104 protein-coding genes, 2 tRNA genes and 1 pseudogene (1 of these 107 only partly in view) are annotated in these 112,242 nt (G+C 61.3%); 50 read left to right on the top strand and 57 right to left on the bottom strand.

Annotation, left to right across the window (positions count from 1 at the left end; genetic code table 11):
* Positions 1-41 precede the first annotated feature (41 nt).
* The 8 genes from E1573_RS26765 to pvdM all read right to left on the bottom strand — a co-directional run bounded on the left by E1573_RS26765 (position 42) and on the right by pvdM (position 9,676).
* Entirely contained in the window at positions 42-194 is a 153-nt protein-coding gene (locus E1573_RS26765) for a hypothetical protein (RefSeq protein WP_165957358.1), read from the bottom strand.
* 83 nt (positions 195-277) lie between these two features.
* The gene (locus E1573_RS27015) at positions 278-400 is read right to left on the bottom strand and encodes a hypothetical protein (RefSeq protein ID WP_256659575.1); all 123 of its coding nucleotides are present in this window, start codon (positions 398-400) and stop codon (positions 278-280) included.
* A gap of 74 nt (positions 401-474) precedes the next feature.
* Positions 475-2,865, bottom strand: a complete 2,391-nt coding sequence (locus E1573_RS18500) for a TonB-dependent receptor (RefSeq protein WP_133216027.1) — start codon at positions 2,863-2,865, stop codon at positions 475-477.
* 123 nt (positions 2,866-2,988) lie between these two features.
* Positions 2,989-4,635, bottom strand: a complete 1,647-nt coding sequence (locus E1573_RS18505) for a cyclic peptide export ABC transporter (RefSeq protein ID WP_133216028.1) — start codon at positions 4,633-4,635, stop codon at positions 2,989-2,991.
* A 32-nt stretch (positions 4,636-4,667) separates the two neighbouring features.
* Positions 4,668-6,002: a lysine N(6)-hydroxylase/L-ornithine N(5)-oxygenase family protein gene (locus tag E1573_RS18510; protein ID WP_133216029.1), complete on the bottom strand. Its 1,335-nt coding sequence runs from the start codon at positions 6,000-6,002 to the stop codon at positions 4,668-4,670.
* Positions 6,003-6,084: 82 nt separating this feature from the next.
* Positions 6,085-6,993 carry a formylglycine-generating enzyme family protein gene (locus tag E1573_RS18515; protein WP_133216030.1) on the bottom strand — a complete coding sequence of 303 codons (909 nt, stop codon included), beginning with the start codon at positions 6,991-6,993 and terminating at the stop codon, positions 6,085-6,087.
* A 25-nt stretch (positions 6,994-7,018) separates the two neighbouring features.
* Positions 7,019-8,299 carry an aminotransferase class V-fold PLP-dependent enzyme gene (locus tag E1573_RS18520; RefSeq protein ID WP_133216031.1) on the bottom strand — a complete coding sequence of 427 codons (1,281 nt, stop codon included), beginning with the start codon at positions 8,297-8,299 and terminating at the stop codon, positions 7,019-7,021.
* Between the two features lie 15 nt (positions 8,300-8,314).
* Entirely contained in the window at positions 8,315-9,676 is a 1,362-nt protein-coding gene (gene pvdM, locus E1573_RS18525; protein ID WP_133216032.1) for a pyoverdine-tailoring dipeptidase-like protein PvdM, read from the bottom strand.
* Positions 9,677-9,860: 184 nt separating this feature from the next.
* Between pvdM and E1573_RS18530 the strand changes: the two genes are divergently transcribed.
* Entirely contained in the window at positions 9,861-10,304 is a 444-nt protein-coding gene (locus E1573_RS18530; protein WP_133216033.1) for a hypothetical protein, read from the top strand.
* 79 nt (positions 10,305-10,383) lie between these two features.
* Here the strand turns inward: E1573_RS18530 and pbpG are convergent, their stop codons facing one another.
* The 4 genes from pbpG to E1573_RS18550 all read right to left on the bottom strand — a co-directional run bounded on the left by pbpG (position 10,384) and on the right by E1573_RS18550 (position 13,193).
* Positions 10,384-11,307, bottom strand: coding sequence for a D-alanyl-D-alanine endopeptidase (gene pbpG / locus E1573_RS18535; protein WP_133216034.1), 924 nt, complete (start codon positions 11,305-11,307; stop codon positions 10,384-10,386).
* Positions 11,308-11,731: 424 nt separating this feature from the next.
* Positions 11,732-12,202, bottom strand: a complete 471-nt coding sequence (locus E1573_RS18540; protein WP_133216035.1) for a DUF4234 domain-containing protein — start codon at positions 12,200-12,202, stop codon at positions 11,732-11,734.
* A 259-nt stretch (positions 12,203-12,461) separates the two neighbouring features.
* Entirely contained in the window at positions 12,462-12,800 is a 339-nt protein-coding gene (locus E1573_RS18545) for a YceK/YidQ family lipoprotein (RefSeq protein ID WP_133216036.1), read from the bottom strand.
* 210 nt (positions 12,801-13,010) lie between these two features.
* Positions 13,011-13,193, bottom strand: coding sequence for a hypothetical protein (locus E1573_RS18550; protein WP_133216037.1), 183 nt, complete (start codon positions 13,191-13,193; stop codon positions 13,011-13,013).
* 134 nt (positions 13,194-13,327) lie between these two features.
* On the opposite strand from E1573_RS18550, the gene E1573_RS18555 reads away from it, so the two are divergent.
* Positions 13,328-14,146: a shikimate 5-dehydrogenase gene (locus E1573_RS18555; protein ID WP_133216038.1), complete on the top strand. Its 819-nt coding sequence runs from the start codon at positions 13,328-13,330 to the stop codon at positions 14,144-14,146.
* Between the two features lie 120 nt (positions 14,147-14,266).
* Here the strand turns inward: E1573_RS18555 and E1573_RS18560 are convergent, their stop codons facing one another.
* Together E1573_RS18560 and sstT are read right to left on the bottom strand one after the other, a co-directional pair.
* Positions 14,267-14,911 (bottom strand): YceH family protein, encoded by a 645-nt coding sequence (locus tag E1573_RS18560; RefSeq protein ID WP_133216039.1) that lies wholly within the window; start codon positions 14,909-14,911, stop codon positions 14,267-14,269.
* A gap of 96 nt (positions 14,912-15,007) precedes the next feature.
* Entirely contained in the window at positions 15,008-16,219 is a 1,212-nt protein-coding gene (sstT, locus tag E1573_RS18565) for a serine/threonine transporter SstT (RefSeq protein ID WP_133216040.1), read from the bottom strand.
* 215 nt (positions 16,220-16,434) lie between these two features.
* Between sstT and E1573_RS18570 the strand changes: the two genes are divergently transcribed.
* Positions 16,435-17,589, top strand: coding sequence for an MFS transporter (locus E1573_RS18570; protein ID WP_133216041.1), 1,155 nt, complete (start codon positions 16,435-16,437; stop codon positions 17,587-17,589).
* On the opposite strand, the gene nhaR is transcribed toward E1573_RS18570, so the two are convergent.
* Positions 17,579-18,475: a transcriptional activator NhaR gene (gene nhaR, locus E1573_RS18575; RefSeq protein ID WP_133216042.1), complete on the bottom strand. Its 897-nt coding sequence runs from the start codon at positions 18,473-18,475 to the stop codon at positions 17,579-17,581. The two genes, E1573_RS18570 and nhaR, sit on opposite strands and share 11 nt — an antisense overlap.
* A gap of 135 nt (positions 18,476-18,610) precedes the next feature.
* On the opposite strand from nhaR, the gene E1573_RS18580 reads away from it, so the two are divergent.
* Positions 18,611-18,850: a hypothetical protein gene (locus E1573_RS18580; protein WP_133216043.1), complete on the top strand. Its 240-nt coding sequence runs from the start codon at positions 18,611-18,613 to the stop codon at positions 18,848-18,850.
* A gap of 31 nt (positions 18,851-18,881) precedes the next feature.
* Complete coding sequence (locus E1573_RS18585; protein ID WP_133216044.1) at positions 18,882-19,631, top strand: TerC family protein; 750 nt, start codon at positions 18,882-18,884, stop codon at positions 19,629-19,631.
* Positions 19,632-19,715: 84 nt separating this feature from the next.
* Here E1573_RS18585 and E1573_RS26770 read toward each other — a convergent pair whose 3' ends face one another.
* Positions 19,716-19,892: a hypothetical protein gene (locus E1573_RS26770; RefSeq protein WP_165957359.1), complete on the bottom strand. Its 177-nt coding sequence runs from the start codon at positions 19,890-19,892 to the stop codon at positions 19,716-19,718.
* Between the two features lie 161 nt (positions 19,893-20,053).
* Here E1573_RS26770 and E1573_RS18590 point away from each other — a divergent pair, with 161 nt between their 5' ends.
* A complete protein-coding gene (locus tag E1573_RS18590; protein WP_133216045.1) occupies positions 20,054-20,797 on the top strand; it encodes a PA2778 family cysteine peptidase in 744 nt (247 codons plus the stop codon).
* Between the two features lie 21 nt (positions 20,798-20,818).
* Here the strand turns inward: E1573_RS18590 and E1573_RS18595 are convergent, their stop codons facing one another.
* Positions 20,819-22,102 carry an FAD-binding oxidoreductase gene (locus E1573_RS18595; RefSeq protein WP_133216046.1) on the bottom strand — a complete coding sequence of 428 codons (1,284 nt, stop codon included), beginning with the start codon at positions 22,100-22,102 and terminating at the stop codon, positions 20,819-20,821.
* Between the two features lie 187 nt (positions 22,103-22,289).
* On the opposite strand from E1573_RS18595, the gene E1573_RS18600 reads away from it, so the two are divergent.
* Positions 22,290-22,366 (top strand) — tRNA-Val (locus tag E1573_RS18600).
* Positions 22,367-22,644: 278 nt separating this feature from the next.
* Here the strand turns inward: E1573_RS18600 and E1573_RS18605 are convergent.
* Genes E1573_RS18605 through E1573_RS18615 form a run of 3 tightly spaced genes read right to left on the bottom strand, consistent with a single transcriptional unit; the run spans position 22,645 to position 28,400 of the window.
* A complete protein-coding gene (locus tag E1573_RS18605) occupies positions 22,645-24,102 on the bottom strand; it encodes an efflux transporter outer membrane subunit (protein ID WP_133216047.1) in 1,458 nt (485 codons plus the stop codon).
* On the bottom strand, positions 24,099-27,236 hold the full coding sequence (locus tag E1573_RS18610) for an efflux RND transporter permease subunit (RefSeq protein ID WP_133216048.1): 3,138 nt from the start codon (positions 27,234-27,236) through the stop codon (positions 24,099-24,101). Before E1573_RS18610 ends, E1573_RS18605 begins: the two co-directional genes overlap by 4 nt.
* Positions 27,237-27,251: 15 nt before the next feature.
* A complete protein-coding gene (locus tag E1573_RS18615) occupies positions 27,252-28,400 on the bottom strand; it encodes an efflux RND transporter periplasmic adaptor subunit (RefSeq protein WP_256659576.1) in 1,149 nt (382 codons plus the stop codon).
* Between the two features lie 196 nt (positions 28,401-28,596).
* Between E1573_RS18615 and E1573_RS18620 the strand changes: the two genes are divergently transcribed.
* From E1573_RS18620 to E1573_RS18630, 3 genes are all read left to right on the top strand, one after another.
* Positions 28,597-29,379 carry an IclR family transcriptional regulator gene (locus E1573_RS18620; protein ID WP_133216050.1) on the top strand — a complete coding sequence of 261 codons (783 nt, stop codon included), beginning with the start codon at positions 28,597-28,599 and terminating at the stop codon, positions 29,377-29,379.
* An 8-nt stretch (positions 29,380-29,387) separates the two neighbouring features.
* Positions 29,388-30,008 (top strand): TetR family transcriptional regulator, encoded by a 621-nt coding sequence (locus E1573_RS18625; protein ID WP_133216051.1) that lies wholly within the window; start codon positions 29,388-29,390, stop codon positions 30,006-30,008.
* A 211-nt stretch (positions 30,009-30,219) separates the two neighbouring features.
* Positions 30,220-30,657: a hypothetical protein gene (locus tag E1573_RS18630; protein WP_133216052.1), complete on the top strand. Its 438-nt coding sequence runs from the start codon at positions 30,220-30,222 to the stop codon at positions 30,655-30,657.
* Positions 30,658-30,764: 107 nt separating this feature from the next.
* Here the strand turns inward: E1573_RS18630 and paaZ are convergent, their stop codons facing one another.
* The 15 genes from paaZ to paaF all read right to left on the bottom strand — a co-directional run bounded on the left by paaZ (position 30,765) and on the right by paaF (position 46,309).
* Positions 30,765-32,819, bottom strand: a complete 2,055-nt coding sequence (gene paaZ / locus E1573_RS18635; RefSeq protein WP_133216053.1) for a phenylacetic acid degradation bifunctional protein PaaZ — start codon at positions 32,817-32,819, stop codon at positions 30,765-30,767.
* 42 nt (positions 32,820-32,861) lie between these two features.
* A complete protein-coding gene (locus E1573_RS18640) occupies positions 32,862-34,097 on the bottom strand; it encodes an OprD family porin (protein WP_133216054.1) in 1,236 nt (411 codons plus the stop codon).
* 21 nt (positions 34,098-34,118) lie between these two features.
* Complete coding sequence (locus E1573_RS18645) at positions 34,119-35,765, bottom strand: cation acetate symporter (protein WP_133216055.1); 1,647 nt, start codon at positions 35,763-35,765, stop codon at positions 34,119-34,121.
* Positions 35,762-36,070, bottom strand: coding sequence for a DUF485 domain-containing protein (locus E1573_RS18650; RefSeq protein ID WP_133216056.1), 309 nt, complete (start codon positions 36,068-36,070; stop codon positions 35,762-35,764). Before E1573_RS18650 ends, E1573_RS18645 begins: the two co-directional genes overlap by 4 nt.
* A 112-nt stretch (positions 36,071-36,182) precedes the next feature.
* Positions 36,183-37,259, bottom strand: a complete 1,077-nt coding sequence (gene paaE / locus E1573_RS18655; RefSeq protein WP_133216057.1) for a 1,2-phenylacetyl-CoA epoxidase subunit PaaE — start codon at positions 37,257-37,259, stop codon at positions 36,183-36,185.
* Positions 37,260-37,284: 25 nt separating this feature from the next.
* Positions 37,285-37,818, bottom strand: a complete 534-nt coding sequence (gene paaD / locus E1573_RS18660) for a 1,2-phenylacetyl-CoA epoxidase subunit PaaD (RefSeq protein WP_133216058.1) — start codon at positions 37,816-37,818, stop codon at positions 37,285-37,287.
* Positions 37,805-38,566 (bottom strand): 1,2-phenylacetyl-CoA epoxidase subunit PaaC, encoded by a 762-nt coding sequence (gene paaC / locus E1573_RS18665; protein WP_133216059.1) that lies wholly within the window; start codon positions 38,564-38,566, stop codon positions 37,805-37,807. Before paaC ends, paaD begins: the two co-directional genes overlap by 14 nt.
* A gap of 10 nt (positions 38,567-38,576) precedes the next feature.
* Positions 38,577-38,858: a 1,2-phenylacetyl-CoA epoxidase subunit PaaB gene (gene paaB / locus E1573_RS18670; protein ID WP_133216060.1), complete on the bottom strand. Its 282-nt coding sequence runs from the start codon at positions 38,856-38,858 to the stop codon at positions 38,577-38,579.
* A 27-nt stretch (positions 38,859-38,885) separates the two neighbouring features.
* Positions 38,886-39,884, bottom strand: a complete 999-nt coding sequence (paaA, locus tag E1573_RS18675) for a 1,2-phenylacetyl-CoA epoxidase subunit PaaA (RefSeq protein WP_133216061.1) — start codon at positions 39,882-39,884, stop codon at positions 38,886-38,888.
* Positions 39,885-40,138: 254 nt separating this feature from the next.
* On the bottom strand, positions 40,139-41,452 hold the full coding sequence (paaK, locus tag E1573_RS18680) for a phenylacetate--CoA ligase PaaK (RefSeq protein WP_133216062.1): 1,314 nt from the start codon (positions 41,450-41,452) through the stop codon (positions 40,139-40,141).
* 86 nt (positions 41,453-41,538) lie between these two features.
* A complete protein-coding gene (gene pcaF, locus E1573_RS18685) occupies positions 41,539-42,744 on the bottom strand; it encodes a 3-oxoadipyl-CoA thiolase (protein ID WP_133216063.1) in 1,206 nt (401 codons plus the stop codon).
* Positions 42,737-43,186, bottom strand: coding sequence for a hydroxyphenylacetyl-CoA thioesterase PaaI (paaI, locus tag E1573_RS18690; RefSeq protein WP_133216064.1), 450 nt, complete (start codon positions 43,184-43,186; stop codon positions 42,737-42,739). Before paaI ends, pcaF begins: the two co-directional genes overlap by 8 nt.
* Complete coding sequence (gene paaH, locus E1573_RS18695; protein ID WP_133216065.1) at positions 43,179-44,696, bottom strand: 3-hydroxyacyl-CoA dehydrogenase PaaH; 1,518 nt, start codon at positions 44,694-44,696, stop codon at positions 43,179-43,181. Before paaH ends, paaI begins: the two co-directional genes overlap by 8 nt.
* A gap of 3 nt (positions 44,697-44,699) precedes the next feature.
* Complete coding sequence (paaG, locus tag E1573_RS18700) at positions 44,700-45,491, bottom strand: 2-(1,2-epoxy-1,2-dihydrophenyl)acetyl-CoA isomerase PaaG (RefSeq protein ID WP_133216066.1); 792 nt, start codon at positions 45,489-45,491, stop codon at positions 44,700-44,702.
* A 44-nt stretch (positions 45,492-45,535) separates the two neighbouring features.
* On the bottom strand, positions 45,536-46,309 hold the full coding sequence (paaF, locus tag E1573_RS18705; protein ID WP_133216067.1) for a 2,3-dehydroadipyl-CoA hydratase PaaF: 774 nt from the start codon (positions 46,307-46,309) through the stop codon (positions 45,536-45,538).
* Positions 46,310-46,711: 402 nt separating this feature from the next.
* Here paaF and paaN point away from each other — a divergent pair, with 402 nt between their 5' ends.
* The 6 genes from paaN to E1573_RS18735 all read left to right on the top strand — a co-directional run bounded on the left by paaN (position 46,712) and on the right by E1573_RS18735 (position 53,324).
* Entirely contained in the window at positions 46,712-48,397 is a 1,686-nt protein-coding gene (paaN, locus tag E1573_RS18710) for a phenylacetic acid degradation protein PaaN (RefSeq protein ID WP_133216068.1), read from the top strand.
* Positions 48,398-48,407: 10 nt separating this feature from the next.
* Positions 48,408-49,004: a phenylacetic acid degradation protein PaaY gene (paaY, locus tag E1573_RS18715; RefSeq protein ID WP_133216069.1), complete on the top strand. Its 597-nt coding sequence runs from the start codon at positions 48,408-48,410 to the stop codon at positions 49,002-49,004.
* Positions 49,005-49,090: 86 nt separating this feature from the next.
* A complete protein-coding gene (gene paaX, locus E1573_RS18720) occupies positions 49,091-50,014 on the top strand; it encodes a phenylacetic acid degradation operon negative regulatory protein PaaX (RefSeq protein ID WP_133216070.1) in 924 nt (307 codons plus the stop codon).
* 100 nt (positions 50,015-50,114) lie between these two features.
* Entirely contained in the window at positions 50,115-51,032 is a 918-nt protein-coding gene (feaR, locus tag E1573_RS18725; protein WP_133216071.1) for a transcriptional regulator FeaR, read from the top strand.
* Between the two features lie 368 nt (positions 51,033-51,400).
* The gene (locus tag E1573_RS18730; protein WP_133216072.1) at positions 51,401-51,799 is read left to right on the top strand and encodes a cytochrome c family protein; all 399 of its coding nucleotides are present in this window, start codon (positions 51,401-51,403) and stop codon (positions 51,797-51,799) included.
* Between the two features lie 37 nt (positions 51,800-51,836).
* Positions 51,837-53,324, top strand: a complete 1,488-nt coding sequence (locus E1573_RS18735) for an aldehyde dehydrogenase family protein (protein ID WP_133216073.1) — start codon at positions 51,837-51,839, stop codon at positions 53,322-53,324.
* A gap of 507 nt (positions 53,325-53,831) precedes the next feature.
* On the opposite strand, the gene E1573_RS18740 is transcribed toward E1573_RS18735, so the two are convergent.
* The 8 genes and pseudogenes from E1573_RS18740 to E1573_RS18770 all read right to left on the bottom strand — a co-directional run bounded on the left by E1573_RS18740 (position 53,832) and on the right by E1573_RS18770 (position 60,986).
* On the bottom strand, positions 53,832-54,365 hold the full coding sequence (locus E1573_RS18740; RefSeq protein ID WP_371925192.1) for a cytochrome C: 534 nt from the start codon (positions 54,363-54,365) through the stop codon (positions 53,832-53,834).
* A 1-nt stretch (position 54,366) separates the two neighbouring features.
* Entirely contained in the window at positions 54,367-54,888 is a 522-nt protein-coding gene (locus E1573_RS18745; RefSeq protein ID WP_133216074.1) for a methylamine dehydrogenase light chain, read from the bottom strand.
* A 21-nt stretch (positions 54,889-54,909) separates the two neighbouring features.
* The gene (gene mauD, locus E1573_RS18750; protein WP_133216075.1) at positions 54,910-55,545 is read right to left on the bottom strand and encodes a methylamine dehydrogenase accessory protein MauD; all 636 of its coding nucleotides are present in this window, start codon (positions 55,543-55,545) and stop codon (positions 54,910-54,912) included.
* 3 nt (positions 55,546-55,548) lie between these two features.
* On the bottom strand, positions 55,549-56,088 hold the full coding sequence (locus E1573_RS18755; protein WP_133216076.1) for a MauE/DoxX family redox-associated membrane protein: 540 nt from the start codon (positions 56,086-56,088) through the stop codon (positions 55,549-55,551).
* 13 nt (positions 56,089-56,101) lie between these two features.
* Positions 56,102-57,256, bottom strand: a complete 1,155-nt coding sequence (locus E1573_RS18760; protein WP_133216077.1) for an amine dehydrogenase large subunit — start codon at positions 57,254-57,256, stop codon at positions 56,102-56,104.
* A gap of 195 nt (positions 57,257-57,451) precedes the next feature.
* Positions 57,452-58,216 carry a methyl-accepting chemotaxis protein gene (locus tag E1573_RS27265; RefSeq protein WP_371925194.1) on the bottom strand — a complete coding sequence of 255 codons (765 nt, stop codon included), beginning with the start codon at positions 58,214-58,216 and terminating at the stop codon, positions 57,452-57,454.
* 93 nt (positions 58,217-58,309) lie between these two features.
* Positions 58,310-59,596: pseudogene (locus E1573_RS27270) on the bottom strand (HAMP domain-containing protein); the annotation flags it as partial.
* Between the two features lie 64 nt (positions 59,597-59,660).
* Positions 59,661-60,986, bottom strand: coding sequence for a hypothetical protein (locus E1573_RS18770; RefSeq protein WP_133216079.1), 1,326 nt, complete (start codon positions 60,984-60,986; stop codon positions 59,661-59,663).
* Between the two features lie 242 nt (positions 60,987-61,228).
* On the opposite strand from E1573_RS18770, the gene E1573_RS18775 reads away from it, so the two are divergent.
* Positions 61,229-61,305 (top strand) — tRNA-Val (locus E1573_RS18775).
* A 72-nt stretch (positions 61,306-61,377) separates the two neighbouring features.
* On the opposite strand, the gene E1573_RS18780 is transcribed toward E1573_RS18775, so the two are convergent.
* Both E1573_RS18780 and E1573_RS18785 read right to left on the bottom strand, forming a co-directional pair.
* Positions 61,378-62,052 carry a nitroreductase gene (locus E1573_RS18780; RefSeq protein ID WP_133216080.1) on the bottom strand — a complete coding sequence of 225 codons (675 nt, stop codon included), beginning with the start codon at positions 62,050-62,052 and terminating at the stop codon, positions 61,378-61,380.
* A gap of 46 nt (positions 62,053-62,098) precedes the next feature.
* On the bottom strand, positions 62,099-63,427 hold the full coding sequence (locus E1573_RS18785) for an MFS transporter (protein WP_133216081.1): 1,329 nt from the start codon (positions 63,425-63,427) through the stop codon (positions 62,099-62,101).
* A gap of 228 nt (positions 63,428-63,655) precedes the next feature.
* Between E1573_RS18785 and E1573_RS18790 the strand changes: the two genes are divergently transcribed.
* Positions 63,656-64,477: an MBL fold metallo-hydrolase gene (locus E1573_RS18790; protein WP_133216191.1), complete on the top strand. Its 822-nt coding sequence runs from the start codon at positions 63,656-63,658 to the stop codon at positions 64,475-64,477.
* Between the two features lie 76 nt (positions 64,478-64,553).
* On the opposite strand, the gene E1573_RS18795 is transcribed toward E1573_RS18790, so the two are convergent.
* Positions 64,554-65,696 (bottom strand): acyl-CoA dehydrogenase, encoded by a 1,143-nt coding sequence (locus E1573_RS18795; RefSeq protein ID WP_133216082.1) that lies wholly within the window; start codon positions 65,694-65,696, stop codon positions 64,554-64,556.
* The gene (locus tag E1573_RS18800) at positions 65,693-66,835 is read right to left on the bottom strand and encodes an acyl-CoA dehydrogenase family protein (protein WP_133216083.1); all 1,143 of its coding nucleotides are present in this window, start codon (positions 66,833-66,835) and stop codon (positions 65,693-65,695) included. Before E1573_RS18800 ends, E1573_RS18795 begins: the two co-directional genes overlap by 4 nt.
* 112 nt (positions 66,836-66,947) lie before the next feature.
* Between E1573_RS18800 and E1573_RS18805 the strand changes: the two genes are divergently transcribed.
* Positions 66,948-67,736, top strand: coding sequence for an enoyl-CoA hydratase/isomerase family protein (locus E1573_RS18805; RefSeq protein WP_133216084.1), 789 nt, complete (start codon positions 66,948-66,950; stop codon positions 67,734-67,736).
* Positions 67,737-67,748: 12 nt separating this feature from the next.
* Entirely contained in the window at positions 67,749-68,393 is a 645-nt protein-coding gene (locus tag E1573_RS18810; RefSeq protein WP_133216085.1) for a TetR/AcrR family transcriptional regulator, read from the top strand.
* A gap of 110 nt (positions 68,394-68,503) precedes the next feature.
* On the opposite strand, the gene E1573_RS18815 is transcribed toward E1573_RS18810, so the two are convergent.
* From E1573_RS18815 to E1573_RS18825, 3 genes are all read right to left on the bottom strand, one after another.
* Complete coding sequence (locus E1573_RS18815; protein WP_165957360.1) at positions 68,504-71,170, bottom strand: LuxR C-terminal-related transcriptional regulator; 2,667 nt, start codon at positions 71,168-71,170, stop codon at positions 68,504-68,506.
* A 213-nt stretch (positions 71,171-71,383) separates the two neighbouring features.
* On the bottom strand, positions 71,384-74,071 hold the full coding sequence (locus E1573_RS18820) for a LuxR C-terminal-related transcriptional regulator (protein WP_133216087.1): 2,688 nt from the start codon (positions 74,069-74,071) through the stop codon (positions 71,384-71,386).
* A 148-nt stretch (positions 74,072-74,219) separates the two neighbouring features.
* On the bottom strand, positions 74,220-75,944 hold the full coding sequence (locus tag E1573_RS18825) for a hypothetical protein (RefSeq protein WP_133216088.1): 1,725 nt from the start codon (positions 75,942-75,944) through the stop codon (positions 74,220-74,222).
* A gap of 242 nt (positions 75,945-76,186) precedes the next feature.
* On the opposite strand from E1573_RS18825, the gene E1573_RS18830 reads away from it, so the two are divergent.
* The 8 genes from E1573_RS18830 (at position 76,187) to E1573_RS18865 (ending at position 85,558) form a co-directional block, all read left to right on the top strand.
* Complete coding sequence (locus E1573_RS18830) at positions 76,187-77,302, top strand: CaiB/BaiF CoA-transferase family protein (protein ID WP_133216089.1); 1,116 nt, start codon at positions 76,187-76,189, stop codon at positions 77,300-77,302.
* Positions 77,303-77,389: 87 nt separating this feature from the next.
* Positions 77,390-78,577, top strand: coding sequence for a lipid-transfer protein (locus tag E1573_RS18835; RefSeq protein WP_133216090.1), 1,188 nt, complete (start codon positions 77,390-77,392; stop codon positions 78,575-78,577).
* Between the two features lie 21 nt (positions 78,578-78,598).
* Positions 78,599-79,429 (top strand): SDR family NAD(P)-dependent oxidoreductase, encoded by an 831-nt coding sequence (locus E1573_RS18840; protein WP_133216091.1) that lies wholly within the window; start codon positions 78,599-78,601, stop codon positions 79,427-79,429.
* Between the two features lie 68 nt (positions 79,430-79,497).
* Entirely contained in the window at positions 79,498-80,322 is an 825-nt protein-coding gene (locus E1573_RS18845) for an SDR family NAD(P)-dependent oxidoreductase (RefSeq protein WP_133216092.1), read from the top strand.
* 70 nt (positions 80,323-80,392) lie between these two features.
* Entirely contained in the window at positions 80,393-80,974 is a 582-nt protein-coding gene (locus E1573_RS18850) for a DUF2889 domain-containing protein (RefSeq protein WP_133216093.1), read from the top strand.
* Positions 80,975-81,000: 26 nt separating this feature from the next.
* Positions 81,001-82,167, top strand: a complete 1,167-nt coding sequence (locus E1573_RS18855; RefSeq protein WP_133216094.1) for an acyl-CoA dehydrogenase family protein — start codon at positions 81,001-81,003, stop codon at positions 82,165-82,167.
* Between the two features lie 11 nt (positions 82,168-82,178).
* Positions 82,179-82,652 (top strand): MaoC family dehydratase N-terminal domain-containing protein, encoded by a 474-nt coding sequence (locus tag E1573_RS18860; protein WP_133216095.1) that lies wholly within the window; start codon positions 82,179-82,181, stop codon positions 82,650-82,652.
* Positions 82,653-82,795: 143 nt separating this feature from the next.
* Positions 82,796-85,558 carry a LuxR C-terminal-related transcriptional regulator gene (locus E1573_RS18865; protein WP_133216096.1) on the top strand — a complete coding sequence of 921 codons (2,763 nt, stop codon included), beginning with the start codon at positions 82,796-82,798 and terminating at the stop codon, positions 85,556-85,558.
* On the opposite strand, the gene E1573_RS18870 is transcribed toward E1573_RS18865, so the two are convergent.
* Together E1573_RS18870 and E1573_RS18875 are read right to left on the bottom strand one after the other, a co-directional pair.
* Entirely contained in the window at positions 85,552-85,986 is a 435-nt protein-coding gene (locus E1573_RS18870) for a PaaI family thioesterase (RefSeq protein ID WP_133216097.1), read from the bottom strand. The genes E1573_RS18865 and E1573_RS18870 overlap by 7 nt on opposite strands.
* Positions 85,987-86,048: 62 nt before the next feature.
* Positions 86,049-87,197: an acyl-CoA dehydrogenase family protein gene (locus E1573_RS18875; protein WP_133216098.1), complete on the bottom strand. Its 1,149-nt coding sequence runs from the start codon at positions 87,195-87,197 to the stop codon at positions 86,049-86,051.
* Between the two features lie 348 nt (positions 87,198-87,545).
* Here E1573_RS18875 and E1573_RS18880 point away from each other — a divergent pair, with 348 nt between their 5' ends.
* The 12 genes from E1573_RS18880 to E1573_RS18935 all read left to right on the top strand — a co-directional run bounded on the left by E1573_RS18880 (position 87,546) and on the right by E1573_RS18935 (position 99,781).
* Positions 87,546-88,733: a lipid-transfer protein gene (locus E1573_RS18880; protein WP_133216099.1), complete on the top strand. Its 1,188-nt coding sequence runs from the start codon at positions 87,546-87,548 to the stop codon at positions 88,731-88,733.
* A gap of 52 nt (positions 88,734-88,785) precedes the next feature.
* On the top strand, positions 88,786-89,229 hold the full coding sequence (locus tag E1573_RS18885; RefSeq protein ID WP_133216100.1) for a MaoC family dehydratase N-terminal domain-containing protein: 444 nt from the start codon (positions 88,786-88,788) through the stop codon (positions 89,227-89,229).
* 11 nt (positions 89,230-89,240) lie between these two features.
* Positions 89,241-89,660 (top strand): MaoC family dehydratase, encoded by a 420-nt coding sequence (locus tag E1573_RS18890; RefSeq protein WP_133216101.1) that lies wholly within the window; start codon positions 89,241-89,243, stop codon positions 89,658-89,660.
* A gap of 36 nt (positions 89,661-89,696) precedes the next feature.
* Positions 89,697-90,530: an SDR family NAD(P)-dependent oxidoreductase gene (locus tag E1573_RS18895; protein WP_133216102.1), complete on the top strand. Its 834-nt coding sequence runs from the start codon at positions 89,697-89,699 to the stop codon at positions 90,528-90,530.
* A gap of 68 nt (positions 90,531-90,598) precedes the next feature.
* A complete protein-coding gene (locus E1573_RS18900; RefSeq protein WP_133216103.1) occupies positions 90,599-91,741 on the top strand; it encodes an acyl-CoA dehydrogenase family protein in 1,143 nt (380 codons plus the stop codon).
* A gap of 90 nt (positions 91,742-91,831) precedes the next feature.
* Positions 91,832-93,400 carry a long-chain-fatty-acid--CoA ligase gene (locus tag E1573_RS18905; protein ID WP_133216104.1) on the top strand — a complete coding sequence of 523 codons (1,569 nt, stop codon included), beginning with the start codon at positions 91,832-91,834 and terminating at the stop codon, positions 93,398-93,400.
* Between the two features lie 115 nt (positions 93,401-93,515).
* The gene (locus tag E1573_RS18910; RefSeq protein WP_133216105.1) at positions 93,516-95,438 is read left to right on the top strand and encodes a DUF1302 domain-containing protein; all 1,923 of its coding nucleotides are present in this window, start codon (positions 93,516-93,518) and stop codon (positions 95,436-95,438) included.
* Between the two features lie 24 nt (positions 95,439-95,462).
* A complete protein-coding gene (locus E1573_RS18915; RefSeq protein WP_133216106.1) occupies positions 95,463-96,830 on the top strand; it encodes a DUF1329 domain-containing protein in 1,368 nt (455 codons plus the stop codon).
* 25 nt (positions 96,831-96,855) lie between these two features.
* A complete protein-coding gene (locus E1573_RS18920) occupies positions 96,856-98,046 on the top strand; it encodes a lipid-transfer protein (RefSeq protein WP_133216107.1) in 1,191 nt (396 codons plus the stop codon).
* Positions 98,047-98,196: 150 nt separating this feature from the next.
* Entirely contained in the window at positions 98,197-98,766 is a 570-nt protein-coding gene (locus E1573_RS18925; RefSeq protein WP_133216108.1) for an SPOR domain-containing protein, read from the top strand.
* A gap of 53 nt (positions 98,767-98,819) precedes the next feature.
* The gene (locus E1573_RS18930) at positions 98,820-99,341 is read left to right on the top strand and encodes a GNAT family N-acetyltransferase (protein ID WP_133216109.1); all 522 of its coding nucleotides are present in this window, start codon (positions 98,820-98,822) and stop codon (positions 99,339-99,341) included.
* Between the two features lie 14 nt (positions 99,342-99,355).
* Positions 99,356-99,781: a bifunctional (p)ppGpp synthetase/guanosine-3',5'-bis(diphosphate) 3'-pyrophosphohydrolase gene (locus E1573_RS18935; RefSeq protein WP_133216110.1), complete on the top strand. Its 426-nt coding sequence runs from the start codon at positions 99,356-99,358 to the stop codon at positions 99,779-99,781.
* 3 nt (positions 99,782-99,784) lie between these two features.
* Here the strand turns inward: E1573_RS18935 and E1573_RS18940 are convergent, their stop codons facing one another.
* Positions 99,785-100,477, bottom strand: coding sequence for an endonuclease (locus tag E1573_RS18940; RefSeq protein WP_133216111.1), 693 nt, complete (start codon positions 100,475-100,477; stop codon positions 99,785-99,787).
* 6 nt (positions 100,478-100,483) lie between these two features.
* On the bottom strand, positions 100,484-100,753 hold the full coding sequence (locus E1573_RS18945) for a DUF1654 domain-containing protein (RefSeq protein ID WP_133216112.1): 270 nt from the start codon (positions 100,751-100,753) through the stop codon (positions 100,484-100,486).
* A 395-nt stretch (positions 100,754-101,148) separates the two neighbouring features.
* On the opposite strand from E1573_RS18945, the gene E1573_RS18950 reads away from it, so the two are divergent.
* The 7 genes from E1573_RS18950 (at position 101,149) to E1573_RS18980 (ending at position 108,087) form a co-directional block, all read left to right on the top strand.
* Positions 101,149-102,105, top strand: coding sequence for a sugar ABC transporter substrate-binding protein (locus E1573_RS18950; protein ID WP_133216113.1), 957 nt, complete (start codon positions 101,149-101,151; stop codon positions 102,103-102,105).
* A 47-nt stretch (positions 102,106-102,152) separates the two neighbouring features.
* The gene (locus tag E1573_RS18955) at positions 102,153-103,703 is read left to right on the top strand and encodes a sugar ABC transporter ATP-binding protein (protein WP_133216114.1); all 1,551 of its coding nucleotides are present in this window, start codon (positions 102,153-102,155) and stop codon (positions 103,701-103,703) included.
* Entirely contained in the window at positions 103,700-104,692 is a 993-nt protein-coding gene (locus tag E1573_RS18960) for an ABC transporter permease (RefSeq protein WP_133216115.1), read from the top strand. Before E1573_RS18955 ends, E1573_RS18960 begins: the two co-directional genes overlap by 4 nt.
* Before the next feature lie 3 nt (positions 104,693-104,695).
* Positions 104,696-105,718, top strand: coding sequence for a LacI family DNA-binding transcriptional regulator (locus tag E1573_RS18965; RefSeq protein WP_133216116.1), 1,023 nt, complete (start codon positions 104,696-104,698; stop codon positions 105,716-105,718).
* A gap of 13 nt (positions 105,719-105,731) precedes the next feature.
* Positions 105,732-106,640 carry a ribokinase gene (gene rbsK, locus E1573_RS18970; RefSeq protein WP_133216117.1) on the top strand — a complete coding sequence of 303 codons (909 nt, stop codon included), beginning with the start codon at positions 105,732-105,734 and terminating at the stop codon, positions 106,638-106,640.
* The gene (rbsD, locus tag E1573_RS18975) at positions 106,637-107,041 is read left to right on the top strand and encodes a D-ribose pyranase (RefSeq protein WP_133216118.1); all 405 of its coding nucleotides are present in this window, start codon (positions 106,637-106,639) and stop codon (positions 107,039-107,041) included. Before rbsK ends, rbsD begins: the two co-directional genes overlap by 4 nt.
* Before the next feature lie 71 nt (positions 107,042-107,112).
* Positions 107,113-108,087: a nucleoside hydrolase gene (locus E1573_RS18980; RefSeq protein ID WP_133216119.1), complete on the top strand. Its 975-nt coding sequence runs from the start codon at positions 107,113-107,115 to the stop codon at positions 108,085-108,087.
* On the opposite strand, the gene E1573_RS18985 is transcribed toward E1573_RS18980, so the two are convergent.
* Positions 108,059-108,265, bottom strand: a complete 207-nt coding sequence (locus E1573_RS18985; RefSeq protein WP_133216120.1) for a hypothetical protein — start codon at positions 108,263-108,265, stop codon at positions 108,059-108,061. The two genes, E1573_RS18980 and E1573_RS18985, sit on opposite strands and share 29 nt — an antisense overlap.
* A 190-nt stretch (positions 108,266-108,455) precedes the next feature.
* On the opposite strand from E1573_RS18985, the gene E1573_RS18990 reads away from it, so the two are divergent.
* Both E1573_RS18990 and E1573_RS18995 read left to right on the top strand, forming a co-directional pair.
* Positions 108,456-108,758, top strand: a complete 303-nt coding sequence (locus tag E1573_RS18990; RefSeq protein WP_133216192.1) for a hypothetical protein — start codon at positions 108,456-108,458, stop codon at positions 108,756-108,758.
* Between the two features lie 145 nt (positions 108,759-108,903).
* Positions 108,904-109,215 (top strand): I78 family peptidase inhibitor, encoded by a 312-nt coding sequence (locus tag E1573_RS18995; RefSeq protein WP_133216121.1) that lies wholly within the window; start codon positions 108,904-108,906, stop codon positions 109,213-109,215.
* A 126-nt stretch (positions 109,216-109,341) separates the two neighbouring features.
* Here the strand turns inward: E1573_RS18995 and E1573_RS19000 are convergent, their stop codons facing one another.
* Together E1573_RS19000 and E1573_RS19005 are read right to left on the bottom strand one after the other, a co-directional pair.
* Positions 109,342-109,554, bottom strand: a complete 213-nt coding sequence (locus tag E1573_RS19000; RefSeq protein ID WP_007956027.1) for a cold-shock protein — start codon at positions 109,552-109,554, stop codon at positions 109,342-109,344.
* A 159-nt stretch (positions 109,555-109,713) separates the two neighbouring features.
* Complete coding sequence (locus E1573_RS19005; protein ID WP_133216122.1) at positions 109,714-110,013, bottom strand: hypothetical protein; 300 nt, start codon at positions 110,011-110,013, stop codon at positions 109,714-109,716.
* Between the two features lie 333 nt (positions 110,014-110,346).
* Between E1573_RS19005 and thrS the strand changes: the two genes are divergently transcribed.
* Positions 110,347-112,242: the 5' portion of a threonine--tRNA ligase gene (gene thrS, locus E1573_RS19015; RefSeq protein ID WP_133216123.1), read on the top strand. The gene runs 27 nt beyond the window's last position; 1,896 of the gene's 1,923 nt are visible here — the first part of the coding sequence; its start codon is at positions 110,347-110,349; the stop codon falls past the right edge of the window.

The raw sequence follows: 112,242 nt of genomic DNA on the forward strand, positions 1-112,242 counted from the left end.
ATTGCCGGTGGGAGCGGGCTTGCCCCGCGAAGAGGCCGCTATCAGTAGCTGGCGCACAGGGTCAGGGCTAGGTTGCGTGGGTCGCCGTAGATGCCCGCATGGGTGAGGTGGTGGCTGAAGTGCCGGGGATGCTGGTGGCGCTGGCCGGTTTGATTGGTGAGTGGTTGCGGGGCTGAAAAAGCATCGCGGGGCAAGCCCGCTCCCACCGATTGGCCAATTGCCGGTGGGAGCGGGCTTGCCCCGCGAAGAGACCGCTATCAGTAGCTGGCGCACAGAGTCAGGTCAGGTTGCGTGGGTCGCCGTCGATGCCCGCATGGGTGAGGTGGTGGCTTGAAGTGCCAGGGATGCTGGTGGCGCTGGCTGGTTTGATTGGTGAGCGGTTGCGGGGCTGAAGAAGCATCGCGGGGCAAGCCCGCTCCCACCGATTGGCCAATTGCCGGTGGGAGCGGGCTTGCCCCGCGAAGAGGGCCGCTATCAGTAGCTGGCGCGCAGGGTCAGGGTCAGGTTGCGTGGGTCGCCATAGAAGTTTGAACCCCAGGCACTGTCGACGCGGTCGTAGTACTTGCGGTCAAAGATGTTGTTGGCGGTCAGGGTGGAACTCAGGTTTTCGTTGAACTTGTAGCCAACCTGCGCCGTGGAAACGGCATAGCCAGGCTGTACGAAGTCAATGCCGCTACGGGTGTAGGAAGTCTCGCTGACTACACGGGTACCACCGGCGACATGAAAGCCTTTCAGCGCACCGTCGAGGAACTCGTACTTGGTCCACAAGTTGAAGTTGTGCTTCGGCGTGATGGTGCTGAACTGGCTGCCCTTTTCCACGTTGTTGGTGGTGTCGTCTTCCAGCAACTTGGTCATGGTGAAGGCGTAACCGGTGACGATGCTCCAGTTGTCGGTCAGGTTGCCGGTCAGCTCGGTTTCCCAGCCCTGGCTGCGTGCCTTGCCGCTGCCTTCGTAGCCGTTGACACCGTTCCACTGCGAGCGGTTCTCGTCGATGATCTGGAACGCCGCCAGCGACGCATTCAGACGACCATCGAGCAGTTCCTGCTTCAGGCCCACTTCATACTGCTTGCCCTTGTGCGGGCCAACCATGGAGTTGCCAGTGGCATCGGTATCGCTCTGCGGTTTGAACACTTCGGTGTAGCTGACATAGGCCGACAGGTCCGGGGTCAGCTTGTAGGTGATGGCACCGTACGGAATGACCTTGGCGTTGACCTCGGTAGACGGCTCGCCGAAGTTCTGGAAGAAGGTGTTGTGGTTTTTCGCTTCGGCCTCGAACCAAGTGGTGCGTGCCCCCAGGATCACGTCCAGCTCATCGGTAATGTTGAGCTTGGTACGGCCATACACGCCGTACTGATGGCTCTTGGAGTAGTTGAACTGAGTGTGCGGCATGTCCAGGTGCGGCAGGTTGTTGGGGCCTTCGATACCGGTGGGAAAACTGTCGGCCCAGCCGTCGCCATTGAGGTCGACCGAGCCGTAGGTGAAGGCCTTGTCCAGGTGTTGGTATTCGCCACCCAGGGTGAACTCGTGGGTGCGGCCGGCAAAGGTGAATGGGCGGGTGACGAAGCTGTCCAGGCCCAGGGTTTTGATCCGGGTGTAGTAGGAGTACATCGACGATTCAGCCAGGTTGGTGGTCGGATCCACCACCCAGGTGGTCCAGCTGAACTGGCGGTTCGGTGCACGGGCATCGCGGTAGGTCAGGGAGGTCTTCCACTGGCCGCCGTCATCCAGGGCATGGTCGAGTTCGGAGAACGCCTCCCAGGTCTCTTCCTTCATCTGGTTCCACTTGGCGTCGACGTAGCGCGAGCGCGACACGTCGAGCAGGGTGCCGTCAGCATAGGCCGGCAGGCCGAAGGCCGGGGTGGAGTTGTTCTTCTGGTAGGCACCACCGAACGCCAGGGTGGTGTCCGGGTTCAGGTCCATTTCCAGGCGACCGTAGAACATCGGGCGTTCGTTCTGCACGTAGTCAACGTACGACTTGTTGTTCTCGTAGGCGGCGACCGCGCGGCCACGGACGGTACCGGCATCGTTCAGCGGGCCGGTAACGTCGATCATGCTGCGGTAGTGGTCGTAAGACCCGGCACCCAGCTCGCCGTTGAGGGCGAACTTGTTCAGGGCGCGTTTACGGACCAAGTTGATGGTACCGGCAGGTTCACCTGAGCCGGCATACAGGCCGCCCGGGCCGCGCAGTACTTCCACGCGGTCGTACATGGCCAGGTCGAAACTGGTGGCCATGTCGCCCTGGCCGGTGATCTGCGAAACGCCATCGACCTGCACCTGATCAACCAGGAAGCCGCGCATGTACACGTCGTTCAGGCTGGAGCCGGTGTTGTAGGTCTTGATGGTGGCGCCGGTGACCTGACGCATGGCGTCTTGCAGGTTGTTCATGTTCTGGTCATCCATGCGCTGACGGGTGACCACGGTCACCGACTGCGGGATGTCTTTCAGGCGCTCGGTGCCTTTGCCAATTGTGACGGCCTGGGCCGCATACGAATGCGTGCCTTCAGACATGGCGCTGTACGCTTTGCCGTCGATCTGGACGTTCCCCAACTCCAGTGCGTCGCCGCTCGACGGACCCTGCAAGGTCACTTGATTACCCTCGAGGGTGTAACGAATGTCAGTGCCCTGCAACAGCACGCGCAGTGCCTGTTGTGGCTCGTAGCGGCCGTTGATCGCCGTGGAGCGTTTACCGCTGACGGTGTCGGGGCTGAAGAGGATCTGCAGGTTGGTCTGTTGCCCCAGCGCCTGCAGAGCCGAGCCCAGTGGCTGCGACGGGATGTTCAGGTTGACTTCCTGAGCCTGGACGATGGCTGCGCAGGGCAGCATGAGGGCCAGGGCCAGCGGTGACAGCGTGTGTTTGACAGACATCGCGTTTCCTTTGAAGGAACTTGTTTTAAGTGAATGAGAATTGCTCGTGTTTAAGAAGACGCATCGTCTGCACAAAACCGGAAAACTTTTTTTGTGGGCAGGCGAAAACGCGCGCCTGAGGGCTCAGGCGCGTTCGGTCAATGGGTGTAATTGGCCACCGCGCACTTCGATCAGCTGGTCGGCCAGGTCGAAGTAACGGTCGTCGTGGGAGATGACGATGACGGTTTTGCCCTGGCGCTTCAGGTCGGGCAGCAGCTCGGTGTAGAACACCTTGCGAAAGGCCGGGTCTTGGTCGGCAGCCCATTCGTCGAACACCAGCACCGGGCGCTCGTCGAGCCAGGCATGCAGCAGCGCCAGACGCTTGCGTTGGCCAGTCGACAGGTCGGTGGTGCTGAAGGCACCGTCGCGGATGGTTACCTTGTGCGCCAGTTCCAAGCGTTCCAGGTAGGCCTGGGTGTGCTCTGGCAATACGCCTTTGCGCTCCAGCAGCTCCTGGAACAGGAAAAAATCGGCGAACACGGTGGTGAACAGCTGGCGGTAATCGTCACGCTGATCGGCGCCGACTTCTCGGCCATTGAGCACAACCTCGCCGGCATGTGGCTCGTACAGGCCCAGCAACAACTTGATCAGGGTGGTTTTGCCGCTGCCGTTCTGGCCGACGATGAACAGCAGTTCGCCCGGTTCGACCTTGAGGTTGAACGGCCCCATGCGAAACGGCGGCAAGCCGTCGACGCTGGGGAAGGCGTAGGCCACGTCACGCAGTTCCAGGCTATGCAGCGCTTGGCGCGGCCCGGCTTCGCGGTCGGGCAACAGGAACGGCTCGGGGGTGGAGAACGTGGCGTTCATCTCGGCGATGCGCTTGAGTGCCACGCTGTTGCGGCTGATCAGCGGCAGCAGGCTGAGCACCGATTCCATCGGGCCTTTCATGAACAGCAGGGTCATGACAAAACCGCTGAGAACATGGGCTGGCACCGCCGTACCCCAGGTTTGCATCGCCAGGCACACGCCGATGACGATGAAAAACAGCAGGGAGCCGAAGGTGCTGGCGCTGAGGAAGATGTTCACCGAGCGGATCTGCAGCGCGGCGATGCGTTGCACGGTCGGCACCACTTGCTGCTGATACAGGCTACGGCGGCGCTGGCGGTGCATGCGCAGTTCCTTGGCGCCTTCGGCCATGCTGCGGTAGTACTTCTGCAACTGATCTTCTTCTTCGCGTGCGGCCTCGAAACCGCTCATGCCGTAGCCGCGTGCCACGTACTGAGCAATACAGCCCAGCACCACGGCAGTGGCGGTGATCAGGAACATCGACAGATCGAGCATCGCCAGGTAGCCGAGGCAACCGAGGGTCACGGTCAGCGACACAATCAGTTGCGGCAACCCGAAGGTGAAGTCGCTGACGGTGTCGATGTCGTGGGTCAGCACCGGGATCAGCCGGTGGCTGCGGTAGCGTTCCAGTTGCTCGATCGGTGCGCACAGCACCTTGCCGCCCAGCGAGATACGCAGGCGTGCGATCACGTGCTGGCCGACATAGTTGGTGCCGATGTTCGAAGCGATGGCGCAGCCCAGCGCCAGGGCACAGAGCCCGGCAAAACCGAGCATCACGGCACTGCTGATGCTGTCGCCGCTGTGCATCAGTGCGTTGATCCGTGCCAGCAGCGCGGTGACGCTCAGGCCGCCGACGATGCCCAGGACGATGGAAATCGCCAGCATCGGCAGCAACGGGCGCAAGATCGCCAGCAGTTCACGGGAAGTAGCCTTGGTCGAACTCATGAAACGTCCTCGAAAAACACCTGCGGATGCGCTCAGGCGCTGGTCAGTGCGACGCTTTCACGCAGCGCGGCACGCTGGCTGGCCAGCGCTTGATACAACGACTGGCCGATCTCGCTGGCGCGCATTGGCAGCACCGAGAGCAGGGTGTCGCTCAGGCCGTGGGAGTTCTCGCAGAAGCCTTGCAGGTACACCGCGGCCTGCAGGTCGTCACTGGCCAGGGCGCGGTAGTCGCGGTCGACCACAAAGTCGTGCAGGTGCTGTTGCAGCGGCGCCAGCAATTCGCGGTGCGAGCGGCGTTCGTAACCGGTGGCGAGAATCACTGCGTCGTAGCGGTGGGTTTGCAGCTGGTGAGTGGCGAGGTCTTGCAGGGTCAGTTCGATGCCTTGCGCGGTGGCCGCGGCGCTTTCGACCTGGCGGCGGCAGAGCACGGCGTGGCGGAACTGGTGGGCGACTTTCTGACGGTAGAGGATGCCGTAGATGCGCTCCAGCAGGTCGATGTCGACCACCGAGTAGTTGGTGTTGTGGTACTCGTCGATCAGTTTCTTGCGCTCGGCCTGGGTCTGGTTGAATACCAGGTCGGTGTATTCCGGGGCGAACACCTCATTGACGAAGGGGCTGTCGTCGGCCGGTTTGAGGGCCGAGGCGCGGACGATCATGTCGACTTTCACCGATGGGTAGCTGTCGTTGAGGTCGATAAAGGCTTCGGCAGCGCTTTGCCCGGAGCCGATAATGGCGATGCGCATCGGCTTGCCTTCGGCGCAGGGCAGGGCAGCCAGGCTGCTCAGGTAGCGCGAATGGTGGAATACCCGTGGGTCGTCTTTGAAGGCAGCGAAGGTTGCCGGCACTTTTGGCGTGCCGCCGGTGCCGACCACTACCGAGCGGGTCAGGCGGCGTTGCTCATGGCCGTTGCCGTCGCGGGAGATCAAGGCCAGGTGCTTGATGCGCCCGGCGTCCAGTACCGGTTCGATGCGCAGCACTTCTTCGCCGTACACTGCCTGGGTGGCGAAGTGGTCAGCGGCCCAGCGCAGGTAGTCGTTGTATTCGAGGCGGCAGGGGTAGAAGGTGCCGAGGTTGATGAAGTCGACCAGGCGTTGTTTCTGGTGCAGGTAGTTGACGAAGCTGTAGGGGCTGGTGGGGTTGCGCAGCGACACCAGGTCTTTGAGGAAGGAAATCTGCAGTTCGCTTTGGGTGGCCAGCGTGTTGCCGTGCCAGCGGTAGTCGCGCTGTTTGTCGATGAACAGCGCATCGAGGGCGTAGCCGTTGGTTTCGGCCAGTTCTTCCAGGGCAATGGCCAGGGCCAGGTTGGAAGGGCCGAAGCCTACGCCGATCAGGTCGTGGAGGGTTTCGCGGGTGCGGTTCTGGCTCATGGGGGGCAATTCCTCGGGTTGTCGGAGGTGGGGCGCCTGGCGGCGCCCGGGTCCTGCACACGTACACCGATAGAACGAGCCGTCAGCCGTGGAATTTAGCGTTGTTGTCTGCGTGCAATTCGCGCACGACACGGAAGCTGATCCAGTCGCCGCGATCTTCAGGGTAGGTCTGGTTGCGGTTGCCGGAACGTGAGAACACCGGCGCCTCACCCCAGTCGTTGCCACGCAGCTGGATCAACTCGCAGTTCGCTTCTTTCCAGGCGCTGCCGTCGCTGGGTGCGCCGACATAGCTGTCGTGGTAGCAGTCAGCGGTCCATTCGTAGACGTTGCCATGCATGTCGTACACGCCGAAGGCGTTGGCCGGGAAGCTGCCGACCGGGGCGGTGTAGCTGTAGCCGTCCTTGGGCCCGTAGACATTGGCGTGCTGGCTGATTTCGTAGTCGGCGCCTGGGTCCATGGGGAACGGAAACGGCCCGGTGCTGCCGGCCCGAGCGGCGTATTCGCGTTCGGCTTCGCTGATCATCCGGTAGGTGTGGCCGGTCTTTTTCGACAGCCAGGCCACATAGCCTTCGATGTCTTTGTAGCTCATGCACACGGCAGGGTGACGGTCGGCGGTCTTCGGGTCGATCTTGTAGCTCGGGATGCTGTTAGTGCAGCGTCGGCCAGGGCGGTCGTCACCGTCGGCAATCACCGTGCCGGTTTGCTTCAGGTAAGCCTGCCATTCCCCGGCCGTGACATGGAAACGGCTGATGGCGAAGGTGTTGTCGAAGGTCACCAGGTGCATCGGGCCTTCGTCGGGCTGACGCCCGACTTCGTTGTCAGGTGTACCCATCTGGAAGCTGCCGGCGGGTAGCACGACCATTTCCGGGCAGTCTTTGCAGTCTTTGAACACTTCACCGGGCTTGTGGTCATGGGCGGCGTGCGCGGGGCTGGCGAGCAGGCAGCCGAGCATGCCCAGCAGGGTGAGCGGGCGTAACAGTTTCACTGTCATCGTGCAGTTCCTTCCGTGGGTGGGTTCATAGTTTTTTCTGCAACAGGGCAAGGGCGCGATCCACTTCCTGTTCGTTGTTCAGCAGCCCTGGCGCGGTTCGGATCACTGGGCCAACGTCGCGGTAGACGGCATCGACCATCACCTTGTTTTCGATCAGGTAGTTGGCATACGGATCCTGGTCTTCGTGCTTCTTCACCCGGAAGAAGGTGAAGCCGGCTGAGTGTTCGCTGCTGAGTGGGGTGACCAGCTGCAACTGAGGAATCTCCAGTACGCGCTGCTTGATGTAGTCGTTGAGCTGGTGGATGCGGGCTTGCACGTCGGCTTTGCCCAGTTGCAGGTGCAGCTCGAAGGCCTTGCCCACCGACCAGCGGTGCTCGAAGCTGTGGTATCCACCGGGGGTCATGATGGTGGCGAAGTCTTCGTCTTCAGAGAACGTGGCGAAGGTGGGCACCAGGTGGGTCGGCATTTTTTCCGTGGTGGCGCAGATCAGGCCGGTGCCGCGCGGGCCGAACAGCCATTTGTGAGTGCCGGCAATAAAGTAGTCGCAGTTCAGGTCGGCAAAGCGCATGTTCTCAACGCCAAAGCCATGCACGCCATCGACCACGTAGATGATGCGCTCGTGTTCGTCGCGGTTGCGGTTGTGTTTGCGTACCAGCTCACCGATCTGGCCGATGGGCAGTTTTACACCGCTGCCGGAGTGCACCCAGGTCATGCCCAGTACGCGGGTTTCCGGGCGGATGGCCTGGTCGATGGTGCTCAGCACCTGGTCGGTGGAAATGTTCCACGGATCGTCAAACAGACGCAGCTTGCGCACCTTGGTGCCCTGGCGCTTTTCGCGCAGGTCGAAGGTGGTATTAGCTGAATAGTGCTCGTGCTCGGTGGTGAGGATTTCCTGGTGCGCGGCCACCTGCAGGCCACCATAGATCATGCCCAGGCCCTCGGTGGTGCTGCCGGTCAGGGCGATCTGCCGGGGTTTGACCTCAAGGTAACGAGCGGCCCAGTCGCGCACTTCGGCTTCGCGTTTCCATTCCGACTGGCTGTGCCAGTCCATCCACTTGGCCGGATTGCGATCCAGCTCGGCGCGGTAATGGTCGATGCTGTCCTGCACCGGCTTGGGATGCGTGGTGATCAGAAAATTGGAGAAATGAATCACCTCCGGCGACTGCGGGAACAGCTGGCGCAGGTTGTGCCACTTGTCTGCGCCGCTCAAGGGGGCTGGTGCACGGGCGGCCATGGCCTGGGGCAGCAATGGCAGGCTGGCGGCGAGCAGGCCAGCCTGTTTCAGGAAGGTACGACGATGGGTCATGAAGTGGCGTCCGGATCAGGGCTGAGTGGTGCTGGCGACAGGGTGGGCGGCTTTTTGCACCTGCTCCCAGACCCGCAGGAAATTCCCGGCCCAGAGTTTGGCAATGTCGGCCTCGGAGTAACCGCGAGTGAGCAACTCGGCGGTGACGTTGCGGATTTCGCTGACATCCTTCCAGCCGTCGATGCCGCCGCCGTCGTTGAAATCGGAGCTGATGCCGACATGGTCGATGCCGACCTTCTTCACCGTGTAGTCGATAGCGTCGGCAAAGTCTTTGAGTGTGGCTTTGGGCTCTTCATCGACAATGCCATACAGGCTGCCGGCGTATTCGCCGAAGCGTGCTTCGGGCCAGATGGCGATCACTGCGTCACCTGGCATCAGGGCGTTGGCCAGGCCTTGCAGCGGTTGCAGGTCGAACTTGGCGCGCAGCGCTTCGAGCTTGTCCAGGGTCGGTTTGCTCAGCGGCTTGAGGTAGGTGCCGAAGGCCACCACCTGGATCACTCCGCCACTGTCCTTGATCAGCTGCATTTCCTTGTCGCTGAGGTTGCGCGGGATATCCACCAGCGCCCGTGGCGCCGAATGGGAGGCCACCATCGGTGTACGGCTCAGGCGTGCCACGTCTTCCAGGGCCAGGGTCGACATCTGCGAGACATCGATGATCACCCCCAGGTCGTTGAGGCGCTTGACCGCTTGTTCACCCAGCGGCGACAGGCCACCGAGGGCATCGGCGGTGTCGTTGAAAAACGGCAGCGGTCGCGAGGAATCGGCCCAGTCGTTGTTACCGGTGTAGCTGAAACCGAACATGCGCATGCCACGCGCCGCCCACAGGTCCAACTGCGACAGGTCGTGACCCAGCGGGTAGGCATTGAGCATGCTGATGAAAATCGCGAACTTGCCTTCACCGTTGAGGCGACGGAAATCCTCCGGGGTGTAGGCGATGCCGACCTGGTTGGGGAAGTCGCGGGCCATGTTGCTGATGATTTTGTAGCGCACTTCCTGCTGGTGTCGCGCTTCGTCGACAAAACCCGGGGTTGGGCGGTGCGGGGCGTTGGGGCCGTTCCACAGCTCCGGCCAGCCAAACAGGGTTAACGCGGCGCCAGACAGTCGGCCTTTTCCGGCCTTGACCAGGTCGAACTGGCCGGGCCCGTCCTTGTCGATTTCGTTGCCGGCGCTGCCCAGATCCAGCGGCACGGTGACATGGCTGTCGAACGACAGCATGTGCTCGTGCAGGGCGTTGGCTTGCTCGACGACCTTGCTAGGGTAGCCGGTGTGTTGCTGGCTGTAGAAATAGCCGGTAGCGGCAGCACCCACGGCGACCGCCAGGGCAAGGGGCAAGCCGATGTACAAGGCTTTGCGGGAACGGGGCTTGGTCTTGGTCATTGCCATCTCAACGCTGAGCTGATTGGAACGGCTTGCCCGGCGCATGGGTGTGCCAGGGGCAAAGCTCGGGTATCAGGAGGGACGAGTGGCGGGGCGTTAAATTTACGAGCGGGCAAGCGACTCAAGTTGTGCCGCCGCTGGCCGATACACAGGCGAATCCCCAGGTCATCAGGAAGATACAAGCATGGTTGGCATCAATGCCGTTTCGCTCGGAGCCCCTTCGAACAGCGCGACTCTCGGGACCGTCAACATTAATGCGGGCACGCAAGCTACCGCAGTGCAGGCAGAAGGCGAAGAGAGCCCGCTGCGCCTGACTATTTCTGGCGTCCCCGAGAGCAAACAAGCCCAGCAGGCCAGCGAAGCCAGCGCAAGCGATGAGCCGGCTCACATCCAGCAACTGCGCAAAATCATCGAGCAGTTGAAGAAACAACTGGCCGAACAGCAGAAACAATTGCAGGCGATCATGACCAGCAAGATGGAGGAGACCGCCAAGGCGACTGCGGTGGCGGCCGCGCAGTCAGCGGTCAGTACCACCATGGGTGCGCTCATGACGGCGACCGCTCAACTGGCCGAAGCGCTGCTTAAAAGTGGCGGTGGTGCGGGCGGTATGGTCAGCACCACCGCTTGAAGCTGTGGGAGCGGGCTTGCCCCGCGAGGCGATGTGATAGAAAGATCGCGATCGCGGGGCAAGCCCGCTCCTACTGTGCTCAGTCGGCGGAAGGGCGGTTCTGGCTGCGTTCGGATTTGTAACGCATGGCCACCGCAGGTGCTGGCTTGGTGCTGCCGGTTTCCAGCCATTGGCGCATACGGCTGGCGTCGGCGAAGTGGGTGTACTTACCGAACGCGTCGAGAATCACCATCGCCACCGGACGGTTATCCATCTTCGTCAGCAGCACCAGGCAGTGCCCGGCATCGTTGGTAAAGCCGGTTTTGGTCAGGTCAATATCCCAGTTGCTCTTCTTGACCAGGTGGTCGGTGTTGCGAAAGCCCAGGGTGTAGTTGGGTTTTTTGAACGCCACGGTTGTTTCTGGAGTGACGCTCAACTGCCTGAGCATCGGGTAGTTGCGAGCCGCCATCAGCAGCTTGCCCAGGTCGCGCGCGGTGGACACGTTACTGGTCGATAAGCCGGTAGGCTCTACATAGCGGGTTTTGCTCATCCCCAGAGCCTTGGCTTTGGCGTTCATGGCCTTGATGAAAGCGTTATAGCCGCCTGGGTAGTTGTGGGCCAGGGTCGAGGCTGCGCGGTTTTCCGACGACATCAAGGTGATCAGCAGGGTCTCCCGGCGGCTGAGCTGGCTGCCCAGACGCACCCGCGAATACACGCCCTTCATTTCCTTGTTCTGGGCGATCGTCATGGTGAGCATTTCGTCCATGTTCTGCTTGGCGTCGAGCACCACCATGCCGGTCATCAGCTTGGTCACCGAAGCGATGGGCAATACCCGGTCGGCATTGTTGGCGTAAAGCACTTTGTTGGTCTGCAGATCAATCAGCAGAGCAGCGCCGGAAGCCAGGTGCAACTTGGCAGGATCACGTTGCACCTGAGCGGGGGGTTGCGCAGCAGTGGCCGTGGGGACAGTCGCGGTACTGGTGAGCAACAGCAGCAGGCTTAGAATCGAAAGGGAGGTTTTCACGTCGAGGCTCACTAAAAGTTGGTATGTCGTTGGCTGTGCAAGGGTTTTCCCCCAAAAAACGCTCGCATTCTGGAGTATGGCCTAGAGTCTGTCGATTAGCCTGTGATCATTGAGGCAAAGATGAAGGAAATTTAATGCTGTACCGATTCTGTAGCCATTTGGACGGCTGACAGATGCCTCGAGTTTCGAGTGAAACCGCTTGCGAACGCTTTATTGAAGTGATCCCCGGGGGGGCGATGAACTCGACGCCTGCGGGTAGCCCCATTCCTCGGCCGAGATAGCCTATTCTTGCGCCGAGGGTGGTCGTGTCCATCATGTTGCCTCAAGGGGCGATGGATAGGATGCTGGTTGTATCCAGCTTCGCCAGAAAGGGCACTAAAACCAGAGTGGATCGGTGGTGGTTGTGCCCCTCTGTCTGGCTTTGTCAGCTTTGCACTTGTGTAGGCTGAGTGCCCGTGAGAATTTCTTGCTTGCGTTTGACTTCAGGCAAGTCATTGATGCAATAGTTTACGTAATAAACGTGGAATATAAATGTGTAAAACGCATTCATGCGAAGATCAACTTTATGCACGTTGAGGGCGTAATCTTGAAGTGATGATCTTGCTTTGAAAGCCCAGACGATATAGAGCACTGCACTGGCGAGTGTCAGAATTCCAGAAATAATATCAAAGGCTTCCTCGCCGGTACTGGCGAACGCGCTACCCAGACCAACACAAACAGCGAGCCAGATAACATACGTGTCGTCTACAATTGGCTTTTTAGTAATGGACGCGATCGTTGGTGAATTTTTGTACATCCATAGTATTGAGTAGATTCCGCCGGTGGCGATTGACAAGAGCACAAGATTTAAGGTTTTTGTGTTTACAGTGTCTTTTAGCTCGGTGATTGATGACATGAAGCTTCCTTACTGTTGTGGTTGGTTAATAGTTTGAATCTGGCAATTTTATTAAGTGCCGATGTATTTATTAACTATGCGACATTCAATGTCGTGTTATAGCGCGGCGGGATCACGATAGGGCTAAAACAGAATCGAGAAATAGGCGGTTAGATCCTTTACTAGCCGTTTCTAACTGTACGATACCGTTTTGCCATTATGGTGTCCACCGGTTGAAATCGTTGATTCCACCAGCTCCTCGATGCCGGGCAAGGGGTTGTCACTCCAATCGGGTTTTGGGGATGTCTCCGTACTTGTTTTGCAAATAGACCGTGTAGGGCAGTATTGCAGTGTCCACGACGGCGGACAGTGCCATGTCGAGTGCTACCAAAGGGGCAGTAGGGTGCCCATCAAAGCCCACCCAATCTCGTGGCTCGGCGTTCAAGGCGCAAAAGTCCAGTGCGGCACCGCTATAGATGCGTGGCAGTGAGTCGCAATGGGAATGCCAGCGGGCAAGTTTATTGCTAGTAACGGAATCATCCCGGAAGACGGTGTTGAGTGTGCCGCAACCCGTGAGCGAGATCAGCGCCGCAAACAGCAGGGTCGATTTTAAAGTCATGCGATGGGCTCCTTGCCAGTTATCAACGCTACCGTTGGTGTGATTTTCGAACTTGCTTATTAAGCCTCAGATGCAGCTGCCTGAACACCTGCTCGAAATTTCCCCGGCTTTGGCTTTGGCTTGTAGCTTGTAGCTACCGAATAAAAAGCCCCGCCAAGAGGCGGGGCAAGGGGCTGTGCGGAGCAACGCACGATAAATCTGGTGGGCCTTTTACGCGTGAAGGCTGTGGCCTTGCAGTTGGCAGGCCAGGGACTGCGCGGCGCTCAGCGAGGTCAAAGGCCCGGAAATGGTTTCGCCATCGCGAGTCAGGTACCACACCACCAGCAGGCCCAGTTCTCTGAAGGGGGCAGGGACGGCGCTGCCGATGACGGACATGATGTTGATAGGGGGCATGGGACTCTCCTGCAGTTCATGGGCCTACCTTACGTCGTGCCGTCGGCGGATAGAAATCGACCGGGATGATAGTGCTCATCACCGTAATCGAGCTGACGGTGCATAATGCCCCATCGATCGCAAAGGAGAGTCCAGTGGCCCACGTTCCCAGCAAAGACACCGTCCTGTGTATTTCTCTGGCCGGTCGTCCCGGCACCTTTGGTGTGCGCTTTCATAACCACTTGTATCAACAGCTGGGCCTGGATTTTTACTACAAGGCCATGACCACTCAGGATTTGCCAGCCGCGGTGGGTGGTATACGCGCTCTGGGTATTCGCGGCTGCGGGGTGTCGATGCCCTACAAAGAAGCCTGTATGGCCCTGGTGGACGAGATTGATCCGTCGGCGGCTGCCATTGAGTCGATCAATACCCTGGTCAATGACAGCGGTCGGCTCAAGGCCTACAACACGGACTATCTGGCCGTACGCCAGTTGTTGGAGCAGCATCAACTGCCCCCAGACACGGCCTTTGCCCTGCGTGGTAGTGGTGGTATGGCCAAGGCGGTGGCCAGCGCCTTGCGGGATGCCGGGTTCAACCAGGGCATTATTGTGGCCCGCAATGAACAGGCCGGGCGGCAGTTGGCCGACAGTTGTGATTATCGCTGGCAGGCCGAGCTTGGCGATGTGTGCCCGCCGATGTTGATCAACGTGACGCCGATTGGCATGGCCGGTGGTGTCGAGGCGGAGCAGTTGGCATTCAGCCGCGAGGCGATTGCGGCGGCGCAGGTGGTGTTCGATGTGGTGGCGATGCCGGCGCGTACGCCGCTGATCATCGAGGCTGAGCGGCAAGGCAAGGCGGTGATCACCGGCTTGGAGGTGATTGCCTTGCAGGCCTTGGAGCAGTTTGTGTTGTACACCGGTGTAAGGCCGAGCGTGGAGCAGGTGGCGCTGGCGGTGGAGTACGCCCGAACCTAAACCTGCACCGGTAGGCACTGACTGACTCTGTGGGAGCGGGCTTGCCCCGCGATGCGATGTAGCTGACAGGCCTCAATCGCGGGGCAAGCCCGCTCCCACAGGTGTTTCCAGTGAGGGGCTTTACTCCAGGGCGGCCAAGCGCTCTTCCAGGGCGGCAATGCGAGCTTCCAGGGCTTCAATGCGTTCGAGTGAAACTGCACCACCTGCACTGCGCTCCGGCCCTTGCTGGCGCGCCGCCAGGATCGCCTCGATCTCTGCCGGGTCTCCCAGGGCATGGGTATAGCGGTCTTCTCGCTGTCCGGCTTGACGCGGTAGGTGCAAGGCAAAGCCACGGGCAATCAAGCGTTCCAGCTGATGCAGCACTTGTTCGGTGTCTTCGAATTCATGCATGCGGCTGCTGCGGGTCAGCAGTTCGTTGATGGTTTGCGGACCGCGCAGGAACATCAGGCCCAACAGGGTCACTTGTGCAGGTACCAGCTCCAGCGCTTTGTCCACGCGCTGTTCCCAGCGGTCGGCACGGCTGCCCATCTGCAGGCGGGTCAGGCCTTGGCCTTCAAGAGCGCGCAGGGCCTGGCCGACCTGGCCCTGGCTGAGGTTCATCACCGGCTCACGGCTGGTTTTCTGGTTGCAGGCCAGCACCAGGGCGTTCAACGTCAGTGGGTAGGTTTCCGGGCTGGTGGCCTGTTTTTCGATCAGCGAGCCAAGCACGCGGATTTCGGTGCTGTTGAAGCGGGCTTCGGAGGAGGATTCGATATCGTCGGACATGGCCCTGTCTCTATGCAAAGAAAGGCCTCTAGCCTAGGTGCGCGACAGGGTAAAACACAAGCAGCCGGTGCAGGACGCACCGGCTGCGGGTCAGCCTCAGGCGGCTTTGCGCTCTTCGCCCATGCACGCGGCGGCGGTGAACAGCACGTCGGTGGAGGAGTTCAGCGCGGTTTCCGCCGAGTCCTGCAGCACGCCAATGATGAAACCTACTGCAACAACTTGCATGGCGATTTCGCTAGGGATACCGAACAGGCTGCACGCCAGTGGGATCAACAGCAGCGAACCGCCGGCCACGCCCGAGGCACCACAGGCACAGACCGCGGCAACCACACTGAGCAGGATTGCTGTTGGAATGTCGACAGCAATGCCGAGGGTGTGTACCGCCGCCAGGGTCAGTACAGTGATGGTGATGGCCGCACCGGCCATGTTGATGGTAGCGCCCAGTGGGATCGACACCGAGTAGGTGTCTTCATGCAGGCCCAAACGCTCGCTCAACGCCAGGTTGACAGGGATGTTGGCCGCCGAGCTGCGAGTAAAGAATGCGGTAATGCCACTCTCGCGCAGGCACAGGAACACCAGCGGATACGGGTTGCGGCGGATTTTCCAGAACACGATCAGCGGGTTGACCACCAGGGCGACGAACAGCATGCAACCGATCAGCACGGCCAGCAGGTGCAGGTAACCAAGCAGAGCGTCCAGGCCCGACTGGGCGAGGGTCGAGGCCACCAGGCCGAAAATACCCAGCGGGGCGAAGCGAATCACCACCCGCACGATCAGCGTCACGCCATTGGACAGGTCTTCGACCACGGTGCGCGTGGTTTGTCCGGCATTGCGAATGGCCACGCCGAGGCCGATGGCCCAGGCCAGGATGCCAATGAAGTTGGCGTTCATCAGCGCGCTGACCGGATTGTCGACCACGCTGAGCAGCAGGCTCTGCAAGACTTCGGTAATGCCGCCCGGAGCACTGAGGGCCACGTCTGACGTGCTCAAGGCCAGGTTCGATGGGAACAGCATGCTGGCAATTACAGCAACCACAGCCGCCGCAAACGTACCCAGTAGGTACAGCACCAGAATCGGGCGAATGTGGGTTTCGGTGCCGTGTTTATGGTTGGCAATCGAGGCCATGACCAAAATGAAGACCAGGATCGGCGCCACTGCCTTCAGGGCAGAGACGAACACCTTACCGACGAAGCCCAGGCTCAAGGCGACCTCAGGGGCGATCAGGGCCAGGGCGATACCGGCCACCAGGCCGATCATGATCTGTAGTACCAGGCTGGTACGGTTCAATAGCTTTAGAACAGGTGTCATGTCGGGTGTTTCTCAGTCTTGTAGAGGGCTATCAGCCCGTTGCCACGCCGCAAAACAAAGGGAGGCGGGTGCTCAGGGGCATGAAAGGGGCGCGACTTTAGCACAGCGAGTCCCACTTGGTGCTTGCCCTGTGTCAGACGGTAGGGCAGGCGTGTAGTATGCGCGCCCCTTGTAAACGGCTCTGTGCCGACGACGTGTAGCGAGCTGGAGTGTAGATGTTATTGCCGATTCTGTTGCTGGCGGCGGCCGGCTTCACCGTGTTGACCACCGAATTCGTGATTGTCGGGTTATTGCCGGGGATCGCCCGTGACTTGGCGGTCAGTGTGCCGCAGGCCGGGCTGTTGGTGACCTTGTTTGCTTTTACCGTGGCCTGCTTCGGCCCGTTTCTGACTGCCTGGTGTGCGCGTTTCGAACGTAAACGCCTGTTCGTGGGTGTTCTGTTGTTGTTTGCAGCTTGTAACGCATTGGCGGCGGTGGCGCCGAACATTTATGTCATGGGTCTGGCGCGGTTGTTGCCAGCCTTGGGCTTGCCGGTGTTCTGGGCGCTGGCCAGTGAAACGGCGGTAGACATTGTCGGACCGGCCTATGCCGGGCGGGCAATCTCCAAAATCAGCTTTGGTGTGGTGTGCGCCACGGTGTTTGGCATCCCGGTCGGCACTTTGGTCGGCGATGCGCTGGGGTGGCGGGCGGCCTTTGCCCTGTTGGCGCTGCTGGCCTTGATCAAGGCGCTGCTGCTCTACCGTTATCTGCCGCTTACCCCACGGCATCATCAGGCCACTTCTCTGCGCGGGCAGTTCGGGATTCTGCGCAGCCGCCTGTTGCAGGGGCATGTGCTGCTCTCGGTGTTGGTATTCAGCGGCATGTTTACGGCGTACACCTACCTGGCCGATATCCTCGAACGCCTGGCCGGGTTCGACGGTGCGCGGGTGGGCTGGTACCTGATGGGTTTCGGTGCCGTGGGCCTGATCGGCAACAGCCTTGGCGGGCGTGCGGTGGATCGTCACCCGCTGCTGGCCTCTGGCGGTTTCTGCGCGCTGTTGCTGGTGGGCTTGATTGCTGTGGTGCCGAGCATTCATTCGTACTATGGCTTGATCGCCGCGCTGGCAATCTGGGGCATGAGCCAGGCGGCGCTGTTTCTGGTCAGCCATGTACGCCTGATCAAGGCCGCGCCGCAGGCACCGGCCTTCGCCGCTTCGTTGAACATTGCCGGGGGCAACCTGGGCATCGGCCTTGGCGCAATCATCGGTGGCCGGGTGATCGACAGCGTCGGCCTGGCCGCTTTGGGCAATGCCGCAGCCGTGCTGATTGGTGCTTCGGTGCTGTTGGCACTGGTGTTGATGCGTATGGGTAGGGCTGCACCTACCAGTTGAACAGTTGGCGGCGCGCGCCCTCGGTGATGGCAATGATGCCGGGGTGTTTAACCTTGCGCTCCACGGAAATGGCGTAGAACGACTCGATCACTGCATCGGTCTCGCCGATCCGTTCAACGCCGTACTGGCGGCAAACTTCGTCGGCAATCACGCTGGGGCCGATGAAAATGCCGCTGCCGGACTGGCCGAAGGCCTGCATCAAGGCACTGTCATCGAACTCACCGACAATGCGCGGCTGGATTTGCTGCTCGGCGAACCAGCGCAACAGGCGGCTACGCACCACGGTTTCCTGGCCAGGAATCAGCAACGGCGCGTGTTGCAGGCAGGCGGGGAAGTCCTTGCCCAGTTCGGCCGCCAGGGCCGGAGTGGCGAAAAAGCTGATGCCGCATTCCCCCAGGCGCTGGCTGTAGCCCTTGATATCGAGGTGGCTGGGCATCGGGCTGTCGGAAATCACCAGGTCCAGGCGCTGAATTGCCAGGTCGGCCAGCAGGCGTTCCAGTTTGTCTTCGCGGCAGCTCAGGCGCAGGGCGTCTTCCATGTCCATGGTCGGCGCCAACAGGCGGTAGACGATGGATTTGGGTACCACATCGGCCACCCCGACCCGGAACAGAATCTGCTGCTCATCCGGGCGGGTGCGCAGCATGGCCTCCAGTTCACCGCCAATCTGAAACATTTGCTCGGCATAGCTCAGCGCCTGGCGACCGCTTTCGGTCAGCTCCAGCTGCCGCCCGACTCGGCGAAACAACTCAATGCCGTAAGTCTGCTCAAGCAGACTGATCTGCCCGCTGATGGTTTGCGGCGTCAGGTTCAGTTGCTCGCCGGCACGCACGATGCTGCCGGTGCGTGCTACCACCCAGAAGTAATGCAGCTGTCGGTAGTTGAGCATGTCGCGTCCCGATTCGTAAAAACCGAAGTATAACTGCTGAAAATACGAATTTTCCTGATGTATCGAGATATTTAGAATCCCCAGCCATCACGGTGCCACTGACCAGGCGCTGAACATCGACACGGAGAACGACAGATGCTGTATCTAAAATCCATCGGAACACCCCTGGTGCTACTGTTGGCCCTGTTTGCCATGAGCGGCTGCGAGCAGGCAGAGAAGTCTGCCCAGCAGGTGCTCAATCAGGCGGCAGAGTCTGCCAAGGAAGCCATCGATAAAACCAACGAAGCTGCCCAGCAGGCCCTGAGCGAAGCCACGGGTTCGGAGGGCGAAAAGGCCGCTAAATCCGAACGCGACGACAGCAGCAAAGAAATCTGACCCACCCCTTACCTCGATGCAGGAATGATTCATGGAATACTTGTTGGAACTCGTTGCAAGCCCGACCGCCTGGGTAGCCTTGGCGACCCTGGTGGCTATGGAAATCGTGCTGGGCATCGATAACCTGATCTTTATCTCTATCCTGACCAACAAGTTGCCCGAGGAATACCGCTCCAAGGCGCGTCGTATTGGTATCAGCATGGCGCTGGTGATGCGCTTGGGTCTGCTCAGCACCATCGCCTGGATCGTGCAGCTGACCGAACCTGTGTTTGAGGTGTTTGACCATGCGTTCTCGTGGAAAGACATGATTCTGATTGCCGGTGGCCTGTTCCTGCTGTGGAAGGCGACCACCGAAATCCACGAAAGTGTCGACCCGCGGGCCAAGGAGGAGGCTAAGGCGAGCTCCACCGTCACCCTGGGCTTCGCTGCTGCGATTGGTCAGATCCTGTTGCTGGACATCGTCTTCTCGATCGACAGCATCATCACCGCCGTGGGCATGACCGAGCACCTGCCGATCATGATCATTGCTGTAGTAAGTGCTGTAATCGTGATGCTGGTAGCGGCCGACCCGCTGGCCAAGTTCATCAACGATAACCCGACCGTGGTGATGTTGGCCCTGGGCTTCCTGATCATGATCGGTATGACCCTGATCGCCGAAGGTTTCGGCGCCCACGTACCGAAAGGTTATGTGTATGCGGCGATGGCGTTCTCGACAGCGATCGAAGCGCTGAACATCATGGCGCGCCGTGCGCGGATCAAGCGCGAAGCGGCTGAGGGTTGATGTAAATCGCGGGGCAAGCCCGCTTCCACAGGGGTAACCTGGTGGGAGCGGGCTTGCCCCGCGATGCTTTTTACCGTTTAACGATCAATGCGCTTGAGCATGCCGACGGCTACGCCGCGTCGGTACTGCCTCGGTGGTTTTTTTCGGCAAGGTATGGTGCGGGTGGTGGCGGCGGGCAATCCGCAGCACGCCCCACAGCATGGCGGCGGCGACGCTTAGCCAGGCGCCTACCAGCATGAGAATGGCCATTGTCAGGCTCATGTACGCCTCCTCAGGTCCCTGGCCAGCCATAGATGCTGGCCACGCGGACACCCCTAGAGTCTAGCCCACGCCAAGTTGCAGGCTATTGACCGATAGTCTAGCCCTTTGCACTGCTTTGTTCTAAGACGCCTTCGCTCTATACCCGCGGGGCTTGCCGGCCTATGATCGCACCCCAGGGCCGGGCGCTGTCTGCCGGGCATCAGCACAAGCGAGTGTTCATGCTGCCACTGTCTATCAAGTTTTCCGCTTTCGCCCCGCAACGCTTGCTGGCGGCCTGCACGCTGGTGCTGGCCCTGGCCGGTTGTGCCAGTCAGCCGCCTGCATCCATCCCGGGGCTGGCGCAGCGGGTGGAAATTGGGTCGGTGCCGTTCTATCGCGGTAACGCTTACCAGAGTGCGCCGATGGCGCTGGCGGCGATTCTGTCGCAACAGGGCGTGCGCATTACCCCGGGCTTGCTTGAACAACCTCTGGGTCTGCCGCAGGGCATCGACAAACTGCAGAACTCAATGCAGAACGTCGCCCGTCAATACGGCATGGTGGTGTACCCGCTGGAGCCGACACTTAACGCTTTGTTGGCCCAGGTGTCCGCCGGCAATCCGGTGCTGCTGCGTTTCGATCAGGGTGCAGCCTTCTGGGGCGAGCCGCGCTATGCCTTGCTGGTCGGCTATGACCGTTACAAGCAGCGGGTATTGCTGCGGGCAGGAAACAGCAGGCGACTGCTGATGGACTTCGATGATTTCACATCGGCCTGGAACAAGCAGGGGAGTTGGGCGGTGCTGGTGCAGCAACCAAGCCAGTTGCCGGCCCAGGTTGACCGTCAGCGTTGGCTGAAGGCGGCCAATGACCTGGCCCAGGCGGGCCAGGAACAAGCGGCGCGCCAGGCCGTCAGTGCCCTGGGGCAGTGACGGCACAGGCGGCGTTTAAGCTTAGAAGCCCAGACGGTCGCGCAGGCTGTAGTACCAGGCACCGATGGCGCTGAACGGTACGCGCAGCATCTGACCGCCTGGGAACGGGTAGTGCGGCAGTTCGGCGAAGGCGTCGAAACGCTCGGCCTGACCGCGCAGGGCCTCGGCCAGCACCTTGCCCGCCAGGTGGGTGTAGGTGACGCCGTGGCCACTGCAACCCTGGGAGTAGTAGATGTTGTCGCCCAGACGGCCGACTTGCGGCAGGCGCGACAGGGTCAGCAGGAAGTTGCCGGTCCAGGCGTAGTCGATCTTCACGTCTTTGAGCTGCGGGAAGGCCTTGAGCATCTTCGGACGGATGATCGCTTCAATGTTCGCCGGGTCACGTGCACCGTAGACCACGCCACCACCGAAGATCAGGCGCTTGTCGCTGGTCAGGCGGTAGTAGTCGAGCAGGTAGTTGCAGTCTTCGACGCAGTAGTCTTGTGGCAGCAGGCTGCGCGCCAACTCTTCGCCCAGTGGTTCGGTGGTGATCACCTGGGTGCCGCACGGCATGGACTTGGCGGCCAGCTCTGGCACCAGGCCGCCGAGGTAGGCGTTACCGGCGACGATGACGAACTTGGCACGCACTTTACCTTGTGGGGTATGCACGACCGGGTTGGCGCCACGCTCGATGCGCACAGCTGGCGACTGCTCGTAGATTTTGCCGCCCAGCGATTCGACCGCTGCAGCTTCGCCCAGCGCCAGGTTCAGTGGGTGGATGTGGCCGCCGCTCATGTCGAGCATACCGCCCAGGTATTGGTCGCAGTTGACCACTTCACGGATGCGCTTCTGGTCCATCAGCTCCAGTTGGGTATGGCCGAAGCGTTCCCACAGGCGTTTTTGCGATTCCAGGTGGCCCATCTGTTTGGAGGTCAGCGCGGCGAATACGCCACCGTCCTTGAGGTCACACTGGATGTTGTACTTGGCGACGCGGTCACGAATGATGCGGCCGCCTTCAAACGCCATTTGGCCGAGCAGTTGCGCCTGCTTGGGGCCGACAGTGCGTTCGATGACATCGATGTCACGGCTGTAACTGTTGACGATCTGGCCACCGTTACGGCCAGAGGCACCGAAGCCGACCTTGGCGGCTTCCAGTACGGTCACGCTGAAGCCATTCTCCAGCAGGAACAACGCGCTGGACAGACCGGTGTAGCCGGCGCCGATCACGCAGACATCGGTCTGTACCTCTTCCTGCAGCGCCGGGCGCGGCGGAACCGGATTGGCCGATGCGGCGTAGTAGGACTGAGGGTAGGGGGTATTGGCCATGCTGCGAAACCTCTGTTTTATATTTTTTACGACTGTACCGATGCTATCAATAATAATAAACACCCGCTAGTCGTGTGTTGAAAATCCTTTACTCGGGGTTTTCACAAATATTTTTAAGATTCAGTGGCTTAGCGCGAAAAAAAGAGTTGACACAGTTTGTCGATTCCGTAGAATGCCGCCTCACAGCAGGCACATAGCTCAGTTGGTTAGAGCACCACCTTGACATGGTGGGGGTCGTTGGTTCGAGTCCAATTGTGCCTACCACATTAAATCCGCCCCTGCTGGCGGTACCAAAAAGGCGATCCGAAAGGGTCGCCTTTTTTGTTTTCTCCTGTGGGGCGCGAGGAAAGCCGTTGCCATACCCAATGCGCCCACGGCAGAACCTGCCGTCAGCGCTGGATAACACGCGGTATCGAAGTAGAAGCGCTGAGAGGCACATTCAAAAAAGGCCAGTCATGCAGTAGAACTGCATGGTCTGGCCAAGCGGGAGCAGCCGTTATCCGTTGCGGAAAGCTACGCCTTGCAACGCAATTGTGTGCCTTTCAACTACCGGGTTGTGGTTGCTGTGCAGCCAGGGCAATCGTCGTGTGTTTGTCCCAACCGCCGCCCAGCGCTTTGAACAGCAGCACTTCGCTGCTGAGCTGGCTCAGCCGGTCCCTGATTAACTGCTGTTGCGCACTGAACAGTTCACGCTGCGCGTCGAGCACTGCCAAATAGTTGTCTACGCCTTCGTCGTAGCGTTGGTTAGCCAGCGTGTAGTACGCCTGGTTGTTGTGTACCAGGTCGCGCTGGGCCTGTAGCTGCTCGGCAAATGTGCCCCGCGCTGCCAAGCCGTCCGCGACCTCGCGAAATGCGGTCTGGATGCTCTGCTCGTACTGGGCGACATTGATGTCCTTGATCACTCGGCGGTAGTCCAGGTTGCCGCGCAGACGCCCGGCGTTGAAGATCGGCAGGTTGACCTGAGGGACGAAACTCCATAGCCCGGAGCCACCCTCGAACAGGCCGTCCAGCTCGCTGCTGGTGGTGCCGGCCGCTGCCGTCAGGGTGATGCTTGGGAAGAATGCGGCACGCGCCGCGCCAATGTTGGCATTGGCGGCCAGCAGGCGATGTTCGGCGGCCTGGATGTCAGGACGACGCAGCAGCAAGTCGGCCGGCAGGCCTTCGGGCAGCGGCGCCAGCGGCTGCGAGTAGGCCTGAGCGCGTGACAGCTCAGCCGGTAGTGCAGTACCAACCAGCAGTTGCAGGGCGTTGATGTCTTGCGCGACCTGGCGGGTATACAGCGACTGCTGTACCCGCGCGGTTTCCACCAGACTGCGTGCCTGACGCACATCCAGCGCCGACGCCGTGCCAACTGCGCGGCTGGAGTTGATCAACTGCAGGCTGTTCTCGTAGCTGATCAAGGTCGAGCGCGCCAGTTCAAGCTGATCCTGATCACTGCGCCAGGTCAGGTAGGCAATGGCCACATCGCTGATCAACGCAATCTGCACGCTGTGTTGTGCCTGGCTGGTCGCCAGGTACTGCTCCAGTGCCGCCCGTTCAAGGCTGCGCAGGCGGCCGAACAGGTCTACTTCATAGGAGACGTTGAGTGCTGCACTGTACTGGCTGTGGATCTGCGCCTCACCGCTAGGTGACAGGTCGGCGGGTTGGCGTTGGCGTGCCCCGGCGCCGCTGGCATCGAGGCTTGGGAACAGCGCCGAGCGCTCGATTCTGTGCAACGCACGATAGGCCTCGACATTGAGCGCCGCCTGGCGCAGGTCGCGGTTGTTGTCCACGGCACTGGCAACCAGCTTGCGCAGCAGCGGGTCGCGCAAGAATGCCTCCCAGCTCAGTGCGCTATCCCGCGCTTCGGCGCTTTGCCTGCTGGCTGGCGCAGGGTTGCCATACGCCATGCCCTGCGGCCAGTTCGATGGCACTGGAGCGTCCGGGCGCTGGTATTCGGGGATCAGGCTGCAGCCGCCCAGCGCCAGGCTCAAGGCGATCGAGAGGTAACCACGCTTCATGCCGTTTCTCCTTGCGCGGCCGCCGCAGGCCGTTTGCGTTCAAACACTTTCACCACTACGACGTAGAACAAGGGCACGAAGAACACTGCCAGTACCGTGGCGGTGATCATCCCGCCGACCACGCCCGTGGCGATGGAGTGCTGGCTACCAGCGCCGGCGCCTGAGGCGATGGCCATGGGCAATACACCGAAGGTGAAGGCCAGGGACGTCATGATGATCGGCCGCAAGCGCAGTTTGGCTGCCTCAATGGCCGCGCGTGCCAGTGGCATGCCTTGTTTCTCGTAGAGCTCCTTGGCGAACTCGATGATCAGGATGGCGTTCTTCGCCGACAGGCCGACCGTAGTCATCAGGCCGATCTGGAAGTACACATCGGCTTCCAGCCCGCGCCACAGCGTTGCCAGTACTGCGCCGAGAATGCCCAGCGGTACCACGAGCATCACCGACACTGGAACCGACCAGCTCTCGTACAGCGCGGCCAGGCAGAGGAATACGATCAGTACGGTCAGGGCATAGAGCATCGGTGCCTGGTCGCCGGTCTGGATTTCCTCATAGGACAGGCCGTTGTAGCTCAGGCCAATGCCGGGAGGCAGTTGCTGCATGATGCGGGCGATGGCCAGCATTGCATCGCCGGTGCTGTAGCCAGGCGCCGGTTCACCGAGGATCTGCACTGCAGGAATGCCGCCATAGCGTTCAAGCTTGGGCGAGCCGTAAACCCACTCGCCGGTGGCGAACGCAGAAAACGGCACCATCTGCCCAAGGCTGTTGCGCACATACCATTTGTCGAAGTCCTCCGGGGCGATCCGTGCACTTTCCACGCCTTGGATGTAAACGCGCTTTACCCGGCCCAGATCGATGAAGTCGTTGACGTACATCGAGCCCCAGGCGGCGCTCATGGTTTCGTTGATTGCGGAGATGCTGACCTGTAAGGCGCGGGCTTTCTCGTCGTCGATCCTGATTTGGAATTGCGGCTCGTCATCCTTGCCGTTGGGGCGTACCGAGCGCAGCGTCGGATCTTGCGCCGCCAAGGCCAGGAACTGGTTGCGCGCAGCCATCAGGGCCTCATGGCCAACGCCGGAATTGTCTTGCAGGAACAGGTCGAAGCCCATGGCGTTACCCATCTCCAGGATCGCCGGTGGTACGAAGGCCATGACGGTCGCGTCCTTGATGCTGGCAAAGCGCTGGTTGGCACGTTGAGCCAGGCTGAACACATCGTCGCCGGCGGCCTTGCGTTCGGACCAGTCCTTGAGTACTACCAGCACCAGGCCGGAGTTCTGCCCGCGTCCGGCGAAGTTGAAGCCGTTGACGGTCATGACGTGCTCGACCCTTTGGCCTTCTTCATTGACCAGGTAGTCCTTGACCTCCTGCAGCACCGTCTCAGTACGTTCGGCCGAAGCGTTGAGCGGCATGCGCACCTCGGCCATCATCAGGCCTTGGTCTTCGTTCGGCAGGAAGGCCTTGGGGATCTGGCTGAACAGGTAGCCGGTGCCTGCGGTGATCAGCACGAAGGCCAGCAAGTATCGGCCGCGATGCTTGAGCATGCCGCCCACGCCGCGCTCGAAACGCAGGGTGCTGCGGTCAAAGGCACGGTTGAACCAGCCGAAGAAACCCTTTTTCTCGTGGTGCGCGCCGCCCTTTGGCGCTTTGAGAATGGTGGCACACAACGCCGGGGTGAAGATCAGCGCGACCAGCACCGACAGGCTCATGCACAGCACGATTGTCACGGCGAACTGTTTGTAGATGATACCGGCCGAGCCGCCAAAGAAGGCCATTGGCACGAATACCGCCGAAAGCACCATGCCGATACCCACAAGGGCACCGGAAATCTGTTGCATGGATTTGCGCGTTGCCTCCAGCGGCGACAGGCCTTCCTCGTGCATCAGGCGCTCGACGTTCTCGACCACCACGATCGCATCATCGACCAGCAAGCCGATGGCCAGGACCATGGCGTACATGGTCAGCACGTTGATGCTCAGGCCGAAGTGGGGCAGCAGGGCAAAGGTCCCCAGCAACACCACCGGTACCGCCAAGGTCGGGATAATCGTGGCGCGCAAGTTCTGCAGGAACAGCAGCATCACCAGAAACACCAGGACCACGGCTTCGAAGATGGTATGCACCACCGAGTCGATGGAGGCTTCGACCACTGGCGTGGTGTCATACGGATAGATGATCTCCACGCCTTCTGGCAGGTAGGCCTTTTGCTTTTCGAGTTCGGCCTTGACCGCCTTCACTGTTTCCAGAAGGTTGCCGCCACTGGCCAGGCGCAGGGCCAGGCCTGCTGATTGTTGGCCACGGTATTTGGAAGAGATGGCGAAATTGTCCGAGGACAAGCTGACCTTGCCCAGGTCCTTGACTCTGATCTGCGAACCGTCGGCTTTGACTTTGACGAGGATGTCCTCGAACTCGCTGACAGTGGTCATGCGGGTCTTGCCCAGTACCGAGGCGTTGAGCTGCACACTGGAGAGGGTCGGCAAGCCGCCAAGCTGGCCGGCGGAAATCTGCACGTTCTGTTCGCGGATCGCCTGGGCGACATCACCCGGTGTCAGCTGGTAGCTGTTGAGCTTTCCAGGGTCGAGCCAGATGCGCATGGCATAGGGGGAACCGAATAACTGGAAGTCGCCGACGCCGTTGATGCGCGAGATAGGATCCTGCAGTTGCGAGGCGATCAGGTTACCGAGGTCGAAGTTGTCCAGTTTACCGGTCTTGTCCACCAGGCCGATGATCAGGAAGAAGTTCATCTGGTATTTGACCACCCGCAAGCCCTGGCGTTGGACCTCTTCGGGCAAGCGTGGGGTGGCCAGTTGCAGCTTGTTCTGCACCTGCACCTGAGCGATATCCGGGTTGGTGCCCTGCTCGAAGGTGACGATGATGTTCATGCTGCCATCGGCGTTGCTTTCCGCGGCCATGTAGCGAAAGCCATCAAGCCCGGACAATTGCTGCTCGATGACCTGGACCACCGTGTCCTGCACGGTCTTGGCCGAAGCGCCGGGATAGCTGACCTGGATCGAAACGGCCGGTGCAGCGATGTTGGGGTACTGACTGACGGGCATTTTCAGCAACGACAACGCACCTGCGAGCATGACCACGATGGCCAGTACCCAGGCGAAAATCGGCCGGTCAATAAAAAAACGTGACATGAAATCGCTTACTCCTCAATTGACCGGGAGGTCCGCTGGCGCGCCGAATTCGGCGACCAGTCTGACGTTGCTGGCCGCGACAGGTTTTACGGTGATGCCGGCGCGTACGCGCTGAACGCCCTCGGTGACGACCCGCTCGCCATCCTTGAGGCCCGCGCCGATCAACCAGGCATTGCCAACGGTGCGCAGGGTCTGTAGTTCACGCTGCTCGACACTGTTGTCGGGTTTGACCACCCAGGCTGTCGGCCTGCCGCGTGCATCGCGTCCAACCGCCTGTTGCGGCACGAGGATGGCGGCCTGCTGTTCGCCCTCGGTGAGCTGTGCGTGGACGAACATGCCCGGCAGCAACTTGCGCTCCGGGTTCGGAAACTCGGCGCGCAGGGTCACCGAACCGGTGGTGGGGTCGACGCTGACTTCAGCGAATTTCAGTGTGCCTGTGAGCGGGTAGGGCGTGCCGTCATCGAGCGTCAGGCTGACTTGCGCCTGGTCTTTGCCGTTGGCTTGCAGGCGTCCCGAGGCCAAGGCTTGCTTGAGGCCCAGCAGCTTGGTGATCGGTTGGTTGACGTCGACATAGATTGGATCGAGCTGGGTCACCGTGGCCAGGGTCTGTTCCTGGCCATTGGTGACCAGCGCACCTTCTGTGACGGCGGAGCGACCGATGCGCCCGGAAATCGGGGCCAGCACTTTGGTGTACTGCACATCGATACGGGCCATCTGGGCATCGGCTTGTGCCTGCTTCCAGGTGGCCATCGCGTCGTCGTACTGCTGCTGGCTCACGGCGTTGGTCTTGAGCAGGCGCTCATAACGGCGGGCGAGGTTCTGTGCGGTCAGCAGGCTGGCCTCGGCGCGGGCCAGCCGTGCCTGATAGGTACGCGGGTCGATCTGATACAGCTGCTGACCTTCCTTGACCTCGGCGCCCTCGACGAACAGGCGTTGTTGCAGGATGCCGGACACCTGAGGGCGTACTTCGGAGATGCGATAGGCCGAAGTCCTTCCGGGAAGGTCGGTGGTCAGGGTCAGGGCCTGGGCTTTGGCGGTGTAGACACCGACTTCCGGGATAACCACGGCACTGGATCCTGTTTCTTTGCCACCGCAACCGGCCAGCAGGCACAGGGCCGCCAGGGGAATGAATTGCCGTGCACGCCGAACATGCTTGAGTCTCACCGCTTGTCTCCTGTTTAACGCTGAAAAATCAAAATCACTTTGTGTGAATCGTATTGCGGTATAGTGTATCACCATGCGATTCAGTCAATGCAAGCCATGAATTGCATGACTGGTCTGATCGGCGGCTTGCCACTAGAGTGGCGGCCAATCAACAGAATCAGGCACGGCGGCCTCGCGGCCAGATCCAAGGAGTCGTATGAGTGATATGCAAGAAGGCAGCGGCAAACACGCTGGAATACAGGTTATTGCGCGGGCGGCATCAGTCATGCGCGCGTTGGGAAGCAACCCGCAGGGCTTGAGCCTGGGGGCCATCGCTCAGGTCGTGGATCTGCCGCGCTCGACCGTGCAGCGCATCATCAATGCGCTGTGCGTGGAGCATCTTGTCGAAACGTTGGGGCCGGCTGGCGGCTTTCGTCTCGGTCCGGCCTTCGGCCAACTGGTGACCCAGGCGCAGGTCGATATCATTTCCCTGGTAAGGCCTTATCTGTTGGCCTTGTCGGAAGCGATGCAAGAGTCAACTTGCCTGTCGTCGTTGTCGGGCGACAAGGTTTATGTACTCGACCGCATCGTCGCCGAACGCGAACTGCGCGTGGTGTTTCCCATCGGTATACATGTACCGGCGACGGCCACTTCTGGCGGCAAAGTGCTGCTGGCCGAATTGCCGCCCGACATGCTCCAGGCCCTACTGCCTGATCCGTTGCCTGTCTGCACACCGAAGACGCTGGCACGAGCGGTATTGCTTGAGCAGTTGCAAGCGATCAAGGCCAACAATCTGGCCGAGGATCAGGATGAATATATCGAAGGCTTGTGTTCTTACGCCGTTCTGCTGGACACCTACCTTGGCAAGTATTCGATCTCGATCGTCCTGCCCAACTCGCGCGCTGCGGCCAGGGCCGAGGTGTTACAGGCAGCGTTGCAGGCATGCAAGCGTGACATTGAAGAGGTGATCGGTCGTTCACCTCGCGTTGAACAAGGATAGTGTGGGACATGGCCAGAAAAACGGCTGCCGAGGCAGCGCGTACGCGTCGCACTATTCTGCAGGCAGCTGGCGATCTGTTTTCCCGGGAAGGAGTGAGCGATACCACGCTCGAGCAGATCGCACGCCAGGCCAATGTCACGCGCGGAGCGATTTACTGGCACTTCAAGGGCAAGCAGGATTTGCTCGACACGCTTTTCAACGAGCAGCGGCTGCCGTTGGAAGTCGATGTCCCGCAAAGCCTGGACTTCAGTAGTGGCTGGCAGCGCCTGCACGATGACCTGGTGGCGACCATTAGTGGCGAGACCTCGCGGTGCCTGTCGGAGATCATGCTGTACCAAGGCGCTTACGGTGCCGATCCGGCCGCACATCAACGGCGCTTTACCCAAGTGCGGCAGTCATTGCTGTGTCATCTTCAGGTGTTGCTGGAGCGCGCGGTGGCCCGGGCGGAACTGCCAACGGCACTCGATATTCCCGGAGTGGTGGCGTTCTTTCGCCTGTCGATTACCGGCCTGCTCTACGAGTGCCTGCAAGACAAGCAAAACCCGCTTGAGGCGGTCTCATCGACGCTGGCGGTGCTCAAACATGTCGTCAATGCCCCGCCACGGCATTTGCTGCTGAAGGCCCCCTAGCACAGGTTGCTAGCCCCCCCCGGTGGGAGCGGGCTTGCCCCGCGATGCGATGTGTCTGACAGGCCGCAATCGCGGGGCAAGCCCGCTCCCACAGCAAGCCCGTCCCACCTCCCTCAAGGACCGGCTATCCGAAGAACAGCCTGTATAGACAGCACCGCTAGAATTAACAGGGGGATAACTTTCATGCGTATTGCTTGTAAGGAGTCCTACAATGAAGATGCTATCTTCACTGGCGCTGGTGATGGCAGCCGGATGGATCTCAGGTTGTGCTACAGGGCCTGATCATCAACTGGTCAGCCTCCCGCTGAATGCAACTCAGGACAACGCCGGGCATATCGCTCATGCCAGCCTGGTGGCGATGGGCAGCAAGACGGAAATCCGGATCGCTGTCAGTGGTGTGCCTGATTCAACGACAATTCCTGCTCGTCTCTACACCTACCTCTACACGGGCGGGTGCGGCGGTCTGAGTGAAAAGCCAGCTTACTCGATGAATCAAACCGTGCGGTCAGATCTCCATGGCCCTGGCATGGAGTTGGTGAAGGTCGCACCCTTGTCACTCGATAGTCTGCGCTCGGGCAACTATGCCCTGGTGGTGCGCGCTAGTGCTGCAGACGGCAATCACGACTTGTTCTGTGCCAATGTTATCTAGTGCTTTGGCATGACTTCGTGCCCCCCCGGTGGGAGCGGGCATGCCCCGCGATGCGATGTGTCTGATAGATCGCAATCGCGGGGCAAGCCCGCTCCCACCGGTCAGTGTCAAGCGTTGCGCTTGACCACCAAAGTGAGGATGTCGTAGCTGGCGCACAGTTCGCCGTTCTGGTTGGTCACCTCTACATCCCAGGCCACTACACCTTGCGGCTCGCCTTTCGGGCTGACTTTGCCTTGGTCGATCTTGCGTTTGCAGGTCAGGCGCGCCTGGATGGTGTCGCCGATGCCCACCGGGGTGATGAAGCGCAAGGTGTCCAGGCCGTAGTTGGCCAGTACCGGGCCGACGCCTGGGGAAACGAACAGGCCGGCTGCCGCCGACAGCACGAAGTAGCCGTGGGCGATACGCTTGCCGAACTGCGAGTCTTTGGCGGCGATGTCGTCGAAGTGCATGTAGAAGTGGTCGCCAGACAGGCAGCCGAAGTTGACCAGATCCGACTCGGTCACGGTGCGACGGTGGGTCAACAGCGATTCACCGATCTGCAGGTCTTCGAAATGGCGGCGGAACGGGTGCACTTCACTTTCGTAGACCTTGGCACCGCGTACGTATTCTCCGGTGACGGCCATCAACATGCTTGGCGAGCCCTGCACTGCGGTGCGCTGCAGGTAATGCTTGACCGCGCGCAGGCCGCCGAGCTCTTCGCCACCACCAGCACGCCCTGGGCCACCGTGTTTGAGCTGTGGCAGCGGCGAGCCGTGGCCGGTGGATTCGACAGCCGATTCGCGGTCGAGGATGTGCAGACGGCCGTGCAACGCGGCAGCGGCCGGTACTACCTTGGCAGCGACGCGGGGGTCTTTGGTGATCAGGCTGGCGACCAGGCTGCCTTTGCCGCGGGCGGCCAAGGCGATGGCTTCGTCAATATCGTCATAGCCCATCAGGGTGCTGACCGGGCCGAACGCCTCGATGTCGTGGGCACCACCTTCGGCATGCGGGTCGCGGCTGCGCAGCAGGGTCGGGGCGAAGAAGGCGCCTTCGTTGACACCTTCGCCGCGCGGGGCGAAGCCGTCCTTGGCACCGAACAGCAGGTCGCTCGATTGCAGCAGCGCTTCGACGCGCTCGGCGACGTCAGCCTGTTGTGCGTGCGAGGCGAGTGCCCCCATCTTCACACCTTCTACCGACGGGTCACCGACCACCACCTTGGCCAGGCGATCACGCAGACGTTCGGCAACAGCGTCCAGGTGCTTGGCCGGAACGATGGCACGGCGAATGGCGGTGCACTTTTGCCCGGCCTTGGTGGTCATCTCGCGGGCGACTTCTTTGACGAACAGGTCGAACTCTTCGTCGTCCGGGGTGACTTCCGGTGCCAGAATCGCGCAGTTCAGCGAGTCGGCTTCGGCGTTGAAGGGGATCGAGTTGCGTACCAGGTTGGCGTTGATGCGTAGTTTGGCGGCGGTGTCGGCAGAACCGGTGAAGGTCACCACGTCCTGGCCTTGCAAGCGGTCGAGCAGGTCACCAGTGCCGCCGATGATCAGCTGCAGGCTGCCCGCCGGGAGCAGGCCGGATTCGTCCATCAGGCGCACGGTGGCTTCGGTCAGGTAGCTGGTGGCGGTGGCAGGCTTGATGATGCACGGCATGCCGGCGAGGAAGCTTGGGGCGAACTTTTCCAGCATGCCCCAGATCGGGAAGTTGAAGGCGTTGATGTGCACCGCGAGGCCACCGCGCGGTACCAGGATATGGCTGCCGGCGAACTTGTTGGTTTTGCCCAGTGGCATCACCGGGCCCTCGTGCACCACATTGCCGGACGGCAGCTCGCGGCTGCCGAGGCTGGCGTAGGCGAACAGGGTACCGGCACCGCCTTCGATGTCGATCCAGCTGTCGGCGCGGGTCGCACCGCTGTGGTGAGACAGCGCGTACAGCTGTTCCTTACGCTCAAGCAGGAACTTGGCGAGGGCTTTGAGGCGTGCGGCGCGCTGTTGGAAATCCATCGCCATCAGCTCGGCGATGCCGCGCTGGCGGGCATGGGCGACGGCCTCGGCGAAGTCCAGGGTTTCTTCATGGGTGCAGGCCAACGGCTGGCCGTTGATCGCACTGCGCAGTGTCTGGGCACCGTGCTGGCCGATCCAGCGGCCGCCGATGAAGCTTTGCAGGGTGGTGTTGTTGATCATTACAAACTCTCCAGGGTGTCGGGGGTAGCCGCACCGCAGGCCCTACCAGAGGGCCAGGGTGTAGCCGAGAATCAGGCGGTTTTCGTCAACGTCGGTGGTCAGCCCGTTGCCGGAGCGGAAGGTGACGTTGCGCCAGCGCAGGCTGAGGTTTTTCAGCGGGCCGCTTTGCACGACGTAAGCGAGATCGCTGTCGCGTTCCCACTCTTCACCGTGATCGCCGGTGGTGGTTCGGGCGTTGCGTCCGTCGACGTAACGGGTCATGAAGCTCAGACCGGGTACGCCGAGGGCGGCGAAGTCGTAGTCGTAGCGCAGTTGCCAGGCGTCTTCTTCGGCACGGGTAAAGGTGTTGAAAGTCACCAGGTTCACCGAGTACGGGTCGCCGCCGTTGAGGAACGGGAAGGCGCTGTCGCCCGACATGCGCTGCCAGGCCGCGCTGACCTTATGGCCGCCGTGGCTGAGGCTGAGCATGCCGTTGAAGTTGCGGTTGTCGATGATGCCGGCGCGTGACTGGCCGTCTTCACGGCTGTCGAAGTAGCGCAGGTCGCTGCGCAGGCTGAAGCCGCCACCCAGCGGTTGGGTGTGGATCAGGCCGACGAACTGCTGGCGGTAGATGTCTTCGAGCTTGCCGTAGTAGTAGCTGAGGGCGAGCTGTGGGTTGATCGCGTAGCTGCCGCCGGCGAAGTCGAAGGCATCGCTGGTGGCGGCGCCGTAGCCAATGTCGTCGCGGCCGGAGGAGTCGCGCAGGTTAGCGCGGGTCAGGCGACCACCGTTCAAGGTCAGGCCGTCGAATTCCTGCGACGTCAGCATGCCACCCTGGAAGGTGGCCGACAGCAGCCGGGTATCGTTATAGGTGACCACCGGCAGTAACGGTTGCAAGGTGCCCACACGCAGCACGCTCTTGGAGGCGCGCAGCTTGCCGGTCAGGCCCAGTTCGCTGTAGTCGTCCACCGGTTCGTGGCTGTTCGGGCCGAACGGCAGCAGGCCGGTGCCGCGGCGGTCGCGACTGGAATCCAGTTTGATCCCCAGCTCGCCAATGGCGTCGAGGCCAACGCCGACATCGCCTTCGGTGAAGCCGGACTCAAGCCGCGCGGTGAAGCCTTGCCCCCATTCCGCAGCCTTGGCCTGTGGGGCGCCAGTCTGGCGGAAGTCGCGGTTGAGGTAGTGGTTACGCAGCTCCAGGGTGCCTTTGCTGTCGTCGATAAAATCGGCCATGACCACCGGGGAGGTGGCCAGGCCAAGCGCCGCCAGCAGCGGCGCGCAAGTACGGAAATCGGTCATTGTTATTATGCTTCCGTTGAATCAGTGGCGGCTGGCGGCAGCTGCGCCGATGCCGGTCATCGAGCGGATGAACTGGGCCAGGTAGCGGCCACGTTCGGTTTCAGCCCGTGGTGAGCGGTCGGTGACCGAGAACACCCAGGCGCCGAGGAAGGCCAGCGTCATGGAGAACAGCGCCGGGTTCGAGTAGGGGAACAGCGCTTTCTCGTGGTGCAGTACGCCGACCCAGACCACCGGGCTCAGTACCAGCAGGATCACGGCAGACGCCAGACCAACCAGGCTGCCGGCCACAGCGCCACGGGTGGTCAGGCCTTTCCAGAACATCGACAGGAACAGCACCGGGAAATTGACCGAGGCGGCGATGGCCAGCACCAGGCCGGACAAGAAGGCAATGTTCTGCGACTCGAACAGCAGGCCGAGGATCACTGCCAAAACACCGATCACCAGCGTGGCGATACGCGACATGCGCATTTCTTCGCGTTCTGTGGCCTGGCCCTTGCGGATCACGCAGGCATACAGGTCGTGGGCCACTGCCGAAGCGCCAGACAGCGCCAGGCCTGCAACCACGGCAAGGATGGTGGCGAAGGCCACGGCCGAAATGAAACCGAGGAACAGGCTACCGCCCACGGCCTGGGCCAGGTGCACAGCAACCATGTTGCCGCCGCCGATGATCGCGCCGCCAGCGTCGCGGAAGGACGTGTCGGTACCGACGATGACAATGGCGCCGAAGCCGATGGCAATCAGCAGGACATAGAAGTAACCGATGAAGCCGGTGGCATACAGCACGCTCTTGCGCGCTTCACGAGCATCTTTAACAGTGAAGAAACGCATCAGGATGTGCGGCAGGCCAGCGGTACCGAACATCATGCCGACGGCCAGCGAGAGGGTGTCGATCGGGTTGCTCAGCAGCCCGCCTGGGGCCATGATCGCCTGACCTTTGGCATGCACAGCAGCCGCACCGGCGAACATCGCTTCGGTGCTGAAATTGAAATGCTTGAGCACCATGTAAGCCATGAAGCTGGCGCCCGACAGCAGCATCACTGCCTTGATGATCTGCACCCAGGTGGTGGCGAGCATGCCGCCGAAGGTCACGTAGAAGATGATCAGTACGCCCACCAGCAGGACTGCGTGCAGGTAGCTGATACCGAACAACAGCTCGATCAGCTTGCCAGCACCGACCATTTGCGCCATCAGGTACATCAGCGCCACGATCAGGGTGCCGACAGCTGCGACGATACGGATCGGGGTTTGCTCCAGGCGGTAGGACACTACATCGGCGAAGGTGTACTTGCCGAGGTTGCGCAGGCGTTCAGCGATCAGGAACAGAATGATCGGCCAGGCTGCGACCACGCCCAGGGAGTAGAGCAGGCCATCGTAGCCGGCCATGAAAATCATCGCCGAGATGCCCAGGAACGAGGCGGCACTGATCATGTCGCCGGCAATCGCCAGGCCGTTCTGCAGGCCGCTGATGCCGCCGCCCGCCGTGTAGAAGTCGCTGGCCGAGCGGGTGCGCAGGGCGGCCCAGCGGGTGATTCCGAGGGTGAACAACACGAAGACCAGGAACATGCCGATGGCGTTCCAGTTCAGTGGCCGCGCGGCCGTTTCGGCGGCCAGTGCGGTACCGCTGGCCAACAGGCCAGCGCTCAGCAAGACGAGGCGAGAAGGATTCATTGCTGCTCCTCCTGCACAAGTTTGGCAACCAGCGGGTCGAGCACCTGATTGGTCTGCTGCACATAGAAGGCAGTGAGCGCGAACGACAGCACAATCACCACCACGGCCACCGGAATGCCGAGGCTGGTGGCGCCACCGTTGAGCGACTGGCTGAGCACGCCGGGGGCGAAGGCCATCACCAGCACGAAGCCGTAGTAGATGGCCAGCATTGCCAGGGTCAGCGACCAGGTCAGGCGCTGCTTGCGACGCACTAGCTGGATGAAATCCGGGTGTTGCCGGAGACGTTCGTGGTCTTGAGTGGTCATGCGTTCACGCTCTCTTTTTATGATTGTCGAGACAGTGTTTTCGGGGTACAGCAAGGGCCTTGCCTGGCACGCGTTGCCGCCTGCCAGGCAAGGCTTGTACTGGGTTCAGCGCTTAGAGCTGGTCGAAGTCGAGTACCACCTTGTCGCTGATCGGGAAGGCCTGGCACGACAGCACGTAGCCGGCTGCCACTTCGTAGTCTTCCAGAGCGAAGTTGCTGTCCATTTCCACTTCGCCTTCGATCACTTTGCACTTGCAGGTCGAGCACACTCCGGCCTTGCACGAGTAGGGCAGTTCGGCACCGTGTTCGTTACCGGCGTCGAGCACGCTGGCACTGTTGCGCGCCAGTTCGAACGACAGCTCGCGCCCGTCACTGATCACGGTGATCTGGCTCTTGGCGCTGTCGATCTGGGCGGCGGCCTGGCGTGCTTCGCGTTTCTGCGTGCTGCCGACGGCGGCGAACAGTTCGAAGTGGATGCGTTCGGCAGGCATGCCGTTAGCCTTGAGCTGGTCGCGAACGGTTTCAGTCATCGCCTGCGGGCCGCAGATAAAGGCGGCGTCGAGGGCTTTGACGTCGAGCCAGCGGCTGAACAACTGGGCGCATTTTTCGGCGTCGATACGGCCGTTGTAGAGGTCTACGTCCTGCTGCTCGCGGCTGAAAATGAAGATCAGGTTGAGGCGTTGCAGGTAACGGTTTTTCAGGTCTTCGAGCTGTTCGCGAAACAGCGCGGAGTTGCTCGAACGGTTGCCGTACAGCAGGGTGAAACTGCTGTTGGGCTCGCGCTCCAGTGTGGTTTTGATAATCGACAGGATCGGCGTAATACCACTGCCGGCGGCTACCGCCAGGTAATGGCCCTGATGTGCCGGGTCGAGTGGTACGAAGAAGTGTCCGGACGGCGGCATCACTTCCAGGCTCTGGCCGGCCTTGAGGCTGTCGTTGGCGTAGGCAGAGAACTGCCCGCCGGGCACGCGCTTGATCGCCACGCGCAGCTCACCGTCGTTGACCCCGGTGCAGATCGAGTAGGAGCGGCGCACTTCCTGATCATTGAGGTGGGTGCGCATCACCAGGTGCTGGCCCTGGGTGAAACGGAAATCGTCGGCCAGTTCGGCCGGTACGTCGAAGGCGATCGACACCGCGTCGCGGGTCTCCGGGCGTACTTCTTTAATCTTCAGGCTGTGGAACTTGCTCATTTTTTTGTCTCCGGCAGCACGCTGCTCAGATGCACTTGAAGTAGTCGAAAGGCTCACGGCAGTCGATGCAGCGGTACAGCGCCTTGCAGGCGGTGGAGCCGAATTCGCTGAGGCGTTCGGTGTGGGCGCTGCCGCATTGCGGGCAGCACACTTCATCGCCTTCACCCAGCAGGCTGCGCTTGCTGGAGCTGCCCGCCGGTGGTGCGATGCCGTAGGCGCGCAGGCGCTCGCGGCCGCTGTCGCTGATCCAGTCGGTGGTCCACGCCGGGGTCAGCCGGCGCTCCAGTTGCGGTGCAGCGAAGCCCGCCTGTTCCAGCGCCGTGGCGATGTCTTGCTCGATCACCTCGGTGGCCGGGCAGCCGGAATAGGTCGGAGTGACCACCACATGCAGGTGGCCGCCTTGCCAGTCGAGGCCACGGACAATGCCGAGCTCGACCACGCTGACCACCGGGACCTCCGGGTCCATCACGGCGCCGAGCACGGCCCAGGCCTGCTCCAGGTCGTTGGCCTGGAGCGAGCGCGCGCCGCGGTCGCTGGCAATCAGCTCACCAGGTTGCATCGGGATAGGCTCGCGGCAGGAACTGCATTTCGGCCAGCAAAATCCCGAGGTGCTCGCTGTGCAGGCCACGGCGCCCGCTCAGGTAGAAGTAGCTGGCCGCCGGTGGAACGGGCAGGGTGGCTCGGCCGAATACATCGGCGACCTTGGCCAGCCAGGCACTGGCGATTTCGTCTGGCTGTGCACCGATACCGGCTGCGGCCAGACGCTGCTCGACATCGTCGCCGTTGACCAGCTCGACACTGAAGCGCCAGACCTGTTCGATTGCAGCCAGCATGCGCTGGTGGCTCTCGTCGGTGCCGTCGCCCAGGCGCTCGACCCACTCGCCGGAACGGCGCAGGTGGTAAGTGACTTCCTTCAGTGCCTTGGCGGCGATACCGGCGACGCGTTCATCGCTGGAGCTGCTCAGGGCGTGCAGTACCTGGAAGTGCCAGGCGTCGTAAAGGAACTGTTTGACGATGGTCACCGCATAGTCGCCGTTGGGTTGTTCGACCAGCAGCAGGTTGCGATAGGCACGCTCGTCGCGGCGGTACGCCAGGTCGTCGGCATCGCGACCGTCGGCGAGCAGTTCGGCGGCGTAATCCAGCCAGTTGCGCGCTTGGCCAACCAGGTCGAGGCCGACGTTCATCAGGGCCAGCTCTTCTTCCAGAGCCGGGGCCTTGCCGCACCATTCGCACAGGCGCTGGCCCTGGATCAGGGCGCTGTCGCCGAGGCGCAGCAGGTATTGAATGAGGTCTTCACGTTGATTCATGGCAGTGGCCTCACATGTGCCCGACTTCGGCCGGCAGCTCGTAGAAGCTGGCGTGGCGGTAGACCTTGTCTTCGGAAGGGACGAACAGCGGGTCTTTCTCGTCTGGCGAAGAGGCGGTGATCAGTGCCGAGGGCACCACCCACAGGCTCACACCCTCGTTGCGGCGGGTGTACAGCTCGCGAGCGTTCTCGATGGCCATTGCCGGGTCGGCGGCGTGCACGCTGCCAACGTGTTTGTGGTTGAGGCCGTGCTTGCTGCGCACGAACACTTCGAACAGGGTCCATTCGGACATGGCGGGACTCTCCAGATCAGGGGCGGTTCAAGCGGCGTCGCGCTTGGCTTGTTGTTGTTTTTTGCGGGCGTGGGCAACAGCGGCTTCACGAACCCAGGCGCCGTCTTCGATGGCCTTGCGGCGGGTGGCTACACGTTCGGTGTTGCACGGGCCATTGCCTTTGAGCACGTCGTAGAATTCTTCCCACTGGATTTCGCCGAAATCGTAGTGGCCGCGCTCTTCGTTCCACTTCAGGTCTGGGTCCGGCACGGTGCAGCCGAGCAGTTCCAGTTGCGGGATGGTCTGGTCGACGAAACGCTGGCGCAGCTCATCGTTGCCCTGGCGTTTGATTTTCCAGGCCATCGACTGCGCGCTGTTGGGCGAGTGTTCATCGCTTGGGCCGAACATCATCAGGGCTGGCCACCACAGGCGGTTGATAGCGTCCTGGACCATGTCCTTCTGGGCCTGGGTGCCTTCTTTCATCATGGTCAGCAGCAGCTGGTAGCCCTGACGCTGGTGGAAGCTTTCTTCCTTGCAGATGCGGATCATCGCCCGCGAGTAAGGGCCGTAGGAGGTGCGCTGCAGTACCACCTGGTTGACGATCGCTGCGCCGTCAACCAGCCAGCCCACCGCGCCCATGTCGGCCCAGCTCAGGGTGGGGTAGTTGAAGATGCTCGAATACTTGGCCTTGCCGCTGTGCAGCTTGGCGATTTCTTCGTCGCGGTCGGCGCCGAGGGTTTCCATCGCGCTGTACAGGTACAGGCCGTGGCCGGCTTCGTCCTGGATCTTGGCCATCAGCTGCAGCTTGCGCTTGAGAGTTGGTGCGCGGGTCACCCAGTTACCTTCCGGCAGCATGCCGACGATCTCGGAGTGGGCGTGCTGGGAGATCTGACGGATCAGGGTCTGCCGGTAGGCGTCCGGCATCCAGTTCTTCGCCTCGATCTTGATCTCGGCGTCAATCTTCTCTTGGAAGGCGCGCTCCTCAGGGGACATTTCGTCCAGCGCTTTGACCCGCTTAACGCCGGTCTCAACCAGTTGTGCGTACATGCTGTGTCTCCAGCCTTTTATAGGTTTGTCGGGAGGCCTTGGCCATGGCTGTATTTTTAAATGATACAAAAATAAATATCAAACAAAAAATTGTGTGTCGCATAAGATTTTTGTATCACATTCCCGAAAGAGCCCCCGGTGGGAGCGGGCTTGCCCCGCGATAGCGGTGTATCAGTCACATCCCATCGCGGGGCAAGCCCGCTCCTACCGGGCAAAAAAAAGCCCCGCCGAAGCGGGGCTGAGAGGCGCTGTGGTCAAACGGGTGTGCGTTTGTCGTATACGTGGCAGGCCTTGCCTTCCGAGCGCTTCAGGCTGTGCGAAGGCTGGATCAGTACGCGGGCGCTGATACCGATGTAGGTCTTGATCTGCTTGCTCAGCTCGTTGCCAATCAGACGCTGCTGATCGGGGTCCAGGCCCTGTAGCTCATGCTTGAGTTCGACATGTACATCCATGCTGTCGAGATTGCCATTACGATACAGATGTATCTCATAATTTTCGGAAAGCTGTTTTATTTTAAGAACCTGCTCCTCGATCTGCGTCGGGAACACGTTCACCCCGCGGATGATCAGCATGTCGTCACTACGCCCGGTGATCTTGTCGATACGACGCATCGGCCGCGCAGTACCCGGCAGCAGGCGAGTGAGGTCGCGGGTGCGGTAGCGGATCATCGGCAGCGCTTCTTTGCTCAACGAGGTGAACACCAGCTCGCCGTATTCACCGTCGGGCAGCACTGCGCCGGTCACCGGGTCGATGATTTCCGGGTAGAAATGGTCTTCCCAGACGGTCGGGCCGTCTTTGGTTTCAGCGCACTCCATGGCCACGCCCGGGCCCATGATTTCCGACAGGCCGTAGATGTCCAGGGCGGTGATACCCATACGCTCTTCAACTGCCCGGCGCAGCTCGGCCGTCCACGGTTCAGCACCAAAGATGCCCAGGCGCAGCGCCAGCTTGTGCGGGTCGAGGCCTTGACGCTCGATCTCGTCGGCGATGTTGAGCATGTATGACGGGGTGACCATGATGATGTCCGGCTGGAAATCACGGATCAGCTGGACCTGCTTCTCGGTCTGGCCGCCCGACATCGGAATTACCGTGCAACCCAGGCGCTCGGCGCCGTAGTGCGCACCCAGGCCGCCAGTGAACAGACCGTAACCGTAGGAAATCTGCACCTTGTCGCCACGGCGGCCGCCGGCAGCGCGGATCGAACGTGCCACGACGTTGGCCCAGGTGTTGATGTCATTCTGCGTGTAGCCGACCACCGTAGGCTTGCCGGTAGTGCCACTGGAGGCATGCAGGCGTACCACGTCTTCCATCGGCACGGCGAACATGCCGTAGGGGTAGTTGTCGCGCAGGTCGTTCTTGCCGGTGAAGGGGAACTTGGCCAGGTCTTCCAGCGACTTCAGGTCGTCGGGGTGAAGGCCCAGGCTGTCGAAACGCTGCTTGTAAAGCGGCACGTTGTCATAGGCGTGCTTGAGGCTCCAGCGCAGGCGATCGAGCTGGTGTTGGCGCAATTGATCGATGCTTGCAGTTTCCATCGGATCAAGCAGGTTCGTGTTGATAAGCATATTCATGGCTTCACTCGAATTGTTTTTGTGCATTGGCCCGCACGCAGGCCTTTGAGTGCTGATGAGCAGAATAACCCCAGGAGGCTGAAGTGTCAGAGCCGCTCGATGATCAGTGCAATCCCTTGACCAACGCCGATGCACATGGTGCACAGTGCATAGCGGCCTTGGCGTTCTTCCAGTTCGTGCAGCGCGGTGGTGACTAGCCGCGCGCCGCTCATGCCCAGTGGGTGACCGAGGGCAATGGCGCCACCGTTGGGGTTGACCCGTGCATCGTCGTCGGCCAGGCCGAGTTCGCGCAGCACGGCCAGGCCCTGGGCGGCGAAGGCTTCGTTGAGTTCGATGATGTCCATGTCGGCCAGGCTCAGGCCGGCCAGTTCCAGCACCTTGCGGGTGGCCGGTACCGGGCCGATGCCCATCAGGCGCGGTTCGACGCCGGCGGTGGCCATTGCGACTACACGGCCCCGGGCTTTCAGGCCGTGGCGGGCAGCGGCTTGTGGGCTGGCCAGCAGCAGTGCGCAGGCGCCATCGTTGACCCCCGAAGCGTTGCCAGCGGTGACGCTACCGCCCTGGCGGAACGGCGTGCCGAGCTTGGCCAGTTGCTCCAGGGTGGTGTCGCCGCGTGGGTGTTCGTCGTGCTCGACCCATTTCGACGGGCCTTTGCGCTGAGGAATTTCGACCGCCACGATTTCCTTGGCCAGACGACCATTGGCCTGGGCGGCGGCGGCCTTTTGCTGGCTGCGCAGGGCAAAGGCGTCCTGGTCGGCGCGCGACACATTAAAGTGCGCGGCGACATTCTCTGCGGTCTCCGGCATCGAGTCGATGCCGAATTGGGCCTGCATCAGTGGGTTGACGAAACGCCAGCCGATGGTGGTGTCGAAGATCTCTGCGCTACGGCCGAAGGCTTGTTCGGACTTGCCCATGACGAACGGCGCACGCGACATCGATTCAACACCGCCAGCGATCATCAGCCCGGCTTCGCCACAGCGAATGGCGCGTGCGGCGCTGCCAATGGCATCCAGGCCCGAGCCGCACAGGCGGTTCAGGGTGGTGCCCGGCACGCTGATCGGCAGGCCGGCCAGCAGCGAGGCCATGTGCGCGACGTTGCGGTTGTCTTCGCCGGCCTGGTTGGCGCAGCCGTAGATCACGTCGTCGATGGCGCTCCAGTCCAGCTCAGGGTGGCGCTGTTGCAGGGCTTTGAGCGGGATGGCGCCGAGGTCGTCGGCACGCACGCTGGCGAGGGCGCCAGCGTAACGACCGATGGGGGTACGGATGGCGTCGATGATCAGGGCGTCATTCATTTGGGGTCTCCTGCGCCAGCACGGTGCCGCGCACTTTGTAGGACTTGCCACGGAACAGGGCGATTAACTGGCCGTGCTGGTTTTCGATGCGGACGTCGTAGTTGCCGGTGCGGCCGCTGCGGCTCAATTCGCTGGCCTGCGCCGTCAGGGTGTCGCCCAGGTACGCCGGGGCGACGTAATCGATGCTGCAACCGATCGCCACGCAGGCGTCGTTGTAGCTGTTGCAGGCGAACGCGAACGCTGAATCGGCGAGGGCGAACAGATAGCCGCCGTGGCAGGTGCCGTGGCCCTGGATCATGTCTTCGCGCACACTCATGCCGACTGAGGTATGGCCCGGCGCAACCGAGAGCAACCGAATACCCAGGCGCTGGCTGGCGGTATCGCGCTCGAACATGGATTCGGCGCAGCGGCTGGCGAGTGACAGGGCTTGATGGTTAGTCATGGAAGTGCCTCCCTTCAGCGACCAGGCGACGCAGCAACAGGGAAGGGCGATAACGCGATTCACCGTAGCTGGCTTGCAGATGTTCCAAGGTGCGCAGCACGCCCGGCAGGCCAATGGTGTCGGCCCAGGCCAGCGGCCCCTGCGGGTAGTTGACCCCGGCGCGCATCGCCAGGTCGATGTCGGCTGCACTGCCGACGCCTTGCAGCACCGCGTCGGCGCCTTCGTTGGCGAGCATGGCGACCGTACGCAGCACGGCCAGGCCGGGCAGGTCGGCCAGCTGACTGACCTTGAGGCCGGCACGTTGCAACAGGGCCACGGCCTGATCACGCGCACCATCGCTGGTATCGGCGGCGCAGGTAATGGCCAGGCGGCTGGCTTTGCTGTAGTCCAGCGCCAGGTCGATCAGTACCAGATTGCGCACACCGTCGTCCTGGGCGCGCTGGCTGGCCAGACGTCCGTCAGACAGCGCCAGTACCGCATCGCCAACGCGCAGCAGGCCGCTGCCGTCGCGCCGCACGACCTGTACGCCTGCCGCTTGCAAGCGCGGGATCAGCGCTTCGACGACACCCAGATCGCCTTCAACTACACAGCTGTCGACCGAGGCATTGCTGCTCAGCTCGACCGGCTGTGGGCGCTCGGCACCTTCGGCGTAATTATAGAAACCGTGGCCGCTCTTACGACCGAGGCGGCCGGCGTCGACCAGCTCTTTCTGGATCAACGATGGCTGGAAGCGGAAGTCGCCGTAATAAGCAGCGAACACCGAGCAGGTCACCGCATAGTTGACGTCATGGCCGATCAGGTCGGTGAGTTCGAAGGCACCCATGCGAAAACCACCGGCGTCGCGCAGCAGCGCATCAAGGGTTGCGCAGTCGGCGGCGCCCTCTTGCAGCAGGCGCAGGCTTTCGGCATAGAACGGCCGGGCCACGCGGTTAACGATGAAGCCCGGAGTGGACGCGGTGTGTACCGGTTGCTTGCCCCAGGCACGCGCCGTGGCGTACAGGCTGTCGGCCAGTGCGCGTGGCGTGGCCAGGCCGGAAACGATCTCGACCAGGGCCATCAGCGGCGCCGGGTTGAAGAAGTGCATGCCGATGACCCGCTCAGGGTGGGCGAGGCCGGCGGCCAGGCTGGTGATCGACAGCGACGAAGTGTTGCTGGCGAAGATGCACTCTGCGCTGCACAGCGCTTCGAGCTGGCGCAGCAGGCCGCGCTTGACGTCCAGGTTCTCGACAATTGCCTCGATCACCAGGCCGGCGTCGGCCAGAGCCTCGATGGCGTCAGCCGGTTGCAGGCGCGCCACGGTGGCGGCACGCGCCTCGGCGCTAAGCTTGCCTTTTTCCACCAGTTTGCCGAGCTGCCGGTCGATGCCGTCGATGGCCTGGGCAGCGGCGCCGGGGCGGGTGTCGTGCAGCTTCACCGGATGGCCGGCCTGCGCGGCTACCTGGGCAATACCGGCACCCATGGCGCCAGCGCCGATGACGGCAACGACGGTGCTGAGGTTCAATGCACTCATTGCTTAGCGTCCCTTGAAAGTCGGGGTGCGTTTGGCCATGAAGGCGCTCACGCCTTCGCGGTAGTCCTCGCTGCGCCCGGCCAGGCGCTGCAGGTCGCGCTCAAGGTCGAGTTGCTCGTCGAAGCTGTTGCTCAGGCTGGCGTTCAGGCTGCGCTTGATCAGCGCCAGGCCGTAAGTTGGTTGGGTCGCCAGCTGGCGCGCCAGTTTCAACGCCTCGTTGCGCAATTCGGCGTCTTCGACCACCCGGTAGATCAGGCCCCACTGTTCGGCCTGCTCGGCGCTCAGGCGGTCGCCGAGCAGCATCAAGGCCTTGGCGCGGGCAGTGCCGACCAGGCGTGGCAGGGTCCAGGTACCGCCCGAATCCGGGATCAGGCCGATTTTGCAGAAAGCCTGAATAAAGCTCGCCGAGCGCGCCGCCAACACCAGGTCGCAGGCCAGCGGAATATTGGCCCCGGCACCTGCCGCAACACCGTTGACTGCGCAGATCACCGGCAGTGGCAGGTCGCGCAGGGCACGAATCAGTGGGTTGTAGAACTGCTCGATAGACACGCCCAGATCTGGCGCAGCGGCGTCGGGGGCGACATTACGGTCGCCAAGGTCTTGGCCTGCGCAGAAACCACGGCCTTCACCGGTGATCAGCAGCACGCGAACATCGGCGTTGGTGCGCACCTGTTTGAGCGCTTCGCGCACTTCAGTGTGCATCAGCGTGTTGAAGCTGTTGAGTTGTTCCGGGCGGTTGAGGCTGAGGGTGGCGACGCCGTCCTCGATGGCAAACAGGATGTGCTGGAAATTCATGGCAAAGGGCGCTCTAGGGATAACCAGGGAAGGGGCGGCCAGGCTTACTGACCGGTGAATTCAGGGCGGCGCTTGGCCTGGAAGGCGGCGATACCTTCATTGCGGTCGGCAGTACCGGCCAGCACGGTGAAGGCGTGGCGTTCGAAACGCAGGCCGCTGGCAAGGTCAGTGTCCTGGGCCTTGAGCAGCGCTTCCTTGGCCAGGCGCACGGCCAATGGCGCTTTCTGCGCAATCACGCGGGCGATGGCGATGGCACGGTCGACGGTGAATTCCGGTTGGGTCACTTCGCTGACCAGGCCGGCGCGCTGAGCAAAGCGGGCATCGATGGCTTCTCCGGTGAGCACCATCTGCATGGCCAGCGACTTGCCGACCGCTCGCAGCAGGCGTTGGGTGCCGCCGGCACCGGGCATGATGCCGAGGTTGATTTCCGGCTGGCCGAAGCGTGCGTCTTCACCGGCGATGAGGATGTCGGCGTGCATGGCCAGTTCGCAGCCGCCGCCCAGGCAGAAACCGTTGACCGCAGCGATCAACGGCTTGGGGAAGGCGGCAATGCGCTGCCAGTGCGCTACGCGTGGGTCATTGAGGATGCCTACCAAGTCGCGCTCGGCCATTTCTTTAATGTCGGCGCCTGCAGCAAAGGCTTTGCGGCTGCCCGTGATGACCACGGCGCGGGTCTCGGGGTCGCGTTCAGCCTGCTCCAGCTCAAGCGCCAGTTCACCGAGCAACTCGGTGTTCAGGGCGTTAAGCGCTTCCGGGCGCTGCAGGGTGATCAGGCGGACGCCCGCTTCCGGGGCAAGGACGGCAAGGGTGCGAGGCATCGAACGCTCCTCAGGCTATACGCGCGGCTTGGTTAGCCGGCTAGTTATTGGGTGTTGCAACGTTTTGACAGGGCACCGTCGAGGGCGGCTGTCAGGCTGCATTTTTTCGAGTATACGCAGAAAGCGATACAAAACAACAACTGAAAAGCACAATATTGTGTCTTATAGACGAGCTGTCAGCTTTCGAACGGCTAGCAGTGAGGGCACTTATTTCGTGGGGTGGATAGCGTTTTTTCCAATTTAGACAGGTGTTTTACGGCGGTTTGCCTCGCGCCAGGCTGATAATCCGATACAGATAGCTTTACTTATTTGTAAAAAAGCGTTGTGATACAGAAATGCTCAGTTAATGCATCGCTTTCTGTATCTTTCATCTGTTGTCGTCTGTTTTTGAGGATTCACGTCATGTCGTCCACCGCCACCCGTGCCGCACTGGAACTGTTTGATCACCACCGCGGCACGCTCGACCGCGCGCTGCAGGCGATTGCCGAGCGGGGTTACTGGTCGCCGTACAGCGAACAGCTCAAGCAGTACCCACAAGCGGCCGTCGAAGGAGCCCAGGCTGCCTTCGAGGCGCTGCTCAATCAGCCGTTCGCGTTGCAGGGGCCGGTGGCGGTGGGGAGCGTCGGTGCCGAGCGTTCACCCTACGGCTTCGACCTGGGGGTGACGTACGATCAGTACGACGCCGAGGAACTGCTCGACCGTCAGCACAAAGCGCTGCCGGCCTGGCGCGATGCCGGGCCGCAGGCGCGGGTCGGTGCCTGCCTGGAAATCCTCTCGCGCCTTAACACCCTGAGCCCGACATTGGCACATGCGGTGATGCATACCACCGGTCAGGCCTTCATGATGGCTTTCCAGGCCGGCGGCGCGCATGCCCAGGACCGTGGCCTGGAAGCCGTCGCTTATGCCTGGCGAGCGATGGCCGAAGTGCCGCAGGCGGCGCAGTGGGTCAAACCACAGGGCAAGCTCGACCCGCTGCAACTGGACAAACGCTGGCATATCGTGCCGCGCGGCCTGTCGTTGGTAGTCGCCTGCTCGACCTTCCCGACCTGGAACACCTACCCAGGGCTGTTCGCCAGCCTGGTCACCGGTAACCCGGTGCTGGTCAAGGCGCACCCGGGAGCGATCCTGCCGGTGGCAATGAGCGTCAAAGTGGCTCAAGAGGTACTTGCCGAGCTGGGCTTCGACCCGGCGTTGGTCAGCCTGGTGGTTGACACCCCGCAAGCCCCGGTGGCGCAGCAATTGGCCCTCGATCCGCGGGTCAAGCTGGTCGACTTCACCGGCTCCAATGCGTTCGGCGAGTGGCTGGAGCGCAACGCACTGCAGGCTCAGGTGTTCACCGAAAAGGCCGGCATCAACACAGTGATCATCGACAGTACGGCCAACCTCAAGGCGGTAGTTAAGAATCTGGCGTTCTCCCTCAGCTTGTACTCCGGGCAAATGTGCACCACCACCCAAGCGATCTATGTACCGCGCGGTGGCATCCGCAATGCTGACGAACACCTCAGCTTCGAGCAGGTTGCCGACACCTTGGCGTCCGCCGTTAAAGGCTTCCTTGCCGACAATGACCGTGCCTGCGCGGTGCTGGGTGCTATCCAGTCCGAGGCCACGGCTGTACGCATCGATAGCTGCCGGGCGCTGGGCGAGGTACTGCTCGACAGTGAAGTGCGCGAGCATCCACAGTTCCCTGGCGCACGGGTGCGCACGCCACTGCTGCTGAAGGTTGATGCCGCACAGCGCGATGCCTATGCGCAAGAACGTTTCGGCCCGATCGCATTCATCATTGCCACCGACGACAGTGCACACAGCGTGCAGGTTGCCCGTGAGGTGATCACCGCCCAAGGCGCCATGACCCTAGGTGTGTATTCCACCGACGAGGCGTTCCTCGCCCAGGCCGAAACCCTGGCCCAGGAGGCTGCCGTGGCGCTGTCGGTGAACCTCGACGGCGGCGTGCTGGTTAACCAATCGGCAGCCTTCAGCGACTTCCATGCCACCGGTGGCAACCCGGCAGCGAACGCCTCGATCTGTGACGCAGCATTCGTCAGTCGCCGCTTCGTGGTCGTCCAGAGCCGCCGCCACGCGGCCCAATGAGAGCCTTGCCATGACCTGCTACAGCCTCGACGGCTTGACCCCGGTTGTTCACCCCAGTGCTTATGTGCACCCCACGGCGGTACTGATCGGTGACGTGATTATCGGCGCCGGTTGCTATGTAGGCCCGTTGGCCAGCCTGCGCGGCGACTTTGGGCGCATCATCCTGGAAGAAGGCGCCAATATTCAGGACACCTGTGTGATGCACGGCTTTCCCGAGAGTGACACAGTGGTGGGGCGCAACGGCCACATCGGTCACGGCGCAGTGCTGCACGGCTGCCGCATCGGTGCCGATGTGCTGGTCGGGATGAATGCGGTGGTCATGGACAACGCGCAGATTGGTGCGCGTTCGTTCGTGGCGGCTACAACCTTCGTAAAGGCGGGCTTCTCCTGCGAAGAGCAGTCGTTGGTGCTCGGCGCCCCGGCAGCGGTCAAGCGCCGCCTCAGCGATGAAGAAGTGGCCTGGAAGCGCGCGGGCACCGAGGAATACCAGCGGCTTGCCCAGCGCTGCGCCCAGGGCCTGGTGGCTTGCGAGCCGTTGACCGAGGTCGAAGCGTCGCGACCAAGAATCAGTGCCAGCACCTTCCGACCCAAGGGGGAGGGACAGTGAGGCGTGTGATGAAGTCGGCCGACGCCGATGGTCAGGCCGGGCGCTCAGGGGGTATATTTCGCAGCAACTCCATGCCCGGTCTTGTCATGACGTCCCTTGCTCCCCTCAACCAGTTGATAACCCGTTTCCAGCAGCAAACCCCACTGCGTGCCAGTTCGTTGATCATCACCCTGTACGGCGATGCCATCGAACCGCACGGTGGCACGGTCTGGCTCGGTAGCCTGATTCAGCTGCTAGAGCCCATTGGCATTAACGAACGGCTGATTCGCACCTCGATTTTTCGCCTGACCAAAGAAGGTTGGCTGAGCGCCGAGAAAGTCGGGCGCCGCAGTTACTACAGCCTGACGGGCACCGGTCGGCGGCGTTTCGAGAAGGCATTCAAACGGGTTTACAGTTCGGCGCTGCCGGCCTGGGACGGCTCCTGGACCTTGGCACTGCTGTCGCAACTGCCGCAGGACAAGCGTAAACAGGTGCGTGAAGAGCTGGAATGGCAAGGTTTTGGTGCAATTTCGCCGGTGATGCTCGCTTGCCCGCGCTGTGATCGCGTCGATGTCACCGCGACCCTGCAAGACCTTGATGTGCTGGAAGACACCATTCTGTTTGAAACCGCCGCCCAGGACGTTCTGGCCTCCAAGGCCCTGCGCATGCAGGTGCGCGAGAGCTGGAACATCGAAGCGCTGGCTGCGCAGTACAGCGAGTTCATCCAGTTGTTCCGGCCACTGTGGCAAGCGTTGCGCGAGCAGGACAGCTTGCAGCCGATGGACTGCTTCCTGGCCCGAACCTTGCTCATTCACGAATACCGCAAGCTGCTGTTGCGCGACCCGCAGCTGCCCGACGAGCTGCTGCCCGGCGACTGGGAAGGGCGGGCGGCCCGGCAACTGTGCCGCAATATCTACCGTTTGGTCAGCGCCAAAGGTGAGGAACACCTGAGTAGCGCACTGGAAACCGCCGACGGCCCGCTACCGGAGGTCGGAGAAAGTTTCTATCGGCGCTTTGGTGGGCTTAAATAGATATTCGGTTGCGTAAATATCACGTGAAAATGCAATAATCCAGGCGCGCTACAGTGTGCGCCTGGCAAATAATAAAAATATCAGTGAGGCCTGAAACATCATGATGACTGCAAATGCACTCAGGGCAGACCGTTTTGATGAATGGCTGCAGAAAATCAATCAGGCCTGCGGCCGGTTTTGCGCCCAGACCCTCGGCCCAGAGTTTTCCGGCTCGGTAAAAGAGCACAAGGCCGGTGCGATCAAGCTGAGCTTCGTCGATGTGGCGCAAGCCCGCCTCTACCGCACCGGGCGCGAAGTGGAACAGAGCGAGAACCGGCATTTTTTCGCTGCGTTTCAGTTGCAGGGCCAGGCTGAAATGGAACAGGACGGCAATCGCGTCACGCTGTCGCCGGGTGACATCACGCTGATTGATGCGACCTTGCCCAGCGATTTCACCTACAGCGACAACTCACGTCAGCTGTCGCTGATCCTGCCTCGGCACCTGGTTGAGCACAGCCAGCGCTTCAGTAGCATTCGTTGTGCCCAGCGCATCGATGCGCGTTCGCCTGTCGCAGCGCTGACCAATCGGTTGGTGCTGGAAGCTGCGCGTCACGAGACCCTCAGTTTGTCGGAAAGTGAAGCCACGCTGGAGGCTATCATCAGTCTGTTGCGTCCGGCCCTTGGCAGCACCGAGGCGGATCCGGATGTGCATGAGCGGCTGTTTCGCAAAACCGTGACCTTTATCGACGATAACATCCGTAATGAAGAACTGTGCCCGGAGCTGTTGGCTCGCGAGGTTGGGGTGTCGGTGCGCGGTTTGTACCGGATGTTCTCGAAGAAGGGGATGGTGGTTGCGCAGTACATCAAGAACCGTCGCCTGGATTTCTGTGCCGAGTCCCTGCGTCACGGTGGGGCGGAGCAGAAGCTTTCTGCCTTGGGGTATGCCTGGGGGTTCTCTGACGCCAGCTATTTCTCTACTGCTTTCAAAGCGCGTTTTGGTGTTTCGCCGGGCGAGTACCGTAAGCGTTATCAGCACTGATTTGCTGTCCGCCTTTTGTCCGTTTATACATCTTGGCAAAAGGAACCAAAACCGCGGGCTCCTGCATCCGGCCCTACCCGTGGGAGCGGGCTTGCCCCGCGATTGGGTTTTGCAGGCTAAATCGCTTCGCGGGGCAAGCCCGCTCCCACCGAGATAAGCCCTCCAGTCACCTGCACTCGGCCTCCTGAAGTCGCTACGTTTTGGCAGTGCAGCCAACACAACTGGCAGGCAGAAAAAAACCTTCATTGACCACTCCGGTTTAAATCGACATGTCAAAAGCCAGCGCTCCGACCTGAGTGATCGCTGGCTTCCCCGTGGCAGGAGATTCAGCGGGCAAAGTGGATGCCCAGGTCAGAGGTTTCAGTTCCATGCATAACAACAAGATTCGCCAGTGCCTGGCTGGTTTGGCAGTGTTCGCGCTGTTTCAGGTCTCTCAGGCGCAGGCCGCTGCCTGTGCGCCCGCTTCGGTGGAAACCGGTAGCAAACTGTTCGCCCGGGATTGCTCGGTGTGTCATGCGGTCAAGGAAGGTGTGACCGGCATGATGGGGGTCAACCTCCATGGTGTGGCAGGCCGCACCTCGGGCACCTTGCCCGGTTTCAGCTACTCGCAGGCGATGAAAGACAAAGCCGTCGCGTGGAAAGCCGAGACCCTTCAGGCCTTCATCACCCAGCCACAGGCCTACGTGCCGGGTACCTACATGCCGTACATGGGCATGCCCTCTGCTGACGAAAGCGCCGCTGTTGCCTGCTTCCTGACCCAGCAGTGATCGGTCGGGTCGGCCCAATGAATGATGAGGAATGAGTATGAGCAAGGTTGATGTACTGCCGCAGGTTGCGGCGTTTCTGCAGCGTCGGCATGGGTGCTTCATTGACGGTCAGTGGGTTGCGTCTGAAGGCAGCACCTCGCCGGTGTTGAACCCGGCCACCGGTGAAACCATCGCCCAAGTGACTGACACCAGTATCGAGCTGGTCGAGCGCGCGGTGTTGTCGGCGCGCAAGGCACATGAGACGCGGGTCTGGTCGGGGCTGCGTCCGGCGGATCGCGAGCGTATCCTGCTGCGCTTCACGGCGCTGGTCGAAGAGCACGGCGAGGAACTGGCGCAACTGGAAACACTGTGCCAGGGCAAGTCGATCAACATGGCGCGGATGCTCGACGTCAATGCCACCGTTGAGTTCATGCGCTACATGTCCGGTTGGGCGACCAAGATCGAAGGGCAGACCCTCGACGTTTCGATTCCGCTGCCAGAGGGCGCACGTTACACCGCATTTGCCCGTCGCGAGCCGGTGGGTGTAGTGGCTGGTATTGTGCCGTGGAACTTCCCGCTGATGATCACCGCCTGGAAAGTGATGCCAGCATTGGCCACAGGCTGCACGGTGGTGATCAAGCCATCGCCGGAAACCCCGCTGACCGCACTGCGCTTGGTCGAGCTGGCCCTTGAAGCCGGTGTGCCGGCGGGTGTGTTCAACCTGGTCACCGGCGGCGGCAACGTCGGCCAGGCACTGGCCTCGCACAAGAAAATCGACAAAGTATCGTTCACTGGCTCGACTGCGGTGGGCAAGATTGTCGGTGGTGTAGCGGTGCAGAACATGACCCGCTTCGCCCTCGAGCTGGGTGGCAAGAACCCGATGATCATCCTCGCCGATGCCGACATCGACAAAGCAGTGCAGGGTGCCTTGCTGGGTGGCTTGCTCAACAACGGCCAGGTGTGCGCTGCAGCTTCGCGCTTCTATGTACACCGCTCACGCTACGACGACTTCGTGGCCGGCCTGGCTGCTGCGGTTTCTGGTATGCCAATGGGTGCAGGCATGGACACCACTGCGGCGGTTAACCCGCTGGTGTCGCGCAAGCAACAACAGAGCGTACTCAAGCACATCGAGACGGCAAAGCAGGAAGGTGCCCGCGTGGTCACCGGTGGCGAGCCGGTCGAGAGCGACGGTTTCTACGTGCAACCGACGGTGCTGGCTGATGTCAACCACAGCATGGCAGTAGCCCGCGCTGAGGTCTTTGGTCCGGTACTTTCGGTGATTCCGTTTGACGATGAAGAACAGGCCATTGCCATGGCCAACGACAGTGAATACGGCCTGGCGGCCAGCCTATGGACCAACGACCTGACCAAGGCGATGAACCTGGTACCGCGTATCGAAGCGGGTACGGTGTGGGTTAACGCTCATGTGTTGCTTGACCCGAACATGCCGTTTGGTGGGGTCAAGCAGTCGGGTATGGGGCGTGAGTTTGGCCGTAGCGTGGTTGAGGCTTATACCGAAATCAAGTCGGTGTGTATCTCGCACTGATCGTTGTTTGCTCTTTTGTGGCAGGCCTTGTGCCTGCCTTTTTTTTTGGGCTGGATTTTTTGTAGGGCTATTGGCGTTGTGAGTTTACCCATTGTTTTGTGGGGAAGTAGGCAAAGCCGCGGGTTCTACCTGTGGGAGCTGTCTACAGTTTGTGGGAGCGGGTTCATCGAGGCGTCGAACCGACGCGAACACGGGCGAAGCCCGTGCCATTCATCGCGGTGTTTACTTCGCGGGTGAACCCGCTTCCACAGAATTTTTTAAACCCTGGTGGGAGCGGGCTTGCCCCGCGATTGGATTTTGCATGCTAAATCGCTTCGCGGGGCAAGCCCGCTCCTACCGAGATCAGTCCTTCAATCACCTGCACTCGGCCTGCTGAAGTCAAGCTTCAAGCTTTTGCGAGTGGGTTAGTTCAGACGCTGGAGGGGACCCGGAGCGAAGCGTAGGGCCGGATGCAGGAGGGAGCGGCTTTGCCTACTTTGCCCAAGAGCAAAGCAGGCCGCCGGAAGGTCAGTAACTCATGCCATCTTCAATCGCGATGCCCTTGGCGCGCATCTGCGAGATCAGACCGACGCGCACCGTCGGCACGTTGAGCAACGCCTGGCGCCGCACCGCGGCCACTTCCTCACCGGTGTACGGCTGAAAATGCTCGGGTGTGCTGTTGCCCGCAATGCCGTCTTTGCGCATCAGCCAATTGATCAGCATGGCCAGTTGGTCGTCGTTGAGCGCCGACTGGGCCATGCCGGGCACCCGCACGAGAAACTCACGACCGCCGTCAACCTTGAGGAAGTTGCCGACGAAGTCTTTCATGCGCGGTACATCATTGGCCTTGGAACCACTGCCGTCGCCAAGGTGGCAACCCGCGCATTGCAACTGGTAGTTCACCGCAGTGCTGTAGCCAGCTTCGGCGATTGGCGTTTGCACCGCTTCGTTGCCCGGGGCATGCTTCTGGTTCGGATCAGGAATGGCACGCGCCATGGCCAGCGGAGCGGCCATGGCACAGGTCAGACCGACGATCAGTAAAGAGCGCAGGGTCCGGGCCATATCAGATCGCAACGCCGCGAATGATCGACACGGTGCAGTGGTAGATGTGCGACTTGGCCGCCAGGCACCAGTTCACATCGTTGTTGTTGAACGGACGGTACGCGGGCTCTTCGCTGTCGTTGCGGGTACAGGCGCACTGGTTGCAGCTGTGCTTACCGCAGCAGTCGTTGTAGGAAATGATGTAGTCCTTGCCGTCGGCCGGGTTGCGGCAGGTGCCGATCCAGGTGACCTGAGAAGCTTCGGTGCCGGGTGGGCAGGAGTTCACGCTACCGCCGCAGCACGCGCACAGGAAGCCGTCGACCGAGCAGTAACGCCAGTAGTCGCAGCTGTTCGGGTCACCCGGGTCGCCCGCCATCGGCTTGTCGGCGGCCAGTGCCTTGCTGGTGCGGTCGATCGGCAGCAGTACCGGCAGGGCAGCACCGGCGATCATCAGCGAACCAAGGCGGCCAAGCAGTTTGCGTCGCGAGGTGGTGTCAGCAACGTGGCGGGTGGAGCGCTCGAACAGGCGGTCGAGGAGTTTCATGGGCCTCTCCTTTGGTTATCGTTATGCGTGGGAGTGTGGAGTGCTGTGGTCATGCGCGTGCGTATGGTCGCTACCGTTGCCATGCAGGTACTGCTGCAGGGTGGCGCTGCCCAGGTGCTCGGTTTCGAACAGGCTGTCCAGGTGTTCGCGCGAGTTGACCAGACCCTTGGCACGCAAAACGCCGTTCTGGTCGATCAGTGCTGCATACGGCAGTTTGCCGATCTGGTAGGTCATGCCGATTTCCGGGCCGACCACGTAGGTGGCGCCTTCGAGTTTGTGTTCCTGGATCAGCTTCTGTTGGGCGTCCATGTCGCCGTCGCTGACGTACACCACCTCGAGGCGGTTGGCCTGGTCTTTGGCAATCGATTTGATCGCCGGCAGCAGCGACTTGCAGATCGGGCAAGTTGGCGAGAGGAAGAACAGCAGTTGAGCTTTCTCACCGGCATAGCCGAAGTTGACCGGGCGGCCGTTACGATCAGACGCGGTAACTTGTGGCGCGGGTTCGTTGACCGCAACGCCTTTGTCGACCATCAGTGCGCCGGCGGGCGCCAGGCGCGAGTGCAGTACGCCGATCTGGCGTACCAGACCCATGATCACGAAAGACACGGCGATCAGCAGTGCCCAGAGCAGAATGTTGGAGACGATCAGGCCTTCCATAATTCACCTTCCAATAAGTTTGAACAGACGAGGGCCGTTGGCCAGCAGGCCTTCGGCAGCAGCGTAAACAAGCAGCAGAACGGTACTGGCGGCGATCACCACGAAACCGTCAAAAAAGCCAAGGTCGCGTGCCTGCGGGGTGATACCGGCGGTCAGCGCCAGTACCACCAGCACGCTGTTGCGGGCCAGCAGCAGTGGGCGTAGCGGTTGCGCCTGATCGGGGCCAGAGCAGCCGCAGTCGATGTCAGCACGGCCGCGCCACAGGTTGATGCCGATGGCGGCTGCATACAGCGCCAGCAAGCCGGCGGCCAGCAGCGCAGCGATCGGCCGGCTGGCCGGAACCAGCAAGGCGAAGGCCACGCCGATTTCCACCAGCGGCAGGCCTCGGGCAATCAGCTTGACCAGTACCTTGGGCAGCAACTGGTAATCTTCCAGTTGCCCGGCGAAGCGGGCCGGCGCGCGGACTTTGTGAGTCGCGGCGCTGGCCAGGATCACCGCAATGGTGATCGCGCTGGCAATGATGAAGATCGGATCGATGTGCATGGGCTCACCTCACTCAGTGACTGAGAATTTGTGTGGCGGTTTTATGCAGCTTTTCCATCGTGCCGGTGTGTTTGTTGCTCTTGAGGTCGAAGATCTCCATGCCGCCGCCAACGTTGATGCCGAGCAGCAATGGGGTGTCATCGCTGGTGGCCTGCAGGCTCCAGATCGGCGCGCCCTCGGTGCTCAGGGTGGCGATCTTCTTCTGGGTTTTCAGGTCGAAGGCCCAGATGGTGTTGCTCGGGTCTTCCCACTTCATGGCTTCGTGGGCATCGTGCATGAGCACGTACAGACGATTGAGTTTAGGTGCCACCGCCAGCAGCTGCCAGCCACCCGGCGCCCAGCCCGCCTTGCGTTCTTCGTCGCTGACCAGCGACCAGGTCGGCAGGATTTTCGCTTCCGGACCGGACAGGTCCAGGGTGTGCACGGTGCCGGTGGTGTTGGTGAAGTAGAAGGTATCGCCAACGTTCACTGCACGCTCGACCAGTTTCTCGGCGTTCGGGTCGAAGAACTTGGTCTGGGTTCGGGCCGTTTCTTTGCCGCTGTCGTCGAGGGTCAGCAACTGGATGCTGCCGTCACCGCACAGCGAAGCAATACGGCGTTTGCCCACCGGGTAGCTGAGCACACAGCCGGGAATGGCGATTTCGCCGGCCACGGCCTTGGCCTGGGTGTCGACCACGGTGATTGAGGTGGACGGGGTGAAGTTGTAGACGTAAACGAAGCGGTCGTCGGCGCTGGTGGACAGGCCGAAACGCTGGGTCAGCGACTCGGAACGCTTGGACGGAATTTCCAGCTCCCAGTCAGGAGACAGCGTGGAGGTATTCCAGGCGGTCAGCACGTCGGTGCGAGTGCCGCGAGTGCCGCGCGAGTAGAAAATGTCGGCGCTGTACAACTGCTTGCCGTCACGGCTCAGGGTCGAGGGTGCGGCAAAACCGGTGCTGACCATACCGAGGAATTTTTTCTGGTCCGGGTCAATCACGATCACGCGACCGGCGACGAAGCTGTCAAATTCGACGTCGATCATGTAGGCGCGGTGCGGCGAAGGCGGGAAGGGCAACACGGTCTGGCCGATGCCTTTGTCAGCGGGCAGCTCGGCATGGGCCATGTGCACGCCGGCCAGTGACACACCAAGAGCCAGTGTGGTTTGAGCAAGGATCCTGGTTATTCGCATCAGGGGGGCTCCCTTAATTATTGGATTTGGCGGAACGCGAAAGTATTGGCAAGTTTGTACTGGTCTAGTCTGCCTTGAGGGCAGACAAGGGGCATTGTTGTGTCTGCCAACCCATTGTGTACCTGTGCCAGTCGGCTGCCTCTGCCAGCACGCGCCTTTCGTCGGGCGGGCAGGGGCTGCGGGTTGAGCGTGGGTTCAAATGCGGAAGCTGTCCACCAGGTGTTTCAGGCGGGCTGCCTGCTGTTCCAGGTCGGCGCAGGCGCGTAGGGTGGCGTTGAGGTTCTCCACGCCTTCCTGATTGAGGGTGTTGATTTCGTTGATGTCCATGTTCAGGGCTTCGATCACCGAGGTTTGCTCTTCGGTGGCGGTGGCCACTGACTGGTTCATCCCGTCGATCTCGCCGATGCGCTGCGTCACGCTACCCAGGCGGTCACCGGCCTGATTGGCGATCACCACGCTGTCGGCACTGTGGTTTTGGCTTTCGTTCATGGTCGTCACCGAGTCGCGGGCGTCTACCTGCAGGCCCTCGATCATGGTCTGGATTTCCTGGGCCGAAGCCTGGGTGCGGTAGGCCAGGTTGCGCACTTCATCGGCGACCACGGCAAAACCACGCCCTGCTTCCCCGGCTCGCGCCGCCTCAATAGCAGCATTGAGTGCGAGCAGGTTGGTTTGCCCGGAGATGCTTTTGATCACTTCGAGGATCTGACCGATATCCACGGTTTTGCTATTGAGCGTTTCGATGGTGCTGCTGGAGGCACTGATCTTGCTCGACAGCTGGTGCATGGCCGAAATCGTCCGGGCAAGGACCTGGCTGCCTTCCTCGGCAAGTTGGCGCACATCCGAGGCCTGATGGGAGGCGTCGGCAGCGTTGCGGGCGATCTCCTGGGCGGCGGCGCCCAGTTGGTTGATCGCGGCGGCGACGCTGTTGGTACGGCTGGCCTGTTCGTCGGAGTTACACATGGATGAGTTGGAAGCGCTGACCACCCGCGTGGCCACCTCGTTGAGCTGGCGGGTGGCCGACGACACTTCACGGATCGAGCGGTGGATACGCTCGACGAAGTGGTTGAACGCCGTGGCCAACTGGCCAATCTCGTCGCGCGATTGCACAGCCAGGCGGCGGGTCAGGTCGCCTTCGCCCTGGGCAATGTCTTCAAGCATGTGGGTTAGGCTCTGCAACGGGCGAGTGATGCGCAAGGCGGCCAGCCAGATCAACAGCACGCCGAGCAAGGCCGCGCCGCCGCCCAGTAGCAGCTCCAGGTTGGTGGTGTGGTCGCGTTGCTGGTCCAGGGTTTGCTGCAGGCGCTGCGCCGGTTCCAGCAGGGTGTGTTGCGGTACGCCGACCAGGATGCCCCAAGGGGTGGCACCGGCGATGGGCTCAAGCGGTTCAAGTACGTTGATCTGCGTAGGGTCGACGAGCACTTTGGCTTGCTTGTGTTGCAAGGCACTCAGGACGGCGGTGGCATCACGTGCCAGTACCTGGTTAACGTGTTGGCCTAACTGCTTGGCATCCTGGCTGTGCGCCGCCATCACCCCGCTCGGGCTGATGATGCTGATCTTGCCGTTGCCGTCGAACAAGCCACGGCTGCTGATCTCGCTGCTCTGTTGCAGGGCGGCGAGGTTGATGTCGAGGCCGATGACGGCGATGACCTTGCCGTTTTCCAGTAGAGGAAAGGCAATGCTGGTGACCAACTTGCGGGTGCCGGAGGCTTCGTCGAAGTAGGGCTCCAGCACGCAGGCCGCCTGGCGGTCGCGGGCACAGGTGTAGAAGGCGTTGTACGGGCTACCGCTGGGGCCGGGTTGGGTGTTGGCCAGCAGGCCCTCGTCACCGATCACCGGTTGCAGCTCGCCGGGCTTGCTCTGTACCCAGTACAGGGCAAAGCGGCCGGCCTCGTTGCTGCCCAGTTCGGCCTGGCCGGCAAATTGGCTGTCTGCGCCGTCCAGGGCATTGGCTTCGAAAATGACAAACAGCCCGAGCAGGTCGGGCTTGTCGGTCAAGGCTTGGCGTAGTTGCCGGGTCAGTTCCTCGCGTAACTGCTGCGGCGCTAGTTCGCCGTGCTGAGCGCGCTGGCGTAAATACAGCAGGTAGCGCGATAGCCCCTGGCCGTATTCGTGGGTCTGCATGAAGGTGCGTTGTACTTGCAGGGCCTGTACCTGGGCGAGGGCCTGCATATGGCGTTCGGCGGCGCTGGCCAACATGGCGCTGCTTGAGGATTTGACTTGCTCATTGCTTTGCCCGGCTTGATACAGCGACAGCCCAACGAGGAGGGCGACGATCAGCAGTAAGCAGAGGCTGGCGAGTAGGGTGATCTTGTTCTGGATAGTCAGGAGGCTGGGGCGCATGACAGGCACTCAGATCAGGGGGCAATCCATTGCGGGTGACGGCGGTGCCGTCACCCGAAGGGCATCAGAAGAAGGTGGCGAATACCAGTTGGGCATACAGGTTGCTGTCGTTATTGCCCAGTTGGGTGCCGCCCTGTTCGGCGCTCTTGTCCGGTTGGTACAGGCCAACCAGCGGCATGACCATCAGGTGCTCGTTGACGGTCCATTCCACGTACAGGTCGACCTCGCGACCATCGGTGTTGCCCAGATCACGGTCGATGGTGTCGTAGTTGAACCACAGCGCGCCGACGTTCACGTTCTCCAGTGGCGATACGGTGAGTCCGACTTTCTGGATGCGCGAGTTGGTGTTGAACGGGCCGGCATAGTTACCGGCGACCTCACCCTGGAACCAGGTGCCGAAGCCACGGCTCAGGCCGTAGAACAGAGTGTCATAGCCTTCCGAGAAGCGGCTGTAACGGTAACTGAGGTTGGGTGACCAGGCGACGTCGGCGAAGGTCCAGCCGGCTTCCAGGTACCAGGCGTCTTCGGTGGCAGTGTGGGGTTTGTCCTGGTGGGCGTATTCGCCGGAGAGGAACAGGTTTTCCACCCCGGCGTTGCCGGTGGCGCGCAGGCTGTAGGTTTTCATGCCGTCGCGTTCCAGCTGCGCTGGCGATGCGTACTGCTCATCGACATCAGTGGTGTCGATGTAAGTCAGGCCGACGGTACCGGCTTCGGCCACGTGCTCAAGGGTGGCGACGTACATTTCGGTTTTGGCCTGGGCGCGGTTGTCTGACTTCAGCCACATCAGGTCGCTGCGCCAGCCTTCCTGGCCACCGAGGCGCAACACGGCGGTCTGGTCAAAGCTCTTGCGCGCCGCCAGGTAGTAGGCGCCGCCGCGGTTGAACTCACCATCGGCCAGGCCTTTACCCAGGTTCAAGGAGTCGCCCTGAATCAGAAAGCCATCGCCAACGCTGATGTTCTGGCGGCCGAACGACAGGTCGACGCCATTTTCGCCAAGCGCCTGGATCAGGTTGCCGGAGCGCCAGCCGAGGTAGGCGTCTTCGATTTTGGTGGTGCGCTCGGAGCCATCGCTGAAACCGGCGGCATCACCGTCGCCCCAACTCCCCGAACTCAGCAGTGCGAAGGCGCCATAGGCGCTACCCGCGCCGCCCAGGCCTTGGTCACCGCTCAAGCCATATTTGATGTAACCCTCGCGCCACGAGGACGAGCCTTCGTTCAGGCGCCCGGAAATCGCGTAGTTTTCCTGGCTGTGGAACACACCGAATACGGCTTCGAGGTTGGCGTTCAGGTGGCTGTTGTCATCGGCATACAGCTCATATGCGCCAACCTGAGTAGCAGCTGAGACCAGCAACGCGAGGGTGGAGAGGTGAAGCAAGGGCGACTTGTACATGGACGGGGTTCCGTTCTTATTAGTGTCGGCGAGCAACTCGAATGAGTACGCCCGGATACTAAGTCGTCGCTTCAGGTCGTCCTTGTGCCTGCTTGCCATCCGTTTGCGTGTGTCTGCCAGATTGTGTGACGGGTCCGGGACCGGTCATTTCAGCCCAGGACTAAAGCCGCTGATTTTTTTGGTTTTTTTATAAAATTTCGCTTTACGACAGGTACATACCTGCGTAATATGCGCCCCACAGCAGGCACATAGCTCAGTTGGTTAGAGCACCACCTTGACATGGTGGGGGTCGTTGGTTCGAGTCCAATTGTGCCTACCAAATCTCGACAAAAAGGGCGATCCGAAAGGATCGCCCTTTTTGCTTGTGCGGTGCCGACCGGCACCGCCTCACTCAATCGGCAAAACCATGAAAGCTGGTGAAACCTTCAATGGCTTCACGCGGTGTTTTCATGGTGTTTTCCGCCGCATCATGCACCTCGTGACCCAAGGCAATGCCGCAGACCAGCAGTTGCTCCGCAGGTAACTGCACGTGCGCCCGCACGACCTGATGGTAACCGGCAAAGGCGGCCTGGGCGCAGGTGTGCAGGCCGCGTGCCCGGGCCGCCAACATGAAGGTCTGAAGGAACATGCCAAGGTCCAGGAAACTACCGGCACCCAGACGACGGTCGAGGCTGATCAGCAGCCCCACCGGAGCATCGAAGAAGCTGAAGTTGCGCAGCTCTTGCTGGCGGCGGGCAACTTTGTCGTGGCGTTCGATGCCCAGGGTTTCGTAGAGCTCGAAGCCCACTTCACGGCGGCGTTGCTGGTAAGGCTCAAACCAGTGCTCGGGGTAATAGGCATATTCCGCGTCTGGTGCATGGGCACTGGCCACATGGCTGAGGATGTCGGCGCACAGCGCTTGCTTGCGCTCGCCCGTAATGACGTGAACCTGCCACGGTTGGGTGTTGCTGCCGCTGGGCGCACGGGCTGCCAGTTCAAGCAGCTGTTCGAGGGTTGCGCGAGGTACCGGCCATGGCTGAAAGCGGCGGACTGATTTACGTGAACGGATGGCAGCATCGACATGCATGGTAGGGCGTCCTTCAAAAGAGGCACGGCGCCGCGGGGCGCCGTCATCAGTGTTTGGTGTCATTCAAATGCTCGGCACGGATGCCAAACAATAGCAACAGCGTGCCGATTACCAGCGTGATCGCGATCATATCGAAGGCCAGGTACAGGTTGCCGGTGGCCGACTTGATGGCGCCGACCGCCGCCTGGCTGACCACGCCTGCCAGGCCGCCGATGCAACTGATCACTGCAATGCCGATGGCGGCGCAGGAAGGCGACAGCAAAGCGGGCGGAATGGTCCAGAACAATGACACCGCCGACAGGGCGGCGGCGGCACCAACGCTCATCAGGATCACCGATGCCAGCAAGTGGCCCTGAGCCGGCGCCATCAGCAAAAAGCACAGGGCGCTGAGCAGCACGGTGAACGCCAGATGCCAGCGGCGTTCCAGGCGGCGGTCGGAGCTGCGCGCCAGCAGGTACATGCCGACAATCGCCCCGGCGTAGGGCAGGCTGGAGATCAACCCGATCTGTTTCAGGTCTTCTATACCGAAGCCGCGGATCAGGGTGGGCATCCAGTACGACACGGTATTCGAGCCGCTGTAGATACAGAAGAACACCAGGCCGGCGATATACACCCTGGGTTGGCGCAGTACCTCGATCAGGCGCGCCGGTGGCGGCGCGCTGCCCTGTTGCTGTGACAGGGTGGCAGCGATCACCGACTTCTCGCGGTCGTTGAGCCAGCGGGCGTCTGCCGGGCGATCTGCCAGCCAGCACCAGACCAGCAGGCCCAGGAGAATGGCCGGGATGCCTTCCAGCACGAACAGTGCCTGCCAGTCCCTGAGCCCCAACCAGCCATCGAAGTGGCTCATGATCATGCCCGCCAGTGGGCCGCTGATCATGCCGGCGGTCATGGCGGCCATCAGCAGCACGGCGGTGATACGCGCCCGCCAGGCAGCCGGGAACCAGAAGGTGAGGTAGAGGATCATGCCGGGGAAGAATCCGGCTTCCGCCACGCCCAGGCAGAAACGGGCGATGATCAATTGGGTAGGGGTGGTGACGAAGGCCGTGGCGACCGTGACCAGGCCCCAGAGGATCATGATGCGGCCCAGGGTGGCACGCGCACCGACCCGCTGCATGTACATGTTGCTGGGCACTTCGAAGAGGATGTAACCGAGGTAGAAGATGCCCGCGCCGATGCCGTAGGCCGCATCGGTCAGGGCAATGTCTTCAGCCATGCGCAGTTTGGCGAAGGCCACGTTGGCACGGTCGATGGTATTGATCACGTAGCCCAGGAACAGCAATGGCAACAGTCGCCAGAGGGCCTTGCGCAGCACGGCATCGGCTTCAGCGGTGGACGGCGGAGCAAACGACAGAACCTGCTCGGACGGTGATGACATGGGTGATCTCCGGTGCGTGGGCGCGTGTTTTTGTTCTTGTGGGTGGGGAGGTTTGGGACCTTAGGGTAGGCCTGGGGAAATGTCCCTACCCGAGTCGGGGGGCGCGACACTTTGGAGGTGTGGGTAGAGTCGTGCCAGACGATGATCGCCGTCCTTCGGTGGCGACAGGTACCAGGAGGCGATGCCGTGACCCGTAGATTCACTGTTCTGAATGCACCCGGCCGCCGCATGGATGGCGGTGTGTTGTTCGGCTCCACGCCGCAACAGGTCTGGGCTGAGTGGATCAGGCCTGATCATGACAACCAGATCGAGCTGCCTTCCCGGGCGCTGTTGGTGCAGCAAGATGGCCGCAACATTCTGCTGTTGGCCGGCGCCGACATTCTGCTCGCGCCGCTGCCGAACACCTGCCGATGCCAGCAACACGGGCATGGTTTGCTGGACGACCTGGCCAAGCTTGGCCTGAGCGAGCACGACATTCATGTGGTGCTGCTCAGCCACCTGCATGCACAGCTGTCTTCGCGCCTTCAGGCGGCCGCCGACGACGGGGAACTGCCGCGTTTACTGTTTCCCCGGGCGCGTTACCTGGTGAGCGCACGCCACTGGCACCGGGCGCGGCACCCGCACCCCCGTGACCGCCGCCTGTTCGTGCCGCAGATTCTCGGGCGGTTGCAGTACAGCGAGCGGCTTGAGCTTGTCGAGGGTGGGAGCTGTGAGCTACTGGGGGAGGGCTGGCGCCTGCACCTGAGCGACGGCCACACGCCGGGGCAATTACTGCCGGAAATCGATTCTCCTTCAGGTCCGTTGATCTTCGCCGGTGATCTGGTGCCTGGAACACACTGGCTGCAGTTGGACGTCACCAGTGCGCACGCCCGTAACCCGGAGTGTCTGGTGGAAGAAAAAGAGCAACTGCTCGATCACCTGATCGCCCGACGCGGGCGTATGGTGCTGGCCCGTGACCCGCGGGTAGCGATGATCCGGGTCTGCCGTGACCGCCAGTCACGTTATCAGCCCTACGACGAGCATGCCTCGTTGCTGCGGCTCGAAGCCTGAACCCGAAGTTCAGAACGCAACAGGGGGCCTCAGCGTCCCCTGTTGCTTCAGCGCACATCAAACCCTCAATAGCGCGTCAGGCCAAGGCCCGCCGTGTCCGCCACAAGTCACGCTCCACCAGACCGTCCCAGAAACCCAATGCGCCTGATTCGATAGCAGCACTGCCCAGTTGCTGTGCCCACTGGGCATCGCTACCGAACTCTTCGCGCCAGGACCACAGCCGTCGGGTGACGTGGTGCAGGCTGTGCTCATGGGTGAATCCGATCGAGCCATGCACCTGATGGGCCACCGAGCACCCCAGGGTGGCAGCTTCGCTGGCGCAGACCTTGGCGGCAGCGATGTCGAACAGCAGGCGCTGAGGCGTTGCCAGTTGGCCGTCGAGGAAGTCGCTGGCGCTGCCCAAGGCGATCTGCGTGGCCATGCGCGCCATGGCCAGCGCTCCAGCCATCTGCGCCAGCAGTTGCTGCAGCGCTTGTTGGCGGCCGATCGGCTTGCCGAACTGCACGCGCTCGTTGGCATAACCCACAGCCTTGTCCAGCGCCGACTCCAACGCGCCCACCAAGGTGCAGGCACGCAGTAATGCACCCAGCAGCCACACCGGTTCCCCCACCCCCGGCAAGGGCAGCGCGGCACTGGCCAGCAGGGGCGTGCGCTGGAAGCACAGGGTGTCGCGCTGCTCGTTGGCAACGTTGCACGCGGCGCTGCGCTCCACGCTGCTGTGGCGCAGATCGACCAGGGCTATGTGCTGGTCATCGGCGATCACCGCCCACGGGCAGGCGCGCGACCACGGTACCTGTTCGGCGCGGCCATTGACGCTGAGCCCTTGCAGATCGAGCTGCACGTCGCCCAGGCGACCGGCCTGGATCAGGCTGACCGACCCCTCGGGAATGTCCAGGCCGGCACGCGTCAGCAGGGCCGTGGCCAACAAGGTTTCGCCCAGGGGCAGGGGGGCTTGCCAGTAACCGATGGCCCGCAGAATGGCACTGGCATCACGTAGGCTGGCACCGCTGCCGCCTGCCTGTTCCGGAACCAGGGCATGGGGCAGGCCGATGTCGACCACACGCTGCCACAGCGCTTCGATGCAGCCATCACGGTCGAAGTCGGCCAGTGCCGATGCACTGATCTCGCGGGCGAACAGGCGCTCGACACTCTCGGCAATCAGAGTGTGCAGTTCGGATGGGGTGGCGCTGTCAGCGCCAAGGGTTTCGAGGCAATTCATCGTAGTCCAAGTCCTCGGGCAATGATGCCGCGCAGAATTTCTCGGGTGCCGCCCCGCAACGAGAAGGACGGCGCGGTCTGGGTGAGGTAACGCAGGGTCTGGTCAAGGGGCGAACCTGCTGGGCGCAGGCCACCGAACAACTCATGGGCAAGGTCGGGCATCGCTTGCTCCAGCAGGGCACCCTGGTCTTTGACCAGCGTGGCGGCGACTGCGGGGTTCTCGCCACGAGCGAGCATGCCGGCAACCCCGAGCGACATCTGTCGCAATGCGGCATAACGTGCGGCGACACGGCCGAGGGCGGCGGTATGACGTGCGTCGTTCGGGTCAGCAACTTCGAGCATTTCCAGGTACAGCTGAGTGCTGCTCAGGTAACGCTCCGGTCCGCTGCGCTCCAGTGCCAGTTCCGCGCCCACCTGTTTCCAGCCGTCACCCAGTTGGCCAATCACATCGCTGTCAGGCACGAACACATCTTCAAGGAACACCTCGTTGTAGTCGTGTTCGCCGAGCATGTTGAGGATCGGACGAATGCTGATGCCAGGGGCGTTCAGATCGACGAGAAATTGCGAAAGCCCGGCATGGCGATTGCTCTCGTCACGCGGTGAAGTGCGCAGCAAGGTCACCATGTGCTGTGCGCGGTGAGCACCGGTGGTCCAGATTTTCTGGCCGTTGACCCGCCAGCCACCGGGCACCTTGTCGGCGCGGGTGCGGACTGCAGCGAGGTCGGAGCCGACATCCGGTTCACTCATGCCGATGGCGATGTAGGTTTCGCCGCGGGCGATACCCGGGCAAATTCGCGGCGCCAGGTTGTCCGGCGAAAAGCGGATAAACAGCGGCCCGCTCTGGCGCTCGGCAATCCAGTGAGCATTGACCGGCGCACCGGCCGCGAGCAGCTCTTCCAGCACCACGTAGCGCTCCAGGGCGCTGCGTTCATGGCCGCCGAACTGGCGCGGCCAGGTCATGCCCAGCCAGCCGCGTGCACCCAGCTGGCGGCTGAATTGTTCATTGGCGCCGTTCCAGTTTTTGGCGCGCTCGGCGGCGGGGAAGTCGCGCAGCACTTCACTCAGAAAGGTACGAACCTCGGCCCGCAACGTTTCGCTGGTGGCGTTCAGTGTACAAGGACGTATATCAAGGGCTTGCATAGGGATCTGCTCGCAAGGTGGAAGAAGTTTAACTTGCTTGTCAGTCAGCAAGTAAATACGCTAGCAGCAGCTTCACCTGTCCGACAAGTCTGTTTTTTCAAAGGAGTTCGCCATGTCAGTCGCTACACCTTTCAATCCGGGTCCTGGACTTGAGCTCGCTCTGCAAGGGCATGTGGCGGTCCTGGAGTTCAGCCGGCCGCCGCTGAATTTTTTCGACAAGGCGTTGATCGAGGACCTTGTGACCGCCCTGGAGTACCTGGATCAGTTGCCCGAATGCCGAGTGGTGGTGTTGCAGGCCGCTGGCAAGACGTTCTGCGCCGGCGCCGACTTCAACGGCAGCGAGCAAACCCGCAACCCGGATTTCCCGCGCCAGTTGTACAAATACGCCGTACGTATGTTCCGCACTCGCAAGCCGCTGATCGTGGTGGTCGAAGGGGCAGCGGTTGGTGGTGGTTTGGGGCTGGCGCTGGTGGGCGATTACCGGGTAACCAGCGAGCGGGCGCGCTTTTGCGCCAACTTCAACCGCCTGGGTATTCACCAGGGGTTCGGCATTTCTGTGACCTTGCCGCGAGTGGTGGGGATCCAGATGGCCTCGTTGTTGATTGCCACCGGGCGCCGTATCGACGGCCGGGAAGCGGTACGGATCGGGTTGGCCGATGTTTTGGCGGACGTGGGCGGCGAGCGTGAAGCGGCGATGGCGCTGGCCTCGGAGATTGCCCAGAGTTCACCGCTGGCAGTGATGTCCAGTCGTGAGACACTACGCAGCGGCCTTGCCGATGCGGTGGACGCCGTGATCGATCGTGAGGCCAGCGAACAGGCCTGGCAGATCGTCACCGCCGACTTCGCCGAAGGCAACCGCGCCATGGCTGAGCGGCGCCTGCCAGTATTCACCGGCCACTAACGAGGAAGCGTCATGACCGACAGCACAACCCCCACCAGCCACGCTAACCGCAGAACCCAGACCGAACGTCGGGCCGATGCCGAACGTCGCCTGTTGGAAGCCGCGCGGCAGCTCGTTGCGCGCAAGGGGTGGGTCGGTATGACGCTGGCCGAAGTTGGTGAAGAGGCCGGCTACAGCCGCGGTCTTGCTGCCCACCACTTCGGTAGCAAGGCTGGCCTGTTGCGGGCTTTGGCGGCTTATGTAAACCGTAATTTCATGTGCCTGGTCGACCTCGAACTGCCACGTCGTACGCCGGGCCTGGATGCGCTGTTGGGATTTGTCGGGGTTTACCTGGGCCGTGGCGACACCGACTGGACCAACACTCGGGCTCTGCTGGCGTTGATGGCAGAAGCAGTGACCGAGGATGCTGAAACCCGCGAGATCCTCGGCGATTACAACCGCCAGGTGCAAGGCTACCTGGCTGAGCACATTCGCACGGGTATCGCCAGCGGTGACATTCGCCGCAGCGTCGATGCGGCAACCGGCGCCACGCTGATTCTCGCTACCTTGCGCGGCGTGATGCTGCAATACCTGCTGGATCCGGTGAGCATCGAATTGCCTGCGGTGCAGCGGCAGATGCTCGACTTTGTCGAGACTGCGTTGGCTGCGCCGCGGTAGCAGATCCATCTCGGTGGTAGCTCGGCTTGCTCCGCGATGGGTCGCGCAGTAATCGTAAAGCTACCGCGCCAGGTCGCAGGGCAAGCCAGCTCCTACCGGGGCTCAGTCGCTTAGTCCAACAGGCCGCGCTGCCTGGCGATCGCCACCGCCTCTGTACGGCCTTGTGCACCCAGTTTGGCATTGACCCTGCGCAAGTGAGATTTGACCGTGAGTTCGGAGAGAAACAGCTTCTCGGCGATTTCCCGATTGCGGTAACCCAGTGCCAGCAAGCGCACCACTTGCAGTTCCCGCGCGGTCAGCCCGGCTTCGCAGGCGTCTGTTTCAACCTCGTGACTCGCTGCGACCAACGTCATGCGCGCCTGCAATTGGGCAACGAAGCCAGGCGCGATCGCCAATGCCTGTTCCTGCCCATAGTGGGTCACAACCCAGCGCTCCAGTAAGGCTGCCAGGGCGGAGCCCTCATCCAGGAAGTTGCGTTTGAAGCCCACCTGGCTGGCAGCGCGCAGCGCTTCTGTCAGTTCATCCAGCGCCGCGCGGTGCTCGCCGCAGCTGTCCAGAGCCAAGGCCAGCAAGGTCTGCAGCTTCAAGGCTCGGTACAGGCGGTGCTCGCCACGCGCCTGTGTCAGGGCATCGCGCAACGCGGGTACGGCCTGGGGTTCGCCCTGGGCGATGGCCAGGCGTTGGGCAGCGATAAAGGGGGTGTCTACCTCGTTGGCGTAGAACAGCACTCCGGAGTGCGCCCAATCGCCCAGCTGTTCAGCCGAACGCAAGGCATGCCGGGCGGTGTCCGGACGGTTTGCCAGGGTGGCCAGCCGGGCGCGCTCCAGCCAGGCGGAACAAAGCATGCGCCGGGAGCCGGTCTGGTGGCCAAACTGCTCCAGTTGGGTGAGGTAGCGCATCCAGGTGTCGTGATCGCCGTCCAGCGCGGCCATGCGGGCCAATAGCACATGGGCGCTGATCAGGGCATCCGGGGAGCTCATTTCTTTGATTTGCGGTAGCGTCTGTTCCAGGCGTTGCCTGGCCTCGGTCAGTTGGTCGCACTGGTAGAGCAGCAGGGACAGGCACACTTGCAACGAGGTGGTGGCCGGCTCGCCAAGCAGCTGGTTGCGTTGTTCAGTCGCGCGCAGGCGCTCAAGCGCGCTGTCCAGTTGCCCCTGGTGCAGGTCTAACAGCGATTCCAGGCTGTCAGCACCGTTACGCAAGTAATTGGACTGGCGCGGTAACCTGGCCAGTTGCGTACGAGCCTGATCGAAGCGACCGGTGCAAATCATGCAGTGCGACAGGTAGTAGGCCAATTGCACATAGGAGGGGGCGTCGGGTGAGGTGCCAAGGGTGTGCAGTTGGGCCTGTGCAATGGTGTAGGCGTCTTCGATGTGGTCGGTCATGGCCAGCCATTGCACCTTGGCGATGGCTGCGCGTGCGCTGAACACGGGGCGTGCGAGCAAACGCTCGACATCGGTATAGCGGCGGGCATGCAGCAACGCCCAGATGTACACCATGCCAAGTTCGGGTTGTGTGTCGAAGGTGTCTTCGGGCAGCCGTTGCAGATAAGTCAATAGCATCCGCGCGTGGCCGCCGAGCATCCAGGTGTCGGCGTGGGTGGCCAGCAGGTCGACTGCCTGAGCTGTCTGGCCTGCGGCAAAAAAATGCTCCAGAGCGGGCTCGTACTGGCCGTTTTGTTGATACCAGTGGGCGGCGCGGGCATGCCGATCGGCGCTGAGCTGTGGTTGTGTCTGTTCGGCCAGGTTGCGCAGGAAGCTGGCAAACAGTGGGTGATAGCGGTACCCGTGTTGACGCTGATCCAGTGGTAGCACGAAGAGGTTGGCTTGCAGCAGGCGCTCAAGTTGTGCCTGGCCGTCATCACGGCCCGTCACGGCATCGCACAGCGATGCACAGAAGGTATCGAGCCAGCAGGTGTCGAGAAGAAACTGGCGCGTTGCCTGGTCCTGGTGCAGCAGCAGGTCTTCGCTCAAGTACTCGGCCACTTCCAGGTTGTTGCCGTTGAAGGCGTCAATGAAGGCACTGGCATTGTCATGCCAGCGTAGGGACAGGGTCGCCAGGTACAGTGCGGTGATCCAGCCTTCGGTACGCGCCAGCAGGTTGGCAATGTCGTCATCACGCAGTGACAGCGCACAGCGTTCGCGGATGTAGTGCCGGGTTTCCTCGAGGCTGAAGCGCAAGCTGCTTTGACCGAACGCTTGTACTTGCCCGCGGGCACGCAGACGCCCCAGGTTCAGGTCCGGTGCCCGGCGTGAGGCGATGGCCAGGTGACCATGGGCAGGCAAGCTGTCCAGCAGGTGCTGGATGAACGCCAGCAGCGCCGGGTTGTCGAGCACTTCGAATTCGTCGAGGATCAGAGTGTAGGCGGTTTCACGCTGGCAGAAGCAGGCCAGCAACTGGCTCGGTGACAGCGGTACTTGTGGCAGTTGCCATAAGTGCGCCAGACGAGCACCCACGACCTGGACAAAGTGGCCCAAATCGTTGTCGGCGGTATCCAGGTTGCACCAGATCACCTCGCGCCCTTCGTTCAGGCACACCTGGCGATACTGCAGCAGGAACGTGGTTTTGCCGAATCCGGCTGGTGCGCAGGCCAGCAACAGCCGGGGTGGTACCCGGGCCAGGTGGGCGAGCAGGGTTTCACGTGGTAAGTGGGTGGCGCTGGCGACCGGTTCACTGAATTTGAACGGCGAGCCGGGCACCCTCGTAGCGTCGCTGATTCGCGCCGAGGTATCGACGCTGAAGTCGAGCAGTGGGTTGACGCTGCGCACGTGGCTCACAAGGTACTCCAGGGAAGGTTCAGTCGCTCCATTATTGCCGAGTGCCAGCGTTGGCAACAGGGTGGCTGACGCGCCGTTGGTAACCTGACGGGCTAAGGTCGCCACGGGGCCGGCAGCCCGAGCTGGCAGGCGCGCGGACTGTCTGTCGGCTACGCCCACCATTGGTTCTTTCGCACCAGGCGCAAATCCCTCCATTTGTCCTCCTGTCGGCCGTCAGTCGATCCAGCCTTGCAGGCGGGCAATGGCCAGGGCTTCGGTGCGGCCGTTGACTTCCAGCTTGGCGTAGATCTTCTGCAAGTGCGACTTGACCGTGCACTCGGAGAGAAAGATCTTGCTTGCAATGACTTTGTTACGGTGCCCGGCGGCCAGCAGGCGCAGTACCTGAGACTCGCGCTCGGTCAGTAGCGACGGTGCAGTGGTAGCTTGTTGTACCGCAAGGGCAGTGTTGCCTGGCTTACGCAGCAGTCGATCAACGAAAGCCCCCTGTGGGCCAGGTTCGAGCCCGTTGGTACGTTGCTGGCTGGCCCAGCTTTGCAGCAGCACCTGCATGCGCTCGCCTTCTTCGTCAAAAGGGCTGACAAACCCTTCTTGGCTGGCGTGACGCAGTGCCTGGTCAAGTGCTTCCAGGGCTTCCTGACGCTGCCCTTGACCGTCGAGGGCCAGTGCCAGCAACAGACGCAGTTTCAACGCTCGGCGCAGATGTTGGCAGTGCAAGGCGCTATCGAGCGCTGAGCGCAATGCACGAAGCGCCGCGCCATGATTGCCTTGGGCAATGCGCAAGCGCTCTTGGGCAATCACCAGCGTGTCGCAATCAGTACTGAATTTGCTGAAGCCGGGGCGATCCCAGTCGGCCAGTTGTTCGGCATGGCGCAAGGCCTGGGCAGCAGTATCGAACTGGCGCTCAAGGGTGGCCACGCGTGCACGTTCCAACCAGGAGGCGCAGCGCATGCGCTGCGAATCAGCGTGTTCACCCAGGTGCTGCAAGTCGACCAGATGGCGCAGCCAGCCATGGCGATCGCCACGGCGCAGGGCCAGGCGGGCGCAGAGCACGTGGCTGGCGATTTGCAGATCTGGCGAGCTGACCTGTTTAACGAACCCCAAGCTGTGTTGCAGCAAACGTTCGGCCTCGGTCAGTTCGCCGCGCTCGTAATGCACCAGTGCCAGCAGTACATCCAGCGCCAGCAGGGTGTCGTGAGGTTTGCCAATAGGATTGTGGCGCGGAGTTTTGCGCATGCCGTTCAGGCGCGTCAGGGCACTGTCGAGGCGGCCCTGAACGAGGTCGAGAATGCCTTGATTGACGTTGAAGTTGTAGCCCAGAAAGCCCTGGTGCAAGTGTGCTTCGCGTTGCATGCCTGAGGACATCAGGCGGCTGGCCTCTTCGTGTCGTGCACTGGAGTGCAGGGCCGCGATCAGGTTGTGGGAGAGGGCAACGTACAGGTGCAGGTTTTCCTGGGGTATGCGTGCAAGCACCTGTGGGGCGAAGTCACACAGCGCATCTACCTGGTCGGTAGCACTTAGATGCAAGCAAAGGATCGCGTCCGGCACATAGGCGTATTGCGCTCCGGCGTGTATCACCAGACGGTTGGCCACGGTGGTGGCATCCTTCAGGCGGCTGGTCAGCGCCAGCAGCAAGGCATACGCCTGGGCGATGGCTGGGTAGCGATCCAGGGTCGATGCCTGCAGACGGTCCAACCAGCGCAATGTCAGGTTGGTGCGGCCAGCGTCGAGCAGGGTGTGCAAGTGACGGTCGATTTCCTGCGCGGCGTTGTCATCATGGCCAGCCTTGAACAGGTGTTCGATGGCAGGGATCGGTTGGCTCTGTGCCAGGAACCAGTGCGCAGCAATTTCGTGCAGTCGTGCGGCCCGCTGCGGGTCCTGGCGTTGCAGGGCAGCCCTCAGGAAGCTGGCGAACAGCGGGTGGTAGCGGTACCAGTGCTGGGGCGCATCCACCGATACCAGAAACAGGTTGGCTCGTTCGAGTTGTTCGATCATCACCTGACCGTTGTTCAGCCCGCTCAAGGCATCGCACAGGGCAGGGCAGAACGGATCTGCGATGCTCGACAGCAACAGAAAATCGCGGCATTCGGGCGACAATCGAGCCAGCACGTCTTCGGTCAGGTACTCGGCCAGTTCCAGGTGGGAACCGGAAAACGAGGCAATAAAGGCGCTGTGATCTTCGCGTCCGGCCAGCGACAGGCTGGCCAGATAGAGCGCAGTGATCCAGCCGTCTGTGCGCCGATGCAAGGTGCGGGTGTCGTCATCGCTCAGCGGCAGCTGGCGTTTGTCGCAGAGAAAGCGGTGTGCCTCCTCGCAGGTGAAGCGCAAGTCTTCCGGGCGGATTTCCAGCAGTTGGCCGCGCGCGCGCAAGCGCCCCAGACCGATGCCGGGCATGGCCCGCGAGGCGATCACTATCAGGCAACCATTGGGCAGCAACGTCAGTATCTGCTGCACAAAACCGAGCACTTCGACATTGTGCAGAGCTTCGAATTCGTCCAGCAGCAAGGCAAATGGTTCGCTCACGGCCACCAGGTGTTCGAGCAACTCCTGTGGCTCGCGCACAACCCGCTCGAAACCGGTCAGCCCCTGCATGGCTTCAGCCAGGGTAGTCACGAAGCGTTGCAGATCGTTGTCGGTGGCATCCAGGTTCACCCACAGGCTGGCCTTGTTTTGAGCCAGACGCTGCGTGTGGTATTGGTGCAACAAAGTGGATTTGCCGAAGCCAGCCGCAGCGCGAATCAGGATCAGGCGGGCGGTGTCGCTGGCACCCAGTTGTTCCAGTAAGCGAGGCCGAGGCAATTGGCTGGCACCGAAAGTCGGCGGTGTGAATTTGATACCGGTCGGAATGTATGGGCGGAGCACGGTACGCGGCTCGGCAGCGAGCTTCGGTGAAAGGGCGGGCATGTTGTAAACCTCTCAGGACGGTGCCTCATACGCGGGGGGCGGGCACCGTCTCGCTGTTCTGGGGGCATCCTTACCTGAGTGGTGTGTTTGACACCGGACCAAGCCGTCCCTTGGAGGCGGTATACGCCGCCTCCAAGGGCGAACCGACTTAGCGTTGCGACAGCGACGTGGTCGCTTTGACTTTCTCCATACGTGTGGTGTCCATCAGCACTAGGCCAAAGGCCATGCCGTACATCAGACGACCCTGACGGTCGACTTTCACCGGTGCGTACATGCCGTTGAACAGCGGGTCGCTGCCCGAAGCAATTTCCAGTGCGGTTTCGCCGCTGTCCAGGTCCAGACCGATGTGGTAGCCCTCACCTGGGTGCTGGGTGTAGAAGCCGTTGATGATAGCCATGCGGCTACCACCGCTGATCATCGGTACCACCGAGATCGAGCTGACGTCGCTGCGTGCCCATTGCTGGGTCCAGGCATCCTTGTCACTGTCCCATTTGAGCATGGCCACACCCTGGGGCATCGGCCGGGTGACCCCGTTGAGCAGGGTCACGTAGTAGTTGGACTTGTCCAGGCTGGCCTTGGGCTGAGCCGGAATGTTGTTCACCACGAAGGCATTTTTGCCATACACCGCCACCGACTGCTCGGATTGCACGGTGTCGATGCCTGCGCCAACGTTCACTTCCTTCTGGTCGGCGATGCGCGCCGACAGGGTGCCGGGCTTCTGTTTCCAGCCCGTCGGGATTCCATCACGCCAGAAGGCAACCAGGCGCATTTTTTTCGCACCGTCGGTGATGACCACCAGTTTGTCTTCATCGGCGCCAAAGCCCATCAAGGTGGGGGTTGATCCAGTGCCATCGGCAATCTTTACCGCATCGAAACGCACGCCGCGATCATAAGCGGCCTTCCAGGCACCGCTGTTTTCATCGGTGTGGATCTTGCCTTGGGCATCCACCGCCAGGCGGTACATGTTCTGGTTGGAGGCCACGTAAACGGCGCCACCATTGAGCTCGGAGCCGGTGGCAAAGGAGTTGAGGAACAGCTCATCGGCGCCTTCGAGACGATAGCTGTCGATCAGTTGCAGGCTGTTGCGGTCGAGGGTCGCGACGGTACCCCCCATGGTGTTGACCACCAGGAAGCCGTTGGCGGTCATGCCCAGGCCGAAGGTAACGTCAACCGGCACATTCAGGGCGGCCTTGACCTTGGCATCATTGAACAGCTCGGCGGGTAGTTTGACCTCATGGCTCAGGGTCATGCCTGAGTGGGGATCTTTCGGATCGTTCTGATCGATGCGAAACACTCTCCGGCCACTGGCTGCGATGAAGGCGTCGTCGCGGGTCAGTAGTGAGTAGATCGCGCCGCCTAGCACCTGGTCGGTGGTCGCCGTCAACATGCGGTTGGGCTGGCCCTGCATATAGGTCAGCAGGCCTTTCTCGTCACCGGCTTCGAGCAGCTTGCGGGTTTCGGCGGCCTGTTTCAGGCGTTGCTCAGGGCTGATCGGTTGGTAGTTCGGCAGGCTCACAGGCATGTCGACGCGGGCGATTTCGGTGAACTTGAAGTTGTCTTCGATTTTCAGTTTACGCAGCGAGAAGCCTGCCCAATACCAATAGATGTCTGTGCCGTTCACCTTGTCGTAAAACTGCATCAGGCTGGCCGACTCATTAGGCACCACCTGGTAGGAGCCGGGGGTGACCTTGTACGAGCCACGCGCCACGCTGATGTCGGTGCTGTCCGAGGCGGCGTCGTTCCAATGCGACTGGTTGTTATACGACTGCGCCAGGTACGGGTTGGCCGGTACCTGCTGGCCCTCGGCACTGGCCAGCAGGGGGAGGGCGAGGCAGGTCGCCAGTACGGTAAGTCGGGAGCAAGCAGCGTTCATCTTCATTGTTCTCTTGTTTTAGATGGGGGGCTCGGCGCTCGCCGCACGGACAAGCACCTGCGCTTTGCCACGCCGACCATACAAATGCCCGCTCTGCACGTCGGCCCCCCGTGGTGGGGGGCGTTTTGATCCCCTGTTCTGTGCCCCCCGGCAAGGGTGGCTGAGCTTCGATGTTTCTGCTTGTTACCGTGAGCACCACATTCACAGGGTGCGGTACTGCCCAGGAACTACGAGGGCTGCACATGCTCAGCGGTATCAAGATCGTCGAAATCTGCGGAATCGGCCCTGGCCCGTTCTGCGCCATGCATCTGGCAGACCTGGGGGCGCAGGTGATCGCCGTGGAACGCGAAACCTCGACCTCCATCACCGGTGAGGCCAATGCCGCGAAAAACTCGCTGAACCGTGGCAAGCGCTCGGTCGTTGCCGACCTGAAAACCGCTGAAGGCCGGGAAACCCTGCTCAAGTTGATCGAGGGGGCCGATGCGCTGATCGAAGGCATGCGCCCAGGCGTGATGGAGCGTCTGGGGCTGGGGCCGAACGTGTGTCTGGCGCGTAATCCGCGTTTGGTCTATGGGCGCATGACTGGCTGGGGCCAGTCCGGGCCTTTGGCCAAGGCCGCCGGCCATGACAATAACTACATTGCGTTGTCTGGCGCGCTCTATCACAGCGGCAGTGCAGGCGAGGCGCCGTCGGCACCGATCACCCTGCTTGGTGACATCGGCGGCGGTGCGCTGTACCTGGCCGTGGGACTGTTGGCCGGGGTGCTCAACGCCCGCGCCACCGGTCAAGGCACGGTGGTAGATGCTGCCATCGTCGATGGCTCGGCGCACATGATGCAACTGATGAATGGCTTGCGCGGTCGCGGCTTGTTGCGTGAGGAACGCGGCACCAGTGTGCATGACGGTTCACATTTCTATGCCACCTATCGCTGTGCCGATGACCACTACATCGCTTTGGGCTCCATGGAGCCGCAGTTCTATGCGTTGTTGCTGGAGAAGCTGGGGTTGACCGACGACCCACGTTTCGCCCGGCAATGGGACGCCAAAAACTGGCCGCAGATGCGTGAGCAGCTGGCTCAGGTGTTTGCCAGCCGTAGCCGTTCCGAGTGGTGCGCGCTGCTCGAAGGCAGCGATGTGTGCTTTGCCCCGGTACTGAGCCCACGTGAAGCGGCCAGCCACCCTCACATGGTTGAGCGTGGCGTGTACTTCGAGCATGACGGCCTGTTGCAAACCGCTCCGGCTCCGCGTTTTGACGGCCAACGGGTGGTCCCCGGGCCGGTGCCGCGCCGTGGTCAGGACACCGAGGCGGTTCTCGCGGCGCTTGACCGTGGCGACCTGACGGCTGTCTGGCAAGGTTGACTTAGCCGTTGAACTTACGCGAATGCGCCTTGCATTCGCATTCCCATCCCCTGCGCGGAAATTGCGCGTTGCTGTTTGGAGTGCGCTATGAGCAACAAAGTGGTAGTGGCCGGTGTCGGCATGATCCCGTTCAGCAAACCGGGCGCCAGCCCCAGCTATATCGACATGGGCGCCGATGCCGTGCGCCTGGCCCTCAAGGATGGCGGCCTGGATTACGCCCAGGTGCAGATGGCCTTCGCCGGCTACGTGTATGGCGATACCACCTGTGGTCAGGCGGTGTTGTACCGCGTCGGCCGCACGGCGATTCCGGTGTTCAACGTCAACAATGCCTGTGCCAGTGGTTCCAGCGCGCTTTACCTGGCGCGCCAGGCGGTAGAAAGCGGTGCGGTGGAGTGCGCTCTGGCGGTGGGTTTTGAGCAGATGCAGCCGGGTGCCACCCGTTCCAACTTCCCTGACCGCCCGCAGCCTCGGGCTGACTACCTGCCAATTCAGGACGCGTTGTGCGCCGACGCCGGTGATATTCCGCGCAACCTGATCACCTTCGGCGGGGCCGGCCGGGAGCACATGCGCAAATACGGCACCCAGATGGAAACCTTTGCCGCCATCCGTGCCAAGGCCAGTCGCCATGCTGCGAACAACCCGCTGGCACTGTTTCGCAAGGTAGTCAGCACCGAAGAGGTGATGAACGACACCGTGATGTGGCCAGGGGTGATGACGCGCATGATGGCTTGCCCACCTACCTGTGGCGCTGCGGCGGCGGTGCTGTGTACCGAGGCCTTCGCACGTCGTCATGGCTTGCGTACTGATGTGGCGATCCTCGCCCAGGCTATGGCCACTGACCCGGTGGAGTCGTTCGAACCACGCAGCATGATCGGCTTTGTCGGTGCCCATATGGCTCAGCGCGCTGCACGGGCGGTGTACGAAAAGGCCGGCATCGGCCCACGGGACATCCGTGTGGTTGAGCTGCACGACTGCTTTGCCCACAACGAATTGTTGACCTACGAATCCCTTGGCTTGTGCGGCGAAGGCGAGGCCGAGCGGTTTGTGCTCGACGGTGACAACACCTATGGCGGCCGTGTGGTGACCAACCCTTCCGGCGGCTTGCTGTGTAAAGGGCATCCGCTCGGCGCCACGGGCCTGGCCCAGTGCTATGAGCTGACCCACCAACTCCGCGGTACTGCCCAGGCGCGGCAGGTGCAAGACGCGCAACTGGCCTTGCAACACAACCTGGGCCTGGGGGGCGCCTGCGTGGTGACCCTGTATGGCCGTAACTGATCGTTCAACAGGAGGCAGCACATGAGTCAGAAACTGCAAGGCAAGGTCGCTATCGTGACCGGCTCCGGTCGCGGCATTGGCCGCGCCATCGCCCTGAAATTCGCCCGCGAAGGCGCCCGTGTAGTGGTCAACGACCTCGACCCGGCACCGGCTGCCGAGGTGGTGGCCGAGATCCAGGCCATGGGCGGTGAAGCCGTGGCCTGGTGTGGCAATGTGGTCGCCCCGGAATTTGCCGAGCGTTGCGTGAAAACCGCCCTGGAAGCTTTCCAGCGTATCGACATCATCGTCAATAACGCTGGCTACACCTGGGACAACGTGGTGCAGAAGATGAGTGACGAGCAGTGGGACGCGGTGGTCGATTGCCACCTCAAGGCCCCGTTCATGCTGCTGCGCGCCGCCTATCCCTACATCCGCGAAGCCAGCAAAGCCGAGGCCGAAGCCGGTGAAGTGGTGTACCGCAAGGTGGTCAATATTTCCTCGGTGGCCGGCACCCAGGGCGCTGCCGGTCAGGCCAACTATGCCGCCGCCAAGGCCGGTGTGGTGGGCTTGACCAAGAGCATGGCCAAGGAGTGGGGGCGCTTGAACGTCAACGTCAACTGTGTCGCGTTCGGTGCCATCGAAACACGCTTGACCCAGTCCACCATCGAAGAGAAGACCGTGCAGGTGGAAGGTCGAGACATCAAGGTCGGCGTCCACCCGGACCGCATTGCCGCCGCGTACCGCGACACCCCGTTGGGTCGCTTTGGCACCCCGGAAGAAGCGGCCGGCTCGGTGTTCATGTTCTGTATTCCCGAATCCAACTTCGTCAGCGGCCAGACCATCATCTGCGGCGGCGGTCGTGGTGGTTTCTGACGCGTGTGCACACGAGCGGCCCACCATTGGCGGTGCCGGTCGTCATTCTTACTGCAAGGACTACAACAATGAAAAAGCTTGAAGGTAAAGTCGCCCTGGTCACCGGTTCTGGTCGCGGCATTGGCCGTGAAGTTGCCCTGCAATTGTCGGCCTACGGCGCCAAGGTCGTGGTCAATGATCTGGATGCCGCGCCAGCCGAAGAGGTCGTTGCGCAAATCCGTGCCGCTGGCGGTGAAGCGGTGGCCTGTGTCGGCAGTGTGACCGCCGCAGATTTCGCTGAGCGCTTCGTCAAGACAGCAGTGGACAGCTATGGCGGCATCGACATCATCGTCAACAATGCCGGTTACACCTGGGACAACGTGATCCAGAAGATGAGCGACGAACAGTGGCACGCCATCATCGACTGCCACCTGACCGCGCCGTTCCAGATCTTGCGTGCGGCACAACCGGTGATCAGCGCTGCGGCCAAGCAGGAGGCCGCCGAAGGCCGTCAGGTTCTGCGCAAAATCGTCAATATTTCTTCCGGCGCCGCTGGCGGCAATGTCGGGCAAACCAACTACTCGTCGGCCAAGGCCGGCATCATGGGCATGACCAAGACCTTGGCCAAGGAGTGGGGACGCCTGAAGGTCAACGTCAACTGCATCGCGTTCGGGCATATCGAAACCCGCCTGACCGTGCCGTTCTCCGGCACTGAAAGCGCCACGGTGAACATCGAGGGGCGTGAGATCAAGGTCGGCATCAGTGAATCGCTGGTCGAGCGTGCTAAAAGCGGCATCCCGCTCGGCCGCCCAGGCACGGCCAAAGAGGCGGCGGGCTCGGTTGTGCTGTTCTGCCTGCCGGAGTCCGATTACTGCTCGGGCCAGGTGCTGTATTGCGCCGGCGGCCCACGCTGATGTCGCCACACCGCCTGGCGCCGTTGGTGCCAGGCGGTGTCTGCAGGGCCATGCCCTACGAGGAGCCGAGATGACCCAGAGCACGCCACGCGCCGGTGCGCGAACCTTACTGCACACCCGCTGCATCGAATGTAGAGGCTTCCTGCGCGACGATGGTCTGTACGACATCGAGGGGCGCTTGCAAGACCTCACCAACGCCGCCACTGACTTGCCCTTCCACCGTGTGCCACCGAGTGGCCACATCCATGACATGCAACTGTTGATGACCATCGACAGCGACATGCTCATTCGTCATATCGAGGCCCGGATGCCCACCGGCGCCAGCCCGTTCTGCGTTGAAGTGCTACCCAATTACGGCGCGTTGACCGGATTGCGGATCGGACCGGGCTTTCTCAAGGCACTCAAGGCTGCAATCGGCAGTGAGAGCGGTTGTACCCATATGACCGAGTTGCTGGAGCGAATGGCCAAGACCGCGATGCAGACCCTGTTTTCCACCTACCGGCAACAGGCCAGTGAGCGTGCAGGCAGTGGTGAGAAGCGCAAACCGGCGGTACGCCCATGGGTGGTCGGCACCTGCCACACCTACCGCGCAGAAGGCGATGCCGTTCGCCTGCTCTGGCCCGATGGTCTGCCTGACGCGGTACAGCCGTGAATTCATCGTCTTTTCGAGGAGGTCCCATGACCGTTGATCTGTTGCCCGAACATCGAGAAATCCGTGACGCAATTCTGCGCATCTGCGAACGCTTTGATGCGGACTATTGGCTGGAAAAAGACCGCGTCGGCGGCTTCCCCAGCGACTTCCACCAGGCCCTGGCCGAAGATGGCTGGTTGGGCATCTGCATTCCCGAAGCCTATGGCGGTTCCGGCCTGGGCATCACCGAAGCGACAGTAATGATGCAGGCCATCGCCGAGTCGGGTGCCGGTATGAGCGGTGCTTCGGCGGTGCACATGAATATCTTCGGCCTTAACCCGGTAGTGGTGTTCGGCAGCGAGGCACAGAAGCAGCGCATGCTGCCGCCGCTGATCGCCGGGCAGCACCGTACCTGCTTCGCCGTCACTGAACCCAACACCGGCCTTAATACCACGCAACTGAAAACCCGCGCCGTGCGTGATGGCGACCATTATGTGCTGCATGGGGTCAAGACTTTCATCTCCACGGCCAGCGTAGCCGAGAAGATGCTGATTCTGGCGCGTACCACACCGCTGGAGCAGGTGCGCAACAAGACCGAGGGCTTGAGCCTGTTCTACACCGATTTCGACCGCCGGTTCATTGAGGTGCATGAAATCGACAAGATGGGGCGCAAAGCCGTCGACACCAACCAGGTGTTCATCGATGGCCTGCGAGTCCCCAAGGACGACTTGATCGGTGAGGAAGGCCAGGGGTTCCGCTACATCCTGCATGGTATGAATGCCGAACGCATTCTGGTGGCGGGCGAGGCCATCGGCCTGGGGCGGGCGGCACTGGCGCGGGCCACGCAATATGCCAAGGAGCGTGAAGTGTTCAACCGGCCCATCGGCCTCAATCAGGCAATCCAGCACCCGTTGGCCGAACGCTGGATGGAGCTGGAGGCGGCCAACCTGATGACCCTGGATGCCGCTGCACGCTTCGATCGCCAGGAGGAGTGTGGCGTGCAGGCCAGCGCGGCCAAGTACCTGGCCGCCGAGGCAGGCTACAAGGCGTGCGAGACTGCGGTGATGACCCATGGCGGTTATGGCTACGCCAAGGAGTATCACGTTGAGCGCTACCTGCGTGAAGCGTTGATCCCGCGTATCGCGCCGGTCAGCCGCGAGCTGATTCTGTGCTTCGTTGCCGAGAAGGTGCTCGGTTTGCCCAAGTCCTACTGAACGGTGGAACGATGAACGCACCCACGATGCTTTGTATTGAACCCGACATTTTCTGGGACGACTTGCTGCTCGGCACGCGCTTTTGCACGGCCAGACGTACGGTCACCGAAACTGATCTGGTGAATTTCGCCAACCTCACCTGGTTGACCGAAGAGCTGTTCAGTAATGCTGAGCCGAGTGACCGTGCACGCATGGCAATCAGTGCGCGGGTGGTGCCTGGCGGATTGGTCTACACCTTCGCCGAAGGCTTGGTGGCGCCTTCGTTCCGGGCTGCCGGGCTGGCTTTTCTCGGTGCTGAACTCCAGATGCACGGGCCGACTTTGGTGGGCGATACGCTGCAGGTGGAGTGCGAAGTCATCGAGTCGCGCCCCACCTCCAAAGCCGACCGCGGGCTGGTGCGCACGCGCAATGCGGTGGTCAATCAGCGGGGCGAATCGGTGCTGGTCTATACGCCGCTGCGCCTGATGCGACGACGCCCGGCGTGAGCCGGGGCCGACTGGGCCATAGACGGCGGGCAGCCGGTGGGTAGGGAGGATTGGCCATTTTGGCTCGGTGACTATCAATCGGGTATCGGCATCCGCCGCCAACACGCTTTAAACTGTCTGAAAATAAAAAATGAGACTGCTGTATGTCTGATTTCACCCAGTCCGGCCCGCGTACGCATTCCTTCCCGGAACACCTTGGCCAGTCGATTCCCGATACCAAGGTGGTGCCACCGCGGGGCGCTCGGCGCATGGTGCCGCGTGAAACCCTGCTGGCCCGGCTGCTGGAGGCCAGGCGGCAGCGCTGCGTGGTAATTCAGGGGCCGGCCGGCTCAGGCAAGACCAGTACCTTGTTGGCCTGGCGCCGTGAACTGTTACCGCTCAATTTCGAGGTAGCCTGGCTGTCGCTGATGGCCGAAGACAACGAGCTGACGCGTTTCGCCGATTGTTTGCTGACCAGCCTGGCGCAGGTCAGCCCTGATGTCGTGCGTGATGCAAGCATCCTGCTCGGGCGTGACAGCGATGAACTGGCGGTGGAAAACTGGGCCATCACCCTGTCTCAAGGCCTGGCTGCGCGCCAGCCGACACGCGACCTGGTACTGATGGTCGATGACCTGCATCATCTGGAAGACGCGCGCGTGCTGCTGCTTTTGCAGTATCTGCTGGAATACGCGCCGACCAACTTTCATCTGGTGCTGGGCACGCGTCATCAGGTTGCGCTGCCACAGCTGTTGGCGCGGTTGCGTGCCCAGGGCGCGCTCAGCGAGTTCGACTTGCGCGACCTGCGTTTCAGCCTGGCAGAGTCGGAGCGCTTCCTGCGCGAGCAGTTTGCCGACATCGATGTGCGGGAAGTCGAGCGTTTGCATGCGTTGACTGATGGCTGGGTCGCCGGTTTGCAGCTGTTCGCCCTTGACTTGAAGGGCAAACAGGGTACCCAGTTCCTGCCGGTACAAATGCGTGATGCCAGTGCGTTCGCTGAGTACTTCGAGCGTGAGGTGCTGGTACGCCTGGCCAACGAAGACCTCGCGGCGCTGAGCGTGGCTTCGATCTGTAACCGCTTTTGCGCGTCGTTGTGCGCCACCTTGCTGGGTGCGCCACACTCCTTGCCGAAGATTATGAACCGGCTGGCGCGCCTGGATAACGGCGATCTGTTCATTACCCAGGTCAAGAGCCTCGACCGGGAAACCTGGTACCGCCTGCATCCGTTGTTGCGCGAGGTGTTGCGTGCCCGTATCCCGCAACAGGGCCCCGAGTTGCAAGCGCTGCATGCCATTGCCCGCGATTGGTTCTACAGCCGTGGGCATGTCGACGAGGCCGTACGTCATGCCGTGCAGGCAGGCGATTCACAGGCGGCGGCCGACATTATCGAGGCCTGCGCCAGTGAATTGCTCTCGCGTGGCAACCTGGCCCAGCTCTCGGGTTTGCTGCGGCGCATGCCGGCCGAGATGCTGAACCAGCGCCTGGGCCTGCGTCTGCTTATGGCCCACTTGCAGCTCTATGCGCGTAATTTCGTGGAGTTGCGCAAGAACCTTGAATACCTGGAAGCCCAGCGCTTGCGGTTGAGCAGCAGCCAGTGCCACGCATTGACACTGTTGTATGCCGAACAGGCGCTGCATCTGGATGACTACCTGGCCATGGAGCGCCTGGCGCCTGAACTGCAGGCCATTCCCATGGATATCGACGATTTCATTCACACCGGGCGCTCTATCAACCTGGCTTGGCTGGCCATGTATCAGGGGCACTTCGAACAGGCCCGGGCGATGCTTGAGGAGAGTGACCGACCGGCAGGCTCACCGCGGCGCAGCCTGATGGCGCGGTGCCTTGGCGGTATGAGTATCGCGTTGCAAGGGCGTTTGAGTCAGGCGGAGCACATATTCCGCGACGCGTTGGATGAGTCGCAGGCTCAGGGCGTTGGCTATGTCATCGTCGCCGGCATGGCGGCGGGTTTGCTGGCCATTTCGTTGTATGAGCAGAATCAGTGCGAGGCGGCGTTGCAGGTGGTAGAGCCGCGTCTGAGTTTGCTGGAGCGTATTTCCATCCCCGATACCGTGCTTCAGGTGCTTTGCGTGCGTGCTGAAGTACTGTGGCAGCTTGGCCGTCGGGAAGAGTCTGACAGCTGCCTGGATCGGCTCGCTACTTATGCGCAGCGCGATGGGATGAAGCGTTTGCTGGCCTATGCACTGTTTTTGGAGTTACGTCATCAGTTGCTCAGGGGCGACACCGAGCGGGCGCAGGCAACGTTCGTGCGTCTGCAGCCACTGGCCGGCACTGACGGCTTTCGATTGCAGGGCATTGCCCAGGAAATCTACATGATTGTAGAGCGCGCCCGATTGATGCTGGCTTTGAGCCAAGGCGACTGGGACTCGGTGCTGACACGTGCCGAGCCGCTGATTCGCCAGTCGCAGGCGCGCGGCCGTTACCGCCGGGTGGTGGTGCTGACGTTGCAGCTGGCACTGGGCGAGCGAGGCGCCGGCAACCTGCAGGCGGCTACGCAGCGTACGTTGGACGCTTTGCGCCTGGGCCATCGTCTTGGGCTGCATCGCAGCGTGCTGGATGTAGCGCCGGACGTGGTGGCCCTGATTGAGCAAATCCGTGCAGACAAAATGCTGGATCCGGTGCTCGATCGCTATGCCCAGCGCTTGCTGGGCCTGATCGACGAGCCGGAAGAACAGGACGCTCCAGCGCCAGACAATGCGCCACTGGGTGGGTTACGCCAGCGTGAAATTGAAGTGCTTGAACTGGTAGCGCAGGCTTTGCCCAACAAGAAAATTGCCCGGGTGCTCAATGTGTCACCCGAGACGGTCAAATGGCACCTGAAGAACATTTTCCTGAAGCTGGGCGTCAACAGTCGCGATGAGGCCATTGCCTGTCTGCGCGACCTTAAAGCGGCCCGCTCAGGGCGTCAGTAGTCTGGCGTAAGGGCGGTGAAAATCGCCTTGCCGCGGGCAATCACGCGTTGCTTGTCGCGCAGTTCAACACTGGCGTGGGACAGGCGCTGGCCGATCTTGTGCACGGTGGTGTGGGCCTCTATCCAGTGGCCAGGGCAGGCCGGGTGCAGGTAGTCGAGGCTCAACGACACGGTGGCAAACGGCCGTGTTGCACCGCACTGTTTGAAGATCGCCCGGCCCAGCGCCGTGTCGGCGAGGGTGGCGAGCAAGCCGCCATGGGCGATGTTCAGCGGGTTGAGGTGTTCGGCGCGAATGCGTGTACCGAGGATGCCGCTCTCGGTGTGCTGGTACAACCAACAATGGGCAACGAAGCCCTGTGAGGGCATGGGCTGGAAGCCGTCGGGAGGTGTATCGGTGCAGGGCGTCGGGGCGAGCGGGGTGTCGTTCATAACTACCTCTCGGGCAGGACGAGCGGCAACCGTCCGGTCAAGGCCGACGGTTGCCGACAGGGTTACAGGGTGCGGGCAATCAGCTCCTTCAACACTTCGTTGGAGCCACCATAAATACGCATCGGGCGTGTGTTGATGTAGAGGCGGGCGATCGGGTATTCGAGCATATAGCCGTAACCGCCGTGCAATTGCAGGCACTCATCAATGATGTCGCAGGCCTGGGTACTGGCCCACCACTTGGCCATGGCTGCGGTGGTGCTGTCGAGCTCGTGGCGGATCATCTTTTCCATGCACTGATCGATGAAGGCTCGGGCGACACTCACCGTGGTCTGCATTTCCGCCAGTTTGAAGCGGGTGTTCTGTTGGTCCAGCAGCGGCTTGTCGAATACCTTGCGGTCGCGGGTGTAAGCAATGGTTTCCTCAACGGCACGCTCCATTGAGCCCAAGGCGTTCATGGCGATGAACATGCGCTCTTCCGGCAGTTGTTGCATGAGCTGTACGAAGCCTTGGCCTTCTTGCGGGCCGAGCAGGTTGGCCACCGGCACGCGCACATCGTCGAAGAACAACTCGGAGGTGTCCTGGCCTTTCTGGCCGATCTTTTCAAGGATGCGGCCACGGCGAAAGCCTGGCAGGTCTTGAGTCTCAATAACAATGATGGAAATGCCTTTGGCGCCCAGGCTCGGGTCGGTCTTGCACACCAGCAACACCAGGTCGGCCAAGTGACCGTTGGTGATAAAGGTCTTGGAACCGTTGATCACATAGTGGTCGCCATCGCGCACAGCTTTGGTCTTGATGCGCTGTAGGTCGGTACCGGCGCCTGGTTCGGTCATGGCGATGGCACAGACCTGTTCACCACTGGCCATCTTCGGCAGCCATTTGTGCTTTTGTTGCTCACTGGCATAGCGCAGCAGGTAGTGGGCGCTGATGGCGCTGTGTACGTTGGTACCGATGCTGGTGGCAACAGCGCGTGCCAGCTCGTAGCCGACCACGGCGTTGAAGGCGTGGTTGCCGCCACCACCTCCGTACTCCTCCGGAATCGCCGGGCACAGCAGGCCCATACTCCCGGCCTTCAGCCAGGTTTGGCGATCGACGTGTTGTTGTTTGGCCCAACGTTCTTCATTAGGCACCAGCTCTTCGGCGGCAAAGCGGCGCACGCTGGCCTGGAACATCGCCAACTCTTCGGACAGCCAGGACGGCCTGTGTTCATTCATGCGGGAATCCTCGCTCTCTCATGGCTACGACGCCAACGCGTCAGGCGTCTGGGGGTGCGTTCATGCTAGGAGCAGGGCCTCTGTGTGGCGTCCCCTGAACGGATGAAGCAAGGGAGGCAGCGCGCAGCGTTCGTTCGGACCAAGGCCGGGCGTAGCCGATGAGCGACGTCAGGCCGGGTGTGGTCTGCATTGAGCGGCGGGCTTACGCCTGTAGTTGGTTCTTTCGAACGCTGTTCACTGGTGCTGCAAGTTCATCCCTTCGACCGTCGCCGCAACCCCCGTCGTTGTTCCAGCATGGATTGCAAGACGCCCCGTTCGGGGTTGGATGGGTTCCCAGGAGAGAAGCGAATGAGCAGTAAAGTCGTGGTGGCAGGCGTCGGTATGATCCCTTTCAGCAAGCCAGGTGCCAGCCCCAGCTATACCGACATGGGCGCTGAGGCGGTGCGGCTGGCATTGCGTGATGCCGGGATTGGCTACGACAAAGTGCAAATGGCCTTTGCCGGTTATGTGTATGGCGACTCTACCTGTGGCCAGACCGCCTTGTATGAAGTCGGGCGTACGGCCATTCCGGTGGTCAACGTCAACAACAACTGCTCCACCGGCTCCACCGCGCTGTATCTGGCCCGCGCCGCAGTCGCCAGCGGCCAGGTGGAGTGTGCCCTGGCCCTGGGCTTCGAGCAGATGCAGGCCGGTGCGTTGAAGTCGCATTGGGATGACCGCCCGCGCACCCGTGCCAGCGTGGTTCATGTCATGGAAGAGCTGACGGCCGATGCCGCCGATCTGCCGCAGGCGCTGCGTACCTTTGGCGGCGCGGGCCGCGAGCACATGCAGAAGTACGGCACGCGCATGGAAACCTTCGCCGCCATTCGCGCCAAGGCCAGCCGTCATGCTGCCAACAATCCCCTGGCGCTGTTCAAGAACGTGGTGACCACCGAAGACGTCATGAACGACAAGGTCATGTGGCCGGGTGTGATGACCCGCCTGATGGCCTGCCCGCCGACCTGTGGCGCGGCGGCGGCGATTGTCTGCACCGAGGCGTTTGCCAGGAAGCATGGCTTGCGTACCGATGTCGCCATCCTCGCCCAGGCCATGGCTACCGACCCGGTGCAGTCGTTCGAGCCGCCATCGCTGATTGCCTACGCCGGTTTCCACATGGCCCAGGCCGCCGCTGCACAGGTGTACGAAGCGGCTGGCATCGGCCCGCAGGACCTGCAAGTGGTCGAGCTGCACGACTGTTTTGCCCACAACGAATTGCTTACCTACGAAGCCCTGGGGCTGTGCCCGGTAGGAGAGGGCGAACGCTTTGTTCTTGATGGTGACAACACCTACGGCGGTCAGTACGTGACCAACCCCTCCGGTGGCCTGCTTTCCAAAGGCCACCCGCTGGGCGCCACCGGCCTGGCCCAATGCTACGAGCTGACCCACCAGCTGCGTGGCACGGCCGACAAGCGCCAGGTGGAGGGCGTGAACATTGCCCTGCAGCACAACCTTGGCCTGGGCGGCGCCTGCGTAGTGACGCTGTACGGCCGTAACTGAGTATTCCCAGCGCATCGGTCGATGCGCCAGACCACAACAGGAGTCATGAGACATGGCAGACAAAAGTCTGATCGGCAGGCAAACGGCGCAAGGCAGCGTCGAAGTGGAGAAGGGCAAGCTGCGCTTTTTCGCCAAGGCCATTGGCGAAACCAATCCGCTGTACAGCGAGCTGGGCGCCGCCAAGGACGAAGGCCATCCGTCGTTGCCCATCCCACCAACCTTTTTGATGCCGCTGCTCAGTGAGCTGCGAGGCGACATTCAAGGGCTGATGAAGATGCTGAACTGGGACCTGGGGCGCATTCTGCATGCCGAACAGTCCTTCGTGTACCACCAGATGGTGTACGCCGGCGATGTGTTGAGCGCCGAGACCCGCATCGTGGATGTGTACGAGAAAAAAGGCGGCGCACTGCAGTTCGTGGTGCAGGAAACCAAGGTCACTAACCAGCATGGCGCGCATGTCGCCGATGTGCGCAATTCGCTCGTGCACCGCAACTAAGGAGAACCGCCATGACCGTTCCGAACTACAACGACATCAGCGTTGGCGAGCAGATCCCGGTACTGCAATTGCCGGCCATTAACCGCACCACCCTGGCCCTGTACGCCGGTGCCTCGGGTGACCACAACCCGATCCACATCGATATTGATTTTGCCCGCAAGGCCCGCCAGCCCGACGTGTTTGCCCACGGCATGCTGTCGGCCGCCTACTTGGGCCGGCTGGTGACCAACTGGGTACCGCAGGCCCAGCTGCGCGAGCTGTCGATCCGCTTTACCGGCATTACCCACCTGGGCCATGTGCCCACCTGCAGCGGTGTGGTGACCGAGAAGTTCGAGGCCAATGGCGAGAAGCGCGTGCGCCTGGCCATTCGCTGCAACAACCAGTACGGCGAAGAAAAACTGGTTGGTGAAGCCGTTGTGGCACTCGCCTGATCCTTTTCCCCATTACTTGATTTCAGGAACAGAACAATGAAAAAGCTTGAAGGCCAAGTCGCCCTGGTGACCGGTTCCGGTCGTGGTATCGGTCGTGAAGTCGCACTGCAACTGTCTGCCTTGGGTGCCAAGGTGGTGGTCAACGATCTGGATGCCGCGCCTGCCGAAGAAGTGGTAGGGCTGATCCGTGCCGCCGGTGGCGATGCGGTCGCCTGCGTCGGCAGTGTGACCGCCCCGGACTTTGCCGATCGCTTCATTCAGACTGCGGTCAAGCAGTACGGCAGCATCGACATCATCGTCAACAACGCCGGCTACACCTGGGACAACGTGATCCAGAAAATGACCGATGAGCAGTGGTACGCGATCATCGATTGCCACCTCACCGCACCGTTTCGCATTCTGCGTGCGGCCTATCCGGTGATCAGTGCTGCGGCCAAGGCCGAGGCGGCTGAAGGTAAGGAAGTGTTCCGCAAGGTGGTGAACATCTCGTCTGGTTCGGCAGGCGGCAACGTCGGGCAGGTCAACTACTCCTCGGCCAAGGCCGGTGTGCTGGGCATGACCAAGTGCCTGGCCAAGGAGTGGGGCCGCCTGAAAGTCAACGTCAACGCCGTTGCCTTCGGTCACATTGAAACCCGCCTGACCGTACCTTTCGCAGGGTCCGAGAGCGCCACCGTTAACATCGAGGGGCGTGAGATCAAGGTCGGCATCAGCCAGCAACTGGTGGAAAAGGCCAAGGCCGGTATTCCCCTGGGCCGTCCGGGTACTGCGGTTGAAGCGGCAGGCTCGGTGGTCATGTTGTGCCTGCCGGAGTCTGACTACCTGTCTGGCCAGACCCTGTTCTGCGGTGGTGGCCCGGGTTCCAACTTCTAAGACGTCGTTCGCTCTCGGCAACCGCCCGGCAGCGGCGGTTGCCCCTACAAGAATTCGAGGTGCGCAGCATGCTGGAAAACTACCGCTCCCCCTGGTTGACCGAAGACCTTGAGTCGTTCAAGGACATGGTCGAGCGTTTTGCCCGAGAGTACATCGAGCCGTTCGAGCTGAAGTGGCGCGAGCAGCATTACGCTGACCGTAGCGCCTGGCTGAAGGCCGGTGAACTGGGTTTGATCCTGCCGGACTTCCCTGAAGAATACGGTGGAGCGGGTGGCCATGCCGGGCACTACATCTGCGTGTTGCAGACGTTTGCGGCTAACGGCGGCGGCCTGGGTACAGGCTTGAGCCACATCGTTGCCAAGTACATCCTCGATTCCGGCACCGAAGCGCAAAAGCTGCATTGGCTACCGAAAATCGGCACCGGCGAAGCTATTTGTGCCATTGCCATGACCGAGCCCGGCGCAGGCTCCGACCTCAAGTCGGTGCGCACGCGGGCGGTGAAGCAGGGCAACAAGTATGTGATCAACGGCGCCAAGACTTTCATTTCCAATGGCCAGACCTGCGACATGGTGCTGGTAGTGGCCAAGACCGACAGCGGCGAAGGGGCCAAGGGCGTCTCGCTGTTCATGGTCGATACCCGCACTCCGGGTTTTCGCCGCGGTAAGTGCCTGGACAAGATCGGCATGCATGCCCAGGACACCTCGGAAATGTTCTTCGATGACGTTGAGGTCCCCGAAGACTGTCTGCTCGGTGGGGTAGAAGGGCAGGGCTTCTACACCCTGATGAATCAACTGGCTTACGAGCGCGCACAGATAGGCATTGGTGCCGTTGCGGTGATGGAGCGCGCCCTGGGCCTGACCCTGGAATACACCAAGGACCGCAAAGCCTTTGGCAAGCCGGTTATTGAATTCCAGAACAGTCGCTTTGTGCTGGCCGACGTCAAGGCCACTGTGCTCGCGGCTAAAACCTTCGCCGACCTGATTGCCCAGCGCTGGGTAGACGGCAGCCTGGACACCACCCTGGCATCGATGGGCAAGTTCTGGCTGACCGAGCGCCAGGGCGAAGTTCTCGACCGCTGCCTGCAGCTGTTTGGTGGCTACGGCTACATGAGCGAGTACCCGATTGGACGGATGTGGGCCGATGCCCGCGTCGCCCGTATCTATGGCGGTTCGAACGAGATTCAGCGCGAGGTGGTAGCCCGTTCGCTCTAGGGGTGTTCGGGTAAAGGCGAGCACGAACGTTGCGAGGCGAACACTGCGTTCGCCGTTCCTTGCACAACAACAAATACAAAGGAGATTCGCATGTATATCACTCAAGGCCTGCACCGCCATATTCAGGCCAAACCTCATGCGACCGCGATCCGCTACCGTGGCCGCGGTATTACCTACGCCGAGTTCGGCGAGCGTGTCGCGCGGCTGGCCGGTGCGTTGAAAACACTGGGTGTGAACAGCGGTGATCGAGTGGCCATGCTGTCGGCCAACTCGCTGCGTTACATTGAGTATTACCTGGCCGTGCCCTGGGCTGATGCAGTGGTCAATCCGGTCAACTACCGCTGGAGTGCTGCGGAAATCATCTACTCGTTGGACGATTCGCAGACCACCGTGCTGTTGGTGGATGACAACTACAAGGGCCTGGCCGAGCGCATCGTTGCCGAGTCCAAGACCGTGCGCACGGTGATTTACGCCGATGATGGCGAGGCGCCGCAAGGGCTATTGTCGTATGAGCAACTGATCGCTCAGAGCGAGCCTGTGGAAGACGCCCGGCGTGGTGGCGACTCGCTCTTGGGGATCTTCTATACCGGCGGCACCACAGGCTTTCCGAAGGGTGTGATGCTCAGCCACAACAGCGTGGCCTTCTCTTCGATGGCCTCGCAGCAGTCCGGGCGTTGCAACGCCACCACACGCTTCTTGCATTCGATGCCGATGTTCCACCTGGCCGACTTTGCTGCCATGGTCTCGTTGTTCAGCAGTGGCGGCACCCACGTGGTATTGCCGGCATTTACCCCCAAAGCGGTGCTGGAAGCTATCGACCACGAACGCATAAACGAGATCTTACTGGCACCGACCATGATCCAGATGTTGCTGGATTGGTGTGAGGCCGACCCAGCTGCCCGGGACTACGACTTGAGTGCACTGGAGCGTGTGGGTTACGGCGCTTCACCGATCACGCCGACGCTGCTGGACCGGGCCCGCAGTATGTTCCCCAGCGCCGGGTTTACCCAGGGTTATGGCATGACGGAACTGTCGCCGGTGGCGACCTTCCTGAGCGCCGACTACCACACGCCCGAGCACCAGAAGAGCGGCAAAATGTACTCAGCCGGTCAACCCTATGCCTGTGTCGAGGTGCGTATTGCCGACGAGCACGACCGAGAGTTGCCACGCGGTACGGTGGGCCAGATTCTGGTTCGTGGCCCTAACGTCATGCTTGGCTACTGGAACAAACCGGAGGCCACCGCTGAGGCCCTGCGTGGCGGCTGGATGCACACCGGTGACGGCGGCTACATGGACGAAGAGGGCTTTGTCTACGTTTGCGATCGCCTCAAAGACATGATCGTCAGCGGTGGCGAGAACGTGTACTCCGCCGAGGTCGAGACGGCGATCGCCAGTCACCCGGCGGTGGCTTTGAGTGCGGTCATCGGCATCCCCTGTGAACGCTGGGGCGAGACGGTGCATGCAGTGGTCTTGCTCAAACCCGGCCGGGTCGCCAGTGCTGACGAAATTGTTGCTCACTGCCGCGAGCACATCGCCGGTTACAAGGTGCCGCGCAGTGTCGAGTTCCGTGACGTCTTGCCGCTGTCCAACGTGGGTAAGGTGCTCAAGGTCGAGTTACGCAAACCGTTCTGGGAAGGGCGCCAACGCGGCGTGTCCTGACGGCCTCACGGGCGGCAGTGCCGCCCGCAACCTCCAGATCAATGACGCAGTCGGCAGCTCCGGCAGGGAGCCCCGTTGCCCGGCGTGACCCTCTACATCTCGCGGAGCTCGACCCATGAGTTACGTTGTTTCGCGCAGCGCCATGCCGCTGCAATTGCTTGCATTGTCCATTGCTGCAGCCATCAGTCACCCGGCACAGGCCGTCAATTTTCAGATCGGTGAAATCGAAGGGCAGTTCGACTCTTCGTTGTCTATCGGCTCCAGTTGGGCAGTGCGCGGTGCCGACCCTGACTTCATTTCCAACTTCAACTCCCAGGGCGTGCGGGGCAACGCGTCCTCGCGTACCAGCGACGACGGGCGTTTGAACTTCAAAAAGGGGGAAACCTTCTCGAAAATCTTCAAAGGCCTGCATGACCTCGAGCTCAAGTATGGCGACAGCGGTGTCTTCGTGCGTGGCAAGTATTGGTATGACTTTGAACTGAAGGACGAGCACCTCTCTTTCTACGACATTGACGACAGTGGTCGGCAGCGTGAGGCGAAATCGTCCGGTGCGCAGTTCCTCGACGCCTTTGTCTACCACAACTATCAACTGGCCGACTTGCCGGGCAACGTGCGCCTGGGCAAACAGGTGGTCAGTTGGGGTGAGAGCACCTTCATCGGCAACTCGCTCAACAGCATCAACCCGGTGGATGTGGCGGCCTTGCGTCGCCCCGGCTCCGAGGTCAAGGAAGGCTTGATCCCGGTGAATATGTTCTATGTGTCTCAGGGCCTTTCAGAGAACCTCAACCTCGAATCCTTCTACCAGATCGAATGGAAACCTTCGGTGCTGGACAACTGCGGCACCTTCTTCGGCAACGATGTTACCCCGGAAGGTTGTACCGATCGCGCCCAGATTGCCGGCCTCGACCTGGCTCCGGGGGTTGCCAACAACACCGGTAACAACCTGCAAACCATTCTTGGTTCTACGGTCAACGCCGGAGGCAACCTCCTTGCCAACCCGTTCAGTGGGACCGACGATGCCTATGTGCCGCGAACCAAGACCAAAGATGCCCGCGACAGTGGCCAGTACGGTTTTGCCTTGCGTTGGTTCGTGCCCGAGCTGAACGACACGGAGTTTGGTCTCTATTACCTCAACTACCACAGCCGCACACCCTCGCTGGACTTCACCCGTGCCACCAATACTGCGCCCAGCGGGGCCGGGCTCGGGGCCACAGCGGGGTCGTTGAATGCAGTACGCTCGGCCAGCTACCACACGGTGTATCCCGAAGACATCCGGCTGTATGGCCTGAGTTTTTCGACCAACGTCCAGGGCACAGCGGTTGGCGGTGAAATCAGTTACCGGCCGAACATGCCGCTGCAGCTTAACGGTGCCGACCTTAACCTTGCCGCCGTCGGCAACCCGGCGTCGCCACTGTTCGTCTCCGGCTGGGCGCCGAACAGTGCCGGTCAAGCGCTGCAGGGCTATAAGCGCATGCCAGTGCTGCAAGCCCAGGTCAGCGCTACCCACTTCATTGACCAAGTGATGGCCGCCAGCCGCCTGACCCTGGTCGGCGAGGTGGGCTACAACCGCATCAACGGCCTGGGCGACAGCGATGGCAACGATTTGCGCTTTGGCCGCAGCACCATTTTTGGCGCTGGCGAGTTAGCCACCGCCGCAGGCCCGGCGACGTGTGCCGGCACCCTCAATCCGGTTCCCGGGCAACCGGCCGGTGTGGTTCAGCCCAGCAACCCGCAGCAGGAGTGCAACAGCCACGGTTTCTACACCACCGACTCCTGGGGCTATCGCCTGCGCGCGCGCCTGGATTACCCGAACGTGATCGCCGGTATCAACCTGGCGCCAAACCTGGCGTGGTCGCACGACGTGGAGGGCAATGGCCCGAACTTCGAAGAAGGCCTGAAGGCCGTAAGCCTTGGCCTGGATGCCGACTACATGAGCACCTACACCGCCAGCCTCAGTTACACCGATTTCTTTGGCGGGCATTTCAACACCAATGGTGACCGCGACTACGTCGCACTCAGCCTCGGCTGGAACTTCTGACGGCAAACTGCAGAGGAACGAAAAATGAAAAACGCATTGATCCGTACCAGCGCGCTGGCGCTGTCCTTGCTGGCGACTGGTGTGATGGCCGCCGTTTCGCCCCAGGAAGCCGCACAACTGGGCACCACCCTGACGCCCTTGGGTGCCGAAAAAGCCGGCAACGCCGACGGCAGCATCCCGGCTTGGACCGGCGGGCTCAAACCGGGCGCAGCACCGGTAGACAGCAACGGCTTTCTCGGTAATCCGTTCAAGGACGAGAAGCCCTTGTTCGTCATCACCGCCGCTACAGTTGAGCAGTACAAGGCCAAGCTGTCGGCCGGCCAGCTGGCGATGTTCAAACGCTACCCGGACACCTATCGCATACCGGTGTATCAGAGCCATCGCACGGCCTGGGCGCCGCAGGCGATCTATGACGCCGCGCGTAAAAGCGCGGTGACCACCGAAAGCCAGAACGGTGGCAACGACCTGAAAAATTTCGATCAATCGCGGGTGTATGCCTTCCCGATTCCGAAAAACGGCGTTGAAGTGGTGTGGAACCATATGACCCGCTATCGCGGCACCAACTACACCCGCAACCATGTGCAGGTTGTGCCGCAGGTCAACGGTGCGTTTACACCGGTGGAAATGCAGGACAATGCCGGCTTTCCGCAGTACATGCCTGATGCTGATCCACAGCAGACCAGCAACATCCTGTTCTACTACAAGCAGGCCGTCACTGCGCCTTCGCGCCTGGCAGGTTCAGTGACGCTGGTGCACGAAACGGTCGACCAGATCAAAGAGCCGCGCATGGCCTGGTCGTACAACGCCGGGCAGCGCCGTGTACGTCGCGCACCGCAGGTGGCCTATGACGGCCCGGGCACCGCTGCCGACGGTATGCGCACCGCTGACAACGGCGACATGTACAACGGTGCACCAGACCGTTACGAGTGGAAGCTGATCGGCAAGAAAGAGATGTACATCCCGTACAACGAGTACCAGCTGCAATCGCCGTCGCTCAAGTACACCGACATCATCAAACCCGGCCATATCAACCCGGACTACACCCGCTATGAGCTGCACCGGGTGTGGGAAGTGGAAGCCACGTTGCGTCCAGGCCAGCGCCATATCTATGCCAAGCGCCATATGTATTTCGATGAAGACACCTGGGCACTGATGGGCGTCGATCACTACGACAGCCGCGGTCAACTGTGGCGTGTGGCCGAAGGGCATAACTACAACGACTTTGAACACGGCATCAACACCTGGTCGGCCATGGCCATCTACGACCTGATCGCCGGCCGCTACCTGGCCATGAACCTGGTCAACGAGGCCCGCCATGCCATTGCCTACGACCAGCCTCTGACCCAGAACGACTTTACCCCGGCCGCTCTGCGCAATGCCGGTGTTCGTTAACCCGTCCTCTAACAGGAGTAGAACAATGTCTCAGAAACCTTACGTTGCCGGTGTCGGCATGATCCCCTTCGTCAAACCGGGTACCAGCGGCACCTACATCGAAATGGGCGCTCAGGCCACGCGTCTGGCGCTGCAGGATGCGGGGCTTGATTACAACCTGGTGCAACAGGCCTTTGTCGGCTACGTGTATGGCGACTCAACCTGCGGTCAGGCCGCCCTCTATGAAGTCGGCATGTCCGGCATTCCCGTGCTCAACGTCAACAACAACTGCGCCACTGGTTCCAGCGCATTGTTCCTGGCTCGCCAGGCCGTGGCCAGCGGCGCGGTGGAATGTGCGTTGGCGCTGGGCTTCGAGCAGATGCAACCGGGGGCCCTCAAAGGCCATTGGGATGACCGCCCACGCGCCACCACCCACATGACTCAGGGCATCATTGATGAACTGACTGCTGATGTCGCCGGTATGCCGGGTGCCTTGCAGATGTTTGGGGGTGCCGGGCGTGAGCACATGCACAAGTACGGCACGAAAATGGAGACCTTCGCGGCCATCCGTGCCAAGGCCAGCCGTCATGCCGCCAACAACCCGCTGGCGATGTTCCGCAAGGTGGTAACCACCGAAGACGTGATGAACGATCAGGTGATCTGGCCGGGTGTGATGACGCGCTTGATGGCTTGCCCACCGACCTGTGGCGCTGCAGCGGCGATTATTTGTACCGAAGCGTTCGCCAGAAAGCACGGTTTGCGCACCGACGTGGTGATCCTCGCGCAGTCGATGGCCACTGACCGGCCGGTTGCGTTCGAAGCCCGTTCGATGATCGAAGTGGTCGGTTTCGACATGGCCCAGCGAGCGGCCCGATCGGTATACGAGCAAGCCGGTGTAGACCCACGTGACATCCGTGTCGCCGAAATGCACGACTGCTTTGCGCACAATGAACTGCTTACCTACGAATCCCTGGGTTTCTGCGATGTCGGGACTGCCGAGCGTTTCGTGCTGGATGGTGACAACACCTACGGTGGCCAGGTGGTTACCAACCCGTCCGGTGGTTTGCTTTCCAAGGGCCATCCGTTAGGCGCTACCGGTTTGGCCCAGTGTTATGAACTGACCCGGCAGATCCGCGGTACAGCCGGGACCACGCAGGTGGAAGGTGTGAACCTAGCATTGCAGCATAACCTTGGGTTGGGTGGGGCCTGTGTGGTGACCCTGTACGGTCGCGCCTGAGGAATAAAACCGGTAGGAGCGGGCTTGCCCCGCGATTGCGGTTTGTCAGTCACACCGCATCGCGGGGCAAGCCCGCTCCTACCTTAAGTTTGCGTCCGATGGAACGTTAGAAATGCTAGAATCCGCCGCTTGCATACAGGAGAGCGACACGTGCGCAAAATTGCGGTGGTAATGGCAGTACTGGCCCTGGCCGGCTGTGAAAATGAAGTCGAAGGCGTGCACAAGCAGATTGCCGAGCAACTGCCCAACCCGAAAACAGCCAAGTTCGGTAACGTGCGCATCGATAAGCAGGGTGCCATTTGCGGCCAGGTTCGCAGTAAAGATGATGCCGGCACCTTCCTGCCATACCGCAGCTATGTTGCCATCAAGCAAGCCGACGGTTACCAGATCATCCTTGCCGACAAGGGCAGCAACCTGCAGATTCGCGAAATCTGTGGCGGTGCCGATCTGCAACGCCGTGCCGATGCATTGGCCGATCAACCAGCACCTGAGGGCTGGGACGTCGAAATCATTCAGGGCCCGAACATGGGCGCATTGAGTGACATGACCGCACGCCTGATCGAGAAGCAGATCCCGTCTTCGGTGGAATACCGCGACGGCAAACCGGTGGTACTGCTCGGCCCGTTCCCGAACAAAGCCGATGCCGAGGCCCGGCAGGCTGATGTCATGGCCCGCCTGGGTACTGACTCCATCGTCATCCAGCACGGCGCTACCCGCTAGCCAGCGCCTTTGCTTGCCCCGTACACTCACGGCTCACCCTAAGGAGAGCCGTGATGAAGGATTCATCCCCCGCCATAACCTTGCAACGCGCCACCGAACAGCATATTGACGGGCTGGCGGCGTTGTACAGCGACCCGCGCGTCTCCCGCCAAGCCTTGCAGTTACCGTATCAGACCCTCGACAACTGGCGTAAGCGCCTGGGCCCCGGCGTGGACTACGAGCGCTCGTTGAGCCTGGTCGCTCTGCATCAAGGCGAGGTCATTGGTAATTGCTCGCTGGAGCAGAATCCACGGGTGCGCCGCAGCCACTGCGCCAGCATCGGCATGGGCGTGGCGTCGGCCTGGCAGGGGCAGGGGGTAGGCACCCGACTGTTGGCGGCGGTGCTCGACGTGGCAGACAACTGGATGGGGCTGCAGCGCATCGAACTGACGGTGTTCACCGACAATCAACCGGCACTGGCCCTGTACAAGCGCCATGGCTTTGAAGTCGAAGGACATTTGCTTGACTATGCTTTGCGTGACGGCGTGTTTGCCGATGTCTATAGCATGGCGCGCCTGAAGCGCCGTCAGGGTTAAACCAGGAGGGCCTTATGTCTACGCTGGAGCGGGCCATTGCCGTGGCGGCCAGGGCGCATGAAGGGCAACAGGACAAGGGCGGCAGTGCGTATATCCTGCATCCGTTGCGGGTGATGCTGCGGGTCTCGACGGTTGAGCAGCGTATCGTCGCGGTGTTGCACGATGTGCTGGAAGACTCCGCCATTACCTTGTCGGACCTGGCACGTGAAGGGTTTGCCTTGAAGATCCTGGCGGCGGTACAGGCGCTCAGCCGCCGCGATGAGGAAAGTTATGAGGCGTTTGTCATACGCCTGGGTGATGACCCCTTGGCACGGGTGGTGAAGCTGGCCGACCTTGCCGATAACAGCGACCTCTCGCGAATCGCCACCCCCGGCCCTGAAGACCTTGCCCGCCTGGCCCGCTATCAGCAAGCCAGCGCCTACCTGCAGGCGCTGGCCTGAGCGTTAGCTGCAGGCGCTGAGGTTCACCGGCCCGACGAACTCATTGCCGTGGCCCATGACACAGGCCACCCGCTGATTGCGCTGGCGCTCCCAGGGTTGTGGCGGGTAGGTCTTGTTCCAGGCGTCGTAGAGCTGACGGTCCTGTTTCGACAACTTCAGGTTGTACTGTTTGCTCATATAGAAGTAGGTGCGCGCGATCATCCCGCGGATCGAGGGCCGCGGCATGACCTTCTTGGCCTTGAAGTCCACCTGCGTCAGGCATGAACCGTACTGCCCGCGTTGCTCGGGCAGCCAGCCGAAACTGAAGTTGCTGCGGTCGCCGTTAACCTCGCCGATGCTGGGCACCAGGTTGTGCAGGTCGGCTTCAGCACGCTGAAAGACTTTGTCGTTACGGGCGCAGTTCTTACGTCCGCCGTCCTGCCAGCACTGACGCTGATGCCCGATCTGCCAGGCCGGGACAATGTGCTCCCACTCGATGCGCGAAGCACGATTGGCGTTTTTGCGCGGAATGTAGCCACACGCCGCAAGGTCAACCTTGTTGCCATTGTATTTGCAGCCGCAGTAGAACTCGGTGGACTGCGGCGCATACAGGCGCCAGGCGACTTTCTTGGCTTCGCTGAAGGTGCGAGGGGCATCGGCGTAGGCGGTGGTGGCACTGAACAGCAGACAAACAACGGTTAAAAACGAAACTCTCATGCGCACTCAATCTTCCTTCGGCACAACCCAGAAAATCTGCACGCCGCCATCATCGCGGTAGGCGAGGGTGACGTTATCGTTCTCGGCGATTTCCTCCAGCAAAGTGGCCCAATCGTCTGGCGATTCATGCTCCAGGCGAAAGATCAGGGCGGCGCGGGCTTTTTGTGCGGTCGGTGAGTTGATGATTTTCTGGATGCGAAGGCCCAGTTGCTCGTAACTGCTGACAGGGGCGGAAGTGCTGGCCACGAAACGTTCCTTATTTAGCTGTATGCGCATACAGTATTTCACTGTAAGCAAATTCGCAACAGCTTGTCGGTGAAAGAGCGCATGAGACCGTGAACACTGCGAATTGCTGCAGTGCGTTTAAGGTTTTTTTGCTGTGGGCAGGAGCGGTGCTGGTTTGCGTCTTACAAAGCAGGCAAGTGATTTCGCAAGCCCCGACTGGGCACCCGGAGAATATCCGCTAAGGTTGCTATGCCGGTGAACATTCAGATGTCCGAATGCCACCTGCAGTGGGGGGTTCGGTTTTTGCTGCGTTTTGATGATAATTCAGACGTGCAACTTCCAGAGTGTTTCCGGTTGTTAATTTGACAAAGTCTGGTTGCTTTCGCATAGTCAGCTCATGCAAACGTTTGCGACCCGATAAAAATCATAAAATCCGGAGTAAACCCATGAAATTGCCGTTCGCAGGACGCCTCCTGGCGATTGCCGTACTGTCTTCACTTGCGCTTGTAACACCCCTGTCCCAGGCCGTGGCCGATGAAAAGCCGAAGGTCGCCCTGGTGATGAAATCCCTCGCCAACGAGTTCTTCCTGACTATGGAAGACGGTGCCAAGGCCTACCAGAAAGAACACGCCAGTGAGTTCGACCTGGTGTCCAATGGCATCAAGGATGAAACCGATTCGGGTAACCAGATTCGCATCGTCGAACAAATGATTGTTTCCGGCGTCAACGCCCTGGTGATTGCCCCGGCTGACTCCAAAGCACTGGTGCCGGTGGTGAAAAAAGCCATGGATGCCGGTATCACCGTGGTCAACATCGATAACCGCCTGGACCCTGAGGTGCTGAAAAGCAAAAACCTCAGTGTGCCGTTCGTAGGGCCCGACAACCGTGAAGGTGCGCGCCTGGTAGGGGATTACCTGGCCAAACAGAAACTCAAGGCCGGTGACGCAGTGGCGATTATCGAAGGCGTTTCGACCACCACCAATGCCCAGCAACGCACCGCCGGTTTCAAGGATGCGATGGCGGCCGCGCAGGTCAAGGTTGTCTCGGTGCAATCCGGTGACTGGGAAATTGCCAAGGGCAATGCTGTGGCAGCCTCCATGCTCAATGCCCACCCTGAAATCAAGGCGCTGCTGGCGGGTAACGACAGCATGGCGCTGGGTGCAGTCTCGGCAGTGAAGGCAGCGGGTAAAACCGGTCAGGTCCAGGTGGTGGGTTACGACAACATCAAGGCCATCAAGCCGATGCTCGCGGACGGCCGTGTGCTCGCCACTGCGGAGCAGTACGCCGATAAGCAGGCGGTGTTCGGTATCGAGGCGGCGCTGAAGATGCTCAAGGGCGAAAAGCCTGAAGTGAACGCTGACAACGTCATCCAGACCCCGGTTGAGCTGGTGACCACACCGTAGTCGCACAGCGTGCGCCTGCTATCGGGCAGGCGCCAGGAGAACAGGCAATGTCAGCGACCGCAGAGGCGGTACTTTCAGTCAGTGCAATCGGCAAGACCTACGCCCAGCCGGTGCTCGGCGATATCGACCTGAACTTGTACCGTGGTGAAGTGTTGGCCCTGACCGGGGAGAACGGCGCGGGTAAAAGTACCCTGTCAAAAATAATCGGTGGCCTTGAAGTGCCCACCACCGGGCAGATGCACTATCAGGGTCAACCTTACCAGCCAGGCAGTCGCGCGGTGGCCGAGCGGCTTGGTGTGCGGATGGTCATGCAGGAACTCAACCTGCTGCCGACCCTGACTGTGGCCGAGAACCTGTTTCTCGATAACCTGCCCAGCCGAGCGGGTTGGATCAACCGTAAGCGTCTGCGCCAACTGGCCCAGGCGGCCATGGCCCAAGTCGGCCTGGAAGCGATCGACCCCGACACCCCGGTGGGGGAGTTGGGGATTGGCCACCAGCAGATGGTCGAGATTGCCCGCAACCTGATCGGCGACTGTCATGTGCTGATCTTCGATGAGCCCACGGCCATGCTCACGGCGCGAGAGGTTGAGTTGCTGTTCACCCAGATCGAGCGCTTGCAGCAACGCGGGGTGGCCATCGTCTACATCTCACACCGCCTTGAAGAGCTGAAACGTATTGCTCAGCGCATTGCGGTGCTGCGCGACGGCAAGCTGGTGTGTGTCGAGCCCATGGCCCGCTACAGCAGCGCGCAATTGGTCAACTTGATGGTGGGCCGCGAGCTGGCCGAGCACATCGATCTGGGTGAACGCCAGATCGGCGCGCCGCTGCTCAAGGTCAATGCCTTGAGCCGTGGCGACAAGGTGCGCGACGTATCCTTTACTGTGCGCAGTGGTGAAATTTTTGGCATCTCCGGATTGATTGGTGCCGGCCGAACCGAGTTGCTGCGGTTGATCTATGGTGCCGACCGTGCCGACAGCGGCAGCATCGAACTGGGCAACCCGTTGCGCTCGGTACAAGTCGACTCGCCGGTGGCTGCAGTGCGCGAAGGCATTGCCCTGATCACCGAAGACCGCAAAGGCGAAGGTTTGCTGCTGTCGCAATCGATCAGCGCCAACATCGCCCTGGGCAACCTTGCCGCTGTTTCCCGTGGGGGTGTGCTCAACCGTCAGGCCGAGCGTGAGCTGGCCGAACGCCAGATCGGCGCCATGCGCATACGCAGTTCCAGTGCCGATCAGGTCGTAGGCGAGCTGTCCGGTGGCAACCAGCAGAAGGTGGTCATCGGCCGTTGGCTGGAGCGTGATTGCAGCGTGCTGCTGTTCGACGAGCCCACCCGCGGCATCGACGTCGGTGCCAAGTTCGACATCTATGGCTTGCTCGCCGAGCTGGCGCGTCAGGGCAAGGCATTGGTGGTGGTGTCCAGCGATCTGCGCGAGCTGATGCTGATTTGTGACCGCATTGGTGTGCTCAGTGCCGGGCGTTTGATCGACACCTTTGAGCGTGCGCACTGGACCCAGGATCAACTATTGGCCGCGGCCTTCGCGGGCTATCAGAAACGTGATGCGTTGCTGCATGAAGCGGCACCCAGGATGACCCCATGAAAACCACTCCACTGGACAGCACTGCCACCCCCGTCAAGCGCGGTAGCAGCTATTACGGCCTGGGTACCTATCTGGGCCTGGCCGGCGCCTTGCTGGCGATGATCGTGTTGTTCTCTGTGCTCAGCAGTCATTTTCTTTCGTACGCCACCTTCAGCACCCTGGCCAATCAAATCCCCGATCTGATGGTGTTGGCGGTGGGCATGACCTTCGTGCTGATCATTGGCGGCATCGACCTCTCGGTGGGCTCGGTGCTGGCTCTGGCGGCGTCGACGGTCAGTGTGGCGATCCTCGGCTGGGGCTGGAGCGTACTGCCCGCCGCATTGCTGGGTATGGGCGCGGCGGCGCTGGCCGGGAGCATTACTGGCTCGATCACAGTGGCCTGGCGGATCCCGTCGTTCATCGTGTCGTTGGGTGTGCTGGAAATGGCCCGCGGTGTGGCCTATCAGTTGACTGATTCACGCACTGCCTATATCGGCGATGCCTTCGCCTGGCTTTCCAACCCGTTGGCGTTTGGTGTGTCGCCGTCGTTCATCATCGCTTTGCTGGTGATCATCCTGGCGCAGCTGGTGTTGACCCGTACGGTGTTCGGTCGCTACCTGATCGGCATCGGCACTAATGAAGAAGCGGTACGCCTGGCCGGTATCGACCCGCGCCCTTACAAGATTCTGGTGTTCTCACTGATGGGGCTGTTGGCGGGCCTGGCCGCGCTGTTCCAGATTTCCCGCCTCGAAGCCGCCGACCCGAATGCCGGCTCCGGCCTTGAGCTGCAGGTCATCGCCGCAGTGGTCATTGGCGGCACCAGCCTGATGGGTGGGCGCGGCTCGGTGATCAGCACCTTCTTTGGCGTACTGATTATTTCGGTGCTGGCCGCAGGCCTGGCCCAGATCGGCGCTTCAGAGCCGACCAAACGCATTATTACCGGGGCGGTCATTGTCATCGCCGTGGTCCTCGACACCTACCGCAGCCGACGTGCAAGTCGGCGGAACTGAATCATGGCAACTATCAAAGACGTCGCTGCACTGGCGGGTATTTCCTATACCACCGTGTCCCATGTACTGAACAAAACCCGGCCGGTCAGCGAGCATGTGCGTTTGAAAGTCGAGGCGGCCATCGCTGAGCTCGATTACGTGCCCAGCGCTGTGGCCCGCTCACTCAAAGCGCGCAGTACGGCTACCATTGGCTTGTTGGTGCCCAACAGCGTCAACCCTTACTTCGCCGAGCTGGCACGCGGGATCGAAGACGCCTGTGAACGCAATGGCTATTGCGTGATTCTGTGCAACTCCGACGACAACCCGCAAAAACAGCGCAGCTACTTGCGCGTGCTGCTGGAAAAGCGCATCGATGGTTTGATCGTCGCTTCGGTGGGTGAAGACAGCGACTTGCAAGGCAGCCTGGCCAGCGTGCGCACGCCGATGGTGATCGTCGACCGCGCGCTGGAAGGTGTCGACGCCGACCTGGTGAGCATCGACCATGAGCAGGGCGCCTACCTGGCGACTCGTCATTTGCTTGAGCTGGGGCATCGCGACATTGCTTGCATCGGTGGCCCGGCCAGTACCAGTACGGCACAACTGCGCCTGGCGGGGTTTCGCCGTGCCTTGACCGAAGCGGGCATTACGCCAGGCGACGATCACATCGTTTACAGCGACTTCACCAGCCTGGGTGGCTATGGCGCCGCCGCGCAACTGCTCGACGGCCCTCGGCCAACGGCTATTTTTGCCGGTAATGACTTGATTGGCATCGGCGTGTTACGGGCTGCTGCCGAGCGCAATATTTGCGTACCCGGCGAGTTGTCGGTGATTGGCTTCGACGACATCCAGCTCAGCCGCTATGTGTTCCCGGCCCTGACCACTGTCGGCCAGTCGATACGGGAGTTGGGTGAAAACGCTGCAGCCCTGCTGTTATCGCGCATTGCCCAGCCGCTTCGTGGTGCACCGGAGCAGCGTATCGTTGCCCCGAAAATCGTATTGCGCGAGTCCACTGCGCCACGCCCAGACCTTTTCAATGATTACCGCTGAGAGCCGAACAGCTATGCAAGCCAAGGTAGTGGTGGTGGGTAGCCTGAACATGGACCTGGTGGCCCGGGCGCCACGGTTGCCGCGCGCTGGCGAAACCTTGGCGGGCGAATCCTTTGCCACCGTACCGGGCGGCAAGGGGGCTAACCAGGCGGTGGCCGCAGCACGCTTGGGTGCCGCCGTGGCGATGATCGGCAATGTCGGTGATGACGCCTACGGCCAGCAGTTGCGCCAGGCTTTGCTTGATGAGCAGATCGACTGCCAGGCGGTCGCGGTGTGTGCTGGAGTCTCGAGTGGCCTGGCATTGATTGTGGTTGATGCCAGTAGCCAGAATTCGATTGTCATCATCCCAGGCGGTAACGGCCAGTTGCAGCCTGAGTCGGTGCAGGCGTTCGACGCTTTGTTACAAGGCGCCGAGGTGATCATCTGCCAGCTGGAAGTTCCTCCACAGACAGTGGCGTACACGCTTGAGCGTGGCCGTGCACTGGGCAAAACGGTGGTCCTCAACCCTGCACCGTGCACTGGCCCGTTGCCGCTGAACTGGTACCGCAGCATCGATTACTTGGTCCCCAATGAAAGCGAGGCGCAAGCGCTGACCGGGCTGCCGGTAACCGACCTGACCAGCGCCGAAGTAGCTGCCAACCATTTGCGTGACCTTGGGGTTAAAAACGTGATTGTCACCCTCGGTGCTCAGGGGGCACTGTTCGCCAATGCCCAAGGGTTCAAGCACTTTCCGGCACCGCAGGTGCAGCCGCTGGACACCACAGCGGCTGGCGATACCTTTGTCGGTGGCTTTGCCGCCGCACTGGCGCGTGGCGAAGAAGAGGGCGCCGCGATTGCCTTTGGGCAGCGCGCGGCGGCGCTGTCAGTCACTCGCGCGGGTGCCCAGCCCTCCATCCCTTATTTGGCCGAGTTGTCGCCATGAAAAAAACACCTTTACTCAATATCGCGCTGTCGCGGGTCATTGCCTCGCTGGGGCATGGTGACATTCTGGTGATTGGTGACGCAGGATTACCGGTACCACCCGGTGTCGAACTGATCGACCTGGCTCTGACCCCTGGGGTGCCGGACTTTGCCAGCGTGCTCCGTACGGTATTGAGTGAAATGCAGGTGGAAAGCCATGTACTGGCCGACGAAATGTTCAAGGCCAACCCCCCGGCCTTGACCGTCATTGAGCAATGCCATGCGCATGGGCAGCTCGGCGCCCGTAACCTGCTCAGTCACAGCGAATTCAAACAGCTCAGCCGCGGCGCTCGCGCCGTGGTGCGCACCGGCGAGTGTCAGCCCTACAGCAACATTGTCTTGATTGCCGGCGTCACGTTCTAGATGATTGCCCCTACAGGTGCTATGGAATTAGCTCGCCTGACGTTCGCTTAATGGAATAAGGAGTACTGCTGATGCCTGTGTTGTCGGCACGTGTCGCACCCACGGCACCGCTCGATCTGATCATCGATACCGACCCCGGCGCTGACGACGTGGTGGCCTTGCTGCTGGCCATGGCTTCGCCTGATGTCTTGAGGATTCGCGCCATCACTACGGTGGCCGGTAATGTGCGGTTGGATAAGACCTCGCGAAATGCACGGCTGGCCAGGGAGTGGGGTGGGCGTGAAGACATTCCGGTGTACGCAGGGGCGTCCAAGCCGTTACTGCGCCCGCCTATCTATGCCGCCAACATCCATGGTGATGAAGGGCTGCCGGGCGTGGTGGTGCACGAGCCCGCACAAGGCCTGGCCGATGGCAGCGCCGTGCAGTACCTGGTGGACACCCTGAGCGCAGCGCAACCGCACAGCATCACCCTGGCTGTGTTGGGCCCGCAGACCAACCTCGCCCTGGCGCTGATCCAGGCACCGGCAATCGTCCGTGGCATCAAGGAAGTGGTGGTGATGGGCGGTGCCCACCTCAATGCGGGCAACATCACGCCAGTGGCCGAGTTCAACCTGTATGCCGATGCAGAAGCGGCCGAGGTGGTGCTCAATAGCGGCGTCGAGCTGACCTATTTGCCGCTGGACGTCACCCACAAGGTGCTGACCAGCGATGCGCGCTTTTCGCAACTGGCTGCAATAGGCAACCAGGCCAGCCAGTTGGTGGTGGACATTCTCATGGAGTACATCAAGGCTGACATGCAACGCTACGGCATGACGGGTGGCCCGGTGCACGACGCGAGTGTGATCGCTTACCTGATCAAGCCGGAGTTGTTCAAGGGAAGGTCGGTCGAACTGCAGGTGGACCGTCGCCAAGGCGCCACCTACGGGCAGACCATCGTTGTCGAGTACACGACCCCGGAGCAGCCTGGCAACGTCGTCTGGATCGAAGACGCTGATGCCCAGGGCATTTTTGACCTGCTCAGTACGCGGCTTGCGTGTCTGAAGTAGCGTGCTCGAAGCGTTCGAACACCTGATCGACAAAGCCGCGTGCGGCCTCATGTCCCAGGTCTTTGACCAACAGGTCGACGGCAATCAGCATCAGCTCTTCGGCACTGGCGGGGCTGAAGGCGCTCTGGCCTTCTGGCCATTTGACCTTGATGTCGGCATCGATAATGTGGCTTGTCATGAGCTATACCGGAATGAAACTGCGCGCACTGTGGATTCAAATACCTGCCCTGGCGTTTGAAGGGGAGGCTTGATTGCGCTCTGCCCAAGGCAGCAGTAAATCATGCCGATGCCGGTCAAGGCACTGCAACTTAGGCATAAGCACACGGGTCGTGGCAAACTAACGGTTTCCAGCGGGGCGCAACAGTGTGGTGCAAATCGATTTGAACAATCCTGAACAGTTCACCCTGGAGGCTGTGCGCCACTTGCTCGGTGCTGGCAGCAATGGGGTGCACAACCAATTGCGCGTCAACCGTGGTGGTATCGCCTGGCTGTCGCAGGTGGTGGGAAGCCGTGAACTGGACGGCCTGGCCTTTCGTCTGGAAACCTGGGCGGCCGGTTCCGGTTGTGTGGGCGAACAGGCGGTAGCGGACGAGCGCTGGGTTCAGCAGGTGTTCAATGCCTTGCGAGCGAACTGGCCGACCCCGTCGAGCGATTACATCGACCTGTATTGAGTGGCGCTCAAGCGTGTGCAAAATCCGGTGACGATTGCACTTTTACCTGAGTGCGCTGGCTCAGGCAGACTTGACGGGTTTTGCAACAAAAAATCAGCGAGACTGTCAGATAGACAGCAGCATTCCCGTATCCAAAGGAGGATTCATGTTCCGTGCATCATTGATGAGCCTGTTGGCGGTCGCCGTACTGGCTGGCTGCAGCAACACCGGTGGTTCGTCGTCGAAGGCGCCAGAGGCTGTGGCGAACAATGACGGACGTTGCCAGGCAAGCGGCGCTGAGTTCGCAATCGGCAAGCAAGCCACCCCTGCCTTGGTTGAGCAAGCCCGCAAAGCCAGCGGCTCGCAGATTGCGCATGCCCTTGGCCCGCGTGATGCCATGACCATGGATTACCGCTCCGAACGCCTCAATCTGCACACCGATGCCCAGGGTGTAGTTATTCGCGTCAACTGCGGCTGACCACCTGTAGGAGCGGGCTTGCCCCGCGATGCGATATGACGAATAGATCGCTATCGCGGGGCAAGCCCGCTCCTACAGGCACAAAAAAACCCGCCACATGGGCGGGTTTTTTTATTCGGTCAGAGATTACTCTGGACGAACTTGTGCAGCCTGCATGCCCTTCTGGCCTTTTTCGGCAACGAAGGAAACGGTCTGGCCTTCCTTCAGGCTTTTGAAACCGTCGGTTTCGATAGCCTTGAAGTGAACGAACAGGTCGTCACCGCCACCTTGTGGAGTGATGAAGCCGAAGCCTTTTTCATCGTTGAACCATTTTACGGTGCCGGTTTGGCGATTAGACATGGGTGTATCTCCAGAAACATGATTTTCAGTAGTGCGGTGTTGCCGAGGCCAACAGGGTGCACGCTGACCATCATAGTCTAATTATGGGTTTGTATCCCCTTTTACCTTCGCAGAATGCTGATCTGGAGCAATTGAGCGATGGGTAAAGGCCGCAAGGGCCTAGTTTTTCGGCTTGCAGGCCGCTGCAATTTTTTCTTGGGCGCGCTTCATTGTGTCGGCATCGACGCCATCGCTGCTGTCCAGATCTTTGATTTGCGCATCGCTGAATTCTTTTTCCAGCACGTTGCCGGCACAGCTGCAATGCCGTTCGGCGTCGGCCTTCGACATGGTTTTCTGTTGCGCTTGGGCTTGAGTGACACAGGTGGCCTGGTAATTGGCGGGCAGTTTGCCGGCAGTGGCGCTCAGCGGCAGCAGCAGGGCAGAGGTGGCCGCCAGGGCCAGAAGAGACTGAAATCGCATAACCAAACACTCCTTGGGGTTTAGTCTCACAAGAGTAGGACGCTTCACAGCGTCAGAGCGAAAATTTTCCCGCCAAGTTCCCCGCAACCGCCGCAAAGCTTTGTGCTAGCATGCTTGGCTTGCGTTCACCTCAAGCTTTCTCTTGTAGCTTGCGGCTTAGAGCGCTTAACTTTTTTACTATTCCAGTCACTCTGGTTCGTTCCCTGGCAGGCTTTCGGGCTTCTGCCACTGTGAGGCAGGCTTTGCATGTGCAAAGACAGGGGCGGATCGCGTACTGGCTCATCCCAACCCACGTGACCTTTGGTAGGGGTCACCACTAGGAGAGGAGGCGCCATGCCCGTTATTACTCTTCCCGATGGCAGTCAACGTTCGTTCGACGACGCCGTAACCGTTGCCCAGGTAGCCGCGTCCATCGGTGCTGGCCTGGCCAAGGCCACCGTTGCTGGTAAAGTCGACGGCAAGCTGGTCGACGCCTGCGACCTGATCGACCACGATGCCAGCCTGCAAATCATCACGCCCAAGGACGAAGAGGGGCTGGAGATTATCCGTCACTCGTGCGCCCACCTGGTTGGCCACGCGGTCAAGCAGCTGTACCCGACGGCGAAAATGGTCATCGGTCCGGTCATCGATGAAGGCTTCTATTACGACATCGCCTACGAGCGTCCTTTCACGCCTGAAGACATGGCGGCGATCGAGCAGCGCATGCAGCAGCTGATCGACAAGGACTACGATGTCATCAAGAAGGTCACCCCGCGCGCCGAGGTGATCGAAGTGTTCAAGGCCCGTGGCGAAGACTACAAACTGCGCCTGGTCGAAGACATGCCTGATGAGCAGGCCATGGGTCTGTACTACCACGAAGAATACGTCGACATGTGCCGTGGCCCGCACGTGCCGAACACGCGTTTCCTCAAGTCCTTCAAGCTGACCAAGCTGTCTGGCGCCTACTGGCGCGGCGACGCCAAGAATGAGCAACTGCAGCGCGTCTACGGCACCGCTTGGGCCGACAAGAAGCAGCTGGCTGCCTACATTCAGCGCATCGAAGAAGCGGAAAAACGCGATCACCGTAAAATCGGCAAGCGCCTGGGCCTGTTCCACCTTCAGGAAGAAGCGCCGGGCATGGTGTTCTGGCACCCTAACGGCTGGACCCTGTACCAGGTACTGGAACAGTACATGCGCAAGGTACAGCGTGAGAACGGCTACCAGGAGATCAAAACACCGCAGGTGGTTGACCGTTCGTTGTGGGAAAAGTCGGGCCACTGGGCCAACTACGCCGACAACATGTTCACCACTCAGTCGGAAAACCGCGACTACGCCATCAAGCCGATGAACTGCCCATGCCACGTGCAGGTGTTCAATCAGGGGCTGAAGAGCTACCGCGAGCTGCCGCTGCGTCTGGCTGAGTTCGGTGCCTGCCACCGTAACGAGCCTTCGGGTGCCTTGCACGGCATCATGCGTGTGCGTGGCTTCACCCAGGACGACGCGCACATCTTCTGTACTGAAGAGCAGATGCAGTCTGAGTCCGCTGCGTTCATCAAGCTGACCATGGATGTTTACGCCGACTTCGGCTTTAAAGACATCGAAATGAAGCTGTCCACCCGCCCTGAAAAGCGCGTGGGTTCCGATGAACTGTGGGACCGCGCTGAAGCGGCCCTGGCAGCAGCGCTCGACAGCGCCGGCCTGCCATATGACTTGCAGCCAGGCGAGGGTGCTTTCTACGGTCCGAAGATCGAGTTCTCGCTCAAAGACTGCCTGGGTCGTGTCTGGCAGTGTGGTACCCTGCAGCTCGACTTCAACCTGCCGATCCGTCTCGGCGCCGAGTTCGTCTCTGAAGACAACGGCCGTAAACATCCGGTGATGCTGCACCGCGCCATCCTCGGTTCGTTCGAGCGTTTCGTCGGAATTCTGATCGAGCACTATGAAGGCGCATTCCCGGCCTGGCTGGCGCCAACCCAGGCGGTGATCATGAATATCACCGACAAGCAGGCTGAATTTGCTCAGAATGTTGAAAAAACTCTCAATGAAAGCGGATTCCGTGCCAAGTCCGACTTGAGAAATGAGAAGATCGGCTTTAAAATCCGCGAGCATACTTTGCTCAAGGTCCCTTACCTTTTGGTTATAGGGGATCGTGAGGTCGAAACGCAAACCGTCGCTGTTCGAACCCGAGAAGGTGCTGACCTTGGCTCGATGCCGGTCGCCCAGTTCGCGGAGTTCCTTGCGCAGGCGGTTTCC

It is taken from the genome of Pseudomonas sp. H9 (assembly GCF_004353925.1).
Taxonomy (GTDB): domain Bacteria; phylum Pseudomonadota; class Gammaproteobacteria; order Pseudomonadales; family Pseudomonadaceae; genus Aquipseudomonas.

Excerpts from the sequence above, each read along its gene's own strand:
- E1573_RS18550 (WP_133216037.1), bottom strand. The coding sequence starts at position 13,193 with ATGCCCCCTATCAACATCATGTCCGTCATCGGCAGCGCCGTCCCTGCC.
- paaH (WP_133216065.1), bottom strand. The coding sequence starts at position 44,696 with ATGAGTGCATTGAACCTCAGCACCGTCGTTGCCGTCATCGGCGCTGGC.
- E1573_RS18930 (WP_133216109.1), top strand. The coding sequence starts at position 98,820 with ATGAAGGATTCATCCCCCGCCATAACCTTGCAACGCGCCACCGAACAG.
- E1573_RS18950 (WP_133216113.1), top strand. The coding sequence starts at position 101,149 with ATGAAATTGCCGTTCGCAGGACGCCTCCTGGCGATTGCCGTACTGTCT.
- E1573_RS26770 (WP_165957359.1), bottom strand. The coding sequence starts at position 19,892 with ATGAGCCTGACAATGGCCATTCTCATGCTGGTAGGCGCCTGGCTAAGC.
- E1573_RS18835 (WP_133216090.1), top strand. The coding sequence starts at position 77,390 with ATGAGCAACAAAGTGGTAGTGGCCGGTGTCGGCATGATCCCGTTCAGC.
- E1573_RS18790 (WP_133216191.1), top strand. The coding sequence starts at position 63,656 with ATGGATGGCGGTGTGTTGTTCGGCTCCACGCCGCAACAGGTCTGGGCT.
- E1573_RS18560 (WP_133216039.1), bottom strand. The coding sequence starts at position 14,911 with ATGTCCGACGATATCGAATCCTCCTCCGAAGCCCGCTTCAACAGCACC.
- E1573_RS18880 (WP_133216099.1), top strand. The coding sequence starts at position 87,546 with ATGAGCAGTAAAGTCGTGGTGGCAGGCGTCGGTATGATCCCTTTCAGC.
- paaZ (WP_133216053.1), bottom strand. The coding sequence starts at position 32,819 with ATGATCAACAACACCACCCTGCAAAGCTTCATCGGCGGCCGCTGGATC.
- E1573_RS18580 (WP_133216043.1), top strand. The coding sequence starts at position 18,611 with ATGCTGTATCTAAAATCCATCGGAACACCCCTGGTGCTACTGTTGGCC.
- E1573_RS18570 (WP_133216041.1), top strand. The coding sequence starts at position 16,435 with ATGTTATTGCCGATTCTGTTGCTGGCGGCGGCCGGCTTCACCGTGTTG.
- paaC (WP_133216059.1), bottom strand. The coding sequence starts at position 38,566 with ATGAATCAACGTGAAGACCTCATTCAATACCTGCTGCGCCTCGGCGAC.
- E1573_RS18810 (WP_133216085.1), top strand. The coding sequence starts at position 67,749 with ATGACCGACAGCACAACCCCCACCAGCCACGCTAACCGCAGAACCCAG.
- paaA (WP_133216061.1), bottom strand. The coding sequence starts at position 39,884 with ATGTACGCACAACTGGTTGAGACCGGCGTTAAGCGGGTCAAAGCGCTG.
- E1573_RS18530 (WP_133216033.1), top strand. The coding sequence starts at position 9,861 with ATGGTTGGCATCAATGCCGTTTCGCTCGGAGCCCCTTCGAACAGCGCG.
- E1573_RS18870 (WP_133216097.1), bottom strand. The coding sequence starts at position 85,986 with ATGAACGACACCCCGCTCGCCCCGACGCCCTGCACCGATACACCTCCC.
- paaE (WP_133216057.1), bottom strand. The coding sequence starts at position 37,259 with ATGAGCAAGTTCCACAGCCTGAAGATTAAAGAAGTACGCCCGGAGACC.
- E1573_RS18900 (WP_133216103.1), top strand. The coding sequence starts at position 90,599 with ATGCTGGAAAACTACCGCTCCCCCTGGTTGACCGAAGACCTTGAGTCG.
- E1573_RS18510 (WP_133216029.1), bottom strand. The coding sequence starts at position 6,002 with ATGAGCCAGAACCGCACCCGCGAAACCCTCCACGACCTGATCGGCGTA.
- E1573_RS18745 (WP_133216074.1), bottom strand. The coding sequence starts at position 54,888 with ATGAAACTCCTCGACCGCCTGTTCGAGCGCTCCACCCGCCACGTTGCT.
- E1573_RS19000 (WP_007956027.1), bottom strand. The coding sequence starts at position 109,554 with ATGTCTAATCGCCAAACCGGCACCGTAAAATGGTTCAACGATGAAAAA.
- E1573_RS18610 (WP_133216048.1), bottom strand. The coding sequence starts at position 27,236 with ATGTCACGTTTTTTTATTGACCGGCCGATTTTCGCCTGGGTACTGGCC.
- E1573_RS18605 (WP_133216047.1), bottom strand. The coding sequence starts at position 24,102 with ATGAAGCGTGGTTACCTCTCGATCGCCTTGAGCCTGGCGCTGGGCGGC.
- sstT (WP_133216040.1), bottom strand. The coding sequence starts at position 16,219 with ATGACACCTGTTCTAAAGCTATTGAACCGTACCAGCCTGGTACTACAG.
- E1573_RS18735 (WP_133216073.1), top strand. The coding sequence starts at position 51,837 with ATGAGCAAGGTTGATGTACTGCCGCAGGTTGCGGCGTTTCTGCAGCGT.
- E1573_RS18910 (WP_133216105.1), top strand. The coding sequence starts at position 93,516 with ATGAGTTACGTTGTTTCGCGCAGCGCCATGCCGCTGCAATTGCTTGCA.
- E1573_RS18985 (WP_133216120.1), bottom strand. The coding sequence starts at position 108,265 with ATGACAAGCCACATTATCGATGCCGACATCAAGGTCAAATGGCCAGAA.
- E1573_RS18875 (WP_133216098.1), bottom strand. The coding sequence starts at position 87,197 with ATGAATGAACACAGGCCGTCCTGGCTGTCCGAAGAGTTGGCGATGTTC.
- E1573_RS27015 (WP_256659575.1), bottom strand. The coding sequence starts at position 400 with ATGCTTCTTCAGCCCCGCAACCGCTCACCAATCAAACCAGCCAGCGCC.
- E1573_RS18730 (WP_133216072.1), top strand. The coding sequence starts at position 51,401 with ATGCATAACAACAAGATTCGCCAGTGCCTGGCTGGTTTGGCAGTGTTC.
- E1573_RS18920 (WP_133216107.1), top strand. The coding sequence starts at position 96,856 with ATGTCTCAGAAACCTTACGTTGCCGGTGTCGGCATGATCCCCTTCGTC.
- E1573_RS18980 (WP_133216119.1), top strand. The coding sequence starts at position 107,113 with ATGCCTGTGTTGTCGGCACGTGTCGCACCCACGGCACCGCTCGATCTG.
- pvdM (WP_133216032.1), bottom strand. The coding sequence starts at position 9,676 with ATGACCAAGACCAAGCCCCGTTCCCGCAAAGCCTTGTACATCGGCTTG.
- E1573_RS18935 (WP_133216110.1), top strand. The coding sequence starts at position 99,356 with ATGTCTACGCTGGAGCGGGCCATTGCCGTGGCGGCCAGGGCGCATGAA.
- E1573_RS18845 (WP_133216092.1), top strand. The coding sequence starts at position 79,498 with ATGAAAAAGCTTGAAGGTAAAGTCGCCCTGGTCACCGGTTCTGGTCGC.
- mauD (WP_133216075.1), bottom strand. The coding sequence starts at position 55,545 with ATGGAAGGCCTGATCGTCTCCAACATTCTGCTCTGGGCACTGCTGATC.
- E1573_RS18895 (WP_133216102.1), top strand. The coding sequence starts at position 89,697 with ATGAAAAAGCTTGAAGGCCAAGTCGCCCTGGTGACCGGTTCCGGTCGT.
- E1573_RS18885 (WP_133216100.1), top strand. The coding sequence starts at position 88,786 with ATGGCAGACAAAAGTCTGATCGGCAGGCAAACGGCGCAAGGCAGCGTC.
- E1573_RS18545 (WP_133216036.1), bottom strand. The coding sequence starts at position 12,800 with ATGACTTTAAAATCGACCCTGCTGTTTGCGGCGCTGATCTCGCTCACG.
- E1573_RS18585 (WP_133216044.1), top strand. The coding sequence starts at position 18,882 with ATGGAATACTTGTTGGAACTCGTTGCAAGCCCGACCGCCTGGGTAGCC.
- E1573_RS18795 (WP_133216082.1), bottom strand. The coding sequence starts at position 65,696 with ATGAATTGCCTCGAAACCCTTGGCGCTGACAGCGCCACCCCATCCGAA.
- E1573_RS18780 (WP_133216080.1), bottom strand. The coding sequence starts at position 62,052 with ATGCATGTCGATGCTGCCATCCGTTCACGTAAATCAGTCCGCCGCTTT.
- E1573_RS27265 (WP_371925194.1), bottom strand. The coding sequence starts at position 58,216 with ATGTGTAACTCCGACGAACAGGCCAGCCGTACCAACAGCGTCGCCGCC.
- E1573_RS18625 (WP_133216051.1), top strand. The coding sequence starts at position 29,388 with ATGGCCAGAAAAACGGCTGCCGAGGCAGCGCGTACGCGTCGCACTATT.
- feaR (WP_133216071.1), top strand. The coding sequence starts at position 50,115 with ATGATGACTGCAAATGCACTCAGGGCAGACCGTTTTGATGAATGGCTG.
- E1573_RS18860 (WP_133216095.1), top strand. The coding sequence starts at position 82,179 with ATGAACGCACCCACGATGCTTTGTATTGAACCCGACATTTTCTGGGAC.
- E1573_RS18965 (WP_133216116.1), top strand. The coding sequence starts at position 104,696 with ATGGCAACTATCAAAGACGTCGCTGCACTGGCGGGTATTTCCTATACC.
- E1573_RS18540 (WP_133216035.1), bottom strand. The coding sequence starts at position 12,202 with ATGTCATCAATCACCGAGCTAAAAGACACTGTAAACACAAAAACCTTA.
- E1573_RS18915 (WP_133216106.1), top strand. The coding sequence starts at position 95,463 with ATGAAAAACGCATTGATCCGTACCAGCGCGCTGGCGCTGTCCTTGCTG.
- E1573_RS18940 (WP_133216111.1), bottom strand. The coding sequence starts at position 100,477 with ATGAGAGTTTCGTTTTTAACCGTTGTTTGTCTGCTGTTCAGTGCCACC.
- E1573_RS18620 (WP_133216050.1), top strand. The coding sequence starts at position 28,597 with ATGAGTGATATGCAAGAAGGCAGCGGCAAACACGCTGGAATACAGGTT.
- paaY (WP_133216069.1), top strand. The coding sequence starts at position 48,408 with ATGACCTGCTACAGCCTCGACGGCTTGACCCCGGTTGTTCACCCCAGT.
- E1573_RS18820 (WP_133216087.1), bottom strand. The coding sequence starts at position 74,071 with ATGCCCGCCCTTTCACCGAAGCTCGCTGCCGAGCCGCGTACCGTGCTC.
- E1573_RS18645 (WP_133216055.1), bottom strand. The coding sequence starts at position 35,765 with ATGAATCCTTCTCGCCTCGTCTTGCTGAGCGCTGGCCTGTTGGCCAGC.
- E1573_RS18515 (WP_133216030.1), bottom strand. The coding sequence starts at position 6,993 with ATGACAGTGAAACTGTTACGCCCGCTCACCCTGCTGGGCATGCTCGGC.
- E1573_RS18650 (WP_133216056.1), bottom strand. The coding sequence starts at position 36,070 with ATGACCACTCAAGACCACGAACGTCTCCGGCAACACCCGGATTTCATC.
- E1573_RS18785 (WP_133216081.1), bottom strand. The coding sequence starts at position 63,427 with ATGTCATCACCGTCCGAGCAGGTTCTGTCGTTTGCTCCGCCGTCCACC.
- E1573_RS18945 (WP_133216112.1), bottom strand. The coding sequence starts at position 100,753 with ATGCGCATACAGCTAAATAAGGAACGTTTCGTGGCCAGCACTTCCGCC.
- E1573_RS18505 (WP_133216028.1), bottom strand. The coding sequence starts at position 4,635 with ATGAGTTCGACCAAGGCTACTTCCCGTGAACTGCTGGCGATCTTGCGC.
- paaF (WP_133216067.1), bottom strand. The coding sequence starts at position 46,309 with ATGCCTCGCACCCTTGCCGTCCTTGCCCCGGAAGCGGGCGTCCGCCTG.
- paaG (WP_133216066.1), bottom strand. The coding sequence starts at position 45,491 with ATGAATTTCCAGCACATCCTGTTTGCCATCGAGGACGGCGTCGCCACC.
- E1573_RS18850 (WP_133216093.1), top strand. The coding sequence starts at position 80,393 with ATGACCCAGAGCACGCCACGCGCCGGTGCGCGAACCTTACTGCACACC.
- E1573_RS18830 (WP_133216089.1), top strand. The coding sequence starts at position 76,187 with ATGCTCAGCGGTATCAAGATCGTCGAAATCTGCGGAATCGGCCCTGGC.
- E1573_RS18760 (WP_133216077.1), bottom strand. The coding sequence starts at position 57,256 with ATGCGAATAACCAGGATCCTTGCTCAAACCACACTGGCTCTTGGTGTG.
- E1573_RS18595 (WP_133216046.1), bottom strand. The coding sequence starts at position 22,102 with ATGGCCAATACCCCCTACCCTCAGTCCTACTACGCCGCATCGGCCAAT.
- E1573_RS18955 (WP_133216114.1), top strand. The coding sequence starts at position 102,153 with ATGTCAGCGACCGCAGAGGCGGTACTTTCAGTCAGTGCAATCGGCAAG.
- E1573_RS18590 (WP_133216045.1), top strand. The coding sequence starts at position 20,054 with ATGATCGCACCCCAGGGCCGGGCGCTGTCTGCCGGGCATCAGCACAAG.
- paaX (WP_133216070.1), top strand. The coding sequence starts at position 49,091 with ATGACGTCCCTTGCTCCCCTCAACCAGTTGATAACCCGTTTCCAGCAG.
- E1573_RS18630 (WP_133216052.1), top strand. The coding sequence starts at position 30,220 with ATGAAGATGCTATCTTCACTGGCGCTGGTGATGGCAGCCGGATGGATC.
- paaB (WP_133216060.1), bottom strand. The coding sequence starts at position 38,858 with ATGTCCGAATGGACCCTGTTCGAAGTGTTCGTGCGCAGCAAGCACGGC.
- E1573_RS18995 (WP_133216121.1), top strand. The coding sequence starts at position 108,904 with ATGTTCCGTGCATCATTGATGAGCCTGTTGGCGGTCGCCGTACTGGCT.
- E1573_RS18800 (WP_133216083.1), bottom strand. The coding sequence starts at position 66,835 with ATGCAAGCCCTTGATATACGTCCTTGTACACTGAACGCCACCAGCGAA.
- E1573_RS18855 (WP_133216094.1), top strand. The coding sequence starts at position 81,001 with ATGACCGTTGATCTGTTGCCCGAACATCGAGAAATCCGTGACGCAATT.
- E1573_RS18825 (WP_133216088.1), bottom strand. The coding sequence starts at position 75,944 with ATGAACGCTGCTTGCTCCCGACTTACCGTACTGGCGACCTGCCTCGCC.
- E1573_RS18890 (WP_133216101.1), top strand. The coding sequence starts at position 89,241 with ATGACCGTTCCGAACTACAACGACATCAGCGTTGGCGAGCAGATCCCG.
- E1573_RS18960 (WP_133216115.1), top strand. The coding sequence starts at position 103,700 with ATGAAAACCACTCCACTGGACAGCACTGCCACCCCCGTCAAGCGCGGT.
- E1573_RS18905 (WP_133216104.1), top strand. The coding sequence starts at position 91,832 with ATGTATATCACTCAAGGCCTGCACCGCCATATTCAGGCCAAACCTCAT.
- E1573_RS18840 (WP_133216091.1), top strand. The coding sequence starts at position 78,599 with ATGAGTCAGAAACTGCAAGGCAAGGTCGCTATCGTGACCGGCTCCGGT.
- rbsK (WP_133216117.1), top strand. The coding sequence starts at position 105,732 with ATGCAAGCCAAGGTAGTGGTGGTGGGTAGCCTGAACATGGACCTGGTG.
- E1573_RS18500 (WP_133216027.1), bottom strand. The coding sequence starts at position 2,865 with ATGTCTGTCAAACACACGCTGTCACCGCTGGCCCTGGCCCTCATGCTG.
- E1573_RS18740 (WP_371925192.1), bottom strand. The coding sequence starts at position 54,365 with ATGGCCCGGACCCTGCGCTCTTTACTGATCGTCGGTCTGACCTGTGCC.
- E1573_RS18520 (WP_133216031.1), bottom strand. The coding sequence starts at position 8,299 with ATGACCCATCGTCGTACCTTCCTGAAACAGGCTGGCCTGCTCGCCGCC.
- nhaR (WP_133216042.1), bottom strand. The coding sequence starts at position 18,475 with ATGCTCAACTACCGACAGCTGCATTACTTCTGGGTGGTAGCACGCACC.
- E1573_RS19005 (WP_133216122.1), bottom strand. The coding sequence starts at position 110,013 with ATGCGATTTCAGTCTCTTCTGGCCCTGGCGGCCACCTCTGCCCTGCTG.
- E1573_RS18805 (WP_133216084.1), top strand. The coding sequence starts at position 66,948 with ATGTCAGTCGCTACACCTTTCAATCCGGGTCCTGGACTTGAGCTCGCT.
- pcaF (WP_133216063.1), bottom strand. The coding sequence starts at position 42,744 with ATGAATGACGCCCTGATCATCGACGCCATCCGTACCCCCATCGGTCGT.
- paaD (WP_133216058.1), bottom strand. The coding sequence starts at position 37,818 with ATGCAACCTGGTGAGCTGATTGCCAGCGACCGCGGCGCGCGCTCGCTC.
- E1573_RS18770 (WP_133216079.1), bottom strand. The coding sequence starts at position 60,986 with ATGTACAAGTCGCCCTTGCTTCACCTCTCCACCCTCGCGTTGCTGGTC.
- paaI (WP_133216064.1), bottom strand. The coding sequence starts at position 43,186 with ATGACTAACCATCAAGCCCTGTCACTCGCCAGCCGCTGCGCCGAATCC.
- rbsD (WP_133216118.1), top strand. The coding sequence starts at position 106,637 with ATGAAAAAAACACCTTTACTCAATATCGCGCTGTCGCGGGTCATTGCC.
- E1573_RS18755 (WP_133216076.1), bottom strand. The coding sequence starts at position 56,088 with ATGCACATCGATCCGATCTTCATCATTGCCAGCGCGATCACCATTGCG.
- E1573_RS18640 (WP_133216054.1), bottom strand. The coding sequence starts at position 34,097 with ATGACCGATTTCCGTACTTGCGCGCCGCTGCTGGCGGCGCTTGGCCTG.
- E1573_RS18865 (WP_133216096.1), top strand. The coding sequence starts at position 82,796 with ATGTCTGATTTCACCCAGTCCGGCCCGCGTACGCATTCCTTCCCGGAA.
- paaN (WP_133216068.1), top strand. The coding sequence starts at position 46,712 with ATGTCGTCCACCGCCACCCGTGCCGCACTGGAACTGTTTGATCACCAC.
- paaK (WP_133216062.1), bottom strand. The coding sequence starts at position 41,452 with ATGAATATGCTTATCAACACGAACCTGCTTGATCCGATGGAAACTGCA.